Source organism: Pedobacter humicola, from assembly GCF_056490705.1.
Genome location: NZ_JBWJIG010000006.1, coordinates 173015 through 288357 on the forward strand (window position 1 = coordinate 173015; position 115343 = coordinate 288357).

Annotated in this window: 121 protein-coding genes and 1 pseudogene (2 of these 122 running past the window's edge); 61 read left to right on the forward strand and 61 right to left on the reverse strand. The window is 39.0% G+C overall.

Going from position 1 to position 115343, the window contains the following annotated elements; genetic code table 11:
- The 10 genes from AC04Q1_RS12035 to AC04Q1_RS12080 form a co-directional block, all read right to left on the reverse strand.
- Positions 1 to 626, reverse strand: the 5' portion of a protein-coding gene (locus tag AC04Q1_RS12035; protein ID WP_478364851.1) for a nicotinate phosphoribosyltransferase. It extends 832 nt beyond the left edge of the window; 626 of the gene's 1458 nt are visible here — the first part of the coding sequence; the start codon lies at positions 624 to 626; its stop codon lies off the left edge, out of view.
- Between the two features lie 17 nt (positions 627 to 643).
- Positions 644 to 1378, reverse strand: coding sequence for a metallophosphoesterase family protein (locus tag AC04Q1_RS12040; RefSeq protein ID WP_478364852.1), 735 nt, complete (start codon positions 1376 to 1378; stop codon positions 644 to 646).
- Positions 1379 to 1380: 2 nt separating this feature from the next.
- Positions 1381 to 1935 carry an RNA 2'-phosphotransferase gene (locus AC04Q1_RS12045; protein WP_478364853.1) on the reverse strand — a complete coding sequence of 185 codons (555 nt, stop codon included), beginning with the start codon at positions 1933 to 1935 and terminating at the stop codon, positions 1381 to 1383.
- Positions 1913 to 2569 (reverse strand): DUF4291 domain-containing protein, encoded by a 657-nt coding sequence (locus AC04Q1_RS12050; RefSeq protein ID WP_478364854.1) that lies wholly within the window; start codon positions 2567 to 2569, stop codon positions 1913 to 1915. Before AC04Q1_RS12050 ends, AC04Q1_RS12045 begins: the two co-directional genes overlap by 23 nt.
- 25 nt (positions 2570 to 2594) lie before the next feature.
- Positions 2595 to 3116: an O-acetyl-ADP-ribose deacetylase gene (locus AC04Q1_RS12055; RefSeq protein WP_478364855.1), complete on the reverse strand. Its 522-nt coding sequence runs from the start codon at positions 3114 to 3116 to the stop codon at positions 2595 to 2597.
- Between the two features lie 132 nt (positions 3117 to 3248).
- Positions 3249 to 3797, reverse strand: coding sequence for an NADAR family protein (locus tag AC04Q1_RS12060; protein WP_478364856.1), 549 nt, complete (start codon positions 3795 to 3797; stop codon positions 3249 to 3251).
- A 6-nt stretch (positions 3798 to 3803) separates the two neighbouring features.
- A complete protein-coding gene (locus AC04Q1_RS12065; RefSeq protein ID WP_478364857.1) occupies positions 3804 to 4295 on the reverse strand; it encodes a nucleoside 2-deoxyribosyltransferase domain-containing protein in 492 nt (163 codons plus the stop codon).
- Between the two features lie 7 nt (positions 4296 to 4302).
- Complete coding sequence (gene prs, locus AC04Q1_RS12070; protein WP_478364858.1) at positions 4303 to 5136, reverse strand: ribose-phosphate diphosphokinase; 834 nt, start codon at positions 5134 to 5136, stop codon at positions 4303 to 4305.
- A gap of 68 nt (positions 5137 to 5204) precedes the next feature.
- A complete protein-coding gene (locus AC04Q1_RS12075; protein ID WP_478364859.1) occupies positions 5205 to 5897 on the reverse strand; it encodes an NUDIX hydrolase in 693 nt (230 codons plus the stop codon).
- A gap of 71 nt (positions 5898 to 5968) precedes the next feature.
- Complete coding sequence (locus AC04Q1_RS12080; RefSeq protein ID WP_478364860.1) at positions 5969 to 7531, reverse strand: L,D-transpeptidase family protein; 1563 nt, start codon at positions 7529 to 7531, stop codon at positions 5969 to 5971.
- A gap of 275 nt (positions 7532 to 7806) precedes the next feature.
- On the opposite strand from AC04Q1_RS12080, the gene hisG reads away from it, so the two are divergent.
- The 11 genes and pseudogenes from hisG (at position 7807) to AC04Q1_RS12135 (ending at position 17307) form a co-directional block, all read left to right on the forward strand.
- The gene (hisG, locus tag AC04Q1_RS12085; protein WP_478364861.1) at positions 7807 to 8658 is read left to right on the forward strand and encodes an ATP phosphoribosyltransferase; all 852 of its coding nucleotides are present in this window, start codon (positions 7807 to 7809) and stop codon (positions 8656 to 8658) included.
- Positions 8659 to 8707: 49 nt separating this feature from the next.
- Positions 8708 to 9988 (forward strand): histidinol dehydrogenase, encoded by a 1281-nt coding sequence (gene hisD, locus AC04Q1_RS12090; RefSeq protein ID WP_478364862.1) that lies wholly within the window; start codon positions 8708 to 8710, stop codon positions 9986 to 9988.
- 118 nt (positions 9989 to 10106) lie between these two features.
- Positions 10107 to 11153: a histidinol-phosphate transaminase gene (gene hisC / locus AC04Q1_RS12095; RefSeq protein ID WP_478364863.1), complete on the forward strand. Its 1047-nt coding sequence runs from the start codon at positions 10107 to 10109 to the stop codon at positions 11151 to 11153.
- Between the two features lie 32 nt (positions 11154 to 11185).
- Positions 11186 to 12370, forward strand: a complete 1185-nt coding sequence (hisB, locus tag AC04Q1_RS12100; RefSeq protein ID WP_478364864.1) for a bifunctional histidinol-phosphatase/imidazoleglycerol-phosphate dehydratase HisB — start codon at positions 11186 to 11188, stop codon at positions 12368 to 12370.
- A 66-nt stretch (positions 12371 to 12436) separates the two neighbouring features.
- Positions 12437 to 13069: an imidazole glycerol phosphate synthase subunit HisH gene (gene hisH, locus AC04Q1_RS12105; RefSeq protein ID WP_478364865.1), complete on the forward strand. Its 633-nt coding sequence runs from the start codon at positions 12437 to 12439 to the stop codon at positions 13067 to 13069.
- A 1-nt stretch (position 13070) separates the two neighbouring features.
- Positions 13071 to 13820, forward strand: a complete 750-nt coding sequence (gene hisA / locus AC04Q1_RS12110) for a 1-(5-phosphoribosyl)-5-[(5-phosphoribosylamino)methylideneamino]imidazole-4-carboxamide isomerase (RefSeq protein WP_478364866.1) — start codon at positions 13071 to 13073, stop codon at positions 13818 to 13820.
- A gap of 123 nt (positions 13821 to 13943) precedes the next feature.
- Positions 13944 to 14255: pseudogene (locus AC04Q1_RS12115) on the forward strand (endonuclease domain-containing protein); the annotation flags it as partial.
- Positions 14256 to 14264: 9 nt separating this feature from the next.
- Positions 14265 to 15062 carry an imidazole glycerol phosphate synthase subunit HisF gene (gene hisF / locus AC04Q1_RS12120; RefSeq protein WP_478364967.1) on the forward strand — a complete coding sequence of 266 codons (798 nt, stop codon included), beginning with the start codon at positions 14265 to 14267 and terminating at the stop codon, positions 15060 to 15062.
- A 64-nt stretch (positions 15063 to 15126) separates the two neighbouring features.
- Complete coding sequence (gene hisIE, locus AC04Q1_RS12125; protein ID WP_478364867.1) at positions 15127 to 15750, forward strand: bifunctional phosphoribosyl-AMP cyclohydrolase/phosphoribosyl-ATP diphosphatase HisIE; 624 nt, start codon at positions 15127 to 15129, stop codon at positions 15748 to 15750.
- 216 nt (positions 15751 to 15966) lie between these two features.
- Complete coding sequence (locus AC04Q1_RS12130; protein ID WP_478364868.1) at positions 15967 to 16206, forward strand: hypothetical protein; 240 nt, start codon at positions 15967 to 15969, stop codon at positions 16204 to 16206.
- Positions 16207 to 16407: 201 nt separating this feature from the next.
- Positions 16408 to 17307: a WD40 repeat domain-containing protein gene (locus tag AC04Q1_RS12135; protein ID WP_478364869.1), complete on the forward strand. Its 900-nt coding sequence runs from the start codon at positions 16408 to 16410 to the stop codon at positions 17305 to 17307.
- 124 nt (positions 17308 to 17431) lie between these two features.
- On the opposite strand, the gene AC04Q1_RS12140 is transcribed toward AC04Q1_RS12135, so the two are convergent.
- Positions 17432 to 18217: a C40 family peptidase gene (locus AC04Q1_RS12140; protein WP_478364870.1), complete on the reverse strand. Its 786-nt coding sequence runs from the start codon at positions 18215 to 18217 to the stop codon at positions 17432 to 17434.
- 110 nt (positions 18218 to 18327) lie between these two features.
- Here AC04Q1_RS12140 and AC04Q1_RS12145 point away from each other — a divergent pair, with 110 nt between their 5' ends.
- Complete coding sequence (locus tag AC04Q1_RS12145; RefSeq protein WP_478364871.1) at positions 18328 to 18780, forward strand: universal stress protein; 453 nt, start codon at positions 18328 to 18330, stop codon at positions 18778 to 18780.
- Positions 18781 to 18985: 205 nt separating this feature from the next.
- Here AC04Q1_RS12145 and AC04Q1_RS12150 read toward each other — a convergent pair whose 3' ends face one another.
- Positions 18986 to 19336 carry a 4Fe-4S dicluster domain-containing protein gene (locus tag AC04Q1_RS12150; protein ID WP_478364872.1) on the reverse strand — a complete coding sequence of 117 codons (351 nt, stop codon included), beginning with the start codon at positions 19334 to 19336 and terminating at the stop codon, positions 18986 to 18988.
- Between the two features lie 78 nt (positions 19337 to 19414).
- On the opposite strand from AC04Q1_RS12150, the gene AC04Q1_RS12155 reads away from it, so the two are divergent.
- From AC04Q1_RS12155 to dnaJ, 6 genes are all read left to right on the forward strand, one after another.
- A complete protein-coding gene (locus AC04Q1_RS12155; protein ID WP_478364873.1) occupies positions 19415 to 20431 on the forward strand; it encodes an acyl-CoA reductase in 1017 nt (338 codons plus the stop codon).
- Between the two features lie 58 nt (positions 20432 to 20489).
- On the forward strand, positions 20490 to 22391 hold the full coding sequence (locus AC04Q1_RS12160; protein ID WP_478364874.1) for a gliding motility-associated C-terminal domain-containing protein: 1902 nt from the start codon (positions 20490 to 20492) through the stop codon (positions 22389 to 22391).
- A 51-nt stretch (positions 22392 to 22442) separates the two neighbouring features.
- Complete coding sequence (locus tag AC04Q1_RS12165; protein WP_029278679.1) at positions 22443 to 22646, forward strand: hypothetical protein; 204 nt, start codon at positions 22443 to 22445, stop codon at positions 22644 to 22646.
- Between the two features lies 1 nt (position 22647).
- A complete protein-coding gene (locus tag AC04Q1_RS12170; protein ID WP_131028709.1) occupies positions 22648 to 23331 on the forward strand; it encodes a cell division ATP-binding protein FtsE in 684 nt (227 codons plus the stop codon).
- A gap of 128 nt (positions 23332 to 23459) precedes the next feature.
- Complete coding sequence (locus AC04Q1_RS12175; protein ID WP_478364875.1) at positions 23460 to 24041, forward strand: nucleotide exchange factor GrpE; 582 nt, start codon at positions 23460 to 23462, stop codon at positions 24039 to 24041.
- 94 nt (positions 24042 to 24135) lie between these two features.
- Positions 24136 to 25296 (forward strand): molecular chaperone DnaJ, encoded by a 1161-nt coding sequence (gene dnaJ, locus AC04Q1_RS12180; protein WP_478364876.1) that lies wholly within the window; start codon positions 24136 to 24138, stop codon positions 25294 to 25296.
- Positions 25297 to 25442: 146 nt separating this feature from the next.
- Here dnaJ and AC04Q1_RS12185 read toward each other — a convergent pair whose 3' ends face one another.
- Positions 25443 to 25601 carry a hypothetical protein gene (locus AC04Q1_RS12185; protein WP_478364877.1) on the reverse strand — a complete coding sequence of 53 codons (159 nt, stop codon included), beginning with the start codon at positions 25599 to 25601 and terminating at the stop codon, positions 25443 to 25445.
- A gap of 837 nt (positions 25602 to 26438) precedes the next feature.
- Between AC04Q1_RS12185 and AC04Q1_RS12190 the strand changes: the two genes are divergently transcribed.
- The gene (locus AC04Q1_RS12190; RefSeq protein ID WP_478364878.1) at positions 26439 to 27422 is read left to right on the forward strand and encodes a Ppx/GppA phosphatase family protein; all 984 of its coding nucleotides are present in this window, start codon (positions 26439 to 26441) and stop codon (positions 27420 to 27422) included.
- Positions 27423 to 27477: 55 nt separating this feature from the next.
- On the opposite strand, the gene AC04Q1_RS12195 is transcribed toward AC04Q1_RS12190, so the two are convergent.
- From AC04Q1_RS12195 to AC04Q1_RS12240, 10 genes are all read right to left on the reverse strand, one after another.
- The gene (locus AC04Q1_RS12195) at positions 27478 to 28155 is read right to left on the reverse strand and encodes a hypothetical protein (protein WP_478364879.1); all 678 of its coding nucleotides are present in this window, start codon (positions 28153 to 28155) and stop codon (positions 27478 to 27480) included.
- A gap of 52 nt (positions 28156 to 28207) precedes the next feature.
- Positions 28208 to 28774 carry a Maf family protein gene (locus tag AC04Q1_RS12200; protein ID WP_478364880.1) on the reverse strand — a complete coding sequence of 189 codons (567 nt, stop codon included), beginning with the start codon at positions 28772 to 28774 and terminating at the stop codon, positions 28208 to 28210.
- 70 nt (positions 28775 to 28844) lie between these two features.
- On the reverse strand, positions 28845 to 29234 hold the full coding sequence (locus AC04Q1_RS12205; protein WP_478364881.1) for a Spy/CpxP family protein refolding chaperone: 390 nt from the start codon (positions 29232 to 29234) through the stop codon (positions 28845 to 28847).
- Between the two features lie 104 nt (positions 29235 to 29338).
- Positions 29339 to 30169: a universal stress protein gene (locus AC04Q1_RS12210; RefSeq protein ID WP_478364882.1), complete on the reverse strand. Its 831-nt coding sequence runs from the start codon at positions 30167 to 30169 to the stop codon at positions 29339 to 29341.
- Positions 30170 to 30426: 257 nt separating this feature from the next.
- The gene (locus tag AC04Q1_RS12215) at positions 30427 to 30954 is read right to left on the reverse strand and encodes a KdsC family phosphatase (RefSeq protein ID WP_478364883.1); all 528 of its coding nucleotides are present in this window, start codon (positions 30952 to 30954) and stop codon (positions 30427 to 30429) included.
- Between the two features lie 70 nt (positions 30955 to 31024).
- Entirely contained in the window at positions 31025 to 31267 is a 243-nt protein-coding gene (gene iscX / locus AC04Q1_RS12220) for a Fe-S cluster assembly protein IscX (RefSeq protein WP_316844413.1), read from the reverse strand.
- A gap of 96 nt (positions 31268 to 31363) precedes the next feature.
- Entirely contained in the window at positions 31364 to 31696 is a 333-nt protein-coding gene (locus AC04Q1_RS12225; protein WP_029275355.1) for a 2Fe-2S iron-sulfur cluster-binding protein, read from the reverse strand.
- Positions 31697 to 31736: 40 nt separating this feature from the next.
- Positions 31737 to 32501: a Rossmann-like and DUF2520 domain-containing protein gene (locus tag AC04Q1_RS12230; RefSeq protein WP_478364884.1), complete on the reverse strand. Its 765-nt coding sequence runs from the start codon at positions 32499 to 32501 to the stop codon at positions 31737 to 31739.
- Between the two features lie 4 nt (positions 32502 to 32505).
- Positions 32506 to 34971: a heme lyase CcmF/NrfE family subunit gene (locus tag AC04Q1_RS12235; RefSeq protein ID WP_478364885.1), complete on the reverse strand. Its 2466-nt coding sequence runs from the start codon at positions 34969 to 34971 to the stop codon at positions 32506 to 32508.
- Positions 34972 to 34983: 12 nt separating this feature from the next.
- Positions 34984 to 35412, reverse strand: a complete 429-nt coding sequence (locus AC04Q1_RS12240) for a cytochrome c maturation protein CcmE domain-containing protein (RefSeq protein ID WP_116249904.1) — start codon at positions 35410 to 35412, stop codon at positions 34984 to 34986.
- A gap of 255 nt (positions 35413 to 35667) precedes the next feature.
- Here AC04Q1_RS12240 and AC04Q1_RS12245 point away from each other — a divergent pair, with 255 nt between their 5' ends.
- The 3 genes from AC04Q1_RS12245 (at position 35668) to AC04Q1_RS12255 (ending at position 39890) form a co-directional block, all read left to right on the forward strand.
- Complete coding sequence (locus AC04Q1_RS12245; protein WP_478364886.1) at positions 35668 to 36348, forward strand: hypothetical protein; 681 nt, start codon at positions 35668 to 35670, stop codon at positions 36346 to 36348.
- A gap of 28 nt (positions 36349 to 36376) precedes the next feature.
- On the forward strand, positions 36377 to 38404 hold the full coding sequence (locus AC04Q1_RS12250; RefSeq protein ID WP_478364887.1) for a hypothetical protein: 2028 nt from the start codon (positions 36377 to 36379) through the stop codon (positions 38402 to 38404).
- Between the two features lie 85 nt (positions 38405 to 38489).
- Positions 38490 to 39890: a hypothetical protein gene (locus tag AC04Q1_RS12255; protein WP_478364888.1), complete on the forward strand. Its 1401-nt coding sequence runs from the start codon at positions 38490 to 38492 to the stop codon at positions 39888 to 39890.
- A 287-nt stretch (positions 39891 to 40177) separates the two neighbouring features.
- Here AC04Q1_RS12255 and AC04Q1_RS12260 read toward each other — a convergent pair whose 3' ends face one another.
- The 4 genes from AC04Q1_RS12260 to AC04Q1_RS12275 all read right to left on the reverse strand — a co-directional run bounded on the left by AC04Q1_RS12260 (position 40178) and on the right by AC04Q1_RS12275 (position 43758).
- Positions 40178 to 41599, reverse strand: a complete 1422-nt coding sequence (locus AC04Q1_RS12260) for a Glu/Leu/Phe/Val family dehydrogenase (RefSeq protein WP_316844406.1) — start codon at positions 41597 to 41599, stop codon at positions 40178 to 40180.
- 441 nt (positions 41600 to 42040) lie between these two features.
- Positions 42041 to 42259 carry a CcmD family protein gene (locus AC04Q1_RS12265; protein ID WP_316844405.1) on the reverse strand — a complete coding sequence of 73 codons (219 nt, stop codon included), beginning with the start codon at positions 42257 to 42259 and terminating at the stop codon, positions 42041 to 42043.
- A 1-nt stretch (position 42260) separates the two neighbouring features.
- Positions 42261 to 43010, reverse strand: coding sequence for a cytochrome c biogenesis protein (locus AC04Q1_RS12270; protein ID WP_478364889.1), 750 nt, complete (start codon positions 43008 to 43010; stop codon positions 42261 to 42263).
- Between the two features lie 82 nt (positions 43011 to 43092).
- A complete protein-coding gene (locus AC04Q1_RS12275) occupies positions 43093 to 43758 on the reverse strand; it encodes a heme exporter protein CcmB (protein WP_478364890.1) in 666 nt (221 codons plus the stop codon).
- Positions 43759 to 43868: 110 nt separating this feature from the next.
- On the opposite strand from AC04Q1_RS12275, the gene AC04Q1_RS12280 reads away from it, so the two are divergent.
- The 3 genes from AC04Q1_RS12280 (at position 43869) to AC04Q1_RS12290 (ending at position 45324) form a co-directional block, all read left to right on the forward strand.
- The gene (locus tag AC04Q1_RS12280) at positions 43869 to 44348 is read left to right on the forward strand and encodes a methylated-DNA--[protein]-cysteine S-methyltransferase (RefSeq protein WP_478364891.1); all 480 of its coding nucleotides are present in this window, start codon (positions 43869 to 43871) and stop codon (positions 44346 to 44348) included.
- A gap of 19 nt (positions 44349 to 44367) precedes the next feature.
- The gene (locus AC04Q1_RS12285; RefSeq protein ID WP_478364892.1) at positions 44368 to 44757 is read left to right on the forward strand and encodes a cupin domain-containing protein; all 390 of its coding nucleotides are present in this window, start codon (positions 44368 to 44370) and stop codon (positions 44755 to 44757) included.
- Between the two features lie 105 nt (positions 44758 to 44862).
- A complete protein-coding gene (locus AC04Q1_RS12290) occupies positions 44863 to 45324 on the forward strand; it encodes a lipocalin family protein (protein WP_478364893.1) in 462 nt (153 codons plus the stop codon).
- Here the strand turns inward: AC04Q1_RS12290 and AC04Q1_RS12295 are convergent.
- The 3 genes from AC04Q1_RS12295 to AC04Q1_RS12305 all read right to left on the reverse strand — a co-directional run bounded on the left by AC04Q1_RS12295 (position 45321) and on the right by AC04Q1_RS12305 (position 47963).
- Complete coding sequence (locus AC04Q1_RS12295) at positions 45321 to 45719, reverse strand: hypothetical protein (protein WP_478364894.1); 399 nt, start codon at positions 45717 to 45719, stop codon at positions 45321 to 45323. The genes AC04Q1_RS12290 and AC04Q1_RS12295 overlap by 4 nt on opposite strands.
- 144 nt (positions 45720 to 45863) lie before the next feature.
- The gene (gene gldC / locus AC04Q1_RS12300; protein WP_187593820.1) at positions 45864 to 46199 is read right to left on the reverse strand and encodes a gliding motility protein GldC; all 336 of its coding nucleotides are present in this window, start codon (positions 46197 to 46199) and stop codon (positions 45864 to 45866) included.
- Between the two features lie 417 nt (positions 46200 to 46616).
- The gene (locus AC04Q1_RS12305; RefSeq protein ID WP_478364895.1) at positions 46617 to 47963 is read right to left on the reverse strand and encodes a DEAD/DEAH box helicase; all 1347 of its coding nucleotides are present in this window, start codon (positions 47961 to 47963) and stop codon (positions 46617 to 46619) included.
- A gap of 200 nt (positions 47964 to 48163) precedes the next feature.
- Here AC04Q1_RS12305 and AC04Q1_RS12310 point away from each other — a divergent pair, with 200 nt between their 5' ends.
- Entirely contained in the window at positions 48164 to 49498 is a 1335-nt protein-coding gene (locus AC04Q1_RS12310) for a dihydroorotase (protein ID WP_478364896.1), read from the forward strand.
- 37 nt (positions 49499 to 49535) lie between these two features.
- Complete coding sequence (locus tag AC04Q1_RS12315; RefSeq protein WP_478364897.1) at positions 49536 to 50612, forward strand: DUF3810 domain-containing protein; 1077 nt, start codon at positions 49536 to 49538, stop codon at positions 50610 to 50612.
- Positions 50613 to 50668: 56 nt separating this feature from the next.
- On the opposite strand, the gene AC04Q1_RS12320 is transcribed toward AC04Q1_RS12315, so the two are convergent.
- Entirely contained in the window at positions 50669 to 51250 is a 582-nt protein-coding gene (locus tag AC04Q1_RS12320) for a MiaE family protein (protein WP_108200728.1), read from the reverse strand.
- A gap of 152 nt (positions 51251 to 51402) precedes the next feature.
- Between AC04Q1_RS12320 and AC04Q1_RS12325 the strand changes: the two genes are divergently transcribed.
- The 6 genes from AC04Q1_RS12325 to AC04Q1_RS12350 all read left to right on the forward strand — a co-directional run bounded on the left by AC04Q1_RS12325 (position 51403) and on the right by AC04Q1_RS12350 (position 58514).
- Positions 51403 to 52638, forward strand: a complete 1236-nt coding sequence (locus AC04Q1_RS12325; protein WP_478364898.1) for a glycosyltransferase family 4 protein — start codon at positions 51403 to 51405, stop codon at positions 52636 to 52638.
- Between the two features lie 178 nt (positions 52639 to 52816).
- Entirely contained in the window at positions 52817 to 54673 is a 1857-nt protein-coding gene (gene dnaK / locus AC04Q1_RS12330) for a molecular chaperone DnaK (RefSeq protein WP_478364899.1), read from the forward strand.
- A gap of 331 nt (positions 54674 to 55004) precedes the next feature.
- Positions 55005 to 55931 carry a M28 family peptidase gene (locus AC04Q1_RS12335; protein WP_478364900.1) on the forward strand — a complete coding sequence of 309 codons (927 nt, stop codon included), beginning with the start codon at positions 55005 to 55007 and terminating at the stop codon, positions 55929 to 55931.
- A gap of 15 nt (positions 55932 to 55946) precedes the next feature.
- A complete protein-coding gene (locus AC04Q1_RS12340; protein ID WP_478364901.1) occupies positions 55947 to 56408 on the forward strand; it encodes a hypothetical protein in 462 nt (153 codons plus the stop codon).
- A 425-nt stretch (positions 56409 to 56833) separates the two neighbouring features.
- A complete protein-coding gene (locus tag AC04Q1_RS12345) occupies positions 56834 to 57241 on the forward strand; it encodes a hypothetical protein (RefSeq protein WP_478364902.1) in 408 nt (135 codons plus the stop codon).
- Positions 57242 to 57482: 241 nt separating this feature from the next.
- Entirely contained in the window at positions 57483 to 58514 is a 1032-nt protein-coding gene (locus tag AC04Q1_RS12350; RefSeq protein ID WP_478364903.1) for an LLM class flavin-dependent oxidoreductase, read from the forward strand.
- Position 58515: 1 nt separating this feature from the next.
- Here the strand turns inward: AC04Q1_RS12350 and AC04Q1_RS12355 are convergent, their stop codons facing one another.
- Positions 58516 to 58959: a DUF4395 domain-containing protein gene (locus tag AC04Q1_RS12355; RefSeq protein ID WP_478364904.1), complete on the reverse strand. Its 444-nt coding sequence runs from the start codon at positions 58957 to 58959 to the stop codon at positions 58516 to 58518.
- Between the two features lie 333 nt (positions 58960 to 59292).
- Between AC04Q1_RS12355 and AC04Q1_RS12360 the strand changes: the two genes are divergently transcribed.
- The 6 genes from AC04Q1_RS12360 to AC04Q1_RS12385 all read left to right on the forward strand — a co-directional run bounded on the left by AC04Q1_RS12360 (position 59293) and on the right by AC04Q1_RS12385 (position 66003).
- Positions 59293 to 61668, forward strand: a complete 2376-nt coding sequence (locus AC04Q1_RS12360; protein ID WP_478364905.1) for a DUF2339 domain-containing protein — start codon at positions 59293 to 59295, stop codon at positions 61666 to 61668.
- Positions 61658 to 62878, forward strand: a complete 1221-nt coding sequence (locus AC04Q1_RS12365; RefSeq protein ID WP_478364906.1) for a hypothetical protein — start codon at positions 61658 to 61660, stop codon at positions 62876 to 62878. Before AC04Q1_RS12360 ends, AC04Q1_RS12365 begins: the two co-directional genes overlap by 11 nt.
- Before the next feature lie 12 nt (positions 62879 to 62890).
- The gene (locus AC04Q1_RS12370; protein WP_478364907.1) at positions 62891 to 64012 is read left to right on the forward strand and encodes a suppressor of fused domain protein; all 1122 of its coding nucleotides are present in this window, start codon (positions 62891 to 62893) and stop codon (positions 64010 to 64012) included.
- Positions 64013 to 64014: 2 nt separating this feature from the next.
- Complete coding sequence (locus AC04Q1_RS12375; protein ID WP_478364908.1) at positions 64015 to 64467, forward strand: DUF1569 domain-containing protein; 453 nt, start codon at positions 64015 to 64017, stop codon at positions 64465 to 64467.
- Between the two features lie 102 nt (positions 64468 to 64569).
- Complete coding sequence (locus AC04Q1_RS12380; RefSeq protein ID WP_478364909.1) at positions 64570 to 64995, forward strand: VOC family protein; 426 nt, start codon at positions 64570 to 64572, stop codon at positions 64993 to 64995.
- 51 nt (positions 64996 to 65046) lie between these two features.
- A complete protein-coding gene (locus tag AC04Q1_RS12385) occupies positions 65047 to 66003 on the forward strand; it encodes a zinc dependent phospholipase C family protein (RefSeq protein ID WP_478364910.1) in 957 nt (318 codons plus the stop codon).
- Here the strand turns inward: AC04Q1_RS12385 and AC04Q1_RS12390 are convergent, their stop codons facing one another.
- From AC04Q1_RS12390 to AC04Q1_RS12465, 16 genes are all read right to left on the reverse strand, one after another.
- Positions 66004 to 66690 carry a DedA family protein gene (locus AC04Q1_RS12390; protein WP_478364911.1) on the reverse strand — a complete coding sequence of 229 codons (687 nt, stop codon included), beginning with the start codon at positions 66688 to 66690 and terminating at the stop codon, positions 66004 to 66006.
- 67 nt (positions 66691 to 66757) lie between these two features.
- Complete coding sequence (locus AC04Q1_RS12395) at positions 66758 to 67477, reverse strand: hypothetical protein (RefSeq protein ID WP_478364912.1); 720 nt, start codon at positions 67475 to 67477, stop codon at positions 66758 to 66760.
- Positions 67478 to 67535: 58 nt separating this feature from the next.
- Positions 67536 to 68213, reverse strand: coding sequence for a DUF4397 domain-containing protein (locus tag AC04Q1_RS12400; protein ID WP_478364913.1), 678 nt, complete (start codon positions 68211 to 68213; stop codon positions 67536 to 67538).
- Positions 68214 to 68291: 78 nt separating this feature from the next.
- Positions 68292 to 69416, reverse strand: a complete 1125-nt coding sequence (dnaN, locus tag AC04Q1_RS12405) for a DNA polymerase III subunit beta (RefSeq protein WP_478364914.1) — start codon at positions 69414 to 69416, stop codon at positions 68292 to 68294.
- Positions 69417 to 69449: 33 nt separating this feature from the next.
- Positions 69450 to 71135 (reverse strand): gliding motility-associated ABC transporter substrate-binding protein GldG, encoded by a 1686-nt coding sequence (gldG, locus tag AC04Q1_RS12410; protein WP_478364915.1) that lies wholly within the window; start codon positions 71133 to 71135, stop codon positions 69450 to 69452.
- Positions 71135 to 71860 carry a gliding motility-associated ABC transporter permease subunit GldF gene (gene gldF, locus AC04Q1_RS12415; RefSeq protein WP_478364916.1) on the reverse strand — a complete coding sequence of 242 codons (726 nt, stop codon included), beginning with the start codon at positions 71858 to 71860 and terminating at the stop codon, positions 71135 to 71137. The genes gldG and gldF overlap by 1 nt, the downstream gene beginning before the upstream one ends.
- 123 nt (positions 71861 to 71983) lie before the next feature.
- Positions 71984 to 72649, reverse strand: a complete 666-nt coding sequence (locus AC04Q1_RS12420) for an outer membrane beta-barrel protein (protein WP_478364917.1) — start codon at positions 72647 to 72649, stop codon at positions 71984 to 71986.
- Positions 72650 to 72743: 94 nt separating this feature from the next.
- On the reverse strand, positions 72744 to 73397 hold the full coding sequence (locus AC04Q1_RS12425; protein ID WP_478364918.1) for a porin family protein: 654 nt from the start codon (positions 73395 to 73397) through the stop codon (positions 72744 to 72746).
- Between the two features lie 204 nt (positions 73398 to 73601).
- Positions 73602 to 74132 (reverse strand): hypothetical protein, encoded by a 531-nt coding sequence (locus AC04Q1_RS12430; protein ID WP_478364919.1) that lies wholly within the window; start codon positions 74130 to 74132, stop codon positions 73602 to 73604.
- Positions 74133 to 74532: 400 nt separating this feature from the next.
- Positions 74533 to 75075 carry a hypothetical protein gene (locus tag AC04Q1_RS12435; RefSeq protein ID WP_478364920.1) on the reverse strand — a complete coding sequence of 181 codons (543 nt, stop codon included), beginning with the start codon at positions 75073 to 75075 and terminating at the stop codon, positions 74533 to 74535.
- A 2-nt stretch (positions 75076 to 75077) separates the two neighbouring features.
- Complete coding sequence (locus AC04Q1_RS12440; RefSeq protein WP_478364921.1) at positions 75078 to 75785, reverse strand: ATP-binding cassette domain-containing protein; 708 nt, start codon at positions 75783 to 75785, stop codon at positions 75078 to 75080.
- A gap of 69 nt (positions 75786 to 75854) precedes the next feature.
- The gene (locus AC04Q1_RS12445) at positions 75855 to 76775 is read right to left on the reverse strand and encodes a glycerophosphodiester phosphodiesterase family protein (protein WP_478364922.1); all 921 of its coding nucleotides are present in this window, start codon (positions 76773 to 76775) and stop codon (positions 75855 to 75857) included.
- A 145-nt stretch (positions 76776 to 76920) separates the two neighbouring features.
- On the reverse strand, positions 76921 to 77553 hold the full coding sequence (locus AC04Q1_RS12450; RefSeq protein WP_478364923.1) for a response regulator transcription factor: 633 nt from the start codon (positions 77551 to 77553) through the stop codon (positions 76921 to 76923).
- Positions 77554 to 77559: 6 nt separating this feature from the next.
- Positions 77560 to 78336 (reverse strand): sensor histidine kinase, encoded by a 777-nt coding sequence (locus tag AC04Q1_RS12455; RefSeq protein ID WP_478364924.1) that lies wholly within the window; start codon positions 78334 to 78336, stop codon positions 77560 to 77562.
- Positions 78315 to 78962: a hypothetical protein gene (locus tag AC04Q1_RS12460; RefSeq protein WP_478364925.1), complete on the reverse strand. Its 648-nt coding sequence runs from the start codon at positions 78960 to 78962 to the stop codon at positions 78315 to 78317. The genes AC04Q1_RS12455 and AC04Q1_RS12460 overlap by 22 nt, the downstream gene beginning before the upstream one ends.
- Before the next feature lie 10 nt (positions 78963 to 78972).
- Positions 78973 to 79614: an SH2 domain-containing protein gene (locus AC04Q1_RS12465; RefSeq protein ID WP_478364926.1), complete on the reverse strand. Its 642-nt coding sequence runs from the start codon at positions 79612 to 79614 to the stop codon at positions 78973 to 78975.
- Positions 79615 to 79877: 263 nt separating this feature from the next.
- Between AC04Q1_RS12465 and AC04Q1_RS12470 the strand changes: the two genes are divergently transcribed.
- From AC04Q1_RS12470 to AC04Q1_RS12540, 15 genes are all read left to right on the forward strand, one after another.
- Positions 79878 to 81278, forward strand: a complete 1401-nt coding sequence (locus AC04Q1_RS12470) for a S8 family peptidase (protein ID WP_478364927.1) — start codon at positions 79878 to 79880, stop codon at positions 81276 to 81278.
- Positions 81275 to 81478, forward strand: a complete 204-nt coding sequence (locus AC04Q1_RS12475) for a hypothetical protein (protein WP_478364928.1) — start codon at positions 81275 to 81277, stop codon at positions 81476 to 81478. Before AC04Q1_RS12470 ends, AC04Q1_RS12475 begins: the two co-directional genes overlap by 4 nt.
- Before the next feature lie 291 nt (positions 81479 to 81769).
- The gene (locus tag AC04Q1_RS12480; RefSeq protein WP_478364929.1) at positions 81770 to 83413 is read left to right on the forward strand and encodes a glycine--tRNA ligase; all 1644 of its coding nucleotides are present in this window, start codon (positions 81770 to 81772) and stop codon (positions 83411 to 83413) included.
- A 100-nt stretch (positions 83414 to 83513) separates the two neighbouring features.
- Entirely contained in the window at positions 83514 to 84194 is a 681-nt protein-coding gene (locus AC04Q1_RS12485) for a 2'-5' RNA ligase family protein (RefSeq protein ID WP_478364930.1), read from the forward strand.
- A gap of 31 nt (positions 84195 to 84225) precedes the next feature.
- Complete coding sequence (locus AC04Q1_RS12490; protein WP_478364931.1) at positions 84226 to 85101, forward strand: DUF6252 domain-containing protein; 876 nt, start codon at positions 84226 to 84228, stop codon at positions 85099 to 85101.
- Between the two features lie 147 nt (positions 85102 to 85248).
- A complete protein-coding gene (locus tag AC04Q1_RS12495) occupies positions 85249 to 85656 on the forward strand; it encodes a helix-turn-helix domain-containing protein (protein WP_478364932.1) in 408 nt (135 codons plus the stop codon).
- 86 nt (positions 85657 to 85742) lie between these two features.
- Positions 85743 to 86507 carry an SDR family NAD(P)-dependent oxidoreductase gene (locus tag AC04Q1_RS12500; protein WP_478364933.1) on the forward strand — a complete coding sequence of 255 codons (765 nt, stop codon included), beginning with the start codon at positions 85743 to 85745 and terminating at the stop codon, positions 86505 to 86507.
- Positions 86508 to 86697: 190 nt separating this feature from the next.
- On the forward strand, positions 86698 to 87387 hold the full coding sequence (locus tag AC04Q1_RS12505) for a CAP domain-containing protein (protein WP_478364934.1): 690 nt from the start codon (positions 86698 to 86700) through the stop codon (positions 87385 to 87387).
- A 127-nt stretch (positions 87388 to 87514) separates the two neighbouring features.
- Positions 87515 to 89035, forward strand: a complete 1521-nt coding sequence (locus tag AC04Q1_RS12510) for a catalase (RefSeq protein ID WP_478364935.1) — start codon at positions 87515 to 87517, stop codon at positions 89033 to 89035.
- Between the two features lie 153 nt (positions 89036 to 89188).
- The gene (locus AC04Q1_RS12515) at positions 89189 to 89692 is read left to right on the forward strand and encodes a GtrA family protein (protein WP_478364936.1); all 504 of its coding nucleotides are present in this window, start codon (positions 89189 to 89191) and stop codon (positions 89690 to 89692) included.
- A 349-nt stretch (positions 89693 to 90041) separates the two neighbouring features.
- Positions 90042 to 91823, forward strand: a complete 1782-nt coding sequence (locus AC04Q1_RS12520; RefSeq protein ID WP_478364937.1) for an aromatic amino acid hydroxylase — start codon at positions 90042 to 90044, stop codon at positions 91821 to 91823.
- An 87-nt stretch (positions 91824 to 91910) separates the two neighbouring features.
- Positions 91911 to 92069: a PIN domain-containing protein gene (locus AC04Q1_RS12525; RefSeq protein WP_478364938.1), complete on the forward strand. Its 159-nt coding sequence runs from the start codon at positions 91911 to 91913 to the stop codon at positions 92067 to 92069.
- Between the two features lie 58 nt (positions 92070 to 92127).
- Positions 92128 to 92829, forward strand: a complete 702-nt coding sequence (locus tag AC04Q1_RS12530) for an SDR family NAD(P)-dependent oxidoreductase (RefSeq protein ID WP_478364939.1) — start codon at positions 92128 to 92130, stop codon at positions 92827 to 92829.
- 49 nt (positions 92830 to 92878) lie between these two features.
- Positions 92879 to 93241, forward strand: a complete 363-nt coding sequence (locus AC04Q1_RS12535) for a magnetosome magnetite crystal formation protein family (protein ID WP_478364940.1) — start codon at positions 92879 to 92881, stop codon at positions 93239 to 93241.
- Positions 93242 to 93358: 117 nt separating this feature from the next.
- Positions 93359 to 93904, forward strand: a complete 546-nt coding sequence (locus tag AC04Q1_RS12540) for a C40 family peptidase (protein ID WP_478364941.1) — start codon at positions 93359 to 93361, stop codon at positions 93902 to 93904.
- A gap of 1 nt (position 93905) precedes the next feature.
- Here AC04Q1_RS12540 and AC04Q1_RS12545 read toward each other — a convergent pair whose 3' ends face one another.
- From AC04Q1_RS12545 to AC04Q1_RS12560, 4 genes are all read right to left on the reverse strand, one after another.
- Positions 93906 to 94511, reverse strand: coding sequence for a YdeI/OmpD-associated family protein (locus AC04Q1_RS12545; RefSeq protein ID WP_478364942.1), 606 nt, complete (start codon positions 94509 to 94511; stop codon positions 93906 to 93908).
- A 24-nt stretch (positions 94512 to 94535) separates the two neighbouring features.
- The gene (locus AC04Q1_RS12550; protein WP_478364943.1) at positions 94536 to 95423 is read right to left on the reverse strand and encodes a flavin reductase family protein; all 888 of its coding nucleotides are present in this window, start codon (positions 95421 to 95423) and stop codon (positions 94536 to 94538) included.
- A 266-nt stretch (positions 95424 to 95689) separates the two neighbouring features.
- Positions 95690 to 96688, reverse strand: coding sequence for a fumarylacetoacetate hydrolase family protein (locus AC04Q1_RS12555; protein WP_478364944.1), 999 nt, complete (start codon positions 96686 to 96688; stop codon positions 95690 to 95692).
- 66 nt (positions 96689 to 96754) lie between these two features.
- Positions 96755 to 97210 carry a hypothetical protein gene (locus tag AC04Q1_RS12560; protein WP_478364945.1) on the reverse strand — a complete coding sequence of 152 codons (456 nt, stop codon included), beginning with the start codon at positions 97208 to 97210 and terminating at the stop codon, positions 96755 to 96757.
- A gap of 276 nt (positions 97211 to 97486) precedes the next feature.
- Here AC04Q1_RS12560 and AC04Q1_RS12565 point away from each other — a divergent pair, with 276 nt between their 5' ends.
- The 3 genes from AC04Q1_RS12565 (at position 97487) to AC04Q1_RS12575 (ending at position 100534) form a co-directional block, all read left to right on the forward strand.
- Positions 97487 to 98653 (forward strand): homogentisate 1,2-dioxygenase, encoded by a 1167-nt coding sequence (locus AC04Q1_RS12565; protein WP_478364946.1) that lies wholly within the window; start codon positions 97487 to 97489, stop codon positions 98651 to 98653.
- 149 nt (positions 98654 to 98802) lie between these two features.
- Positions 98803 to 99933, forward strand: a complete 1131-nt coding sequence (gene hppD, locus AC04Q1_RS12570; protein ID WP_478364947.1) for a 4-hydroxyphenylpyruvate dioxygenase — start codon at positions 98803 to 98805, stop codon at positions 99931 to 99933.
- Between the two features lie 130 nt (positions 99934 to 100063).
- The gene (locus AC04Q1_RS12575) at positions 100064 to 100534 is read left to right on the forward strand and encodes a hypothetical protein (RefSeq protein ID WP_478364948.1); all 471 of its coding nucleotides are present in this window, start codon (positions 100064 to 100066) and stop codon (positions 100532 to 100534) included.
- Between the two features lie 114 nt (positions 100535 to 100648).
- Here the strand turns inward: AC04Q1_RS12575 and AC04Q1_RS12580 are convergent, their stop codons facing one another.
- The 7 genes from AC04Q1_RS12580 to dnaE all read right to left on the reverse strand — a co-directional run bounded on the left by AC04Q1_RS12580 (position 100649) and on the right by dnaE (position 111369).
- Positions 100649 to 102385, reverse strand: a complete 1737-nt coding sequence (locus AC04Q1_RS12580) for a thiamine pyrophosphate-dependent enzyme (protein WP_478364949.1) — start codon at positions 102383 to 102385, stop codon at positions 100649 to 100651.
- Positions 102386 to 102751: 366 nt separating this feature from the next.
- Entirely contained in the window at positions 102752 to 103270 is a 519-nt protein-coding gene (locus tag AC04Q1_RS12585) for a DsbA family protein (RefSeq protein ID WP_478364950.1), read from the reverse strand.
- Positions 103271 to 103272: 2 nt separating this feature from the next.
- Positions 103273 to 103734, reverse strand: coding sequence for a redoxin domain-containing protein (locus tag AC04Q1_RS12590; protein ID WP_478364951.1), 462 nt, complete (start codon positions 103732 to 103734; stop codon positions 103273 to 103275).
- 69 nt (positions 103735 to 103803) lie between these two features.
- The gene (locus AC04Q1_RS12595; protein ID WP_478364952.1) at positions 103804 to 104721 is read right to left on the reverse strand and encodes a DUF58 domain-containing protein; all 918 of its coding nucleotides are present in this window, start codon (positions 104719 to 104721) and stop codon (positions 103804 to 103806) included.
- A 393-nt stretch (positions 104722 to 105114) separates the two neighbouring features.
- Positions 105115 to 106332 (reverse strand): PQQ-dependent sugar dehydrogenase, encoded by a 1218-nt coding sequence (locus tag AC04Q1_RS12600; protein ID WP_478364953.1) that lies wholly within the window; start codon positions 106330 to 106332, stop codon positions 105115 to 105117.
- A 127-nt stretch (positions 106333 to 106459) separates the two neighbouring features.
- Positions 106460 to 106780, reverse strand: a complete 321-nt coding sequence (gene trxA, locus AC04Q1_RS12605) for a thioredoxin (RefSeq protein ID WP_029275428.1) — start codon at positions 106778 to 106780, stop codon at positions 106460 to 106462.
- A 155-nt stretch (positions 106781 to 106935) separates the two neighbouring features.
- A complete protein-coding gene (gene dnaE / locus AC04Q1_RS12610) occupies positions 106936 to 111369 on the reverse strand; it encodes a DNA polymerase III subunit alpha (protein ID WP_478364954.1) in 4434 nt (1477 codons plus the stop codon).
- Between the two features lie 247 nt (positions 111370 to 111616).
- Between dnaE and AC04Q1_RS12615 the strand changes: the two genes are divergently transcribed.
- Positions 111617 to 112105, forward strand: a complete 489-nt coding sequence (locus AC04Q1_RS12615) for a hypothetical protein (protein ID WP_478364955.1) — start codon at positions 111617 to 111619, stop codon at positions 112103 to 112105.
- A gap of 630 nt (positions 112106 to 112735) precedes the next feature.
- Here the strand turns inward: AC04Q1_RS12615 and AC04Q1_RS12620 are convergent.
- A complete protein-coding gene (locus tag AC04Q1_RS12620) occupies positions 112736 to 113188 on the reverse strand; it encodes a lipocalin family protein (RefSeq protein WP_478364956.1) in 453 nt (150 codons plus the stop codon).
- Positions 113189 to 113357: 169 nt separating this feature from the next.
- Positions 113358 to 113564, reverse strand: a complete 207-nt coding sequence (locus AC04Q1_RS12625; RefSeq protein WP_478364957.1) for a hypothetical protein — start codon at positions 113562 to 113564, stop codon at positions 113358 to 113360.
- A gap of 164 nt (positions 113565 to 113728) precedes the next feature.
- Between AC04Q1_RS12625 and mdh the strand changes: the two genes are divergently transcribed.
- The 3 genes from mdh to AC04Q1_RS12640 all read left to right on the forward strand — a co-directional run.
- The gene (gene mdh / locus AC04Q1_RS12630) at positions 113729 to 114667 is read left to right on the forward strand and encodes a malate dehydrogenase (protein ID WP_478364958.1); all 939 of its coding nucleotides are present in this window, start codon (positions 113729 to 113731) and stop codon (positions 114665 to 114667) included.
- A gap of 178 nt (positions 114668 to 114845) precedes the next feature.
- Positions 114846 to 115271 (forward strand): aspartyl protease family protein, encoded by a 426-nt coding sequence (locus AC04Q1_RS12635; RefSeq protein ID WP_478364959.1) that lies wholly within the window; start codon positions 114846 to 114848, stop codon positions 115269 to 115271.
- Positions 115272 to 115280: 9 nt separating this feature from the next.
- A protein-coding gene (locus AC04Q1_RS12640; protein WP_478364960.1) for a group III truncated hemoglobin crosses the window boundary here: on the forward strand, positions 115281 to 115343 show its 5' end (the start). 333 nt of this gene lie beyond the right edge of the window; the window shows 63 of its 396 coding nt (coding positions 1-63); the start codon lies at positions 115281 to 115283; its stop codon lies beyond the right edge, outside the window.

Consider the following 115343-nt stretch of genomic DNA (forward strand, 5'->3'; position numbering starts at 1 on the left):
GTACCTGTAAAACTCAACAAATGCCCGGCTGCAGAAGTTACTGCAGCTTCGATGCCGCCCATGCCCCGCATAGAAAAGTCATGCCCCTGCCAATCCACAAATTCTGGAACAGATGAAGTTTCTGCCGCATATTGATCCAAAATGGCACGGTACTGTTTGGCTATGGTGGCCGAATTGCATGGCAACCAAACCACGGCCGATAATAAAGTTTCGAAATAATTGGTCAGCCAGAAAAACTCTGGTTTGGTATTGTACATGGTAAACATTGGCACACGCAAAGGCACTTCTGCACCTTCTGGCAGCGATTTGAAAACCATTGGAATATAACCCAGATCGTGCAGATCGGCGATATGCTGTGTACCCACTAAATTTTCACCTAAGTAATTGTTGATTCTGCGGGCATATTTTTTAAGGATTTCTTCTTTTGGCTGTTTAAAGAAATTTTGGTTAAAATCTTCAATAATGTATTTTTTAATAAAGTACTGCAAGCCAAAAAGCACCACATGATTTACATTTTCAAGCCTGCATTTTCTGGGTGTCCAATTGGAGTAAACCAATGTGGTATTTTCAGGGTATTGCCTGCGGTGATCTACCTTGTATCCGTCTGTTAATAATAATGGGTTCATCGTTTTTATATTTATAGTTAAATGTTATTTCTTCCTTTTTCGTTTGGATAAAGACTTTGTAAAGTATCACTCTGCCAAAATGCCTTTGTTTTGATATCCAAACAGGTCAATTTTCCGGTAAATGCAGCACCGGTATCAATATTCCATACATTACAGCCCTGCATAGGTACATCAACATGGTAATAAAGTGTTGGTGTATGGCCAATATAGATTTCGTGATAAAGCAATAACCGTTTAGGATAAATTGCCGAATCTTTTTTAATCCGGCTATCCATCGTCAATGCCATTTCCCAAAGCGTCCTGTCCCACGAATAATTGGACGAATAACGTTCTTTTTCCGGCCCATGCATGGAAGAGAACCCGGCATGGATAAAGAGGTTGTTATCTTCATCTATGTGGTAATCTTTCATTCGTTTAAAGAAACTTAAATGTTCTTTTTTGAGCTGATCGGACAGACCGTTATAACTTTCGATGGTTAATTTACCCCCGTGTACAAACCAAACCTCATCTATGATTCCTTTTTCGAGCCAATCGATACACCAGGCATCGTGATTGCCTTTGATAAAGATGCATTGATGGCTATTTTCCAGTTTCATGAGATAATCGATTACTTGCGCCGATTCGCTCCAGCCATCTACATAATCACCCAGAAAAATCAGTTTATCATCCGTTGATATTTCTGCACGTTCAAATAGTTGAATTAAACCGCTTAATCCACCGTGTATATCACCTATGACTAATGTTCTGTCCATTTTTAAAACGTTATAAACTCAGCAGGCACAACAGCTGTAAGCCACACATTGTTATCTGATAAATAAAATTTATATCCGGCCCTGTGCATGGCGCCGCTATTTATAGTAAGTATAACCGGTTTTCCCCTCCTACTACCTACTTTGTTGGCCGTTTCTCTATCGGCGCTTAAATGCACATGTTGCCTGCTCATTTTTTGTAAGCCATGCGTTTTAATATCCGACAGGAACTTTTCTACTGTACCATGAAAGAGATATTCTAGCGGTTCTGCTTCATCAAGGTTTAATTCGGTTGAAATAGAATGTCCCTGATTAGCCCTGATCCTGGTTTTATCTTCGTTGAAGGCAAATCGTTTTTTGTCGTTATTTTCAACAATGTAATCAAGCAGTTCAAAATCTATTCGTCTCTCATAAAGATCAAATTTGGCAATTAGCTCATCTACATCTGCCCAGCCATTCTGGTCAAGCTCTAAACCTATAGTTTCAGGCGAATGCCTCAAAATATAGCTTAAAAGCTTACTGATGCCTTTCGTTATTTTATTGTCCATGAGCGTATTCATCCAAGATCTTCAACTTTTTATTAATTGCCACATCACTAAATGTGAAAGGCTTTTCTGCTGGTAGCATTAAATTTTCCAGTTGACCGTTTTGAACAAAACTATACTGCTCCTTTACGAATTGACTGATATCCTCAATTAATAAAATATCATCTTTTGCAAAAGATTTGATAAAGTTATCCTTCAATCCGATCTGAATTGCCCTTCTTTCTTGTTTTGCACCATGCGGGTCGTGATCTGGATCCCACTGCAACCTGATGTCAGAACTTTCTAATTCATTTCTCCATTCGTCATGAGAAATGTCTTCCGTTTGATCATAGGAAGTGTAAACCGCATGTTGCAGGTAAGTGTGGAACGCAGATTTTTTAAGATGTATTGCCAGGATGATTTCTTGCCCCGTTTTTGTTCCCCAGCCACTTCTGTACATCATCCATAAAAAATTAGGCTTAATCCATGTCATCCGGTTAAAACTGAACGCACCTCCAAAAAATTGATTTTTGACTGCAAATTCAGCTATTTCTTTTTTGTAAGCCTGATAAACGATTATTTTTTCGTCATCATACTGGGCCATAATATGGCATCCTGATTTTGGCCATTGTAATATCTGTTCTGTATATTTTTTTACTGTTATTTTCATTTTGTAATTCTGTTAACATCTCATCTCATTTGTTAATGCGATTGAGCCTTTCTTCATAGAGCAGGTAATTCTCCTCGTCGAAACAAACGAAGATTACTTTTTCTATCTTTTCTTTTTCAGCGAAATTGTTTACCGTGGCAATGGCGATAGCTGCTGCTTTATCTTTAGGAAAATGATAAATCCCTGTGCTGATGTTAGGGAAAGCAATAACCTTAGCACCATTTTCGACCGCGAGGATTAAACTATTGCGGTAACAATCGGCCAGTAAAGTATTATTTTTTTCACTTTCTCCATTCCATACCGGGCCAACCGTATGGATTACATATTTTGCAGGTAAATTACCTGCCGTTGTAATTACAGCATTGCCTGTTTCGCATTTCCCCTGTTTATCTCTGATGGCTACACACGCCTCCAAGATGGCTTTGCCACCCTTTCTGTGAATGGCACCATCAACCCCACCACCACCGAGCAAGGAACTGTTTGCCGCATTCACAATGGCATCGGCTTTAATTTCTGTAATATCGGCTTTGATTAGTTCTAAAATCATTTTTTAAATTCTTATTAATAAACTATCCCATCATAAATGCCATGATCTTCTAAAATTCGGGACCAAGCTTCTTTCTGAGATAGACCCTGAAATAAATTCAGGGTGACGGATGTAAGAGTGAGGTTAATAAACCTAATTCCTGGATATCTCATCCCTTACTTCCATCAATGCAAAACCCAACAGATTTAAACCTTTCCAACTTGCTGGAATTGAAGCATCTGAATGATCCTCTGCCAAACCGATTCCCCAAATGGCATCAACCGGACTGGCTTCAACCAGAATTTTTCCTTTGGTTTGCAAAAGGAATGATTTCAATGCTTCATGTTGAGAAAACTTAAGCAGGTTCCCCTGTTTTACAATTTCATATTTATGTGCATCCCATTTTTCGACATCAAAACTCTTGATCTGTCTACCCAGATCTTTTACATCTTTCGGCGATTCTTTTGTTAATACTTTTTCAAAAATCTCCCGATCATTAAACAACAAAGCTTTTTTTGCCATCATGTAATGCTCGGCTGTATGATAAGTGATGTCATTTTCCACAAACGGAGATGGCCACCATTGGCTTAAACAAGTTTTAATGATTGAGCCATCCTGGCTCCTTTGGTGCCCCCAGAACATTAAAGAGTCGACCTTTTTTTCACCTTGTGTTTTCAGCAACCAATTTATATTATACTTCATAACAAACTAATTTTTATTGCTCTCCACTAACTTTTTAAGCTTATCAATTACTGCATCAACAAGTTCATCAAATGTTTTATACTGGTCGATCCCTTTCCTTCGACAAACAATATCGATATTTCCTTTTCTCCAAAATCCCTCTTCACAACAAACCATTAATTTGCCAGAATCGGCAAACAAACCCAACTCCATCATCGAAATGGGCGATTTTGAATTGCCTTCAAGGAACAATAAAATCACATCCGCATTTTCCATCGCATCCAACTCCCAGTTCACCTGCTCGCTGAATGGTTCATTTTCAATGGTCTGTGTCCAGGTGTGATCCCAGGATGCTCTGCGTGGATTGAAAACAATTACATCATCTAAGGTTTCTTCGGTGCTTGCCTTATTGATAAATTTTTGTTGCCAATCAATCGAATTGCCCATATCAATGGTTCCGGCCAGAAATACCGAAACATCGGAAGGTGTAATAACCTGTGGAGGAAGTATCGTTTTCATCTTATTTTTATAAAATATCTGCCAATTTGATCTGTGTTACCCCTTCATGATCAACCTCTTTGATAGAATCTGTTGTAAAAATCTGTTCAAAATATTTGCCTAATTCATCAAAACCTTTGCTAAAAATACCATGACTAATCGCCAGATATAATTTCCCTGCATTTTTCGTTTTTAGCGCTTCTGCCAAACCGATAAATGTACCACCACCGTCGCAGATGTCATCTACAATCAGGCAATCTGCACCTTCAAGATCATCGGCATATACTTTAAATCCTGAAAGCTTGCCTGTTTTTACATCCCTGCTTTTTGAGCATTCTACCACCTCTGCCCCACCTAAAAATTCGGACACCTTATAAATTTTCTTTAAGGCACCACCATCAGGAGAAATGAGTTTGACTTCAGTTCCAATGTTTTCAATTACTTGTTTTATAAATTCGTGGTTCGAAACTGTCACACAGTTGTTGAGCAAGGCTGGGGTTACTTCACTATGTGGATCGAAAACGGTAACACTTGCCAAAGCCATGGCATTAATGATATCGGCATAAACCTTCACCGATAAGGGTTCGCCTGGAATCATCACCCGGTCTTGCCTTGCCGCAGGAAAATAGGGAATAAAAAGATTGATTTCTTTTACACCCATCCTTCTCAAGGCATCAACTGTGATACAGATCATACCTAAATCATTGAAGGAATTTATTCTTTGCGTAATGGTAACCGGAGCAGCAACATTAAAATTATTTGAAATTTTAATGTGTGGTTCGCCACCTGCAAATAAAAAAGATTTGTATTCAATTAAGTTATTTTCGCCTAGCGGAGTAAAACTTGGATCTAGATTTAACATATATTTGCGTATTATTTACACAAATATAAAAATCATTTTTAGAATGCAAAGAATAATTTGTGTTTATTTTACGCAAACCTAATGTCAAATTGGAAATTTTCCTTTACAAGCTGGTTATATTTTGGCTTATCGAAGGTAAAAAGTTTACCTGGACGACCACTAGCGCCCATTTTAACCACTTTATCAGTTTCTGTAACAATTCCAAAACTTAATATTTTTTTTCTGAAATTTCTTCGGTCAATATCCCTTTCTAAAATGGAGCAATATAGGTTCTCCAAATCCGAAAACAGAAATTCATGATCCAACAGATCAAAACCAATGGGCTGATAAGTGAGTTTGCTTTTTAAACGTTGATGGGCCAGACTAACCATTTCATTGTGATCATAGCCTAATTCCGGAATTTGAGCAACCGGAAACCATTTTGCGTCTTTGGCATCGGTATCCGCCTTTAATACAAAGTTTTTAGGATTAACCAGGGCAAAATACGCAACAGAAATTACCCTAAACCGATCATCTCGATTGATGTCATCACCAAAAGTACCCAGCTGCTCAAGATAATTTACCGTGATACCAGCCTCCTCTTTAAGTTCGCGCTCTACTGCCTTAAGCAAAGGCTCATCATTTAAAATAAATCCGCCTGGTAAAACCCATCTATCGGCCAGTTTGCCAAATCGCTGTTGAACCGCCAGCACATAAAGCGTTCCCTTTTCGTAGCCAAAAACAATGGCATCAACAGCAATTTTGATATTTTGATCGATCATCTATTAATTTGTGTTAAAACAACACAAAGTTAATTTTTTTAATGAATAAGATCGAAATAGCACACTAAATTCTATCTGAACTTTTTCATTGCTGTCCAAAGTTTTTCATCCATGCCATATACATCAGGCCTGTATTCTATCCTGTCATTTTGCGACCAGGCCGTAATATAAGTGATGATTAATGGCACAGCTTTCTTTGGGCCGAACCAGGCCGGTTTCAATTGAAAAGCTTTAGTGGTATCTGCCTTTTGTGCCATGCGTTTTTTATACCATTTTACATGGGTACTATCAATTGGCGGTAAATCAACCTCTGCCCTAAGCTTATCATAAGTATAAGCATCTTTCACTAAAAGTTCGGCAAATTCAAGTGGTTTTTCGATACGTACACACCCATGACTAATGGCCCGGTTGGTGAGGTTAAATCCGTTCTTGTTATTGGTATCGTGCAAATAAATACTCGAGCTGTTATCGAAGATAAATTTGAATTTCCCTAAGGCGTTACCGCCACCCGAACCCTGCTTAAATTTGAAGGGCAATTTATCTCTCGAATACTTATTCCAATTGATGGTATCTGGCTCTCCAATCAGCTTATCTTTGTAGTACACTTTGATGTTACTATTCGATAAATAAAAAGGATCTTTTCGTGCCATCCAATAGATCTCACTTTGTGCAATACTAACCGGAATATTCCATATCGGATTGGCCTGAATCGAATTGATTTTACTAAACAATAAAGGCGTTTCATGGTTCTTCGGTTTGTCGTCTAAATTGCCCGATTTTGCGAAAGCTTTTAACTTCTCTTCATAACCCTCTTCGCGTTTGCCGCCAACACAAACTTTCATAGAAATTACGGTATCCAATTTATCCAACCAGGTTAACCTAAAATCGGGAATATTCACCTGTACATAGTTGCCTCCGGTCTCCGGCATTTTCCAGCGGAAGCGTTCCATATTCAACAGTAAAATCCGTTTTTCGTTTTCCGTGTTTGCCCCTAAATACGCTGCCTGCAAAGCTTTATACTGAAGCGATTTTGGCTGAACAGCTCTTAAGGTATCCACTAGACTTTTACTATTCAAAAGATTGTTCATTCCTGCGCTATCCGGACGCCTAATTTTAATATAATAGCGAGAAAAAATAGTGCGCGGATTTACCACCCCGTATTTAAGATAATTATTATAGTTTAAATAGGCATTTGCAGATAACAGCTCAAGCTTGGCAATCACAGGATAACTTTCTTCTACCTTTTTAAATTTATTGGCGCTTAACGCTTCTAATAAACCTTTAATCTCTTCTCCCTTAAAGAGTTTTGGATTTAATCCATGCACTTTACTTTGTTCTAAATAGCTTACTAACGAATCTAATTCCCCATTGATATAAAACTGCGTAACCAATTTAGGCTCAGCATAATGATGTGCATAAAATGTTTTGATTGTTTTAGGATTAACGAATTTACCCGAAAGACTGTCCATTGTTTTCACAAAAATGCTGTCGTAAGCTACAGTATCAAAATCTTTATAGATCTTATTTTTAAAATGTTCAGAAAGCACTTTTCCAATCTCGGGTGGGCTTTTAAACCATCCACAGGCAGAAATGAACAAAATAATGGGCAGGATTAGAAAGCGAAACTTTTTCAAACAAGTAAAATTTTAATACAAAATAAGGGTTATTGGCAATAAAAACAGCATAATGGCAAATTAAGTGCCATTATTTTTTGTTTTACCATTTCAAACGCTATATTTGCCAGCGCTTATCAGCTAACGTATTGATACTGGCAGAAATAATTTATGAATTTAACTTTGAACCATCACTTACATCTACACCATCGCCGATAGGCGATATGATATGTTTGTTTTGTACTTCAAAACTTTTTTCCGTAAAATAATTTCCTGTTCACTCTATATTCAATACTTTGAAAACACTTAAAATCGCTATCCAGAAGTCGGGTAGGTTAAACGAAAAATCTGTAGAAATACTTAAAAACTGTGGTTTATCTTTCGAAAACTACAAAAGTTCCCTGATCTCAACTGTTACCAATTTCCCTTTAGAAATTCTTTTCCTCCGTGATGATGATATTCCGGAATACGTACAGGATGGCATTGCCGATCTGGGTATCGTTGGCGAAAATGTGATTGTAGAAACCAAAGCCGAGGTTGACTATCTGCAAAAGTTAGGCTTTGGAAAATGTACTTTAAAAATCGCCGTTCAGGCCACGAGTAACATCCAAAACCTGGATGAATTAAATGGTAAAGCCATCGCTACTTCTTACCCGGTAATCCTCGAAAAATTCTTACAGGAAAAAGGTATCAAATCGGATATCAGAACGATTTCAGGATCGGTAGAAATTGGTCCGGGTTTAGGCCTAAGTGACGCGATTTTTGATATCGTATCAACAGGCGGAACATTAAAGAGCAACGGACTAAAACCTTTCGCCGATGTGATGCAATCGGAAGCCGTTTTAATCGGAAACAAATCCATAGCAGACAATCCTGAAGTGGCCGAATTGCTCCAACGCATCCGCTCCGTGCTCAGCGCAAAATCCAATAAATATGTGGTGCTCAATGTATCAAAAGATAACCTTCAAAAAGTAGTGGATTTACTTCCAGGCGTGAAAAGCCCGACAGTAGTTCCACTCTTCGAACCGAACTGGGTTGCTGTTCACTCTGTAATTGCGGAGGAGGATTTTTGGGATAAAATAAACAGTTTAAAAGCAGCAGGCGCTGAAGGCATCTTGGTGATGCCAATTGAGAAAATAATCAGGTAAAATCGTTTAAACAGACATTAACTATTAGTTAATTTAAAATCATAAAACATTGAAAATCTACAATTATACAGATTTATCTAAATCAAAAATTGAAGAACTGTGTTCAAGACAGATTGAAGACGATAAACTGATCGAAGAACGGGTAGCCGACATCATCAATACGGTAAAAAATGATGGCGATCAGGCGCTCTTAAACTTCGCAAAAGCATTTGATAAAGTTGATCTGGAAAAGCTTTTTTTAGATGCTGAAGAATTAAAAGCGATTGCGGCTACCATTCCAGCTGAAGCAAAAAAAGCAATTGATACGGCTTATCAGAATATCAAAAATTTTCACCAGTCGCAATTAAGAAACGAAGATAAAATCGAAACCATGCCTGGTGTTATTTGCTGGCGCGAATCGAGGGCTATCGAAAAAGTTGGACTTTACATTCCCGGCGGAACCGCAGTTTTGCCAAGCACTTTTTTAATGCTTGCTACACCTGCAATCATAGCAGGTTGCAAAGAAATCGTAGTTTGTTCTCCGCCACAAAGTGATGGCAAGACCAATTGTTATCTGGCATACTGTGCTGTGCTATTGGGTATCGAAAAAGTATTCCTGATAGGTGGTGCGCAAGCTGTTGCGGCAATGGCCTTCGGAACTGAAAGCGTGCCACAGGTATACAAGATCTTCGGCCCGGGTAACCGCTATGTAACTACGGCAAAAACAATGGTCCAAAACAAAGTGGCCATTGATATGCCTGCAGGTCCATCGGAGGTGCTGATCATCGCTGATGAGACTGCCAATCCGTCATTTGTTGGTGCAGATTTACTGGCCCAAGCTGAACATGGAACTGATAGTCAGGCCATTTTGGTGGCTACTTCTGATCGAATCATTGCAGAAACGCTAAAAGAAGTTCAAAATCAGCTTGCTATCTTACCCAGAAAGGATATTGCAGCCAAAGCAATCGCCAATTCTTATGCTGTACTAGCTGAAAATCTGGAACAAGCAATGCAGTTTTCGAATGAATATGCTCCAGAGCACTTAATATTGGCTACCGAGCAATTTCAGAGTCTTATTCCATTGATTATAAATGCAGGATCGGTGTTCTTAGGCAATTTTACACCAGAAAGTGTTGGCGATTACGCCTCCGGAACCAACCATACTTTACCAACCAGCGGCTTTGCAAAGGCTTATTCAGGCGTATCAACGGATGCTTTTCTGAAAAAAATCACCTTTCAGCATTTATCCCGCGAAGGCTTAAACAACATTGGAAACACCGTTGAAATCCTCGCAGAAGCAGAAGGCCTGGATGCACATAAAAATGCAATTAGTATTAGACTTAATAATTAAATTAGATAAACACCTTCATGATACGTCATGCTGAATTATTTCAGCATCTATATACACAAAAAGACCCTGAAATAAATCCGATAGCTATCGGATCAGGGTGACGAATAAAAATATAACAATGGACATTAACGATTTAGTAAGAGAAAATATAAAAAACCTTCGCCCCTACTCCACCGCGAGGGATGAATTTAAAGGTCAGGCATCCGTATTTTTGGATGCAAACGAGAACAGTTATGGTTCGCCATTACCGGCAAATTATAACCGCTATCCTGACCCATTGCAGCTCGATTTAAAAGACGCGATCAGCAAAATAAAAGGTGTACCCATTGAGAATACTTTTTTGGGAAATGGTAGCGATGAAGCAATAGATTTATTGTTCCGCGCTTTTTGTAACCCTGGAAAAGATAACGTAATTGTACTGCCTCCAACTTACGGAATGTACGAAGTTTCGGCTAACATAAATGATGTAGAAATACGTAAAGTGAGCCTGCTTTCAAACTTCCAACTGGACATGGAAAAGATCGCCGAAACAATTGATAAAAACACCAAATTAATCTTCATTTGTTCGCCAAATAATCCAACTGGAAATTCGATAAACCGTGAAGATATCGAGACCATTTTAGCCAACTTTAATGGCATCGTTGTAGTGGATGAAGCTTACATTAATTACGCCCGTCAGAAGACCTTTATTCAGGAGTTGACCGAGTACGGAAACCTGGTTGTTCTGCAAACTTTTTCGAAGGCCTGGGGCCTTGCCGCTTTACGTTTGGGCATGGCTTTTTCTTCTACAAAAGTGATCGATGTTTTGAACAAAATAAAGCCACCTTACAACATCAATCAGGCTACTCAGGATTTAGCTTTCGAAGCCTTAAAAAATATCGCACAGGTGAACGATTGGATCAAAGAATCGGTATCGGAAAGACAACGTTTATCGATTGCTTTAAACAATATCAATGCAGTAACAAAAGTGTATCCATCTGATGCCAATTTTATCCTTGTAGAAGTTACCGATGCCTTAAAAATTTACGACACTTTGGTAGATCAGGGCATCATTGTACGCGATCGTTCTAAAGTAACTTTATGTGAAGGTTGTTTACGGATTACGGTGGGTACAAAAGAAGAAAACAATCAACTACTACAAATATTAAGTACCATCATTCCTTAAAGGAATTTCAACTCAAAAAGCTATATTAAATTATGGAACAAAATATAAACACTCCAATGCCTGTTCCCCCTTCAGGGGGCCAGGGGGTGAAAGTATTATTTATAGACCGCGATGGTACGTTAAATATCGAGCCTGATGATGAACAGGTAGATAGTTTTGCAAAGCTTAAATTCTATCCGCGCTCTTTATATTATTTATCGAAAATTGCGGCCGAATTAGATTACGAACTGGTGATGGTGACCAATCAGGATGGATTGGGAACATTGTCAAATCCCGAAGAAAATTTCTGGCCGATCCACAATTTTATGTTGGATACTTTTGAAGGTGAAGGTGTTCATTTTAGCGAGATTGTGATTGACAGAACTTTTGCAAAAGACAATGCCCCTACCCGTAAGCCGGGCACAGCTTTATTGACAAAATATTTCAGTGAGGATTACGATCTGAAAAACTCTTTTGTAATCGGTGATCGTTTAAATGATGTGGTTTTGGCTAAAAATCTTGGGGCTAAAGCCATCTTTCTCCGCCAGAATGATGCGTTGGGTTCTACAGAAGCATTAGACAAACATGAAACGCTGTTAGACATTATCATTTTAGAAACCAAGAAATGGGAAGATATCTACAACCTGTTAAAAGCAGGAAGCAGAAAAATTCACCACGAACGCAAAACCAATGAAACCGATATTACCATCAACCTTGACTTGGACGGAACGGGGAAAGCCAAAATTGAAACAGGTTTAAACTTTTTCGATCACATGCTCGATCAGATTGCGCGCCATGGAAGTGTAGATTTGGAAGTAATCGCCAAAGGCGATTTACATATCGACGAACACCACACCATAGAAGATACCGGTATTGCCCTGGGCGAAGCTTTTGCCAAAGGTTTGGGCAATAAACTAGGCATCGAAAGGTATGGTTTTTGCTTACCAATGGACGATTGCCTGGCTCAGGTTGCCATTGATTTTGGCGGAAGAAACTGGATTGTTTGGGATGCTGAATTTAAACGCGAGAAAGTTGGTGATATGCCAACAGAGATGTTTTACCATTTCTTTAAGTCGTTCAGCGATGCGGCAAAATGCAATTTAAACGTAAAGGCAGAAGGTGATAACGAGCATCATAAAATTGAAGCTATTTTCAAAGCATTTGCTAAAGCCATTAAAATGGCCATTAAACGTGATGCAGAAAAAATGGTATTGCCAAGTACAAAGGGGATGTTGTAACCCCCGGCCCCTAAAGGGGAGCAGATAGCAAATTGATATTAAGATAAATTCGTTATACACAATAACATGAACGATAAAAATTCAAAGTCCCCTTCAGGGGATTTAGGGGTTGGAATAGTAAATTACGGAGCAGGTAACATCTTCTCCCTTACCGCAGCTCTAGATCGCTTGAACGTAACTTACGGTATGGTAAATACAGAAAACGACCTCGAAAAATATAGCCATATCATCATCCCTGGTGTTGGCCACGCAGGCGCTGCGATGGAAAAACTAAAGGGAACTGGCTTGGTTGAAGCCATTAAAAAACTGACAAAACCCGTTCTTGGCATTTGTGTCGGCATGCAGCTGATTACCGAACACTCAGAAGAGGGCGATGCAGCACTGTTGAATATTGTTCCGGTGAAAACCAAAAAATTCGATAAGTCGTTGAATATCAAAATACCGCACATGGGTTGGAACGCGGTTAGCCCAAAAAACAATTCGTTATTTGAAGGTGTTGAAGATAATACACAATTTTACTTTGTGCATTCGTACTTTATTGAATATAACCCTACTTTTGACATCGCATCTGCTAATTATGGTTTAAAGTTTTCGGCAGCTGTACAAAAAGACAATTTTTACGGCGTGCAATTCCACCCCGAAAAATCGGGAAAAGCCGGCGAACTAGTATTAAAAAATTTTTCAAACTTAAGCTTATAAAATGTACATAATACCTGCTATTGATATTTTGGATGGAAAAGTGGTCCGTCTTCGTGAAGGCGATTACAACCAAAAAACGGAATACGATGTTTCTATCCCTGATATGATAGAAAAATACCGTTCAAATGGTACCGACTTTATTCATATTATCGATTTAAACGGAGCTAAAGGTGATTTTAGCAATCAGAAAACACTTTTCGAAATCATCAAAAAAACGGAAATGAAAGTGCAGTATGGCGGTGGGATCAGAACTATTGAGCAGGTGACCAATTTGCTTGATGCCGGGATTCACCGCGTAATTGTAGGTACCCAGGCCATTACCAATCCTGATTTCTTACCTCAATTAAGCGAAGCTTTTGCTAAAAAAGACGATTACGCTAACCGCATTGTAATTGCAATAGATGTTTTAGATGAAGTCATTAAATATTCGGGCTGGATGGAAAGTTCACCGATTAAACTGATGGATTATGTTGACAAATGTCTTTCATTAGGCTTTTTCCGTTTCTTGTGCACCGATATCAGCAAGGATGGAAAATTAGGTGGTGCAGCCATTGATCTATACGAAAAACTGCTTGAACATTCGCCTATGATCAAACTGATCGCTTCAGGCGGCGTAAGCTCAATGCAGGATATTTACGACCTCGCCAAATACCCGATCAGAAGTGTAGTGGTTGGAAAAGCAATTTACGAAGACCGCATTACGATTGAAGAGATTAAAGAGTGGAATTTGAAGGCCTTGTCTAGTATCTAACCCCCCAGCCCCCTGAAGGGGGGGAGCCAATAGCATCAATAAAAGATGAACTACGAAATGTACGAGGACGATTTTGATTTTTTACAAATCAATGAGCCCAATATGTTTTATGGTGCATCAAATATGATTTTTGAAAATGCTAAGCACCTAAGGAACAATGTTACTGAAGCAGAAAATTTGCTATGGCAGGTCATCAGTAATAAGCAATTAGGAGTAAAATTTAGAAGACAACATCCCATTTCATATTTTATCGCTGACTTTTACTCTCATGAAGCAAAATTAATTATCGAATTAGATGGAAGTATTCACAACCAACCTGAGGTTATTAATAATGATATCGAAAGACAAAAAGCTCTCGAGGAATTTGGGATTAAAGTAATTAGATTTAAGAATACTGAACTTTACAATAATTTAGACTCAGTTTTGGAAAAGATAAAAGAAGCCATACAGGCTAAGCAATTTGCATCTCCCCCTTTAGGGGGCGGGGGGCTTAGTAAGAGAATTATCCCTTGTTTAGACGTTAAAGACGGTCGCACGGTAAAAGGTGTAAACTTTGTTGATTTACGCGATGCTGGTGATCCGGTTGAGCTGGCGGCCCAATATGCACAACAAGGTGCCGACGAATTGGTTTTCCTGGACATCACAGCTACACACGAACGTCGGAAAACGATGATCGAAATGGTTAAATCTGTTGCAAGGCAATTGAATATTCCTTTTACCATTGGTGGCGGGATAACAGAAATTGCCGATGCCGAAGCCTTATTAAATGCTGGCGCAGATAAAATCAGTATCAATTCGGCAGCTGTTCGTAATCCTAAGCTAATAGAAGACCTCGCTAAAACTTTCGGTGTGCAGTTTGTGGTTTTGGCAGTCGATACTAAATATGTAAATGGTAAAAACATGGTCCATTTAAACGGGGGCAGGTTAATAACCGAACTGGAAACTGAAACCTGGATTAAACAAGCTGAAGATTTAGGTGCAGGAGAAATTTTATTAACCTCTATGGATCATGATGGTACTAAGGCGGGTTTTGATTGTGGATTGCTGGCTAAAGTAAACCAGATGATCAATATCCCGATTATTGCATCGGGTGGTGCAGGAAATATGGAACATTTTACCGAGGTTTTTCAGAAAGCCAATGTTGATGCGGCACTTGCTGCTTCAGTGTTTCATTATGGCGAAATCCTGATCCCTGATTTAAAACAAGAATTAAAAAGGAATAACATTCCGGTAAGAATATAAACCCCTAAATCCCCTAAAGGGGACTTTACCTTGTAATATGGTAATGGATAAAATAAGATAATAAATGATTGAAAAAAAAATAGACGTTAGCCAAGTTGACTTTGGTAAAACTCCCCCTTCAGGGGGATGGGGGGTTCCGGTAATTATCCAGGATTATAAAACTTTGGAGGTTTTAATGCTTGGCTATATGAATGCTGAGGCATTGGAAAAAACACAAGCTGAAGGCAAAGTAACTTTCTTTTCGCGCTCAAAAAACCGTCTTTGGACAAAAGGCGAAACCAGCAATAACTTTTTGTTTGTAAAAGAACTTTTTGTGGATTGTGATAATGATACCATTCTGATCAAAGCCGATGCCGTTGGCCCAACCTGCCATACCGGTAGCCGCAGCTGTTTTAAAACGGATTTTAACCAGAATTTCATTTTCGAACTCGAAAATATCATTAACGACCGATATGAAAACCCGGTTGAAGGGTCGTATATCAACAAAATGCGTAGTAAAGGCCTTAATAAAATAGCCCAAAAAGTTGGTGAGGAAGGTGTGGAAACCGTAATTGCTGCTTTAGCCGAAACTGAAGAAGAATTAATTGGAGAAGCATCAGATCTTGTTTTCCACCTTTTATTCTTATTAAAAGAAAAAGGCTTATCTATTCAGGATATTGCCAAAAATTTAGAGAAAAGACATCAGTAAAGGTAGAGGGCTGGAAGGTTGAGGGCGTAAGGTTTTAAGTTCCTTCTTTAATTTTAAACCAAAAAGTAAAAGATACAATTAGTTTTAAAAATGCTATATAAAATTAATACGATTATAAAGTCGAAGATTTTGATCTGGCATTTTTTATTAATTTTTATTGGGTCCTTTTTTATCTGTTCGTTATTATATTGGTTAATTATTCCAATTATATTCCGGATGGCTTTAGGAGAAAGTGCAGAGTCAGATAGAATTGCAAGTTTACCATTCAATATGTTTATCGGAGAATGGGGAGCATTAGTATTAATTATTTTCCTAAGTATTATTTTAACATTCATAAACGTAAGGAAACTGAATTTCAGAAGGGCAAAATCTTATTTATTAGCAGGAGTAACTATTTCGATATTATATTTATTTAGAATTCAGATTGGTGTTTTTTTAATTGAGATTTTTCAGTAATATGGCTTAATATATATAGTAATGATTTAAAAATTTACAATTTCAAAGAAATATTCCCACCTCTTGATTCTATCTTCGCATACAGAAAAGCTATAACTTAATTTTGCATTTAATAACAGATATCAAAGGTAGAAAGCTGAAAGATTAAGGATACAACTGTCCTTCCCTCCTTTCAACCCTCAACCTTCCAACCTCCGCACCATGCTCAAATACCTACAAACCCTTCCCGGACACCAAAATCCAGTATATGCCTTAGCCAATTCGGATGAGGAAGGTATATTTTTTAGCGCAGGGAACGATAAGGGTGTTGTAGAGTGGTCATTACATACCATGGCTTTTGTAAAGGTTAAAATGCCTGTACAGAGTTCCGTATATAGCTTGCATGATTACAATAACCAACTTTTTATTGGAGAGCGCAGCGGCGCTTTCAGTGTATACGATTTAAAAGAAGAAAAGGTAATTGCCAGAATAAATGCCCATACCAAACCTATTTTCAACATACAAACCGTAAAAAATAAAAATGAGCTTTTAACTACAGGAGAAGACGGAAGTGTAGCGGTTTGGTCGTTGAGTGACTTTACAGAGATTTACCGCTTTCAGGTAGCTTATGATACGGTTAGGGTCATTGCAATTGCACCCAACGAAAGTGAGGTGGCTTTTGGCTGTAAAGATCATTTGATCAGGATATACAACCTCGCCGATTATAGCCTGAAACAATCATTAGATGGACATTCTTTACCTATAACCTCGTTGGCCTACCATCCTACAGGAAAATATCTGATTTCGGGAAGCAGGGATGCCCAGTTAAAAATATGGAACCTGCCTGATTATGAACTGCGGGAAACTGTGCCTGCACACATGTTTACCGTGTACGACATTGCATTTCATCCTACCCTACCCTATTTTGCTACAAGCAGTCAGGATAAAAGCATTAAACTTTGGGATGCAGAAAACTTTAAATTGTATAAAATATTAAGTCTGGAGAAAACCGGAATTGGCCATACCCATTCCATCAATAAAATCATCTGGAGCCATGATGGCAAGTACCTGATCTCTACAGGTGATGACCGGCAGGTAATGGTTTGGGAAATGGAAGGTTAGTTTTATTGTAATATCGATAAGCGATCGTCATGCTGAATTTAGTTCAGCATCTTTCCTGATATAATAAAGACCCTGAAATAATCCGATAGCTATCGGATCAGGGTGATGCTCACTTTCGCTCCTACTATTCCACAAACCTCTTGATGATTCTCAGTTTATGCGAATATTTCCCTAATTCCTTATTAAAAATACCCTGATCATCAATCGGGTCAATTTTTACTTTAGCAGAAGAATGGATAATTTCATTCGGGCTCAACATAATGCCCACGTGGGTAATCCGGCCTTCATCATTATCAAAAAAGGCAACATCGCCAGCTTTACATTCGGCCAAAAACCCAACCAGCTCACCTTGTTCGGCCTGTTGTGAAGCATCACGGTTTAATTTAATGCCCAGCATTTTAAATACGGTTTGCGTAAAACCAGAGCAATCCAAACCAAATAAGTGCCTTCCACCCCAGAGATATGGAATGTTCTGAAAAAATTTAGCTGTTTCGGTTACCTGATCATTAAAATTTACGGCACTAGTGTCGTATGTTTCGAAGTTCAGTTTGAATTTTTCCTCGCCTGCATAACAAAAACCATCTTTTAAAAAAGGAAGGTTACTGCCCGGACTTAAATGATAGGCACTGCCATCAGCCGCGGTGAGCACATTATTGAAACTTAATGGGGCAAGCAATTTGCAATCGTGCATTTCTGCAAACTGATTTTGGCTGATTGGCGCCAATTGTCTGAAATCCATCCAACCTTCGTAGCCATCATAGCCATTCTGGATCAGCCACCACCGTTCTTCTTTTTGAATAATTTCGACATGATCGCCGAACAAAAGTTGCGAAACAATTTCTGCTTTATCTGATGCATCAGCTCTTAAGGGTGCAACGGCAACCCTGCAAATACCGTATTGATTTTCCATTTGAATCTGCTCGTGAAACTATTGTAAAACTAATAAAATACATTCATTGCCTAACATTTTGCATACAAATTTGTTATTTTTATGATGATCACCTTTTAAACAACCGCACCATGGATTTTAAAAAAATATTAATTGCCGTTGACAACAGTACCTGCTCAGAAAAAGCGGCAAAAGCCGGTTACGACATGGCTGAAAAATTCGGGGCAGAAGTAGCATTGGTTAACATTATCGAACCTATCCCAGCCAATGTAAACCCCGATTTAACTTTGGCACCTGTATTTTTGGAAACCTACGATAACAGCGAAGAAAACAGCCACATCTTACTTAAAGAGATGGAAATCAAATATGGTAATGGCACCAAAACCACTTATTTGAGTATTGTTGATACTGCAGCACATGGCATTATACAGCAATCAGACGAATGGGGATCAGATTTAATCGTTATCGGCACTTACGGGCGTACCGGATTGTATCATTTTCTAATGGGGAGTGTTGCAGAACACGTGGCAAGGAAATCAGCCTGTCCGGTTTTGATAATCCCGAATAAATGTGACGTAGATTAGTTCACTGGTCATTCGTTCATTGGTGATTGCCAATTTTAAATTCGTTCGTCACTTGTTCACTAGCTACCGGGGTGTAGAAGATTTCCATGTCAATCTGTGCTTCTGTGGCGTAAAAACAAAAAATTGTGAGCTGAAAATTTACAAATTCTCCTAAACAAAAAAGTCTCACATTATGCGAGACTTTCCTAATAATATTTGATAGAGACTATCCTTCCTGGTGTAACCAGGCTTTCTTAGCCAATAATTCATCTTCTGTTTCGCGGATATCTTCGTCGTCTACACAACAATCAACCGGGCAAACTGCTGCACACTGTGGCTCATCATGGAAGCCCTTACATTCTGTACACTTATCGGACACAATGTAATAAACTTCATCCGAAACTGCTTCCTGAGCTGCATCAGCTTCAATTTGTTGATTACCAAAATCAATGATACCGTTTAAATTGGTACCATCAGAAAAACGCCATGCAGTACCGGCATCGTAAATTGCGTTGTTAGGACATTCCGGTTCGCAAGCCCCACAATTTATACACTCATCTGTTATTTTAATCGCCATGTTTTCGTCTAATTCTTTTGCTTAGTTTACCTTTGCGCTGCAAATATAATATATAATCACTTAATAATAATTCTAAATATGTCAGCATTAACTCAAGAAAAAGCAATAATCGCGTTTAACAGACTTGGCGAATTGCTTACAAACCCTACTGACATACTAGGAAATGCATTTTATAGCGCTGAAAGTACTAATGCCTGGTTTACCGCAGAAAATATAAAAAAATCAATTTTATCTTTTGCCGAGATGTTAAATGAGGCTGATCTGACTGTTTGGTTCAAATCCATCAGGTTTAGCGTTGCCCCAAAAAAGGTTGGTTTAATCCTGGCGGGCAACATTCCATTAGTGGGTTTACACGATGTTTTAAGTGTACTGGCTACGGGTAACATTGCACTGATCAAACTTTCTTCAGCGGATGATAAACTGATTAAAGCCGTGCTTGCCGAACTGATTAAAATAGAGCCCGCCTTTGAAGCGCAAATAGAATATGTAGAGCGATTAAAAGATTTTGATGCCGTTATAGCCACAGGAAGCAATAATTCATCGCGTTATTTTGATTATTATTTCAGCAAGGTACCTAACATCATCAGAAAAAACAGGAACAGCATAGCGGTTTTAGATGGTTCTGAGACATTCGAGGACATTCAAAATCTGGGTGCTGATATCTTTGATTATTTTGGCCTGGGCTGTAGAAATGTAGCTAAACTCTATTTTCCAAAAGGTTACGACATTGCAAATTTTTACGAAGGCATAGAAAGTTTCCAGCCCATTATCAACCACTTTAAATACAACAACAATTACGATTATAATAAATCTATCTATTTGGTAAACGCAGCCAAACATTATGATAATGGGTTTTTGTTATTAAAAGAAGATGAAAGCCTTACTTCACCTTTGGCAGTTCTTTTTTATGAGGAATATGATAATCTTCGAGAGGTGGAAGAAAAATTAAAGGATAAAGCAGAAAACATCCAGTGTGTGATTACTAAATCGCCATTAAGTTTTAACACTTTTGGTTTTGGCCAAAGCCAACACCCGAAACTTTGGGATTATGCGGATAATGTAAATACAGTTGAGTTTTTGAATGGGTTGAATTAATTTCAACAAATTGAATTACAGTTTTTTATTTAGATATTCGCTGAATGCCCCTTAAGCAATGCGTTATCACCCGATATTTTTAATTTTATTTCTTATCCTGTTCTGTGGCAACCGCACATCGGCCCAGTGTAACGGAACACTGGGCGATCCGATCAAAAATGAAACATTCGGATCAGGCACAAGTACTTTTGGTTCTGCTCTACCCAATGGTGTTACCAATTATACTTATGTTACAGGCTCACCAGAAGATGGGCAATACACTATAGCAAAAACCATATCCGGATTAAACGGGGGTTGGACCCAACAGATTGTAAATCATACTCCCGGCGATCCCAACGGATATATGATGGTTGTAAACGCCTCCAGTAGTCCTGGGATATTTTATCAAACCACCATAACCGACCTTTGTCCAAACACCACCTACGAATTTTCTGCCTGGATTATTAATATTTTAAGAAATACTGGGATCAAACCAAATGTTAAGTTTACGATAGAAAATAACGGTGTCGAAATTCTCCAGTTCGCAACCGAAGATATTCCACAAAATACGGGCTGGATCAAGTATGCAAAAACATTTGTTACCCCGATTAGTTTAGGTACAATCACCTTAAAAATGACCAATCAGAACCCTGGTGGAGGAGGGAACGATTTGGCTATAGACGACATTTCCTTTAGTGCCTGCGGGCCAACGCTTGTACCCTCCATAGAGGGTAACGGTACAACACTTGCACAAATTTGCGAAGGATCGAGTGCTACGTTCCATTTCAAAACTGAGGTTACCCCTGGCGTTTATCAAAATCCCAGGTACCAATGGCAGGTAAATTCGGGTAATGGCTTTACCGATTTACCCAACGAGCAAATGACAGAATTAACTGTCTCGTTCCAAAATGCAGCTAAGGGTGTATATCAATACCGTATGTTGGCAGGTGATGGCAATAACATCAACTCTCCAAATTGCAGGATAGCCGGATCACCGTTAACCCTTACGGTAAATCCATTACCGATTCCAATGGCTGAAAATTCTGGTTCCGTTTGCATTGGCGCTACAATTGAACTCAATGCATCTGGCGGAACGAGCTACCGCTGGACGGGACCAAACCAATTTACATCTACCGAAAAAAGCCCTTCCATTCCCAATGCTACCAAATTGATGGAAGGCACTTACACTGTAGAGGTTAAGGCAAACGGATGCACACAAAACGCAACAACCCATGTTGAAGTTAAAGATCCTATCATCCCGGCAACCAACATCCAAACTGCAACTATTTGCGAGGGTAAGTCCATTCAACTGGAAGCCTCGGGAGGTTCTACTTATCTTTGGCAACCATCAGCCGGATTATCAGATTCAGGGATATCCAATCCAATTGCTTCACCAACTGAGACAACCACTTATATTGTCAGGATTTCTAATGATGCATGTTTTGAAACCACACAAATCACCGTTAAGGTAAATAAAAACGCAACTGCCGATGCAGGCGCAGACCGGAAGATGTTAACCGGACAGTCAATAAATTTAAACGGTAAAGTAAGTGGCGATGATGTTAGGTATTATTGGTCACCATCCGACTATCTCGACGACCCAAACAAACTAAACCCTGTTGCGAAACCAACTGAAGACATTACCTATACCCTACACGCGATCTCAAATTCAGGCTGTACCAATGCCATCGACGAGGTTTTTATAAAAGTATATCCAAAAGTAGTGATCCCAAATACCTTTAGCCCAAATGGCGATAATGTAAACGATACCTGGAATATTCCTGCTGCTGCTACCTTTCCTAATCCCATTGTAAAGATTACCAACCGTTATGGCCAGCTCGTTTATCAAAGTACAGGTACCTTTAAGCCCTGGGATGGAAAAATGAATGGCAAAGATCTCCCTCCTGCAGTATATTATTACACCATTTATTTAAACGAAGATTTTAAAACGTACAGCGGATGGGTAATGCTGATGAGATAAAAAGGACTTCTTGCTTTCGCTTATCGTTTGGAAATGCTATTTTTGGACACAATGTATATCGTTAAAGTTAAAGGCATCGCCAAAATTCCAGATTACGTACAGTTAAGAGATGACAAGTTTACACTTTTAGCTTATTTTAGGGTAGATAGACCTGATAAATCGCTGGAAAAACTCGGACTTGGCGACAAGCAAGAATACATTATGGAAATGGTTAAAGGTCTGCCTTTCGGGCAGATTGCAAAATTAGAAATATAATATGGCAGGCAATTCAGTTATTCATTTAAGCAATGTTGATGTTTTTCAGCAGAAACATTTAGTCCTCTCCAACGTAAATTTACACATCGAAAAAGACGAATTCGTGTTCCTGATCGGACAAACAGGTTCGGGCAAGAGCAGTTTGCTTAAAATATTATATGGCGACCTCCATATTGGCAATGGCGAAGGCAATATTGCCGGTTTCGACCTTAAAAACTTAAAAGAAAGTCAGGTGCCTTTTTTACGTCGTAAATTGGGTGTGGTATTTCAGGATTTTCAATTGCTTACTGATAGAACCATCGAAAAAAACCTCGAATTTGTGCTAAAAGCAACCGGTTGGAAAGATGAGAAACTGATTAACGAGCGCGTTAAAGATGTATTGGATAAAGTGGGTTTGCGTTCTAAAATTAAAAAAATGCCCCACGAAATTTCAGGCGGTGAGCAACAGCGTATTGTGATCGCAAGAGCTTTGTTAAACGATCCGGAAATTATTCTTGCTGATGAGCCTACGGGCAATTTAGACCCTGAAACATCAGAAGAAATTGTAACCCTTTTAAAACAGATCAGCCAGGCCGGAACTGCGGTTTTAATGGCTACCCACGATTATCACATTATCCGTACTTTTCCTTCGCGCATTATTAAATGTGAGAATGGGGTTGTACATGAAGATGCCCAGATCGTATAAAAAATTCTGACATCCGTCAGCTAATCAGCCAATCTGTTCAGATAAATCCAAATAAATCTGACAGCTTGGCTGATTTCCGTTTATGGCAAAATAGTTGAGATTAACACAAAAAAATTCAGCCTAGTATTATGTTTAATAAGAAGAAAAATAACGATAAAGAAGAAAATATAATGAATCCTGAAAATACATCAGAAAATACTGCTGAGAATGTAGAGAATACTGATGCTGCTGCAAATGAAACTGAGCAGGCACCAGAATTATCTGCCGAAGAAAAATTGCAAGCGGAAGTTCAACAGCTTAACGACAAATATTTACGTTTATATGCCGAATTCGACAATTACAAGCGCCGTACCCAAAAAGAACGTGTAGAATTGTTGCAAACTGCCGGTAAAGATGTGATTGTATCGCTTTTACCTGTATTAGACGATTTCGACCGCGCTTTAAAAGCAATGGAAACTGCTGCTGATGTTGCTCCGGTTAAAGAGGGTATCTTATTGGTAAGTACAAAGCTTAAAAATACCCTGGCACAAAAAGGCCTGAAAGATGTAGAAAGCATCAATCAACCATTTAATACCGATTTCCACGAAGCCATTACCAATATTCCTGCCCCTACCGAGGAGCTTAAAGGAAAAGTGATTGATGAAGTTGAAAAAGGTTATACCTTAAATGATAATGTGATCCGCTTTTCTAAAGTAGTAGTTGGAGCATAAAAAATAATTATTGAATGATTGAATTTTGAATGATTGATATTAACGACCATTCGCTCATTCCATCACTCCATCATTCAATCATTTTAAAAAGAAGATGAGTAAAAGAGATTATTACGACGTACTGGGCGTAACCAGGGGCGCAGCTGCTGATGAGATCAAGAAAGCCTACCGCAAGATGGCGATTAAGTATCACCCGGATAAAAACCCTGGGGATAAAGCTGCTGAAGATAAATTTAAAGAAGCTGCTGAAGCTTACGAGGTTTTAAGTAGTCCGGAGAAAAAACAGCGTTACGATCAGTATGGTCATGCAGGTGTTGGTGGCGCAAGTGGCGGTGGCTACGGCGGTGGCGGCATGAACATGGACGATATTTTTAGCAATTTTGGTGATGTATTTGGTGGCCATAATCCTTTTGAAAGCTTTTTCGGTGGTGGCGGTGGTCAGCAACGCGGTGGCCGTAGGGTTGCTAAAGGTTCTAACCTGCGCATAAAAGTTAAATTAACGCTTGAGGAAATTGCACATGGCGCAGAAAAGAAAATTAAGGTTAATAAACTAATCGTTTGTAAAACCTGCGATGGCTCCGGCGCAAAAGATAAATCATCGGTTAGCACCTGTGGTACCTGTGGCGGTAGTGGCCAGGTGCGTAGGGTAACCAATACCATCTTGGGCCAGATGCAAACTGCATCTACCTGCCCTACCTGTAACGGCAGCGGTCAACAGATTACTTCTAAATGTACCGTTTGTCATGGAGACGGCGTGGTACGTGGCGAAGAAACCATTACCATCAATATCCCTGCCGGTGTGAGCGAAGGTATGCAGTTAAGCATGAGTGGAAAAGGAAATGCTGCACCTAATGGCGGTATCCCGGGCGATTTAATTATCTTAATTGAAGAAACTCCACACGAAACCTTAAAACGTGAAGGCAATAACATTGTTTACGATTTACATTTAAGCTTTGTTGATGCTGCTTTAGGGATGAGCATTGAAGTACCTACCATTGATGGTAAAGCCAAAATCAAAATCGATCCAGGTACCCAAAGCGGGAAATTATTGCGTTTAAAAGGCAAAGGTTTACCAGAGGTGAATTCTTACCATAGAGGTGATGAAATTATCCACATCAACATCTGGACACCAAAAGCTTTAAGCAGCGAAGAACGCAGCGCTTTAGAGAAATTGCGTGAATCTCCAAATTTCAAACCTCAACCAGGTAAAAACGATAAGAGTTTCTTCGAAAGAATGAAAGAATACTTCGAGTAATAAATTAAATATTAGATTGAAAAACCGGTGCCGCAAGCATCGGTTTTTTTATTTTGTAACTAACTATTTTATTGCCTGTGCTTTTTATTTTATCGCTTGTGCATTCTATTTTATTGCCTGTATTTTCTATTTTATGCACCATCGTTTTATATTATCGCATTTTCGTGTTTTATTTTAATGCGTTCGTATTTTATTTTCATGCCATCGGGTTTTATTTTCATGCCATCTGGTTTTATTTTGATGCGTTCGTGTTTTATTTTCATGCGTTCGTGTTTTATTTTCATGCCATCTGGTTTTATTTTCATGCGTTCTGGTTTTATTTTGATGCGTTCGTGTTTTGTTTTTATGCGTTCTAAACTCCATACTGGATGGGCACATCCGCCGTTCAATGCCAGTTGCACCCGTATAAAATACGGCCTATCCTGGTCGCTTGATATCAGCTCAGCACAGAATTGTCTGTTTTTGGGTTACCAAACTTGTAAAGCAGGTATTAAGCTCCACTATGGATAAACTCAATAATGCGTTCAGAAGGAACCCTATAGCATTGTCGACATTTGCATTGTATCTACTTGGTTGGGTTTCTCCGATCCTAATGGAAATTTTCTTTGAACCCGCAAAATATGAACCGTAAGTAAAACATCATCATTCACCATTTTCGGGATTTTTAATCTTATCAATTCTCTATTTAATCATTATGCTCACCATAGGTTTTGTAAACCAGAAAAATAATATTTACTTGAAACTATCAGGCTACATTGGCATTTCATTGATTATTTTTACTGCTATTTACAACAGGTAATAAACCTTTTCGCCTATCGGTCGGTGTCTAACCCGTCAACTGGATTACTAATGGAATAAGTTTGAGGAAAGCATTGCAGTACACAAACTAATGTTTGTCGGGCTATACATTATAGCTCAGAATAAACCCCGATGTAAAATCAGGAGGAGGCTGCCGCTGCCATCCTGTTTATTAACAGTGGCTGGTGCTACTATTTTAGGTAGCCGATCCAAACGCCAAATTTTGCAGCTTGCTTTAGCGCTGGCTATCCTGCCAAAAACCACAGACCTCAATAAAATAAACCTGATAGCAATGGTATTTCGCTTCACTACCCTTAATTTAGCAGCAACATTAACGAAATTTAATGGATAGCAGGGCTACAGTTACCGAAGCGCTGCGACACCTGCATTCCAAAAAAAATAAATTAAAACCTATGCGCATTGCTGTTATCGACCTTGGCACCAACACCTTCCACTTGCTTATTGCTGAAACAGAGGGAAATCAATTTAAAACTTTATACAAAACCAATGTTCCCGTTAAATTGGGTGAAGGGAGAATTAACGACAACATCATTATCCCGCCAGCCTTTGAAAGAGGTGTAAATTGCCTTAAAGACTTTAGCCAAACTATCGCCGAATACGAGGTTGATCAGGTAAGGGCTACAGCAACTTCAGCAGTAAGGAGTGCTAAAAATGGAAAAGATTTTGTAAACGCCGTAAAAGAAAAAGCAGGAATAACCATTGAAACCATTACAGGCGATGAGGAAGCTGAATTCATTTACCAGGGTGTAAAACTGAGCGGTGCCATCACCGATTTATCACTCATTATGGATATTGGCGGCGGCAGTGTAGAATTTATCCTCTGCGATACCGAAAAACTGATCTGGAAGAAGAGTTATAATATTGGTGCGGCACGTTTAATGCAACAATTCTTCCAATCTGATCCGATAAGTGACGCTGATAAAAATGCCATTTTATTCCACATTCAAAATCAACTGACTGATCTTTTCGATATCTGTGAAAAATACAGGCCACAGGTATTGATCGGATCGGCCGGAGCATTTGAAACCTTTGCGGAGCTTAGCATCAGAAAAAATAACTTAAAAACAGCTATCAATACAGTCAAAACTTTCGAATTCAACTTTGACGATTATATAGCAATCGCTGGCAAACTGCTCAACACTACACACCAGGAAAGGTTGGAGATGCCTGGAATCATTCCTTTGAGGGTAGATATGATTGTTATAGCAGCACTAATTACCAATTATGTTTTAGGACGTTGCAAAATAAACAGATTAACACTTTCCACTTATGATTTAAAAATGGGTGTTTTGGCAAGCCTGATATAAAAAATGATCCATACGGATATGGATCATCGAGAGATTAGCGTATATTAATTTAGGATTATTTCTTTTTAGGTGCCATTATGATCCGGCCCATAATCATCGGTTCGGCTTTTTTTAGTTTGAGCTCATTTTGTTTTTCTTTCGAAAAATTGAGGGTTAAAACGGCTCCAAACCGCATGCTTTCAACCATCAGTTTGTTATTTTTAACATCAAACTGATCATCTAAAGTGATTTCGTAGCGTCCATTTTTATCGGTGAGGGCAAAAAACCTGGTATCAACAATAACCAATCTTATGCCTGCAGCAGGTTTACTGTCGGCACCGATAACATAACCATATATTTTTTTGGGTACAATCGGTTTTTTATCTTCGGTTTTGTTGTGAACACTTCTGTTGTATTCAATTGGTGCTTTCAGTTGTGCTGCGCTGGCATCCATTACAAAAAGACTTATCCCAATGGCCAGCACACCAAGATACTTCATCCAGTTTCTGTTTGTTGTTGGCACAATTGCCAAATGGTAATTGAGCTGATTTAATTGACTCTGGCTTAGACGGCCACAAACAGAAGAACCCGAATTGGCCAATACACTGATGATTTCGGCATTGGTATAACCCGAGAAATCGATTACATTTTTACTGCAGGCTGTACAGAAATTAAAACCTGCTCCTTTTTCCATTTCATCCCAATTTTGTAAACAGGGTTCGGCTATGGTCACTTCGTTAATTCTCGCTTTCATCGTGCTTGTTTTTAGAGATGATGAAACTTTTTCGAGAATTCCACAAAGAGATTTAAATAAATTTTAACAGTTCGTTATAAAGCTTTTCTGTTGGCAATCCCATTACATTGGTGTATGATCCTTCAATACGTTCTACTACCACAATGCCCCACCAATCTTGTACACCATAACTTCCTGCTTTATCGAAAGGCTTATAGTGATCAATATAGAAATCGATTTCCTCCGCTGTAACCGCTTTACAGTAAACTTCTGTCCGATCGTAAAACGAATGGCTTTTATCGCCTTTAACAAGCGTTACGCCTGTAAAAACTTCGTGCCTGCTGCCTGATAATTTTTTCAACATCTCCTGGGCATGCGCCCTATCCTGAGGTTTACCTAAAATTTCTCCGTTTAATGCCACAATGGTATCGGCTGTGATTACAATTTCACCATTGGCTGTAAAGGCTTTCGCCTTTTGCTCAGAAATGTAAACGGCAATTTCTGCAGGACTTAAATCTGAAGGATAACTTTCATCCACATCTTTGAGTTCCACTTTAAAATCTAAGCCCATAAGGGTTAAGAGTTCTTGTCGGCGTGGCGATTTAGATGCTAGGATAATTGGGGGGAAATTGGCAGGCATATTTTATTTTTCTGCTAAAATAAGAAAAGCGGCATAAAGCCGCTTTTCTTATTTGATATTTTTATCAGGATTAGTTATTACCACCACCTTGTCTACGTTTTTCCATTTCGGCACGTTGTTCTTTTTGCCAGGTTTCGTAAGTTTTTTTCTGATCGTCTGTTAATACTGCAGTTACTTTTGCATCATTATCCGCACGCATTTTTTGCATTTTCTCTCTCATTGCATCTCTATCACCACCTTGCATTTCTTCGCGCATTTTTTTCATCGTTTCTGCCTGCTCAGTAAACACAGCTGTCAACTTTGTTTTTTGATCGTCAGATAGCTTTAATTTTTCGTCTAACATTTTTACCCGCTCTTCAGGTTTCATCATCATTCTGCCCTGTCCACCACCTTGTTGCTGCGCGTTAGCGAAACCAGCTATACCTAGCATTAATCCGCAAATCATCATTAGTTTTTTCATGTTGTTTTTTGTTGTTTTTGGTTGAAAATTGAGATGGTTTGAGTTAAAAAAAAATCAATGGTTTAATGGCAAAATGTAACTTAGCTGTTGCAAACCGCGTTCCGTTAATCTTTTAACAGCAGTACGGGCACGTGCGATTTAATGGTTAATTTCTGAGATACACTTTCATGCAACAGGCTTTCGAAAAAGCTATATTTTTTAGGCAAGGCGATAATCAGCTGTGCTTCTTCACTTTTTGCAAATTTAACGATCCCTTTAATGGTATCAGGATGATCTGAATAATGATAAGCCGGAGAAAAATCTTTTAACATTTCATGTAAAAAATGTTCTTCTTCCGAATCTATGGTATGACCTGAATTGATATTGAGCACCAAAAGTTCTAAAACATGTTTACTCAGGATATTTTTAAGTGCATGCATGGGGATTACTTCTTTAACCTTTTTAAAATCGCAGGCTAAAATGGCTTTACGGATCGATTGATAACCCGCCTTAGGTGGTACCACCAGAACAGGTACCGGGCTTGATTTAGAGATCTTAATGGCATTAGAACCGATATCACTTTCATCTTTTGCTTTTTTACCATTACTACCAATAATAATGAGTTCAATCTCTTCCCTGTTTACGCGATCGATGATGGATCTGAGCAATGTTTCCCTGGTTAAGGAGATCTCGATTTCCGCTTTGGAATTAATCTCAAGCATTTTTGTTTTAAGCTTTTCCAGTGCTTCTAGCCTTCTCGTAATTTCTTCAGCAATCTGTGCATCTGTGGTGATGAGCATATCAGGCGTTGGAAGAATACTCTCATATTCTGAAACATAGTAAGCGTTAAGTAAGATGATTTTTGAGTTCGTCATTGCAAAACTCAACCTGGCGGCATATTTGGCAGCATGAACTGCTGTCTTAGAAAAATCTACTGGTACAAGGTATGTGCTCATATGATTAAAATTAATATTTTTTACATTAGCTAATTAATCAATCGATTGATTAATTAGCTAATGTAAATTTCGCATATAATCCGGTTTTTTGCAAATTTCAGGAATGGAGATTTATAACGGAAACGTCATTCTGGCTTTTGCGCCTTTCTGAACTCGGTTCTACGCTCAGGATGAAAATAGAGAGGGAGGATAATTGGGAGAAACAATAATGACAAAATGCTCAATTTACAATTACCAATAAACAAATGACGAATGAACTATTTACCAGAATCGGAGGCATTCGGATTTTCATCATGCCATCTCCCCTGCACTTTCATTACTTTTTCAATAATGTCACGAACAGCAGTTTTGCCGCCATTGTAAGGAGATACGAACATAGATATCGCTTTTATTTCTTCAACGGCATCTGCCGGGCAGGTTGGAAGCCCTACAAGTTTCATTACTTTTAAATCAGGAATATCATCGCCCATGTAAAGCACCTCTCCTGCAGTAATATTTTTATCTTGAAGATACTGATTAAAAATGCTCACCTTATCTCCTGTTCCCAGGAAAACATCGGTTACGCCCAAATTGAAAAAGCGTTTCCCCATGGCAATACCATCGCCACCAGATATGATACAGATGTTATATCCCCTCTTCACAGCCAATTGCATGGCATAGCCATCTTTAATATTAAAAGTGCGCAGCGATTGACCATTGTCAGTTACCTGAATAGAGCCATCGGTAAGCACACCATCTACATCAAAAATGAAAGTGGTGATCTCTTTTAGCTTTTGGAGAAACATCTTGCGTTTAGCGTTTAGGGGTAAGCGTTTGGAGTTAACTCAAGACTGATGACTCCGAACTCAGGACTAATTATTGATTATCTCTCCACTCGTACACCCAGGCAGATTGAATTTGCTCTAAATGGCCTTCGCTGCTTTCTTCACGCGTTCCTTTAAAATTAGGCAATGATAAAACCCATTCTAAAAGTTCGGTAAAGCGGATACGGTAGATCTTAGCTTCTGAAAAGTCGTCACCGAATTTCTCATATAAAGACATCGCAATATCTTCATAATCGTTCCAGTAAAAAGGTAAAGCAAATTTATCGTTATTCATGTTGATTTGTTGTTGTAAAGTTGAATTGGTTAAGCGGTTAATTGTTAAAATCGATCAATCGACTTTGGACTGAGGACTCTAAATTCAGGACTAAACCTAGTGTCCCATAAAGTCAGACTGATCCGGAATGGTTACTTCGATATCGCCGTTAATCACCACACATTGACAGCCTAAGCGGGAAGTAATTTTCGGACGGACAGCCCTATCGATAAAATCTTCTTCTTTATCAGAGATCTCTTCGATATTATCCATGCCTTTAGTTACGTATACGTGGCAGGTACTGCAACCGCAAACGCCACCACAGTTGTGCTGTAATTCAATTCCGTTATCCAGACAAACATCTAAAACAGATTCGCCCGCTGCTATTGGCAATTCAATAGATTCGTGATCTGCTTCTTCAAAATTTATTTTTAGTTTAAAAATGCTCATAATTATTTTGCAAAAGTAATAAGCAAAAGCCGTAATAATGCTATTTCAGCGTTAATTTTATGCTATCGCTCAATATTTGATAAATGTTCTGCAATTCGGGCATGTCGTTTAACATGCTCAAATGCTTATTTAAAGTGTTTTCATCCCCCCTTACTGCTGGTCCGGTTTGCACATTTCCTGGTAAATTGTCCATTACCTTATCAGCCGTTTCGGCAATTAGAGGCCTGATGATTTCGAAATCCAAACCATTCTGGTTTAAAATTTCATTTGCCAAAGCATAAAGATGATTTGGAAAATTACAGGCGAACACTGCGGCAAGATGTAATACTTTTCTTTTTTCTCCATCCAATTCATATACCTGACGGCTTATTTTAGCGGCGAGACCGCTCAAAATAGTCAACTGAACTTCGTCACCCGCTTCGATACAAAGTGGGATATTCTCAAATAAAACTTCTTTAGCTTTCGAAAAAGTTTGCAAAGGATAAAAAACACCTGCCTTTCTTACTGCTGAAGATAATGTATTGATATCCGTGGTTCCAGAAGTATGCACCACCAAACCAGTCACATTTTTCAATGATTTGGCAACAGTTTCAATGGCATCATCCTTTACTGAGATGATATATAAATCAGCGTCTTGTTTAAGATCATCCAGGTCGCTTACTGCTTCGGTTGCAATCAAATCGGCCAATAACTGTGCGTTGTTTAGATTTGGGCTATATACCTGCACGATATCTTCGCCTATAGCCTTTAAAGCCTTAGCCAGGTTTGTGGCCACATTTCCCGAACCTAATACAACAATCTTCATGCTATTATGCCCCTTTGGCTTCTTTTCTTCTTCTGAAAATTGAAAGTAAGAAACCCACAACCATTACAATGGTACCGGCCCAGTATAAATTGATGAAAGGAAATTCGATCGCCTTGAACACCACCCAGTCCTTAGCCTGTTGAGGTTTCTCAAAAATCTGAAGCTCAACTTTTTTCTCATCTGGTAAAACCCTGGAGAAACGGAATTTTAAGTCCAACTCGTCTACTTTACGTGCAAAATCGAAAGTATTATTGCCCTTTATCAAAAAGATAGGCTCTGTGTTGTAAATTTTACCAGCAGCATTAATCTCCAATGGTAAACCAACAGCATAATCACCCTGACCCAAAACTAAATCTTTTGCGGTTGGTTTTCTGTTTAAATCTTTAACCGTAACAATTCCGCTTGAGGTATGAATGGTATCCCCTACCGAAACCTTAACAATACGTGGTGCTTTATAATTTTCATCATCAGAATGACCTTCATGGTCATCGTGCGATTCCTGTTTAATTGCAGCACTGGTAATGTGCGTATACACATCGTAAGTTAAATAGTGTTTGGTATCAGGAGAAGCGATTAAGCCCATTTTCTGATTGTCCTGAGTATGCGGATGCAAGTTAAAATCTTCTTTAACCTTACCTTCTTTATCTAAAACTTTAAAATTAAGGGTATAAATCGTATTGGGTGCCACTGTGGTATCGGCTACATAGGTTACCGTGTACTTACCCATTTTCTTGGGTTCGTTTTTGTATAACATGATGTTCTCACCAGGCTTCTCCGTTTTTTCGAAATCCTTTACCGGAATAAATCTGTTCGCATTGATGGATATTGGCTTATTTGTAGCCGCCGAAATTAATGCGCCTAGTATCAGGAAGGCAAAACCTATGTGTGCAATTGCCGATCCGGCCAGTTTTGCCTTACCACCAAAAGCCTGATACAATACTGCAGCATTAGAAAGAACGGCAAACAAACAACTAAAGGTAATCAGGATGTACATGGTGTTGGTGTAAATCTCAGCTACATACACCAAGCCGGCTGTTAACACGATCGAAAAAATAATTGCAGAAACTAAACTGCTATAGAATTTCCTTGGATCTGTTCTTTTGTATTTTAAATATTGAGAAAATCCTGAAATCAGGGTAATTAAAACTGCAAAAGGGGCCTGCCATTGATTGTAATATTTTACAGCATCAATTGGGGGAGTAAACTTAGTACCGAATGCTTTATTAAATACCGGAACTGAAGTAGAAAAGATTACCTGGATACAGGCAATAGTTACAACCAAAGCACCGATAAACATCCAGAATTCGCGGGAATAGGTTTCTTCGTCTTTCGTGGTAATCGGTAATTCTTTCCACCTTACCACAATTAATGCAACTGCTAAAACCGCAAATACCACATTGTATAAGATCAAATGGCCAAACATCCCCATATCGGTAAACGAGTGAACTGAGGTATCGCCTAAAATTCCGCTTCTGGTTAAAAACGATGCATAAAGCACCAATAAGAAGCTTAAAAAAACCAATGCAATGGCCGTAAAATAAGCATGGCCGGTATTTTTATAAGCGATCATTACATGTACCGCGCCTATCAAGGTCAACCATGGAATTAATGATGCGTTCTCTACAGGATCCCAGGCCCAGAACCCGCCAAAATTTAACGCTTCATATGCCCAAAAAGAGCCCATAATAATACCTGTACCTAAAACCATCACCGCAAAAAGTGTCCATGGCATAGCAGGTTTAATCCATTCTTTATATCTTTTTTGCCACAAACCGGCGATTCCGTAGGCAAAAGGCACCACCATACTGGCAAAACCCAAAAACAAGGTTGGCGGGTGGATAACCATCCAATAGTTTTGCAATAATGGGTTTAATCCTTTACCATCGGTTATAAACTTAAGGTAGTTTTTGTAATTTTCAGGATTGGCGAAAACCACAGGTGCCTGGGCTTTTAAATCTATTGCGTCTCTTAAGAGGATAAAAGGGGAACTTCCGATACGTTCTCCAAAAATTTCTACACCCAAAAGCATAGAGGTTAAAAATACCTGCGAGAAAGCTACAACTGTCATTACCGGACTTTCCCATGATTTAGCTTTCCAGATTAACAATGCGCCGAGAAAGGATTGCCAGAAAGCCCAAAGCCAAAAACTTCCTTCCTGTCCTTCCCAAAATGCGGATATAATATAGTATACAGGAAGTTGTTTTGAAGAATGCGATTGAACGTAATAGTATTCAAAATAATGGCCAAGTACCAGATAGAACAAGATCGCCCCAATACCGATAATACTGGCAAAATTAATCAGGTATCCAATACGGCCTAAATTTCTCCAGGATTTTTCTTCTAAATTTTTATCGCGACTGGCAAAAAAATACGATATGGTTGATAGTAATGATGCACTAAATGCCAGAACAATAAAAAACTGTCCGATTTTACCTGGTAACAGGTGTTCGCCTACAAATTGAATATCCATTAAATAAATTAGTTATATTTTTTTCTCGCCGTCTTTACTTATTTCGACTTTGCCATCCTTATTAACCTCTACCAGGTTATCGTTATATTTAGAAGGGCACTTCATTAAAATTTTCGATGCGTAGAATTTGTCCTTATCCATTTTGCCGATAAGAACCAATTTTTCAGATTTTTCAAAATCCTGTGGCTTGGTACCTGCGTAGATTACCTCTCTCACCTCTCCCTTTTCATCTTTCATGTGGAACGAAAAATGGTTGGCATCTTTTACCGCATCATAATAGGTACCCTTTGATTTTTCCCAATAGCCCATAACATGCTCTTCTTTATTAGAAGTAGCTGCTTGTTTGAAATTAGAGTAGGTGTCGGTATTTGCGTTTAAGCTAAATAAAATCCCTACGGAAATTGCGATGGTAATTAATCCAATGATTGCACTTTTCTTCATGATTATACGTATTGTAAAAGCTGGCAACAAAGATAGAAAAATAGGCTTAGCAAGCATTCTTTTACATTTTTCTTGTCTTTATATTGACAATTACCTGATTTTTGAGGTGAAATATTTTCAACCAGGGCTACTATTTATAACTGATCTTAAGGAATATCTTAAATCGTTTGAAATTTCGGACTGAAATTATTAAGTTTGGCCTATCAGATCATCATTCCTTTTTACATCCCACAGTAAAACACAAACCCGATTAACATGAACTTAAAACAGTTTTATAAGCTTTTGCTATTTATCGTTTTGATCCCCGTTTTAAGCTCCTGCTTCGAAGTAATTGAAGAAATTTCGATGAAAAATGATGGTACGGGCGATGTTGTACTCACCATAAACCTGAGCCAAAGCAAAACCAAGGTTGCATCTGTTATGCTATTGGATAGTGTACAGGGCTATAAAGTGCCAAGTAAACAAAAAATTCAGCAAGAATTGAATGAAGCTGTGGCTTATTTAAAAAAATCGGAAGGCATATCGAATGTAAAAAGTACCAGCGATTTTAATAATTATATCGCAACCATCAGTTTTTCGTTTAAAGATGTTGCGAACATCAATAATATCACCAAAAACATCCTTGCCCAACAAAAAATCAAGTCGACGAACACCTCTTCTTACAGTTACAACAAAACAACGAAGACTTTTAACCGGAAATATCAGGCTGTGGGTACGGCCAAAACCGAATTCAATAAATTGAAAGCAAAAGATAAGGCGGTTTTTAACGGTGCAACCTATACCAGCATCTACCGTTTCGAATCTGTTGTAACAAGTAGCACCAATCCGGCATCAAACGTTTCGAAATCAAAAAAAGCAGTGATGTTGAAAAGCAGCATCATGGATTTAATTAATGGAAAAATTAACGTATCGAACACGATACAACTATCCAAATAAAACCATACTATCAGAAAAATCTATCTAAATGAAAAAAATTCTAATTGCTATCTCATTCTTTTTATCATATCACCTGGCGAAGGCACAGGATTTAGTTAAAAAGATTCCTTTAAATGCTTTCACAGTAGCCACCATTAAAGGCGACAATGTTTTTAAACTCATGTTTGTGAAAGATTTTAACGAATCTTTTGTGGGCAAGAAATTGCTGACCGAAACTTCGAAATCGCTTGATAAAAATTTCACCAGTATTGAAGACTTTGGCATCAACCTGGAAAAAAACATGTATTACTTTAATCAGTTGAGCGATAGTATTACCTATAACTGTTTTTTGATCCCGATAAAAGACGCTAAAAAATTTGAAAGCTTAATTGAAAACAAGGAGAAAAAATTTACCCAACAGGGTGATGTCCGCACCATGATTTTGCCTGATAGTACCAGCATTATCAAATGGAACAACAACATGCTCTATTTTGTAACAGGAAGCATCAAGGGGTCTTTCTTTGCCGACTCGGTTAAATCTGCGCGTTATGGGATTAAAGACATCAGGTTTCAAAGTGATGATGCAATGGCTGTTGATAGTACTGCCGTGGCTGTCGATTCGACATATGTAACCACAGCTGAGCCCATGGTAGAAGAAGTAGCCGCCCCATCTGTTACCAAGAACAAGGTCCAGAAAAAACCGACCACCAGAAAGAACACTAAAAAAACTGCAGGCAAAAAGAAAAAAGTGGCCAAGAAAAAAGAACCTTTGAAGCCCCATAAGCAACACAACGAAGATGCGTTTGCAACAGTAGATGATGCACCAATGGATACAGCAGCCGCTATGACTCCTGTACATGGAATTGTTGATGAGCAGTACGATACTTACCAGCAGGAACGTGCGGAACAAGATGCCAAGAAAAAAAGACTGGCTTTTACCTGGATAACTGCTCAGGCTGACCAGATTTTCAACGGCACCTATGAATCGATCGAGAATAACAAATCTTACACCGCGAGTTTAGATAACAAGGCCATTGCAGAGCTTTGGGTATCGAGTCTGCAGGATGTTTATAACTCAATTGCGCCCGAATTTGGCACTTATGGAAAAGCGGGGCTTATGAAAGGTTATGGCAGTTTAAATGCCAAACTTTTTATGGACAACAATAGCTTCCGTATTTCAACAGGATTAGAACTGGCTCAGGAACAAGCAGATGCTTATAAAAAAATCATGAACAGGAAGTTGAACAAAAAATTCCTGAATTATGTAAACAGCGAAAAAGCGCTCGGCTTTATGAGTTATTCGATTGATACCAAAGCTTATCTGGAAGAATTCCCTAAATTAATGAAACAAACTTATGGCTCTTTTTTAGGTGCAAAAATGGATGAAGAAATTGACCTTGGTGCTGATTTGCTCTCTCTTCTACTAGATGAAGAAGCGGTAAGCAAAGTTGTTAAAGGTGATGCACTATTTGTAATTAACGGATTAAACACCAAAGACGTTACTTACACCACCTACGAATATGATGATGATTACAAGCAAAAAGAGGTAACAAAAACCAAAAAAGAAACTCTGCCCGATTTCCTTTTCATGTTCTCTTCTGAAGATACCCGTTTGATCAACAAAGTGATTAAATATGGCGTAAACAAAAACTTTGTTTCTGTGAATAACAATATTTACAAGATTGAAGAAAAGAAAAGCCCGATTGATATTTACTTTATGATTAAAGATGGCATTGTGTTTTTCGGCAATTCGCTAACGGAAATGCAGGGGATCAGCAACAATCAATACAACAGCAATAAATTAAGCAAACTACATAAAGACTTGTTGAGTAAAAACAATTTCAGCTTTTTGTTCAATGCTAAAAACCTTGTGGGTAAAGTACCGGATTCGGAAATCGGTGGTGAGGAAACAGCCAAGAAGTTTAACAGCACCTTAGAAAAAATGGGCAACGTGTACATGAAATCGAATCCGATCAAAGGCAGATTGGTTTCGGCAGATATTAGTGCTGAAATTCCAAACGGACATGAGAACGCATTGAAATACTTGTTCTCACTAATTGAGAATGCTGCAAAGTAGATTAGTTAGCAGTCTTCAGATAACAATTTTCAGTAGACAATACTACAGTTAACCGATTAACCAATTTAAACAGTTAACCCTTTCTATGAAGAAATTTTTAAAAATAACAGCAGCGATAGTCATATTGCTGCTGATTTGCTATTTCGGCTTTTTCAAGTACAGGCAGATACAAGCCAATAATATATGGATACCTGTGTCAGCGAATGCCGTTGTTAAAATAAATGTTGATGAACTGTACAAAACACTTGCGCTTAGTTACCTTAAACATCCGGGTCAATATTCTGGTACAGATAAAAAAGGGATTAAGGAAAAGGTAGACGATTTAAATACTGGCTTAAAAATTCCAGCAAACATTTATGTATATAGTTTGAAAGGAAAAGCTAAAACTACATTTTATTCCAGTTTTGAAATCGCGGATAGTTTAGCACTTATCCGTTTTATCTCTACAAACGCGTATTTAAAGTTAATTAAAAAGGATAATCATTTTTTTCAATCTCAAGATTCGACCATCAATATTCTATATAATAAGGCAATTGTCACTTTTGCTTATACGCCCCAAAAGGAATCGGTCAAAACTGTTCTGATCGACATACTGAATCAGAAAAATATGGTCAAAATTGGCGAGAGTAAGTTTAGCAAGCTAACAGATCTTTCCGATCATGTTTCTTTTCAAGATGCTACAAACCTAAGTAAGATTAATTTTACTGATGGGAAAATCAATTTCAGCAATGAGTTTATCAATAAATTGATCGAGCCTACACCTCAACCACAACACCGCGTTTTAAATCCTGAAAGCACCGTGGGTATGTGGTTAAACGCTAAATATAAGACGAATTTAGTGCAAAAAAGTCAAACAGGAAGTACTTCTTTCCTATCAAAATATAACTTTTTAAAGTTTTACAAAGATTACGTCGATTTCGAATGGACGAACACCATTACACAGGTAGATACCGTGGTAGGATACGAATACAATGATGATTTTGAACGGGTGGAGAAAAAAATACTTAAAGACCGCAAAATCCCTTCAATTTCCATTAATATGAGTGCCGACGACCGGGAAGTAAGCGATTATCTTAAATCGTTAGACTTTTTAGATCCATCGACGGGAAAAATCAGCAGGATGATGATTCCGTTATATCAGACCTATTTTAAAGGGAATAATGGCAATGTTCAGTTAAGTACTTTGCAAAACATTAAACCTGATCCTAAAAGGATACTATCTGAAGATTTCTTTTATTTTAAGGTAGATTTCAAGAAACTGTTCAAGCAGATGTCAATACCATTTATTACTGGGAACTTACGCAGCTTTAGCCAACTGGAGATTAAAGCAAAGAGCATAGGAAAAGACAAAATCAAACTCGAATCAGAATTATTATTTTTAAATCAGGATGCCAATTCGCTGATTCAGCTTTTAAAAGCATTTAGAAATGGCTTACAAAGTCAGTTAAATTTGAAGTCTTCATTGGATATTTCGATAAGCAAGTAGGGGCTTTCTCACAGATTGAAGGTGATTTAGCAGATCGGTAAACATAACGTTAGTCTTTAAGAATACTCCATCTCTGATTGGCTATTTTTATGCATTTGGCAACTGTCTGCCGTACTTAAATCTGATGGGATCGATGACACTTCCTTAAATAGGCATGGGCTAAGCCGCTCCTATGAAACACCGAACATTCTTTCCAAAAAAGAAAGCGTTGTAGATATGCCTACAACGCTTTCTAATAGACCGTCACACTCCGATAATAACCGGGGTTTGCGATGACGATTAACAGTTTAAGGCCAAACGCCTAAGTTCATATAAGAAACCGCAATTTTATCGATTGAATTTACGAAAGCAGCCGTTCTTAGGGTTTGGGTTGCTGGTTTGTTCATCAACGTTTCGCGGATTTCGTGGTAAGAATGGATCATGGTATCTTCTAATCCAGAATTTACCAATTCCATTTCTGAAGCACCTTTTACAATCATTAAACGGTGTTCAGGAAGGATTGTTTTACCGGTTAAATTTTCTAAAGTATTGATCAGATTGGCATTTGAATTGGCCGCATAACGGTTCTCCATACGGCCAAAAGCCACGTGGGAAAGGTTTTTCAACCATTCGAAATAAGAAACGGTTACACCACCTGCGTTACAGTACATATCAGGAATAATAATCCCGCCCATTTCGGTGAAAATTGCTTCAGCCTCTGGTGTAGTTGGTCCGTTTGCTCCCTCAGCAATAATTTTCGCCTTAATATTACGGATGTTAAGCTCAGTAAACTGGTTTTCTAAAGCTGCAGGAACGATGATATCGCAATCCTGTTCTAAACCTTCCATCGAATTTTTGAAGCTGGTAGCACCTGGGAAACCTAAAATTGAGCCTGTATTTTTACGGTGAGCAAAAACCTCGTCAACATTTAATCCGTTGGCATTGTAAATGGCACCTTCGAACTCACAAAGACCAACAATGGTTGCACCAAACTCAGCTAGGAACTTAGCAGAATGATAACCCACGTTACCTAAGCCTTGTACAATAACTCTTTTATCACCTAAACCAGCTTTAAAACCGATTTTAGCCATATCTTCTGCCACATCAACACATTCGCGTACGGCATAAGCCACACCACGACCGGTAGCTTCTTTACGGCCACGGATTCCGTGCAAGGCAATTGGTTTACCAGTTACGCAACCCAATGCGTCTAATTGACCAGGATTCATGGTCATATAGGTATCAGCAATCCAGCTCATTTCGCGTTCGCCAGATCCATAATCGGGAGCAGGAACATCGATACCAGGACCAATAAAATTTTTCTTAATTAATTCTGTAGTGTAACGGCGGGTGATGGTTTCCAATTCGGCAACGCTGTATTGTTTGGTGTTGATTTTGATACCACCTTTTGCACCGCCAAATGGAACATTAACAATGGCACATTTGTAAGTCATTAAGGCTGCGAGAGCCATAACCTCATCTTCGTTAACCATTTCGCTGTAGCGGATACCACCCTTTGTAGGGCTCATATGGTGAGAGTGTTCTACACGCCAAGCGTCGATTACTTCAAAACCGTTTCCGCGGCGGATTGGGAACTGGAAACGATATACACTATTACATGTTTTAATCTGGTTCAATAAACCCTCAGGATGATTGGTGAATTGAGCCGCACTGTCAAAGTTTTTACAAACATCTGCAAAGAACTTGTTCTCGTCTGCTAGATTAGCCATTATTTATTTTTTATATTGAATAAGTTTTCGGTGCAAAATTGCCTAAAAAAACCGCACATATCCAAATGCAAAAAGACTTAGTGTAAAGCAAACACCACTCTATTTAAGTTCTCGAACAGGCTTTATACCGATCAGGGGAAACTGTCTAAAAACAATACTTAAACCCATTTAAACATAGATATACAGCATATTTCGAGCAGATTAAAACGACCGTTTTTATAGGTTTTATTTCAACTCTCCAATCCTAAAAAAAATTACAAAAAAAATATCCACAATGGCATTTTATTACAACACTCATTAAAGATGAGCCACAAACACCTCTGAAATTATGAATATCGCAAAACACAACGGAAATATGAGGCATAAAAAAAGTGATCAAAAAATTCTGATCACTTTCCAAAAAAATAAATCCGGACCGCGATGTAGACGATCCATTTCAAACTATTTTTCGATATGGTTTTCTTTTTCGATTTTCTTCAATCTTTTATCGATGGAGAAAAGATAGGCAAGCAAGCCTACCAGGATAATTACAATACAGATTACCACAACGTAAATTTTTCCGTTGCTACGAAGGCTATCAGCCATTTCTACGCCATTATCCTGTGCAAATAACTGCATGGTGGCCATCATTAATATTAGGGAGAAAAATATCTTCTTCATTTTAGTTATGTTGTTGCTTGTTTTCGTTTGTTATTGATCGATCTTCAGCGGTAACGAAGCTATCACGAACACCATTCACTTCATCAACTGTAGGTGTGTTCATAATGGTCTCAATAGTACGTATTCTGAAACGGATGGTGTATACCCAGTAACCAATTAATATCCAACCTAAACAGGCAGGGTAAAATACCATACGCATGCGGCTATCTAAATCATAACTGTTAAAACCAGGGTTACCGCCATTGCCCGGGTGTAGTGAATCTTTTAGCCTTGGCAGCACGAAAAGTAATACCACCATCATCGGAAAGGCAAAAATATTATAAATGGCCGAAATTTTGGCTCTTTTTTGCTCTTCATCAATTGCATTACGCAGAATCAGATAGGCAAAGTATAGCAAAATCGAAATGGCAGCAAAATTTTGTTTGGGATCGAAACTCCAAAATTGCCCCCAGGTATATTTTGCCCAAATAGCACCGGTAATTAAACCTAAAATACCAAAAATAATCCCCGCGTTAACGCTTTCTACAGCTTTAATATCGTCGATTTCGCTTTTGGAGCTCAATGACCTCACACTATAAAAAACAGAGATCGAAAACAGTACAATCATGGCAAACCACATCGGCACATGAAAATAGAGATTTCTGATTGTTTCGTTTAATATCGGTAAATGAGGAACACCAAGCAATAAACCCGCAATTGCGGTATAAATCACCAACACTGAACCTAAAATTTTCCACCAAGTTTTATTCATACGTATGTTTAATTATTAAATGATCGAATTTTGAATGAGGGAATGTTTCCCTGTTCCATCACCCACTTTCCATCATCCATGTTTAATCCCTCCAAAGGTAAGGAAATAACAATAAAGAGGTTGCCACCATGAGTACATTCACCACCAGTAACATTGCTATTTCATCGTAACTATTCTCCCATGGAAGGCCATCAACAGCATTTTTAGCCAGCTTGATCAATAAGATCAATACCGGAATAATAATCGGAAAGCTTAAAATTGCCATCAGCATTCCTCCATTCCCTGCTTTGCTCGCAATAGCCGAAACCATGGTAAATATGGTAGAAAAACTGATACTGCCCAACACGACGGCAATATAATACATCACCAAATCCGGCGGGGTAAAGGAATCGAAAACCAGGGTATAAAAACCTAAAGCAATTGTGGTCAGCACCAGCATTAGGATGGTATTATAAGCTGTTTTAGAGATCAAAACCGCAGCTGGACTGGCCAAAATGTAACTGTACAACTGTTGCCCCTTTGTTTCCTGTAAAAAGCTTTTGGATACGCCATTGATAGAGGCAAAAAGCATGATAATCCAAAATAAAGCATTCCAGGTTAATTTATCGCCGAGGCTCACAAAAGACAGGTAACACGTAAAAATGGTAGAGACCACATACAGCAATACACCGTTAATGGTATACTTGGAGCGCCACTCTAACAATACTTCCTTGTGAATTAAATATTTAACCTCTTTGGCCAATTGCATAACCGCAAATATACTTTTATTGATAAATATTGCGCATTTAAATTGTTGTATTGTTGTAATTTTGTTTAAGATTAAGCACAAGTGAAATAGCCACGGAAGCACATAAGATTATGGATTATGCATCAGTTATAGAATCGCCTGTTGGCAGGATAACCATCCTTGCTGATGACGAATTTGTGTATGCCATTACTTTTGCCGAAAAAGATATTGCTGACATGCCTGAAAACCAGCTTACCTCAGCTGTAGCCAGGCAATTACAGGATTATTTTAAAGGCGAACTAAAGGTTTTCAATTTTCCGATTAAACAAAAAGGAACAGATTTTCAACAGGAGGTATGGCAGAATTTATTGGCCATACCTTTTGGCGAAACCACTTCATACGCTAAATTTTCGGCACACCATCCATTGGCGATCAGGGCAATTGCTTCAGCAAACGGAAAAAACGATATTGCCATTGTAGTGCCCTGCCACAGGGTAATTGGCAGCAACGGAAAACTGGTGGGCTATGCGGGTGGTTTATGGCGCAAAAAGTGGCTGCTTCAACATGAACGTGAAGTATCACAAAAAGGACAAACAGAATTAAAATTTTAAATCAATACATTTTTAGCAGATGAATACAGATCAAGCCGGAGCACCAAATCATTACCTTAAAGCCATCCGTTTAATTAATACCGAAGACGACAAATGTACATTTGAAAAGGGTACAATCCCTATCCGGCAACATATCAATGCAAGCTATTTTTTTGCGCAAACAGACGTATCAACCTTAGAAAAAATCCCCCATCCTGCGCCAAGGCGGCAATATGTGATTACGCTTAAGGGTAAATTGAAGTTTACCGTAAGCAATGGTGAAACTTTTATCATCGAACCAGGAATTGTGCTAATTGCCAATGATACTGCCGGGGAAGGACATACCTGGGAAATTGTTGATGGGAATGAATGGGAAAGGATATATATCCCGCTAGAGGAAGATACTGAGGATTATTTTACAATAGATTAACATTTTTAAAACCAAGCTGGATTCAAATCCGTAAATAATATCAAAACCTAGGATATTATGAAAACGATATGCTCACTCCTGCTTGTTCTATTAACCTACCTACCCATGGAAAAAAATGTTCCCGTGGCTAAATTAGATTTGAAAAAATATTCGGGAACATGGTATTCTTTATATTCTATTCCGACGATTTTCGATAAAGGGAGCAGGGAAACAACCACTAAGTACACTTTGAATAAGGATGGTTACTACAATGTACTCACCACCTATAAAAAACCGGGCGATGATAAGGTTTATTCAAGAAACTCTAAAATGTTCCCCTCAGAAGACGGAGATAAAGGAGAATTACAGGCACAGTTTATCTGGCCCATAAAGGTTGATTACTGGATCATCGAACTGGCCGATGATTATTCCTATGTGGTGGTAGGTCACCCAGACCATAAATTTTTGTTCATTATGAGCCGTAATCAGACTATGCCCAAGAAAACCCATGATGAAATTGTGGCCAGATGTAAAGCTAAAGGTTATGAAGTTGCCAAGTTAACCTCTCAGTTGCACGAAAAGGCTTAAGCTGTAATTTTTTCGCCGCGCTTAACGCTGAAAAGCATAAATATTACACCAACTAAAAGTACGATCCAGCCCCATTGAAAGTGCACAACTTTACCGATCAATTTATTGGCAAATCCATATTTGGTATAATTGTTTGCAGTAAAATAAACTGCAACTACTGCTAAAACATACCAGATAGCCATTACGTAACTCATAAACTTAAAAGCACCAACTTTTCTGATGAACAGGAACAATACGGAAATGGCAATTATCGCATAGGTAATTAGAAACAAACGCGCATCAGATTGATACAAGTTCCAATTGCCTTTAATTGGCACCTTCAAAATTGGGCAGAAACCTGAAATAACACATAATAAAATGCCTAACCACGCCCTGAATTTATTTAATACTAACATTTTTTATATCGGTTAATCGGTGAATTATTTAACTGGTTAATGGCTGATAGCCGATGGTTAATGGTTTGTAGCTAACTTGCCTGGCATTTCATCAAAAACTCCAAACTCCAAACTCCAAACTCCAAACTCTAAACTCCAAACTGACTACTGTCCCTCAATAATCCCCATCTTATCCGCAAAATGAGCGCAATAATCGCGTAAATCTTCAACGATTAATGTTTCGTTAGTGGCTTTTAAAAAGCTATCGCCCATAGTTTGTAACGTTTCGTAAAAGAAACGTTTCATTTCATCAACAGGCATATCTTTTGTCCAAAGATCGATGCGCATCGAGTTTTTATAATTGTGGTCCCAAAGGGCCAGAATCATCGATTTTACCGGAACCTGATCCTTTGTCTGTGCATCGGTACTTTCCCAAAGAATATTCTCTGGCATATTGTTATCGTCTAACTCAACGGTTATTTTTATTTCTGCTTTTCTCATGTTATTGTTGATTTCACCGATTGAACAGATTTCACTGATTCATATTCGGTTAATTTTTCCGGATGCAAAGATGCTTATTTAATTTGATTACACAGAAGAGTTGATTGTACAGATTAATTACCGTACAGATTTTTTTACGGTTTTATTACGCTACTTTTTGGAAGATCAGCATCAACACTGCTGCAATAACGATAAAGATCAGCTCGACTATCCAAATCCTTTTGATGTCCTTCAGTGTAAAACGAAAAATCATATCTGTTATAAAGGTCACAAGGATTAGGCAACCTAAGATAAGGAGATAAAAGCCATCCATATTTATATGTCGTGGTGCCGTACTCTTCTCCGAAACGAGATTTACAACTACCAATCCTAAACCTATGGCGCTAACAATATTTAAAGGTGTTATCCTTAAGCCCATTATTTTTTCTTATCGAATTTTTTACCTTTTTTAAAACTCTTTACCTGCTTGCCTGCTTTTTCTTTTGCCTTTTCCCTCACCTTTTTCTCAATAGCTGCCGCATGTTTTTTCTCATGGAAAGCACCTTTAAAATCAGGGTCTTCCTTACGTTTCTGCATGTCGATTTCCTTTGCAATGTGCTGGCGTTCTTCGTAAGGAGTTTCATCAATAAAAACACCTTCAGGAATTTCGGCAACAGGGATATACTGGCGGATCAGTTTTTCGATCTTACGGATATAATATTTTTCGGCTTCCGTTGCAAAAGTAATGGCATCGCCCTTGGCAAATGCCCTCCCCGTACGGCCTATACGGTGTACATAATCTTCGATAATGATCGGCACATCAAAGTTGATCACATGGCTTACATCACTCACATCAATCCCCCTACTCGCCACATCTGTAGCCACCAACACCCTGATATTACCTTCTTTGAAACTATTAATGGAATTAATTCTGGTGTTCTGTCCCTTATTGGCATGGATAACACGAACATTTTCCGCGCCATATCTACGCTCGATAAAACTGTAAATATTATCGGCCACCGTTTTGGTTTTGCAAAAAATAATCAGGCGGTTAAAAGCCTCATCATTCTTCAGCAAATGCTGAAGCAGGTTAATTTTAGTCTTAAAATTGGGAACATAATATAAAGCCTGGGTAACGTTTGCAGCAGGGGTTGCCTGCTCAGAAGCTTCGATTACCACAGGATTTTTCAAGAAATCGCCGGCAATTTTCTGAACCAAATCGCTCATTGTTGCCGAAAACAATAAATTCTGGCGTTTACGCGGAACAATTTCGAGGATTCTGTGAATTGATCCTATAAAACCCATATCCATCATTTTATCGGCTTCATCCAGCACCAAAAACTTTAAACTTTGGGTATTGATGTCACCAGCTAAATATAAATCCAGGAACCTTCCAGGTGTGGCAATCAGAATATCAACGCCCTTAGCAATCTGTTCTTTCTGTGTTTTCGGACCAATTCCGCCAAAAATCACTAAGGAGCGTAAATCGGTATAGGTAGAAAATAATTTTACCTGCTCTGCAATCTGCATTGCCAGTTCGCGTGTTGGAGACAAAATTAAAGCCCTTGGGTTAGCACCCTGAGCATATTTCAACTGCATTAAAATCGGCAAAACAAAAGCCGCGGTTTTCCCAGTACCAGTTTCGGCGATACCAAAAATATCCTGCCCGGATAAAACTGGTGCAATTGCTTTTTCCTGTATCGGTGTGGCAACGGTATAACCTGCATCGGCAACTGCATTTAAAATTTGCCTGTTTAACTTAAATTCTTCGAACGATTTTGCCATAGCGTACAAAGATAGTTTATTTGAGCCGAAAAGGCTCAAATTTAGTCCAGAGTTCGGAGTCTTCAGCCTCGGGTCTAGAACTTTTGACAATCTAAAACGATTAATTCCTTTGAGTGGATCATCCTTTTACTCACACATTACAGCATACTTTTCTCAAATCGACTATCTAACTTCTCAAATCTATTTTTACCTTTGAAACTATGAATACTTACCTGATAAAAGCCGCTACAATTGTAAACGAAGGACAAAAAATTGTTGCTGATGTATTGATAAAAGATGGATTAATTGCCAAAATCGGTCAAAATCTATCAGCACCTGATGCGAAAGAAATTAACGCAGAGGGGCAATACCTTTTACCGGGAATGATTGATGACCAGGTACATTTCCGTGAGCCGGGTTTAACACATAAAGCCGATATTTTTACCGAAAGTATGGCCGCTGTGGCCGGGGGGATTACTTCTTTTATGGAAATGCCCAACACCGTACCCAATACTTTAACACAAAGTTTGTTGGCTGATAAGTATGAAATCGCAGCGCAAACCTCATTGGCGAATTACTCCTTTTATATGGGGGCCAGCAACGATAATATTGAAGAAGTGTTAAAAACCGATCCTAAAAACGTTTGTGGCATTAAGGTTTTTATGGGTTCGTCAACCGGGAATATGCTGGTTGACAATGAAAAAACATTAGAAAATATTTTCAGCAAAGCACCAATTTTGGTGGCAACACATTGTGAGGATGAAGCCACTATCCGTCATAACCTTGCCGAATTTAAAGCTAAATACGGAGAAGACCTCACCATAGAAATGCACCCCCTCATCCGCAGTGCCGAAGCTTGTTATAAGTCATCCTCATTAGCGGTCGAACTGGCAAAAACTTACCAAACCCGTTTGCATATCCTGCATATCTCTACAGCAAAAGAAATTGCATTATTCGACAATATCACGCCATTAAAAGATAAAAAAATTACCGCTGAAGCCTGTATACATCACCTTTGGTTTAACGATAAGGATTACGCTTCAAAAGGAAATTTTATTAAATGGAATCCCGCAGTTAAAACAGAAGATGACCAGAAAGGCGTGCTGAAAGGTGTTCTGGAAGATTATATTGACGTGATCGCAACAGATCATGCGCCACATACCTTAGCAGAAAAGGAACAACCTTATTCGCAGGCGCCATCAGGCGGGCCTTTAGTTCAGCATGCTTTACCAGCATTATTAGAAATGCATTTGCAGGGCAAAATATCTTTAGAGAAAATAGCTAAAAAAACCGCACATAACCTGGCCATTTGTTTTGATATCGAAAAACGTGGTTTCATCCGCGAAGGATACTGGGCAGATTTAGTTCTGGTAGACCTGAAAGATTCATGGAAAGTAACCAAGCTGAATAATTTTTATAAATGTGGTTGGAGCCCTTTTGATGGAGACACTTTCCAGGCCAGCATTACACATACCTTTGTTTCAGGCAATCTGGCTTATCAAAATGGCAAATTCACGACTGATCAGATCGGAAAACGCTTAACTTTTGCCAGATAGATTTGTTGTATTTATTATTTAAACGGCCATTAAATAAATGAGCACTCAAAAAAAACAGTTCATTAGGTCTTCGATAATAATTTCTTTAACGATTTTTATTTACCTCATTGGTTTATCGCCAGGCCTAGTTCAAAAGTATTATTCAACAGGTTTTTATCCTTACATTTCTTCAGCATTAAGGTTTATATCGTCCCTTTTTCCTTTTGCTATTGGCGACCTGATTTACGCGCTGCTTATCGGCTATGTACTTTATAAGATCATTCTGTTTTATAAAAAACGAAAATCGCTAAAAAGACAAGACAGAATTTTTGTTCCTTTACAAGTCCTCAACTTTTTCTTGATCCTATATATCATATTTAAAATTGTATGGGGCTTAAATTACAGTCGGCCAAGCGTTAGCGAAGAATTGGGTATAGGTAATGAAAAATATAACGTTAAAGAATTAGTTGTTCTTGGCGATTATTTTATTAAAAAAACCAATACTTTAAAGCTGAAACAAGGCAAAGTCCCAGCTTATACCGTCGATGAATTGGAAACAAAATCGGCAGTGGCTTATGCATTGATGGCACAAAAGAATCAACTGTTCCAATATCAAAACCCTTGTTTAAAATCGGTTTTAAATTCCTGGATGATCAGTAAAATTGGAATCGAAGGCTATTACGCCCCACTTTCGGGCGAAGCCAACATGAACATGAATCTGCCTGATTTTGTAAAACCTTATGTGAGCTGTCACGAAATAGGACACCAGCTTGGTATTGCTTACGAAGATGAGGCCAATCTTATGGGTTATCTAACTGCAAGCAATAGTCCCGACCTGAATTACCGGTATTCTGCCAATTATGAAATGTTGCGGTATATTTTATTTGAGATCAGAATGAAATCTCCCGACGATTATAAATTACTTTATTTAAAACTCTTACCCCAGGTTTTAGCCGATTTTAAAGTTGAAAAGGAATTTTGGCGGAAATACAATGGTGATATGTTCGGTTATATGGATGCCGCTTTCGATAGTTTTTTAAAATTGAACAACCAGAAAAAGGGAACCGATAGCTATCAGGATATTGTAATTTGGCTGTGGAACATCCATAAAAAGGAGTTGGCAGTTGGCAATTAACAGTTTTCGATTAAGGGTTTATAATGAAAACTGTTAGCCGAAAATTGCAAACTGAATTACCCATGTATCGCTTCTTTTGTACCAAAACTCTGGATCAATTCCCCTTCAAAATCCAGCCATTCTTTCCAGCGTTTATCTACATCCACGTCAGTGCTATATTTACGGGCAAAATTTAAAAAGGTAGTATAATGTCCGGCTTCCGAGACCATCAATTCGTGATAAAATTTAGCCAGTTCCTGATCTTTGATGTTTAATGACAGCACCCTGAAACGTTCGCAGCTTCTGGCCTCAATCATTGCCGCAAATAAAAGCCGGTCAATAAAAGCCATGTTCCGGCTTCCATCTTTTTTGCTAAACTTTACCAAACGGCCAACATAATCATCTTTACGCTCGCGGCTTAAGGTATAGCCCCGTTTTTTTATAATTTCAATTACCATCTGAAAGTGTTGCATCTCTTCAATGGCTATGGCTGTTAATTCATCTACCAGATCCTGATGTTCAGAATTTTGGGTAATTAAGGTAATGGCATTGGTTGCCGCTTTTTGTTCGCACCAGGCATGGTCAGATAAAATTTCCTCCAAATTCGATTCCGCAATATTTGCCCAACGTGGGTCTGTCAACAATTTTAATCCTAACATGCTTGTTTGTAATTGAGCTGCAAAATTAGAAATATTTAAGATACGTTTAATATCTCCCGTTGATTTAAAAGATTATCGCAGATTTACGTTTTAATCCGCTAAAATCACATTTATCTGCGGGAGCAAAAAAAAAGAGCTTATTTTGCAGGTAAATGAATACTACTGCTAAGAAATTATTGATCATTGGATTTGTTTGGCCCGAACCTACTTCATCGGCAGCAGGAACGAGAATCATCCAACTGGTTGATTTATTTCTGGCTAAAGGTTATCAGATTACCTTTGCGTCAGCCGCTTCAAAAAGCGATTTTAGTTATGATTTTAGTGGAATTGATGTAGTAGAACAGGAAATTAAACTGAACGATGAAAGTTTCAACACGTTTATAAAGAAATTAAATCCGGATATGGTACTGTTCGACCGTTTTATGGTTGAGGAACAGTATGCGTGGCGCGTTCAGCAAGAATGCCCCTATGCACTTAGGCTTTTGGATACCGAAGATTTACATTGCCTGCGGAGTGCCCGTCAGCAAAGCGACAAAAAAAAACAGGCTTTAGATTTATTTTCAGACACGGCTAAAAGAGAAATAGCTTCGATTTTACGCTGTGATTTATCATTAATCATTTCGGAAGCAGAGATGGATATTTTGAAAACACAATTCAAAATTGATCCTTCACTGATTTACTACCTCCCTTTTCTTGAAGAAGAAGTCGATTCGGATGCTATTGAAAACTGGATTCCCTTTGAAGATCGTAAAGATTTTATTTTTATCGGCAATTTCCTGCACGAACCCAATTGGAATACCGTACAAGTTTTAAAAACCCAGGTATGGCCAACACTCAGGAAAAAGTTGCCAGAGGCATGGTTAAACATTTATGGTGCTTATCCATCTCAAAAAGTGTTGCAGTTGGATAACAAAGGTGAAAAGTTCCTGATCAAAGGAAGAGCATCAGATGCCAGAGAGACCATTGCTAAACACCGCATACTGCTTGCTCCTATTCAGTTTGGTGCAGGCGTTAAAGGTAAATTTATCGATGCCATGCAGGTGGGTACCCCATCGGTTACCACATCAATCGGCGCCGAAGCCATGAAAGGCAATTTAAATTGGAACGGCAGTATTGAAAACGATTTGGATCTGTTTATCGAAGCAGCCGCAAAACTCTATCAGGATAAAAATGCCTGGCAAATTGCACAACAAAGAGGCATCCAAATCATCAACCAAAGATATTCAGCAAAATATTTTGCCGAACCATTCATTAAAGAAATTGAAAGATTGGCTTCAGATTTAACCGCCCACAGGCAAAACAATTTTTTCGGGCAGATTTTAAATCACCATACCGCACAAAGCACCAAATACATGAGTTTGTGGATTGAGGAGAAGAATAGAAAGTAGTCTTCAGTACGTAGTCTTTAGTTCATAGTCCAAAAGTCGGAGGTCCGGAGCCCGAAGATATAACCTTATAAACTAAACCGTTTTATCTGCTGACATTCGGACACCGGACCTCCGTCTTTTTACAACATTAAAACATTTCGGTCCTAAAACCTTCCAACATTATTGTAAATTTGCAGTCATGGCAAAAATATCGATTAACCTTGCTACAGGTTCATTTCAGAAGGAAGAAATTATAGTTGGAATAGATTTAGGCACTACCAATAGTTTAGTGGCATTTATCAATCCCGATAAAAATCCGCAGGTAATTAACGATGCAGGTAAAGGGATATTAGTACCTTCTGTGGTATATTTTAATAGCCAGAATGAAGCCATTGTGGGCAACGAAGCAAAAGAATTTTTAACCACAGACCCTTCCAACACCATTTTTTCGGTAAAAAGATTACTTGGCCGCTCTTATAAAGATGTAGCCGAACATAAGGATATTTTCTCTTATAAAATCATCGACGATGATAGCGACGCCCTTGTTAAAATACATGCGGGCGATCGTTTCTATACCCCTATCGAATTATCAGCAGAAATTTTAAAAGAACTTAAAGCCAGGGCAGAACACGCCTTAAAAACTCCCGTTAACAGGGCGGTTATTACTGTTCCTGCCTATTTTAACGATAGTCAGCGCCAGGCCACCAGAGATGCCGGAAAACTGGCCGGTTTGGATGTCATGCGCATTGTAAATGAGCCAACCGCGGCAAGTTTGGCTTATGGAATCGGTTTAGATCCTTCACAACAAAAAACCATTGCCGTGTACGATTTAGGTGGAGGCACATTTGATGTGTCCATTTTGCAGATTCAGAATGGAATTTTTGAAGTTTTGGCCACAAACGGAAATACCTATTTAGGTGGCGATGATTTCGACCGTGCCATTTTAAACTATTGGCTGGAGAAAAACAATCTCGACATAGCCGTAGTTGCACAGGATAACATTTTGATGCAAACCTTACGTTTACAGGCCGAGGCTGCTAAAAAAGCCTTATCAACGCAAAATCTCTACAACGAACAGCTTGGCGACATCTGGTGTACGCTTGATAAACAGACTTTTGAACAGTTAATTTCTGCAAAAGTTGAAGAAACCATCACCGCCTGTAAAAATGCTTTAAAAGATGCAGATTTATCGGCAAGCGATATCGACGAAGTCATTTTAGTGGGTGGTTCTACCCGTACACCTTTTGTAAAACAAGCTGTAGAGCACTTCTTTGGTAAAAAACCACAGGACAATATCAACCCCGATGAAGTGGTAGCACTTGGTGCAGCCATCCAGGCTGATGTTTTAGCCGGAAACCGTTCTGATATCCTGTTGTTAGATGTTACACCACTCTCTTTAGGTATCGAAACCATGGGCGGTTTAATGGATGTCATTATCGCCAGGAACAGTAAAGTACCAACTAAAGCTGGTCGCCAATATACCACTTCGATAGACGGACAGGTAAATATGAAGATTTCTGTTTACCAGGGCGAACGTGATTTAGTGAAAGAAAACAGGAAACTGGCTGAATTCGATTTAAGAGGAATCCCTGCTATGCCTGCCGGTTTACCTAAAGTAGACATCAACTTTTTACTGAACGCAGATGGTATTTTAACCGTTCAGGCTATTGAATTGCGCTCGGGTGTTAAACAAGAGATCGAAATTACCCCTAGTTATGGCTTAAGCGACGATACGGTGGAGAAAATGTTGATTGATAGTATTACCCACGCCAAAAGTGATGTAGAACAACGCATGCTCATTGAAGCGAGAAGCGAAGGTGAACAATTGGTTTACACAGCTGAAGGTTTTATCAAAAAACATGCAGAACATTTATCGGAAGTTGAAATTGAAGAAACCGTGGCACATGTTGAGGCACTTAAAGCGGCTTTGGCTACTCAGGAAAAAGATAGCATTTTGAAAAAAGCAGACGAGTTAAATGAATTTACCCGTCCGTTTGCCGAACGTGTAATGGATGCTGCGATTTCTACCGCGATGAAAGGCAAGAAAATTGAGTAGTTTCAGTTTGCAATTGGCAGTTTCAACTTAGATCCGTCATTCTGTCCCGAACCTTCGGGATCAGAATCTTTCATGCTATCACAAGAACTTATATTTCTCATGTGGTTCAAATTTAATTTAGATTACCTGGAAAGCAAAATCCAGTGCTAATCGGATCCGATAGTCCCGCTTTCGGTGCGAGTTCCGATTAAAGGATCGGAAGCTCTTCCATCCAATCGGTTAAATTAACCCGGTCATACCTAAAAAACTCGTGTTTTCTTGTGCATAAATAAATTGTTAATATTATCTTCGGTTAGGGATTACTTCAAATACCATTCTGATGTTTTAATCAATGAATAAAGTTAAAATCTTAATTAGCCTTCTCATCATTCTGATTCTTAATCACGCTAACGCTTCCGCCCAATCAGATACAACCCTGATCAGATCCTATTTAGAAACCTTAACCAAAACGCCAAAATTCCGCAACCATAGCAATATAGACCAGCTTGATATTACTGCCGGTTATATCAAAACAATCTTTAGAAAATCATCAGACAGCGTCTATATCCAGGAATATACTTTTGATCAAAAAAGTTATAAAAACATCATCTGTTCGTTCGGTACCGAAAACAAAAAACGGATCATCATTGGCGCCCATTATGACGTTTGTGGCGATCAGGAAGGTGCGGATGATAATGCCAGTGGAATTGTGGGTTTATTGGAATTATCAAGGTTATTGAAGGGCAAAAAATTAAATTACCGCATCGATCTCGTGGCTTATACTTTAGAAGAACCACCCTATTTCAGGACGGAGTTAATGGGCAGTTATATTCATGCCAAATCGTTAAAAGAATCTAATGCAGAGGTATATGGCATGATATCACTCGAAATGATCGCTTACTTTAAAGATGAAGCCAAATCACAAACCTACCCTTTAGGCATCCTATCGGTGAAGTACGGAAATAAAGGAAATTATATTACCCTTGTACAAAAATCTGGTTCAGGTGAGTTTGTAAGTCAGTTTTCGAAAAGTTTTAAGGCCACAAAAAGCATCCTTACCAAAACCTTTTCTGGTCCGCCAAAACTACCAGGCATCGATTTTTCAGATCATTTAAACTATTGGAAATTTGGTTATGATGCCATGATGATCACCGATACCTCTTTTTACAGGAATAAAAATTACCATCAAAAAACCGACACTGTGGAAACCCTTGATATACCAAGGATGAGCAAGGTAATTAATGGGGTATACAGCGGGCTTATTTCTTTGAAACCATAAACAATAATTTTGGATATGGTTAAATCGATAAAAGTTAAAGACAATAGTAATTTATGGCCATTACTCTATGTTTTTGGCTTGTTTCCTTTATTTTTAATTAATCTCACCTTTGTCTTTGATCTGAGTTATCTCCATTCCACATTAATTACAATATTGATCCTTATTGTATTTTTGATATTCTTTTTTAAAAATCTAATCGCCAAACAAGATGAATATGCCATCATAGCAGACGAAAAGGAAATTACATTCTTAAAACTGGGGACATTCAAATGGGAAGAAATTAAAATGATTCAAGCTGTTCCTGATATCCTTTTTAGCCGCAATAGATACAAATTCATGAATCTTATCTTACTCAATGGCAAAAAATTTAAGATCGACACCACCAATTTTGATTATTCCAATCATGAACTCGAAACCATTTTTAAGACTTTAGGTAACTGGCCGATTAAATTAAAGTGCTTTAATCAATTTGATTAACATGTATCAGCTACAGGCTTGACCTAAGCCCCAAGCAGGGGCTATGTAAAAAAATTAGCTCAATACCTGGATAACTCAACTAGAAGCTACAAAAAAAGACATTTTATGTAAAATTTAATATAATGTCTTGTATAAATAATTCTAAAGTAATACTTTTGAAATTCATCCCACGTAATTTTTAAACCATTTTCGCATTATTATGAGGGAGAGAACCTACACCTATATTTTTCATCTGTACTTAAATTTTTCAATTTAAGTGTTTCGCATGCCACCGTTTTTCCAGGAAAAATTACTGCAATACCAGTAAGCGTGCTTCAAATCCCGTATGCTCTTCTGTATGCCATTAGCATAATCGTGATCATAAACGACCTAATCATAATCCAAATATATACATCTATTTATTTTAATTACTAATTCAAAAACGTATGAAAACAAATTCAAAAATCCAACAGCACATTAAAACGAAAGTAGTAGGACTACTTTTTTCATGCAGCATCATATTTTCAGCGGTGTCATTAGCCATAGTTGCACCAACAATGGTAGTACAGGCACAAAGTAGTGGTTCGATATATTATGGAACATATAATGGCCAAACCGGTATTGTAGTTACGTTCCCTAATCAAGGTCCAGGCTATATTGCCTATGAGGTAAAAGATTGCCAGGGCAACGTGAAACTGATCCAAACATTTGGCGCTGGCAAACCAGGTGAGCCTACGGCAACCGCTGTACTTCCTGATGAATTCGAAAGCGGTAAATACACAGTTAGTGTGTATAAAGGACCAGATTCAGAAAGAGGTACATTAGTATTTAGTGGCGTCGTAATTGTACCTTAAAGCCACATCGTTTAAAAACAAATCTGGAGGTATTAATTGATTCATTCGATTATTATATTCCAGATCAGGATTATGATTAATGAGCTGCTCCAACATCAGGAGCAGCTTATTACATATCACCCTTAGAATTTTTAAAGGAGCTTAAGCAAACGGAAGCGATGCATCTTTTAACAAATTTTCTTATCATACATCAAAAACCACTACACCCTAATCCATTAACTTTGTTAAAATAATTAGCATTATGGAATTAGGTATCGGTATGTTTGGTGATTTGCAGATCAATGCAAAAGGTGAGATTCAACCCGCACAGCAAAGACTTCAGGAAATTATAGCAGAAATAAAACTCATGGATGAAGTGGGTTTAGATTTCTATGGCATTGGTGAGCACCACCGCCCTGATTATGCGGTTTCGAGCCCTGAAATTATATTGGCGGCTGCAGCTACGATAACCAAAAACATTAAATTGAGCAGTGCCGTTTCAGTATTAAGCTCATCCGATCCGGTTAAGCTGTACCAAAACTTTGCAACGATAGATTTAATTTCGAACGGCAGGGCCGAATTAATGGCCGGCCGTGGAAGTTTTATCGAATCCTTTCCTTTATTCGGCTACAACCTCCAGGATTACGATGAGCTTTACGAAGAAAAGTTAGCACTGTTGCTTAAAATAAACGCTGCGCCAAAAATCAGCTGGAAAGGTAAATTCAGACCAGAATTGAACAATCAGGAAGTTTTGCCCAGAGCCGTTAACGACAATTTAAAAATTTGGGTAGCTGTTGGTGGTACACCAGAATCGGTAGAACGTGCTGGCAGATTAGGATTACCGGTAATGTTTGCCATTATTGGCGGTCAACCAATACAGTTTAAACCACTTTTCGATTATTACAAAAAAGTTTATGAAGCTTATGGTCATGATATGGGCAAATTTGAAGTAGGCGTCCACATGCATTCCTTGTTTGGAGAAAACAGCAGCGAAGTCGCAGATTACTACTATCCACTTTATTCTGCTCAAATGAACCGGATTGGCAAATCACGCGGTTGGGCACCTTACCAGCGCAATCAGTTTGATGCTGGCAGAAACAAGAGCGGTGCTTTGATTATTGGTGATGTAAACGAATCGGTAGAAAAGATTTTAGCCATGCACGAAACCTTTGGATTAACCCGCTTTTCAGCACATATGGATGTTGGTGGACCTTCTCATATCGCTTTGATGAAATCAATAGAATTATTCGGAAGCAAGATTGCACCTAAAGTCCGCGAGGCTTTAAAAAAATAAATCAGGCTTCATTTTTCTTTGTAAAAACCTGTAAAAAAGAATATATATAGCAACCCACACAAATGGCAAATAAGCTTTCCAGCAGCGCAAAAACAATCATGATAGCCGTACAGATTAATGCGGTTGTATAAAAACCAGTTAAAAATAGCGCGGTAATCAACAGGCAAAATCCGAAGCCTAAGGTTGCCGCGAATTTTTTTGGTGCCAGATCCTTCATTTTCGGCGAAAGTGAAAGGGCATTAGAAAATTTAAGGGCTATAAACTTCAGCAAGCTAAATTTACCAGATGTGAATGCCCTCAAGGCAAAATCAAAAAGCAGGAAGACAATTGCCCAATAATTTGAAAAAACCACACATACAATTGCGATCACGGCAACCATAAAGGCGACAATCCTTATTACATTTTCATTTACTCTTTCGGCCGATACGGGACAAGATAATTCCATTGAGGTTATTTTGGGATAAATTTAACGAATTTATTAATGGAGTGTACAACCTGGTATCCCCCTCCTTGAAAATAATGAGGGAAGCTGATTACTGATATAAATACTTTCCATAGATCCTCTCGCTCAAGTTTCGAACCAGAAACAGGAACAAAAGACACCAACCTCGCCATAGCACTTTCTACTACCCGCCTATTCTAGGGGGGACAAGGGGGTGGTAAGCTGAGCAAAAATTAAATAAAAAAACTAACAAACCTTAAATAAATTCCCAGCCTCCTTATTAAAATACATTCCTATATTTATTAAAGTTAAAATTACGCACTACCTAAATATAGAATGGATAATTCCGAAAAACTAAACCTGCTTTTAATTAAGCTCGAAAACCTATTGCTTCGGCAGCAAGGTTTTGAAGCCGAAATTCAAGCTTTAAGAAACGAAGTTAAAGCACTGCAATCGCCCGGCTCAACACCAGTGGCTCCGATCAGCAAAACTGAACCTATAATTGCGCCGCCTCCCAGAAACAAACCACCAGTTGCTGTTGTACAACAATCTGCTATACCTCAGCCTGTTCCTGTACGACCACCAGCTACGGTAAATCCTGCGCAACCCAACTTCGCAGACCGGTTTAAACGTGAGAACATGGTTAAATCCGATTTCGAAAAATTTATCGGCGAAAACCTGATCAGCAAAATCGGCATTTTGATTTTAATCATCGGTGTAGGCATAGGTGCTAAATATGCCATCGATCATGATATGGTGAGTCCGTTAACCAGGATTATATTGGGCTATGCCGTTGGTGCTGCTTTAATGGCCTTTGCCATAAAACTTAAAGCCAAATACGAAAATTTCTCTGCTGTTTTGCTTAGCGGTGCCATTGCTATCTTGTATTTTATAACCTATGCTGCCTACGATTTTTATGCTTTAATTCCTCAGGCCCTGGCTTTCGGACTGATGGTCGTATTCACCTCATTTACAATTGTTGCAGCCATAAACTATAACAAACAGGTAATTGCCCACATTGGCTTAGTAGGCGCTTATGCCGTCCCTTTTTTACTGAGCGATGGTTCGGGTAAGGTTGGCGTTCTGTTTACATACATGGCCATTATAAATATTGGCATTCTGATACTCAGTTTCAAAAAATACTGGAAACCTCTATTCTATGCCTCCTTTGGTTTAACATGGATCATTTTTTCTGCCTGGCGTTTAGATTTAAGCAGTAGTAACGATTACTTCAGCATCGCATTATTATTTTCTACCGTATTTTTCCTCACTTTTTACATCACCAATCTGGCTTATAAAGTAAGTAAAAAAGAGATTTTTGGCTTTAGCGATGTGGTGATTTTACTTTTAAATTCATTTATCTACTACGGAATAGGTTATTTAATACTTGCAGATAATAAAAACAGTGCAGAACTGTTAGGCTTGTTTACATTAGCCAATGCAGTAATTCACTTTGTGGTATGCCTCATTATCTATAAGAAAAACCTGGCAGATAAAAATCTGTTTTACCTCATCCTTGCCATGGTGATCACCTTTATTACCATGGCTGTACCTGTACAGCTAGATGGCGGATGGGTAACCATTTTCTGGGTTGTAGAGGCTGCCGTGCTGTTTTATTTGGGCAGAGTGAAAAATATCGCCATTTACGAAAAATTATCTTTCCCATTAATATTTTTAGCGGTCATCAGCTTACTTCAAGACTGGTTTGATTACAGCAATTTACCTGTCTTCGGGTTAACCATCACACCGATCATGAATGTGGGTTTCTTAACCGCGATTATTTTCATTGCTTGCTTCGCCTGGATATTCAGCATTAGCAAGAAAGAAACCGAAAAACCTGCACAATGGATTTGGATGCGCCAAATATTGAATTATGCCATTCCATCTATTTTACTGGCGGTGATTTATTTTTCGTTGAGAATAGAAATAACCAAATACTTAAATAATCTTGTCGATTCAACAAAACTCAATATAAATCCACATCAGAAACAAGATGATGCAACTTACGAATACAACTATAATTATGATCATTTAAAAACAGCCTGGATTTATATCTATACCCTGATTTTCGCTTCAGTATTAAGCTATATCAATATTAAAAAACTAAAAAACAGAGAACTTGCTGTTGCTAACCTGGTTATTAATATCGTGGTTATTGTAGCCTTCCTAACCCTTGGACTGTATAACTTAAGTGAATTAAGAGATGCTTATTTATTCCCTGAAAGTAAATATTTTATCATTGGTTCATTTAATATTGGTATCAGGTATATTGCAATTGTTTTTTTTGCTTTGCTGATTTTACAATGCTACCAATTGCAAAGTTCAGGGCTATTGAAAAAAGATTTCAAAACCATATTCGATTACCTGCTATATCTATCCTTATTGTGGATCATCAGCAGCGAATTGATTAACATTTTAGAGTTATCCCATTCGGCAGGCAGTTACAAATTAGGGCTAAGCATCCTATGGGGTATTTTTTCATTGTTTCTCATTAGCATGGGCCTCGCCAAAAACAAAAAACATTTGCGGATCGGCGCAATGGTTTTATTCGGAATTACACTGGTCAAACTGTTCTTTTATGATATCTATTCGTTGAGTACCATCTCCAAAACCATCGTTTTCGTATCGCTTGGTGTGTTATTGCTCATCATTTCTTTCCTTTACAATAAATACAAACATTTAATTATTGATGATGTTAAAATTGAAGATTAAACTCTGTGCATTGCTTTTGCTTTGCGCCAATCTCACCAATGCCCAAACCAATTCGTTTAAATTTAAACGAAGCATAACAGGCGTGAATACGGTTTGGCATAAAATGACATTGCCAGATGATTTATACAAAAAGGCAAACGCAGGTTTCGAAGACCTGAGAATCTTTGGCATCAATGGAAAAGATACCACGGAAGTTCCTTACCTGTTGAAACAACGCGGCGATCAGGTTACAAATAAGGATATTGCCTTTAAACAGCTTAATCAAAGCGCCAATACAAACGGTTATTATTATACCTTTCAATCACCGGAAATAAATTTAATCAACCAGATCAAGCTTGCTTTTAAACAAGAAAATTTCGACTGGAAAGTAAATCTCGAAGGCAGTAACGACAACAAAGAGTGGTTTACCATTTTTACCGGCTACAGGATCCTTTCCATCAAAAACAGCGATACGGATTACCAGTTTACCACATTGAATTTCCCAGATGCTAAATATCAATATTTCAGACTCGCTGTAAAAAGTCTTGTTCAACCTGAATTATTAGAAGCAAAAATTTCTAAAACAGATACCGTTAAGGGAACTTACCAGGATGTAAAATACCAGTCTTTCGAACTTAAAAATGATGTATCCAAAAAGGAAACAGTTATCAATATCACCTTAGCCAAACCTGTCCCATTATCTTATTTAAGCTTGATTGCGCAAAGCGATTTCGATTTCTACCGTTCCATCAAAATTGAGTATGCAACAGATAGCTTTAAAACAGATAAAGGTATACAGTACAACTATGCAAATCTTTATGAAGGCACTATAAGTTCATTGGAAAAGCCGGTATTCCATTTCGCCAATACCATTGCTTCAAGATTAAAAATAACCATCCAGAACAACGACAATAAGCCATTACGCTTAAATGGCTTACAGTTAAAAGGAAACATTTATGAAATTATTGCACGGTTTGATCAACCAAAAGATGAATATGCTTTATACTATGGTAATGAAAAAGCGATAAGCCCGGTTTATGAAATTGAAAAATTCGAAAGTAAAATCCCTGGCAATTTAACCAGCGTTAACATAGGCCAGGAACAGCAAAACCCTGCTTACTCCATTAAAACAGAAAAGCCATTATTCGAAAACAAAGCCTGGCTTTGGGTATTAATGGCTTTGATTATCGTGCTACTGGGCTGGTTTTCATTTAAAATGTTAAGGAATTAGATAATTATTAAAATGAGTTTATTAAAAAAAATATTTTCCACAGGAAAAGAAAAAATACCCGTTTCAGAAGTTCTTTTAGAATTTAGCAGTCCAAGCTGTCCGCTTACAGCGATAGTAGAGCAGGATGAAAGAGTGGCTTACTTTTATCTCTGGGGCGATAAAGACACCCGTTTTGGTGTTAAAAGTTGCTGGATCAGAAACCTAGCAGCGGCACCTGCAAATCTTGAAACAGATCTGATCAAAAAAGGAATCCCACCCATGCTTAGTCGCTCATTTTGCAGGTATCCTGAAGGACAAACCCCACTAAAAAGTGAAGATTTGGAAATTGTGTGGCTCGAAGAGGGAGATGGTGCGGCGTTATTGGAAAAAGGAGAGATTATAGCCATTATCCCCGCATGGTCGGGCAATGGCGGCTTTTCTGGATACGCCCGGGATTGTAAGGGTACCGGAGAATTTTGTTGGGAGCTTACAGCATCTAATGCACTGATAGATCGGGTTAAAAGTGCCCAGGAATATTGGGAATTATGGGATAACGACCAAACGCCCTTTCAGCTTAAACAACCGGAGCTGATCAACAGTTATGAAGAGATTTTAGGCAATAGTGATAAATATTATGCTATTGATGGAAATGAGTGGCCTCCAAAAGGTTTATTCCTAAAAACAGGAGATTACAACGATGTATTTGTTACCGTAGGACTTTCTTTACTCCCTATGCCGGTTGTTGAAATTTACAGCGAAAATCCCGAACTAATAAACAGGATTGAGTTGGGTTTAATATTAAAATCCGGCTTACAACAAACCGAGCTCGACAAACTAGGTGGTTGGATAAGCGGACAGGCAGAGATTCCCTGGAAAGGGATTACATGGTTGGGTAATGGTCATACCGTCACATTTAAAGAACTTAAGCATACCAAAATCACTGCTGTAATCTTAGTTAAAGATTTAAATATTCTTCCCAAATTTGCCCTCGATGATTATAGAGGTAGCCCTATCAATGTTTTGTGGATGATACCGATAACTGAAAATGAAAGAAATCATGTCATTGAAAACGGCTGTGAACAACTTATCGAAAAATTAAACAATATAGGAACGGAAGTTTTTAATGTTTATCGTCCAGAAATCATCTTAAATTAACAATGAAGAACATTTTCCAACCCACCGTAGCTAGCGAAACTATTGAACGCATCAACAACCTTTCACCTGCCACTATCCCACTTTGGGGCAAAATGAATGTTGCCCAAATGCTGGCGCATTGCAACGTAAGTTATGAACTCGTTTATGAGGACATCCACCCAAAACCAGGACCAGTAATGAAGTTTATCCTGAAAAAACTGGTTAAAAACAAAGTGGTGAACGAAAAACCTTATTCAAAAAATAACCAGACCGCTCCTGCCTTCATCATCAAAGACGAAAGGGAATTCGAAAAAGAAAAATTAAGATTAATTGCCTATATCAACCAAACCCAGCAATTGGGCGAAAGCCATTTCGACGGTAAGGAATCACACTCATTTGGCATATTAACCAAAACCGAATGGAACAACATGTTCTATAAACATCTCGATCACCATTTAAACCAATTCGGCGTTTAGTACACGCTATTATAGTCAAATTCACCCCCTTAAAATGTCTCTTTTATACCTCACAAGCTTAATTATCCTGGCTAACTTGTGGTAACATAAAATTGATATAAAATGGCAAGACCACTAGTAACATGCCTTTGGTTCGACGGACAGGCCGAGGCAGCAGCAAAATATTACTGCAGCGTTTTTAAAGATGCTAAAATCACACAGGTTACCCCTATGGTGGTTACCTTCGAATTAAATGGAAATAAATTTATGGGCTTAAATGGCGGTCCAAATTTTAAGTTCAATGAAGCCATTTCCCTGATGGTAAACTGTGATAATCAGGAAGAAATTGATTATTACTGGGATACCTTTATAAAAGATGGTGGCGAGGAAAGTGTTTGCGGCTGGTTAAAAGACAAATTTGGACTTTCATGGCAAATTGTACCATCGAACATTGGTGAACTAATGGCAGAACCCGAAAGAGCAAAAAGAGTAATGGATGTGGTGATGCAAATGAAAAAGCTAGATATGAAAAAAATGGAAAACGCTTAGTTTTTGTCTTCATGCCCTTAGAGTTACAAAGAAATTGCATATCTTAGGTAGATGAAAAGATTAACGATTTTAACCGCGTTAATCATCCCAATTTTTCTTTGTACCTCCTGGGGCTTCTTTGCGCATCAAAGGATAAACAACCTGGCTGTTTTTACTTTGCCCTCCGGTATGATTGCTTTCTATAAAAAGAACATCAAATACATTACCGAGCATGCCGTAGACCCCGATAAGCGTAGATATGCTGATACATTGGAAGCACCACGGCATTACCTGGATGTAGAAAATTATGAACAAAATATCGATAGCATTCCCGAAAAATGGAATGACGCCTTGGCTAAATATGGTCAAAAAAAACTGAATGCCGATGGCATTGTTCCATGGCAGATTGTACGCACCTATTATAGTTTAACCAAGGCATTTAAAACAGGTGATTCTGTAAAAATCTTAAAATATTCAGCCGATCTCGGGCATTATATTGGTGACGCACACGTTCCCCTACATACCACAGCAAATCATAACGGACAACTGACAAACCAGGTTGGTATTCATGCCTTTTGGGAAAGCCGCTTGCCTGAATTATTTTCTACCGATTACAACTTTGTTGTGGGCAAAGCCTATTACATTGAAAACCCGCTTAAAGAGGCCTGGAAAATACTTAAACATACACACAGTTTGGTTGATACCGTATTAACTTTTGAAGCCGAATTGAATGATGCATTTCCTCCCGCCCAAAAATATAGCTTTTCAGAAAGAAACAATATGGTGCTTAAACAATACTCGAGAGCCTATTCGAAAGCTTACCATGATAAAATGAATAACATGGTAGAAAAGCAGATGCGCGCTGCAATATTGGAAATTGGTTCCTTTTGGTATTCGGCATGGGTTGATGCGGGTCAGCCAGTGCTTAAAAACCTGATCAAAACCGACTTATTGCCACACGAGAAAAAAGAAAATGCTGAAGCCGAAAAGAAATACCAGCAAGGCTCACTTATCGGCAGAGAGCTTTAACTATCCTTTAGGATTATCCCCTTCAATAATCTCTTCAATCTTTTTAGGTTGGAAGCGGCTTCTTATTGCCGCCCAAATAGCAGGTACAAAAGTGACCACTGCGATAAAGATAATTACAAGTTCGAAGTTGTTTTTGATTACCGGAATCTGTCCTAATAGATAACCTCCCATCAATAAAGCAAAAATCCAGGCCACACCACCTATAATATTGTAATAGGTAAAACGGCCGAAAGGCATTTTAGCGATACCCGCCACAAATGGGGCAATGGTTCTGAAAATAGGCAGGAACCTGCTTAACATGATGGCTTTACCCCCATGTTTTTCAAAAAATTCATGCGACTGGTGATAATATTTGAGCTTTAAAATTTTGTTCTTCTCCTTAAATACACCTGCTCCCAAAACACTTCCCAGTTTGTAATTAACGGTATTTCCTAAAATTGCTGCTACGATTAAGATGATCAGCATAAGCCAGATGTTTAAACCTGTTTCGTGCTCACCTGCAATTAAAGCACCCATCGCAAAAAGCAAAGAGTCGCCGGGAAGGAATGGTGTTACCACAAAACCAGTTTCAGCAAAGATGATCAGAAATAAAATGAGGTAAGTCCAGGTACGGTATTCGTTAACAATTTCTGCTAAATGAACATCAATATGAAGAATAAAATCTAAAAGCTGCTGTAGTAGTTCCAATTTATCTGATTTTGGGCAAAAGTATGAATAGTAAAGGGATTAAATGCTAGTATATTGCAATAAATAATTAGTTGGACGAAACAAGGCGCATTTGAAGCTCTCCTTTTTTTGATCCGTCTAACAATACATAGTAAACCAGTCCTTTTGAAATAGCCAGCGACTTGTCTGAAGCATCAGTAGCTACAGCAGAATCTAATGTTTTAACCAGTGGTTGTGTTGCAATTGGGGTTTGAAGCGCAAAAGAAATATGTGTTGCTTTACTCAGAGTCACTTTATGGGTAGTTTTTTCGCCATATTTTGCAACAAATTGTGTAAAGGCGCCGTTATCATCCTTAATGATCACATTTGAGCCTAAAGTATAGCCCAGGTTTAAAAAGTTTAGCGTTACCACATTAAGGTCCTGTTTTACATCATCCTGATAAACCTTTAATACCGCCGGACTTGCTGGTGTTGTATGGGTATAAAAGATCGAATAATTGGCACCTATATCAAATTTTTGAGTAATACTTGCCACATCAACCCCAGTATTTATATTTCTAGAGGTAATGGTATAACTTGAATCACCCGCAACCACCACATAATTACTATTTGAGCCATAAGTTGTAGAAGCTCCCGATTGGATGCCACGTAAGAAAAAGTTTTGTGTTGTGTCTGTTACTGCAGTATGAAAATATCTGATTTTAGCATCTCCCTTAATGAAATTATCATTCTTAATGCAAGAAAATATCATTAATACGGGCAAAAACAAGAAAAGTGTTTTGGGAAATATAAAACGGGTATTTTTCATATAAATCGCTGATGCTAATAAAACGTAAAGATAACAGAAAGCATATGAATTGTTAAAATTAATTATCGGTAATGATATGTGCCGTTAAGGTTGCAGCTGTTTCACCACTAAACCAAATGGTATAGATCTTACCCGCCTCTAAAGCTGTACTTTCAATGATTTTGACATTCCCGGAACCTACAACCGTATATCTTAAATTGAAGGCGGTATCTACGGTAAAATAGGTAGAGGCTTCTTTAAAGGCCAGTCCGTTTACAAATTGCGTTCCACCCTGTACCATCACATTGATGCCCGTAGCAAAATTAGGGCTAAGATTAATCAGTTTGATTTTTGCTTTGCTTGTTTCGGTATTGCTTAAATTATCTTCATAACTCACAATCTCCATATCCCCATTTTTATTGGTTACCAAAAAAGTGGTGTAAGTTATGGATGGCGTAAAGTTTAGTGAAGTATTGGTATTGGTGCTATCTATGCCGGTATAAGAAATACTTCTGTTGCCAGAAGGTATTTTTACATATTCACTCGTTTCGCCAAAGGCCAAGGGGGTAGCAGTGAGTTTTTCATTGTCCAGATAAACATCCTGGTTTGTTTCTGCTTTCGATGCGTTAACAATTTTCACTTTCGCCTGCCCTTTAACAATTTCTTCAGGATAATGTTTTTTGCATGACGATAACCCAATAATCAAGAGGAAAATAAACAAAATCGGTGATTTCGAGAGGCAAGTATAGATTTTCATAAGCTGGTTAGTTGCTAAACAAGAATGGCTCGGTCAAAAACCAAGCCATTCTCTTACGAAAACTAAAAATATAGTGGATTAATAGCTATTGTTTAACATCACTGGCATAACCAGCATTAAGACATCTTCATTTTCATCATTGGTTTGAGGGATTAGAAGACCGGCTCTATTTGGGGTAGAAAGTTCTAAAGTAACTTCATCGCCGCTTAAATTACTTAACATTTCAATTAAAAAACGTGCATTAAAGCCGATTTCAAGATCTTCGCCATCATATTGACAGCTTAAACGTTCGTGTGCTTCATTTGCAAAATCTAAATCTTCAGAAGAGATGTTGAGTTCGCTACCACTAATTTTTAATCTTACCTGGTGCGTAGTTTTATTGGCGAAAATAACAACCCTGCGAAGTGTATTTAAGAACAAACTTCTATCAATAATTAATTTATTTGGGTTGTTTGTTGGTATTACCGCCTCATAATCTGGATAACGCTCGTCTATTAAACGACACACCAAATTGATATTTTCGAACTTAAAGAAAGCACTTGTCGCATTGTAATCTACTGAAACATTGATATCCGTAGAAGGCAATGCCGCTTTTAAAAGTGTCAATGCTTTTTTTGGAAGAATAAATGAAGTTGCTTTATCCGCTTTGCTATCCATACGGCGGTATCTTACCAATTTATGTGCATCTGTTGCCACAAAGGTAATGTGCTGAGGTGATAGCTGACAGAATACACCCGTCATTGCCGGACGAAGCTCATCATTACTTACTGCAAAAATGGTTTTGGTAATGGCTTCAGTTAAAACAGATGCCGGTAAATTTACTGAAGAAGCATTTTCTACAATTGGAATCTTTGGAAAATCATCGCCATTTTCGCCACTCAATTTATATTTACCATCGCCGGCACTGATCTCAATAGCGAAAGTAGTGTCGTCGATATTAAATGCAATAGGCTGATCCGGTAAGGTTTTAAGCGTATCTAATAAAATTTTTGATGGAACAGCCACTTTACCTTCTTCCTTTGATTCTACAGCCAAAGCAGTTGTCATGCTGGTTTGTAAATCGGTAGCCGAGATAGTTAAGTTTCCATCTTTAATTTCGAAAAGAAAATTTTCTAATATAGGTAAAACCGTACTGCTGCTTGATGCACCATTTACAGTTTGTAAGTGTTTTAATAGAGTTGATGTGGATACAATAAATCTCATGATATCATTTAGTCTTCTTCAAAAATATAAAAATTATTTAGCGTACTTGTATTTGCGGTAATAATGTTGAAAAATCGCAAAGAATATTAACAATAGCAAGGGAGCCACTACATTTATGAACTGCCATTTCGTCTTTTCGAGCTTAATTTTCGCTTTATCCAATAATCTGATCTTCACTTCCTTATTTCTGAGCGTAATTAAGTTATCATCATCGGTAAAATAATCAACGATATTGAGCAATAATGCCTTATTTCCGAAAGTACGTTGCGAATAACGATCAAAACCAAGCGGATAAGGTGCCCCATTTTGCTCCGACACCTGATTCTTAAATATGTCGCCATCCCCTATCACAATCATCTTAGCGGCTTTGCCGGTACTTTCCAAGGTATAAGGCTGTGTAATGTTGGCCGGCAATGGCCTGCCCGCAAAAACAGATGGAAAGTTACCTTCCAACAATAAACCCACATGTTGTGGCTTGCTTTGGAAAGATCTGGGATCCAGCTGCTCACCTACCATCTGCAAGCTAAACAATTTAGGCACATTATACACTTTATTATAAGCTGATGTACTTAAAATGTATGACTTTTTCACACCCCGCACGCCAATCGTATCTACAGTACTCGGAAACTCAGATTTTATCCCATCCAGTTTCTTTACTACACTTTGAACAGTATCGGGCAATAGAACCGGATAATAAATCCAGGGAACCAGCTGCATCTGATTCTGACCGCCAACAACACCTGTGGAAACCGGAATTTCTGCACTATTTGCCGGATCTGCAATGATGTTGTAGTTAATCCTGGCACCATACATAAAAAGCATGTCATCCAGATTCAGGTTGTTATTAATGGCCATCTGACCGCTTCTGCCCCTTAAACTATCCAACTCGGCACTGACCTGATCGATACTCCACAGCACACGGCCCCCATTCATCACAAAATAATTGATCTTGTACTTCTCCGTTTCGGTAAAAGCTTTTTTGGGCTTGGCGATAACCAACATCTTCAGTTTGTCTAAACCCGCTTTATCAATACTGTTTAAATCGATACGGCCCACCAGATAACTATCAGATAAAGCATGGATGGCATCAGCTAGCTGCAGATCAGACAATTCTCCATTCGATTCGGAAAAACCGATCCGCGGATTAGTGCCCGTGATTACCTTTTTCAAACTGGAGGTGAATATATATTCCAGGTTTTCTATAGAACGGTTGATATTGTCTTCATAGCTCCCGCGGGTATCTAAATTTTGAAACAGTTTAACAGGCAATTGCTTTCCATCGCTTTCGATCATCGCCATTGGGAAAACCAGTTTTTGTGTCAGGCCGGCTTCTGTCTTCACACTTAAATTGGTCGCTTCTATTCCCATTTCATACAGGTTATTGATTACCGTATCCTGATCAGCCTGGTTTAACCCCGCAATCGGATCTACAAAAACAATTTTCACCTCGCTTTTAGCATAAGCTTTGTAATCGGATAAAATATCATTCACCGCAGCTTGCAAACGCTTAAAGGCTGGAGGCAGCTCGCCATCTAAAAATACGGTAATGATGACGGGCTTTTGGTTATTGACCAGTAAAGATTTTGTTTTATCACTCAGTGTAAAGCGCTTATCAGCGGTAAAATCAAAGCGGTGAAAAACATATTGTCCGGCAACATTCAAAATAAACAATGCGGCGATAACGAGGATGAAATTAATCCATTTATTCTGCTGTTTCATTAGCGCTTTCCTCCTATAATCAATTTGGTAAAACACAAAAACAGCACCGAAAAAGTAATAAAATAAATAAGGTCTCTGGTATCTAACACACCTCGGCTGATGGAGGTATAATGCTGATTGACACCCAAATTGGTAATGGTGCTTTCAATTCCTTGTAACAGGGCGATTTTACTCAGATAATCGAAACCCAAAAAGGAGAACGCACATAAAGCGGCACAGATAACAAAGGCAATGACCTGATTTTTGGTTAAGGATGAAGAAAAGATGCCTATTGCTGTAAAAGCAGCGCCCAACAAAAACAAACCGGTATACGAACCGATTACAGCGCCCGAATCGATATTGCCTTCCGGAAAACCCAGTTTTGAAATACTATAATCATAAATCAAGGTGGGGATCAGTGCAAAAAGTACCAGAACCAAGCTTGCCAGATATTTTGCGCCAATAATCTGCCAGATCCGGATAGGTTTGGTAATTAAAAGCTCGTAAGTTCCTTCCCTTCTTTCTTCGGCGAAAGACCGCATGGTGATGGCCGGGATCAGGAACATAAAAAGATAAGGCACCAGACTGAAAAAGCCATCCAGTTCGGCATATCCATAATCGAGGATGGAAGTATCCGGAAAAAACCAGAGTAACAGGCCCGAAACCAATAGAAAAACGCCAATGGTAATATAAGCAACCATCGAACTTAAGAAACTGAATAACTCGCGTTTAAAAACTGCGTACATGTGCGATTAAAACGCCGAAGTTAACCATTTATTCCTGCAAAATTAAAAGGACATGGATTAAAACATGCATTATAAATCGAAAACCGTGCTTATCAAAATTTTTAACAGGTATCGCAACTTTACTTACAAAGAAAGGCCTAAACCTACCGAATACACCAGGTTTCTAGCTTTTAAGTAAGTATCTTTTGAATTGGAAATTTTAAATGCACTGGCACTAACACCTCCATGTATATTTAAGCCATTACTGAGCTGATAACCAGCTAAGGCATTTCCGCCAAAATCGAAGCGTTTAAAATCCTGATCAGCCCCGAATTTAATATTTTGTTTATCTGGTCCTACCTCATCAGTATTCGTAGAAGTATATTTAGCGGTTCCGGATAAAGCAGCGCCGGCATATGGCCCTAAACCTAAAAACACCTTACCTTTTCCGACAGGAATATAAGTAATCGCGTTGGCTGGTATCTCGAAGTATAACAGGTTAATTTTACCTGATGTTTGGCTGATTAAAAAACTGGAATATGATGCCTTGGTACCTTTACCGATAATTGTAAAACCCGGCTGAAAAAAAGTATTTTTAGTTAAAGCTATATTTATTGTTGCACCAAAATAAAATGAAGGATTAACATTATTTTCACTTATTCCGCCACCATCGTATGCAATAGCATCGTTATTGGTAATGAATTTTGGAAAGGATAGGCCTGCTTTTACCGAAATGTGTAAAGGTTTTTGGGCAAAAGCCGTTATACTAAACGATATGGTTAATAATAATAGAGCTGTTTTTTTCATCATGTGTAAAATAGTTATTCAATCAACCAAGTCAGATATTGTTGGTATTAAAAAAAGCCTCCCGTTTTAGGAGGCTCCTTTATTTACTTTTTCAGTCTTAGAAAGAAAAACCTACACCCACTGAGAAAACCTTGTTTTTAAAAGTAATATCTTCCGATACATCCTGATCCAAGATACTGCTAAGACCTAATCCATATCCGGCGTGGATATTAAAACCATTGTTTAATTGGTAACCGGCCAAAAAGTTTAATCCGAAATCACTGCGTTTAAATTCTGACTCATTTTCGCCGAATTTAATATCTTCTTTTACCGATCCAATTTTACCGTTTGCGCTCAACGCATAAGCGAAGTACGGTCCGGCACCCACGAATAACTTACCAGAGCCTAACTTAAAATTTGCGACAACATTTACAGGCAATTCGAGATATTTAAAATTTAGGGTTGCTTCTTCGTCAGTTCCAAATTCCTCATCTTCAAAAGATATGCTATTGTCGTTAAGCTTGGTACCCTTGTTAATAAAGGTTAAACCTGGTTGGATAGAAATAATATCCGATACCGCGAAATCAACCGTACCACCAACATAAAAAGATGCTTTTGAATCGAAGTTTACCGAAGCACTTCCTGATGAGATGGTCATGCTTGGAAAAGCTAGTCCGGCTTTTACGCCAAACGTTATGGGTTTGTTTGTTTGAGCTGAAGCTGCAAAGCCTAAACCTGCAACCGTTAATAAAGATAATACTAATTTTTTCATGTGTTTTTTTGAGAGTTGTGTAAAAATTATTTTTTAGTTTCCGTGCCTTCTCCAATTTAGAGAAAACGTTACAATGATAAAAAACTAATTTGATAGTTAGTAAAATAAGTCCTAAATTATTTTACTAAGTCCTAGATTTTAAATTGTTTATAAACAACAAAGCCCCCAATTTATTGGAGGCTTTGAAAATAAAATCATGGTTTATTACAAACCGAATGCAAAAGCAGCACGTAAGCCAATGAAGCCTGTAGAACCACCGTTACCTGACCAGTTTTCATAACGTAAACCGAAATCTAAGCTTGATTTGTCAGCAACAGAAAAAGATGCGCCTAATGTTGGTGCAACAGCAAATAAAGTCCGACCACCAGTTTCAGTGCTAATTGCAGCACCCAACTCACCGGCACCATAAAAATTACCACCAAAATAATATTTGGCACCTGCTTTTAAAGGAACAACACCTGCACTCGTTTTAGCGCCTATAGATTTCAGATAGTCTTTAGCATCGCCAGTAGCCATTACTGATAAGTAACCAGCGGAACCAGTTAAACTTAAAGATTTTGCTACTGGATGCTCATATTGCAATGAACCTCCTACAATTAAGCTATTTGAATTTTTTTCTGTTGGTAAGCCAAACTCAGCACCAATGCTTAGCTTTTGAACCGCTCCTTCTGTTTGAGCTGAAGCTGCAAGGCCTAAACCTGCAACCATTAATAAAGAAAGTAATACTTTTTTCATGTGATTTTTAAATTATTGTTCGTTAATTATTTTGTCTTTATAGACAAGCTTTATGCCAAAAACGTTACAAACAAAACGAAATAGACTAAATCAGAATTACAAGACACTGATTTACTGAAAAATACGACTTAATATTTTTATTCCGGAAAGGTGTGCTAATTTCAAAACAAACGAATTATTGTCGTGTTTTGAGGAAAAATTCAAAAGGAATAAATGAAGTTTTAAACTAAATACGCGTCATCATTACGATCATGGCTAAAAGTAGAGTAGCCAACACCAAAGCAACAGTATATGAACTTATACGTCACATCAAATCCGCATTTTGCTTACCTAAACGCGGACTTGATGCGGACTTGCTGCGGATTTACTGTGAGTTTAGTATGGCGCTGACAACTATCAATTATAAACCAAATACATAGGCAAACCTAATCCCTACAAAACCTTTGGTATTGGATTTATTGATGGCTACAAGATCATTTTTGCCTGTCCATGCCTCATAGCGGATACCTAAATCGAGTTTATTCCCTCCTGAAAGTTTAAATTGGTTCCCAATGCCTGGCGACCAGACAAATAAAATTTTTTGTCCATTTTTTAAAGGCAATGCTGCCCCCAACTGGCCTTCAGCATAAAAACTTTCGCCCAGCTGGTATTTTAAACCTGCTTTAGCCGGGATATAGCTGAGGTCTTGTACCTTAAAAATTTGGTTCCGTTTACCAAAAAAATTCATAAAGCCGCCGTTCACTGTTAAGGCAAAATCTTCCGCTATGGGAAAAGCAGCTTTTATAGAAGCGCCGGTGCCTATTCCTGATAAGCCTGAAAAATTTCCTGACGGCAGACCTATCTCCGCACCCACATCAATACTGGTGCTGTTTTGGGCTTTCAATGCGAAGGGTATTAAAAATAAAGTAGCAATTAAAGTAATCCTGGTTTTTAGGCTAAACATATTTAAGCGGTAAGTTTTCTAAAAATATCTTCTAGTGATTGTTGCTGATGCGTTTTTTTAAGACCTTCGAGTGTATCATTGGCCACAATTTTACCCTTATTGATGATGATGATATCATCACAGATGGCTTCCACTTCCTGCATAATGTGTGTAGAAATGACTACTGTTTTAGCCGTGCCTAATGTTTTAATCAATTTCCTGATATCAACCAGTTGGTTTGGATCTAAACCTGATGTGGGCTCATCTAAAATCAATACCTCCGGATTATGGATAATGGCCTGAGCCAAACCCACCCGCTGGCGGTAACCTTTAGATAACATCCCGATTTTTTTATGCTGTTCTGGCGTTAAACCCACCATTTTGATCACTTCATCAATCCGCAGCGACAAATTTGCGAGTTTATAGGTTTGGCCCACAAAGTTTAAAAACTCCTTTACATACATATCGGTATAGAGCGGGGTATTTTCAGGAAGATAACCAATGTGCTTTTTGGCTTCGATCGCCTCAGCAAGGATATTTTTACCAGAAATTTCCGCTTCGCCTGAGGTAGGTTCCAAATAACCCGTAAGCATACGCATGGTGGTCGATTTACCCGCCCCATTCGGACCAAGGAAACCTAAAATACGACCGGGCCTGGCTTCAAAACTAATGGCATCAACCGCCTTTTGCTTATCGTAATGTTTGGAAAGATTTTTAACTGAAATACTCATTTTTTGTTTTTTACCACAGATTTGCACAGATATTCATAAGCGATTTAAACCGCAGCTTCTTTATCTGGGTTAATGAATGTGGGATGAACTTAATTTCTTATTATACCTAAACTTATCGAGCTCTTCTGATGCCTGTGGCAGATTATCGCCAGATAAGATATCGGCACCATTATTCACCAGATGGTAATACACATTTTTTGCGGGACTGGCCATGGCACTTTGATCGATATTTCCCATGGTGCCTAAAATGGTGGTGATGCCTTTACCATGAAGATAACTGTAAAATTCTTTCTCCGGTGCAGAAACGCCTACAAAAGCGACAATTCGATTGTTGGGAATCCCCATATTATTTAAGCGTTTCAGTTCAGCCTTCTTTTGAACAGATGCGGAGATCATCAGTTCGGGTGCCAACTGATGTACTTCTTTTGCCTGATCCGCTGTATAGGTAATGATAATCGAATTGCTTTCTACCTTAAAATGTTTAACTTTTTCAATCACTTTGGCATAAGGAATACCTTTTTTTAAATCGATGGTTAACAAAACTTTTCCTTTGCTCCAGCTGAGCACACTATCTAAAGTTGGGATTTTAAATTTGGTTTCTTTTCCATCATTGTCTTTCAGATCAAACGCTTTTAACTCTTCGTAGGTATAATCGCCAATTGCGCCCTTTCCTGTAGAGGTTCTGTCCAATTTATCATCATGCATCAGCACCATCACCGAATCTTTACTGTATGCAATATCGAATTCGATAATTACCGGATTATAGGTGGTGGCATTATCGAATGTTTCGATGCAGTTTTCGGGAAAGCCCGACATTGGGCCGCCACGATGCGCACTAATTAAAGGAAAACGGTTTTCTGGCGACCATTTTAAAAACTGATATAATTCTTGGGTGGTGTTAAACTGAATATATTGATGGCTTTTTTGTTTTGCTTTGCATGAGGTAAAAACTGCAACAATAACCAGAAATAGGAAGTGATGAAATTTCATGCTTCAAAAATAGGAAAAAATGGAAGATGGAAGATGTAAAATGGAATGTTGACCAGTTAATTGTTTTAGCGGGTAATTGTTGAAATTAGTTATTGATTAATCTCAGGTATGACGCACTGTTAACCAGTTTATACATTAACCATAGTTAAGCAAACCCATTTTTAATAGCAAACACGGCCAGGCCTACCCGGGTTTTGAGTTCCAGTTTTTCGCAAAGCTGATCGCGGTAACTTTCGACCGTCCTCGGACTACAGAACATTTTATCTGCTATTTCCTTATAGTTGAGTTCGGTTACGGTATATTTTAAAAATTCTTTTTCCCTTTCCGATATTTTGATTTCGGTATCTTTTGCCTTATTCAAACTGGAAAAGATGATTTTCGATGCCCAATCGGGATAAAAGAAACCATTAATGTTCAGTTTGGTAAGCGCGTTTTCCAATTCTACAGGATGTGCGTTCTTTAACAGATAACCTTTAGCGCCATTGCTCACCATCTTAATTACACTTTTTTCTTCGCCTTGCATACTTAGTGCCATCACTTTCACCTCGGGATGGTTCGCCGTGATCCAGCTTACGGTTTCAAAACCATCCATAATGGGCATACTGATATCTAAAAGCACGATGTCAGGGACTTTGTTGCTGTTTTCGAAGTTTTGAATCAGTTCCCTTCCATTTTCACAGACATAAATTACTTCAAAGGCTTCAAAATTATCAATAATCCCCTGGAGTGCCTTTGCAATAAGGATATGATCATCAACAATAACTATAGTTTTTTTCATGCCTGATCAATTTAAAATAATAGTAAGTGTGGTACCGAAGCCGGGTTTACTTTCCAAACTGAACTTTCCACCAATAATTTCGGCTCTTTTTTTCATGTTTTTAAGTCCTATACCGTCAGAAGTTATTTGATCACAATCGAAGCCTACCCCGTCATCCTGAATGGTTAAGGTTAGAAAAGTTTCGGGCAACGAATAAAGCCGGATCATGATATTGCTGCAATGGGCATGTTTTAAACTGTTCTGAAGAAATTCCTGGGTGATCCGCAACAGTACGTTCTTTTTCACAAATTCGAGGAAAATTCCTTCTGAGTGATGATCAAAAGTTACCTTACATTTTCTGAGTGCATTGATGTTGTTTACTTCTTCCTGTATTAAAGTTACAATTTCGTTTTCACTTATATTATCACTGGTCAAATTTTTCGACAGGCTTCTTAAGTCTTGCAACGATGAATTGATAATCTGATAAATCTGCTCTATCCGCTGATTTTCCTGTGGAACTTTGTTTTCGTGTACAAGCTGTTGAGTATAAAGGCTTACCAGCGTTAATTTTTGTCCGATATTGTCGTGTAATTCGCGGCCAATCTGCTGCATGGTGGCCTGTTGTATTTCCAGTTGGGTGGTTAAAAGTTCCTTTTGATGTATTTCGTTTGTGATTTTAATTTCATTCAGATATTCTCTTTTCCGCTGCCTGTATTTTTTGATATACACCATTATGGCCACCACAAAGAGCACAAAAAACAGATTAAAGAGGATGATCGTAATTAAGAGTTCTGTTTTCCCCATATGAATGAAATTGAGAATAATACATACATTACAATACCCGAAACCAGAAAATAATCGAAATAAATATTCCAGATCTGGATATACGCCCTTAAAAGCGAATAGAATGTAAAAAAGGGCAATGTACCGATATAGAATAATGTAACCCCTAAATTGATGTAGAACATTCTGTTTTCATTGAAGTGGAGAATATCGGCAGAATTAACCTGGTTGTAGTATTCTTTTATGACCAAAAACATCAGCAATAAACAGCCTAACGTGTAACTGAAGGAAAAATACACCTTACTTTCTTTAAAGAAAAGCCTGCTCAGTACGAAAGAGATCACGTATATTAAAGCTACCATCCAGAATAGTTTTTTATTGTTAAAAGATTTTACGCCATAAAGCCAGTAAAAGAATATAAACTGAAAAGGAATAACGATATAGTTGTAATATTTTGTTTTTGAAAAACTGATGTACGTTCCTCCCCATTTGCCAATAACTTCGAACATAAAGATCAGGATCAGGTAATAGATAAAATATCGCCAATATTGGCCTTTTAACTTTCTTAAATATAAAAGGGAAATAATTGCTGCCGCTCCCTCAACCCAAAGAAAACTGTCGCTCAGAAATTTTTGGAAGTCGCTCATCTACTCATAATTAATACGTTTCAACACCAGCATCAGCTGGTGGAATGGTTTGTCCGTGGTTTTGTGCCATCACCTGGCGCGATTGTGTGCCGCTGGTATCAGAGCTCATGGCCATTAATGTTACCGGCCGCCTGTGGCTCCGCTCATCGGTTAAATAAGTAGATTTATCTAATGGGTTAAAGTCGTAATCCAGGTAACTCCCCTGGTCGATCTTCTTTTTCAAGGTCGGGATCATCACCAGTGTATGTTTCTGTGCATAATCTTTTCCTATTGATTTTTCCTTTTCCAGTCCTTCCCACTCATTTTCGTTGGGGTAAGCGGCATAATAGAAACGTATGCCCAATGCAGCGGTACCGATACCTGGATTTCTTTTTTGGGTCTGATGCTCAATATCGGCAATAAATTTTTTCAGTGTCTTTAAGCCGAACGAAACTGAATGGGCATCATCAATACCCAATGTTTTATTAATCGCAGCCAGGTGGTTATTGCGGTAATGGTCAACCATACGGTGAATGATTTTAGGGTCCATCGTATTCGGATATCCCCTATCCCCATTTTTATCGATGAAGCTGATCAACTTTTGAAAGAGATATAGCACCAGGGCGCCACATAAAAATACGGTAATATAAAGGAGTACATGTTGCATTTTCATTATTTCAGGGTTTTAGTTAAAGTTAGGTTTTATTCTCAAAAGTGATCAAACTTTTGGACATATCGGATGGGGTTTTCCCCATATTTTGTTGTTGATTTTACTGCTTTTTATTTTGTTGCTTTTACGATTGATTTTTAGTGCTTTACCTAAGGTTTTTCAACCGGAACTGTTTCAATTTTGGGGAGTGTTTAACAGCAATAAACACGGATTGGAACAGGCCGAAAATCCGGAACAGAGTAGGCAAAACTTAAAACCTTAAAACCATGTCAAAAACCTTAAAAAAAGAAGTAGAGTACACAGGCAGATACCTTGTATTGCTACCAGAAGGATCGAACACCTCAGATTCGATCAGCACCATCAATTCTATCAGCGGACTAAACCTAAAAAGCTCATTAGAATTCGAAAATGAATTTTTTACCGACAAAGATCTGGCTAAAACCGATGGTATAGTATTGGATAAACTGGGTATCGCTATTGTAAATGAAAAACCCAAAATAGAAAATTCCATCAGTAGTTTAGGCGATAACGAAATGATCGTTGAAAAAGAAAGAATGGTTTATGCCATTGGTATGCTCGATGAAAGCACCCAAAATTATGTGGAAGGCTACCGTGATGCGGTAAACCAGATGACCAATATGCTGGTTGGAACAGAAGTGGAAGATTACAGTAATCAGGAGCAAGACTCGGAAGTGGAATCGGTTGGCGCCACCTGGGGGTTAAAAGCTACCAATGTTGTACCAAGCACCTTTCTAAGATATAATCCTTACAACGGCGCAGGCATTAAAGTGGCCATACTGGATACCGGATTTGATTTTAACCACCCTGATTTTGCAGGCCGCCCGATCGTGCACCAAAGTTTTATCAGCGGTGAGAGCACACAGGATGGTCATGGCCATGGCACACATTGTACTGGTACCTCTTGTGGTCCGGCCAGCTCGCCTGCCGCAACCGAAAGGTATGGTATTGCCTATGCTGCCAGCATTTATATTGGCAAAGTATTAAGCAATGGTGGTTCTGGTGGCGATGGAGGCATTCTTGCCGGCATCAACTGGGCAATCGCCAACCATTGCGACGTGGTAAGCATGTCGTTAAGGGGTTTGGTAAACGGAACAGGTTATTCGGCTGTTTTCGAAACTGCCGCAGCACGGGCATTGGCACAAGGCACCTTAATTATTGCCGCAGCCGGAAATGATTCGGCCAGACCGGGCGTAGTAAAACAGGTGATGCACCCTGCAAACTGCCCTTCGATTATGGCGGTTGGTGCAGTGGATGTAAACATGAACATCGCAAGCTTCTCTAACGGCGGCCTGTACCCAACCTATGGTGCAGTTGATATTGCTGCTCCGGGGGTTAATGTATATTCTTCTACAAAACTGCCAACCAAATACGCAAGCTGGAACGGCACCAGCATGGCTACGCCACATGTTGCGGGTATCGCTGCCCTATGGGCACAGGCAACCGGCCTTAGGGGCATTAACCTTTGGCGAAAATTAACTTCAACTGCAAAAGCATTATCTTTACCAGGAAGAGACGTTGGAGCCGGTCTGGTACAGGCACCTACCAAAACAAGATTGATTAAATTCCCGATCGATAGAACCCCGATTTTGATCAATCCAAAGTTCCCTATTGATCCGATCGGCCCAATTGAAAAAATAATACGATGAAAACGAAGTGGTTAATATCTGTACAGGATGGCGCAATCAAACAAGTAGTTAATGCATTAGGCCAGATGGGCATTAAAGATGCAGAAGCTTTAGACTCGATCGGTGTAATTGTTATTGTTCCCGGCGATCATAAAATTGCAGATATTAGAAAAATTGAGGGCGTATTAAATGTTGAGGAGGAAAGGGACATCAGCATTTAAGTCAAAAATAATCGTTTACCTATAAAACCGGTGTAACTCCATGTTGCGCCGGTTTTTTTTTCGGGAAATCTTCATTACAAAGCCAATTTTTCATTGTGTGAAGCAATCTTTTATAACAAGGTTCGCAAAACGAAAGATTGCTTCACCGAAAAGCTGGGGCAGGCTGTCGGCTGAAAAAGTCTTCTCGTAATGACAACATTTCTTTTAACCCTGTAACTCCTTTTCCCCTGATCAAAAACCTTCAGTCTTATCCCTTTAAACCCTCCGCCTTTTTATTATCTTTGCTGCATTATGGCTCAAAAGAATAACGACGAACAATTTAAAAATGTAATATCACACGCAAAAGAATACGGTTTTGTATTCCAGAGCAGCGAAATATATGACGGCTTAAGTGCTGTTTACGATTACGGCCAATTGGGTGCCGAGTTAAAAAACAACATTAAAACCTATTGGTGGAAAGCCATGGTACAGATGCACGAAAATATTGTAGGGATCGACTCTGCAATTTTTATGCACCCAAAGGTTTGGAAGGCCAGCGGACACGTAGATGGTTTTAACGATCCAATGATCGACAACAAGGATTCGAAAAAACGTTACCGTGCCGATCAGTTGTTAGAGAATAAAATTGATGAACTATATTCAGAATTAGCCAGTTTCAGTGTAGAAAACAAAGCTAAGTTTGAAGAATTTCAACAAGAGATATTAGGTTTAAGTGATGAGGGCCAGGCAAGCTGGGTACCTACTTTTAAAGATGAGGCAACCATTTTAGACCATGCAAAATATCCTTTTGTTGAAGAAGCAGGCTGGAGATTTGTCAAAAAAGGTTTAACCCTTGAAGTAGAAATGAACCTGGCGCTAAAATCTGAAAATTTAGCGCAGCTGAAAGATTTAATTGTGGATTATAAAGTAATCTGCCCGATTTCCAAAACTTCAAACTGGACAGATGTACGCCAGTTTAACCTGATGTTCAGCACGCAGTTTGGTGCAATGGCAGAGGGTAGCGATGAAGTCTATCTCCGTCCGGAAACAGCGCAGGGGATTTTTGTAAACTTTTTAAATGTTCAGAAATCGGGTAGGATGAAAATTCCCTTCGGTATAGCGCAGATTGGTAAAGCTTTCAGGAATGAGGTAATTGCCCGTCAGTTTATTATGCGGATGCGTGAGTTTGAGCAAATGGAAATGCAGTTTTTTGTCCGCCCGGGTGAAGACAAAAAATGGTTCGAATACTGGAAAGAAGCACGTTTAAAATGGCATAAGGCTTTAGGTACTTCGCCTGAAAAATACCGTTACCACGACCATGTTAAACTGGCGCACTATGCCAATGCCGCAACTGATATTGAGTTCGAATTCCCTTTTGGATTTAAAGAAGTGGAAGGTATCCACAGCCGTACCGATTTCGATTTAACACAGCATCAGGAATATTCTGGCAAAAAAATGCAGTATTTCGACAACGATTTAAATGAAGAAGGCAAACCTTATGGCAATTATGTACCTTATGTAATTGAAACTTCGATTGGTTTAGACCGGATGTTTTTGTTAACCATGATCAATGCTTTTGAAGAGCAGGATTTAAGCACCGAAGATAAACAGGATAGCCGCACCTTATTGCGTTTACACCCTGCTTTGGCCCCATATAAGGTAGCTATCTTCCCACTGACCAAAAAAGACGGTTTACCGGAAAAAGCACGTGAGATTATGGATACCCTGAAATTCGATTTCAACTGCATTTATGAGGAGAAAGATGCCATTGGTAAACGTTACCGCCGTCAGGATGCTGTGGGGACACCTTTCTGTATTACGGTTGATCACCAAAGCTTAGAAGATAATACCGTTACCATCCGCCATCGCGATAGCATGGAGCAGGAACGTGTAGCCATTGCCGATTTAGGAAACATCATCGGCTCGGCAGTAAGCTGGAAAACGTTGTTAGCATAAAACGAATGTCATGCTGATCCGATAGCTATCGTATCAGCATCTCACAAGATAAATAATTCAGTCGCAGGCTTTAAACTTGCGACTTTTTTGTGTAAGAAATATGAATTTAGCCGACCATTACCATAAACTTTATATCGATTCCATTGCCAAAATATCATCGGGCCATTACGAAACAGATCCTTTAATTGATGATGAAAGGGACAACCGTTTCGGCATTACTTTGGTCATCAGGCCCGATGCGGCAACCAATAACAATATCCAGCAGTTTTTAACCGAAGCAAAGGTCATTGAGCCCGATCAGTATTACTATCAAAACCCTGATATCCATATTACCTTAATGTCGATCATTTCCTGTTACGATGGCTTTGATTTAAAGGATATTGAGGTAAAGGACTATACTCAGCTTATTCAGCAGGTTTTAACCAGACATAAGCGTTTCAAAATTCAGTTCAAGGGGCTTACAGCATCACCATCCTGCATTTTGATTCAGGGTTTTTTAACGGATACTTTAAACGAAATCAGGGATGATTTACGGGCATCATTTAAAAATTCAACACTCCAGCAGAGTATCGATAAACGTTATGCCATCCAAACTGCACATGCTACGGTCATCCGTTTCAGATCGGAACTGGAGAATAAAGATGAATTGGTGAAGCTTATCGAAAAATACCGGGATTTCGATTTCGGCACTTTTGAAGTAACGCAAATAGAACTGGTATATAACGATTGGTACCAGCGGGAAAGATTTGTTAAAAAATTGCATCAGTTTTCTTTATCTTAGCATATCAATCAACCCTTTCAAATTAACGCTCGTGAAAGTATCTTTCAAATTATCGCTATTGGCACTCGTGTGCCTTTTCATTACGTCATCCTGTAAAAAAGAAGTCGATTACCACCAGGAATGGGATTTATCCACAATGAGTGGAAAAGTTGACGGCATCTTACTGCAATGTACATTGGCTACTGCCCAGGTTTATGATGTCGGTGGAAAAATCAGCGCACAAATTTCGGGTTTTAAAGGTACTAGCGCATTTACCTTAGTGATCAGCGATTTTAAAGGTCTTGGAACTTACGCTTTATCCGACTACAATTTGGCAACCTACCTTACAGGTACCTCCTTCTTTCAGGATGCTTACATCGGCAGTACGGCAGGAACAATAAAAATAACCAGTTACTTAGCAGATAAATACATTAGAGGGACTTTTGAGTTTAAAGGAGAAAATCAATATACCTCAATAAGCAAAAACATTACCGAAGGCCAGTTCAATATCAGTTTAGTCCCGGTTAAACTGCCCGAAACCAATAACAGCACCAATAATTTAAGTGCAAAAATAGATGGTACCGTAATCGGTTTTACTGGTGAAGCTATAACAACCAACATGTCTGTTATTGGCAATTTACTTTCCATTGCAACCATAAATGGTGAAAAACGCCTGGCTCTTGGCGTTACCGGTTATAAAGGTGTAGGTACTTATGACTTTTCGGAAGATGGAAATGGAACTTACATGAAAGATCAAACACCTACAGGCTCATTTACGGCAACAAGTGGCACTTTGGTGATCAGCAGTGAAGCAGGTGGTAGATTAAAAGGAACATTCTCATTTATAGCACCCAATCAAAATGCGACAATCAATACATCAGTAACGGTAACAGAGGGTACTTTCGATCTCCCCTACAGCAAAAAATAGCATTAATTTTAAAAATAAAGCCGTTGATTTTAACAATCAGCGGCTTTTTCATTAATAATCCTTTGGTCATAAATGCTGAAGGGTATTAAGCAAATTTCATATTAGCCTTTTGCTTATTATATTTGTTTAAACAGCAATCTCCCTGATATGAAAATTCCACAGAAGTTTTTTGCCCGCCGACATGAAATTGCCGCAGATTATTTAAAAGAATTAGATAAACACCTTGACGATATTGTATCAGGCCGCGCTATTGAAATGTTTGAGGTCAGGGATTTTGCTGATTTAATCCATGTACACCCCACACACCTTAGTAATACCATTAAAGCAGCCACAGGCCATTCGCCATGTTTCTTTTTCGAAGAACGATTAATGGAGATTTCGAAATCGATGTTGCAGAATGTAAGTATGCCCATTGCCGAAATCGCGAGGATATTAACCTACGATCCATCTAACTTTACCAAGTTTTTTAAACACTTTGCAGGCCAAACCCCAAAACAATATCGGGAGGCTTATTTTGAGTCTTTGGCAACAAAAAAGGAAATTGTCACCATATAAAACTTAAACAGTCACCATTTTTACTTAAGCTATCACCATTTTTACAGCGGGTTTCCCTTTAACTTTGTTTAACAAATTAAAAGAAAATGGAAACACAAAATAAAATTGCCCTGGTAACCGGCGGTAGCCGTGGATTGGGAAAAAATGCTGCATTAAAAATCGCAGCCAATGGACTTGGTGTGATTATCACCTATCAATCGAAAAAGGAAGAAGCAGAAAATACCGTAAATGAGATAAAAGCCCTGGGCGTACCTGCAGCTGCAATACAGTTAAATGTAGGCGATGCCAAAACTTTCGATGCTTTTTTTGCAGAGGTAAAAGCCGTATTGAAATCTGATTTTAACGCGGAAAAATTCGACTTTTTAATTAATAATGCGGGAATTGGCATCCATGCGGCTTTTGCCGATACCACCGAAGAACAATTTGATACCCTGGTAAACATCCACTATAAAGGGGCTTTCTTTTTAACCCAGAAAGCTTTGCCTTTATTAAATGATGGCAGTGGAATTATTAACGTTTCAACCGGGCTGGCACGTTTTGCAACCCCAGGTTATGCGGCTTATGCATCAATGAAGGGCGCAATGGAAACTTTAACTAAATATCAGGCGAAAGAACTGGGCGCAAGAGGAATCAGATCGAATATTATTGCCCCGGGTGCCATAGAAACCGATTTCGGTGGTGGAGTGGTACGCGATAACGACCAACTGAACGCAGGGATAGCTGCTAATACTGCGCTGGGACGTGTAGGTTTACCAGATGACATTGGTGGTGTAGTTGCCTTTTTATGTACTGAAGATGCCAGATGGATCAACGCACAGCGCATTGAAGCATCAGGTGGTATGTTTTTATAAAATATCCGCATTTTTTAAACACAAAGACACTAAGGCGCCAAAGGTTAATCTCTTCGTAATCTTGGTGCCTTAATGGTTGTTTATTGTTTAACCGGTGAATAACCGCCCTGCGCCAGACGCTTAACGCTACCAAAAATCCTTGCACAGAAAATATTCCCGGTCAAATGGCGTTATCCATGAAAACCGTCCCATGTTTAAAATACTTCTACCCGCCTTTTTACTGCTGATTTTTTCTGGTCATGTTTACGCCCAAAAATGGACTGATGCCGAATTTCGCAAAGCCAATACTGCAGCAAATGCGTCCTATTTAAGCAACGAGGAAAAAAACATTGTGATGTATATGAACCTGGTCCGTATTGATGGAGAAAAGTTTTATTATACCTTTTTAGAAGATTACATTAATAACTATAATGCCAAAGTTCGGCAATATAGAAACTACAACGAACTGAGGATTACCAGAAACAATTCTTATTATATTTCCTTATTGAAGCATTTACGGGGCATTAAAAACCTGCAGATGTTTTATCCTGATGATAAGCTGACATCCTTAAGCCGTAACCATGCCCAGGATTTAAACCAGAATAACCTGGAAACACACGAAAGCAGCAATGGTGATAAATTTTCGAAGCGTTTGTCCAAATATTTTCCCAATAAGGCCATGAGCGAAAATATCGATTTCGGCTATTCAAACAGTCTGGATATTGTATGTCATTTACTATTAGATTGTGGTGTACCGTCCCTTGGCCACCGGTTTAATTTATTGGACCAGAAGTACAAACTCAATACCGTTGGTGTAAGCATACAGCCCCATCCTTCGTACACCTGGTGTGCGGTGATCGATTTTGTAGCGCAACCTGCATTTTACAGCAATAATGAGTAAATTGCCATACATTTATGTATTGCAGTTTTCATTAACCTATCAATTATATCTATGCAGACATAGAAAATAACTGTTTGATCGGTGCTGAAAATTACCTCATTTTTATAACAGATTACAAACTTAAACGATGAGCGAAAAGAAAAAACTAACCAGTGCATCGGGCATTCCATATGCAAATAATGAAGATAGCATGACCGTTGGTCCCCGCGGCCCGATATTGATCCAGGATTTCATTTTACATGAAAAGATGGCCCACTTTAACCGCGAGCGGATTCCAGAACGGGTGGTACATGCAAAAGGTTCTGGCGCTTATGGAATTTTTACCGTTACCCACGACATTACAAAATATACGAAGGCTAAACTTTTCTCCGCGATCGGCAAGCAAACACCTGTTTTTTTGCGTTTCTCTACTGTTGGCGGCGAAAAAGGATCGGCCGATAGCGAGCGCGATCCACGTGGCTTTGCCATAAAGTTTTATACTGAAGATGGCAACTGGGATTTAGTTGGAAACAATACACCCGTTTTCTTTGTAAAAGATCCGAAAAAGTTTGGCGATTTTATCCATACCCAGAAACGTGATCCGCAAACCAATATGAAGAGTCCGACGATGATGTGGGATTTCTGGAGTTTGAACCCCGAAAGCTTGCATCAGGTACTCATTTTAATGAGCGACAGGGGGACGCCATTCTCTTACCGCCACATGCACGGTTTTGGCAGTCATACCTTCTCTTTTTACAACAATAAACACGAGCGTTTTTATGTGAAGTTTCACTTCAAAACCAAACAGGGCATCCAGAATTTCACCAACAATGAAGCGGTTGACATGAAATCGCAGGATCCTGATCATTCACAGCGGGATCTGTTCGAGGCGATAGAAAGGGGCGAATTTCCGAAATGGACATTGAAAGTACAGATCATGCCTTTTGAAGAGGCCAAAACATATCATATTAATCCGTTCGACCTCACCAAGGTTTGGCCACACCGCGATTATCCTTTAATTGAAGTGGGCGAACTGGAACTGAACCAAAATCCTGATAATTACTTTGCACATGTAGAACAGGCCGCCTTTGCTCCTGCACATGTGATAGATGGCATTTATTATTCTCCCGACAAAATGTTGCAGGGAAGGATTTTATCTTATCCTGATGCGCAACGTTACCGTTTAGGCGGCAATTACGAGCAGATTCCTGTTAACCGCTGTCCGTTTATGACCAATAACTATCAGCGTGATGGTTTAATGGCGGTTAATGGCAACGGTGGATCTAATCCAAATTATTTTCCAAACAGTTTTGATGATATTGTGGTTGATCAAAGTTATAAACAACCGGCCTGGCCACTGGAATCGCTACTGGCCGATAGCTACAATAGAAATGATGAAGGTGAAAATGACCATTATACGCAACCAGGTAATCTGTTCCGGTTAATGGATCCTGAGGCAAGGAAAAACACCATCGCCAATATTGTAAGTGCTATGGGGGGTATTAACGGGGTAAAGAAAGACGATATTGTGAACCGTCAGCTTTGCCATTGGTTCAGGGCCGATATGAGTTTAGGTTTAGCGATTGCCAAAGGCCTGGATTTAAACCTGGACAAAGCAATGGAAGGTATGGTACATGCAGATCCGCCGCATAAAGCCACCAATAGTTAAAAACGAGGTACATATTAAAGAGTTCTGGTTTACCGGAACTCTTTTTGTTTATATAAAATTCTATTTAAAAAATTACCTTTGCCCTTATAACACATATGGCATGGGCAAGGTTGTTCATATTTCGACCTCAAAACCTTTAATATTTTAACATCAATGCGCAAGGCGATTTTAGCATTTATAGATTTTTTTCATCCTCCATTTAAAAAATATATTTCCGCACATAATTTCAGATACTTAGTAACGGGAGGAACTACTTTTGTGCTCGGCATTATTATTTACTTTTTGTCCTTCAATTTTCTTTTTCATAGTGATGAGGTAAAAATATTATTCTTTACGCTCAAAAAAGATACCGCGGCACTTGCCGTAGATTTTGCTGTGGTTATTCCGTTTAGTTTTCTGATTAACCGGTATGTGGTTTTTACACATAGTGAGGTAAAAGGCAAAACCCAGTTATTTAGATTTTTAAACCTTCAATTTATCAACGTATTGCTGAATGTTTTTCTATTTAAATTCTTTGTAGAAATATTAATGGTGTACCCCACCATTTCAAAAGTGGTCGTAGCAGTATTGGTCGCTTCATTCAGTTATATATACCAGCACTATTTTACATTTAGCGTAAAGAAAATCGGAGAAAAAAAAGAGAAAAAAAATCACTAATCCAGTTTGATTGTAGCATCTTTTTTTTGCCACGAAGACACGGAAATAATGATGATAATTAGATTAAACACCAGGTTCATCAACCCCAACCTAAGTACCTAAACGGGATGGAAGCGGTATCCTTTTACGGTCATCCTGAGCGCAGTTGAAGCACCGCAAAAGATTTAGCGCACAGCCCGACGGAACCCCTCCGATGAAATACTCCCCTAGCTTTCCTAATCACTAATTCATCTTTTTCATCTACCGAAACCTTTATTACTTTAACCTGTTAATTTATCCGACTGCTTTCTTGATAAGATAAAAACAACATCCTAACTTAGCTGCCGACCAACTTATTTTCAGCATAACCATGAGCCATTTTAATGATTTTAATAATGCGCAGGTAGCAAAATTGCCCAATCATTTAAAGCAATTTATCGTTGCCCAGAATTACGAAAAATATACGCCGATCGATCAGGCAGTGTGGCGTTATGTAATGCGCCAGAATTACAGTTATCTTAAAAATGTTGCTTACTACCCCTACATCAAAGGTTTACAACGGGCAGGATTAAGTATCGAATACATTCCCGACCTGCAGACCATGAACGATAACTTAGGTAAAATAGGTTGGGGCGCTGTAACTGTTGATGGTTTTATTCCACCAGCAGCTTTTATGGAATACCAGGCATACCGCGTTCTGGTAATCGCAGCTGATATCCGCCAGATTAACCATATTGAATATACCCCGGCACCCGATATTATACATGAAAGCGCTGGTCATGCGCCGATTATCGCCGATACCGATTACAATAACTATTTAAGTTATTTTGGTTCGATCGGTGCAAAAGCGATGTTTTCGGCAAAAGATTTTGAGCTATATGAAGCCATCAGAAAACTCTCTATTTTAAAAGAAGCTGTTGATGCAGATGAATTTCAGATTGCCAAAGCAGAAAAGGAACTCCGTTATATTAACGAAAATATGGGCGAGCCTTCCGAAATGGCATTGCTTGGCCGTTTACATTGGTGGACTGTTGAATATGGTTTGATCGGTACTTTAGAAAATCCAAAAATTTATGGGGCGGGTTTACTTTCTTCTATCGGCGAAAGTGCCACCTGTATGCAAAACGATGTGGCAAAACTTTGGTACAACATGGATACGGTTAACTATGCTTACGATATTACCAAACCACAACCGCAGCTTTTCGTAACCGAAACCTTCCAGAATTTAATTGATGTACTGGAACAATTTGCCAATACAATGGCATTTAGAAAAGGTGGAACAGAAAGCATGATGAAGGCGATTGCCTGCAAAAATGTAGCAACGGCTGTTTATAGCTCGGGATTACAGGTTAGCGGTATATTTACCGATATGGGCATTAGCGCTAAAGATGAAGTAACCTTTGTTAAAACAATGGGGCCATCGGCACTGGCCTTTAAAGAAAAGCAACTGGCCGGACATGGAAAAGATTACCATGCTGATGGCTTTTCTTCTCCAGTTGGGCGTTTAAAAAATAGCGTAAAGGCATTAGAGGATTATGGCATCGACGAATTACAGGCTTCAGGTATTGTTTTGAGCGGAAAGGCCGAACTTTTATTTGAAAGCGGTATTAAAGTAGTTGGAGTTGTTAAAACTATTTTGATTGAAGAGCACAAAGTAATTTTGATCGCTTTAAACGACTGTACCGTTACAGAAAGCAACGGGAACATCTTATTTAAACCTGAATGGGGTACTTATGATATGGCTGTAGGAGAAAGTATTGTTTCGGTTTTTAATGGTGCTGCCGATAAAGATGCCTACGAAGAAATTACTTTAATCAGCGGGGAGAAAACGCATCAAGTGGTCTATGATGAAAAAACCCTAAGACTGCACAACTTATACAAAACGGTAAGGGAGATTAGGGAAAGCGGCGAAAACCTCGACCGGCTTGGCGAAATTTTCGTGCAACTGAAAACCAACTACAGACAGGACTGGCTTTGTGCGTTAGAAATTCTGGAAATTATTTACCACAAAAAGGTTTATCATCAGTTGGAAAAAGAGATTCAGGTGTATTTGGAAATTAAAGCCGGCAGAGAGATCGATCATACCAAATTGATCAGCGATGGTTTACATGTAATCAAAAACCCGGTAAGCCAACTGCTTGTGGAGGATTGATATTTAAAAGCAAACTGGAAGAAAACTGTATTAGTGAATTAATTGATTCATTAAAGGTTGTACCTTTAAATGATGCTGTAGTATAACATGACCAGTACACTAAGGAAAAACAACAGAATAAAACTGCCGGATGCTATTATTTATGCTACAGCAGAGGTAATGAAAGGAAAACTCTTAACGAATAGTACTATTGATTTTGAAAAAATAAATGGAGATGTCGAACGCTTTAATCCAATAAATTTATAGAACATTTGATTCTATCACGTCAATCTTTTAACTAAAAACAATTTTTTAACATTTTTTAATGAACATTATAATTACAGGCGCCAGTAGCGGAATCGGGTTCGAAACTGCTTTAGAATTTAGCTTACAGAAAGAAAATAAGATTGTAGCCATTGCCCGTTCGGCTGATAAACTGCGCAAACTGCTAGAAATAGCCAGAGGCATTAATCCCGACTGTACCCTGCTCCCGGTAGAATTCGATATTGTAAACGATGATTATGCTGCACTACTTCCATTTTTACAAGAACGTTTGGGATCGGTTGATATCTTAATCAATAATGCTGGTGCTTTAATTAATAAACCATTCTTAGAGACTACAGAAGCTGACCTGGGCGAAATGTTGCAGAGCAATGTGATTTCGCACTTCAGGATGATCCAAAGCGTTTTACCATTCATGCAAAGCGGAAGTCACATTGTAAACATTGGCAGCATGGGTGGTTTTCAGGGGAGTGTTAAGTTTCCCGGACTTTCCGCATACTCTGCAAGTAAAGCAGCTTTGCACACTTTAACCGAATGTTTGGCATTCGAGCTGGCCGAAAAAGGAATTAAAATCAATTGCCTGGCTTTGGGATCGGCCCAAACTGAAATGCTCGAAGCTGCTTTCCCGGGATACCAAAGTCCGGTGATGGCCTTCGAAATGGGGAAATACGTTGCCGACTTTGCGAAAACGGGACACAAGTTTTTTAATGGGAAGATTTTGCCGGTTGCGGTTACCACCCCATAATTCCATAATTTTTAGTAATTTACATCACTAATTGAAAAACTAAAAATCTATGGAAACGAACTCCCCTTTTAAAACTGCTGATAATGGAAAAAACGCTGCAGTAGTAAGCTACATTTTTCTTATTGGCTGGTTGATATCGTACTTTGCCATGTACAAAGACAATAAAACAGCTTTGTCGAGTTATCACTTAAGACAATCGTTACTGCTTCATCTGGGCATTATTGTGCTTAATATTGCATTAACCATTATTCTCATGATGGTGCCGACAGCGTTTTTCGGATACTTAAGTTATCTGGCTTATATTGGGTACATTATTTTTATTATTTTGGGCGCGATTAGTGCAAATAATAATGAGCAAAAGCCACTTCCACTATTTGGAGATAAGGCGCAAAGCATGTTCCCAAGTATTTAATCGAAACCAAATATTTTAACCAAAGTCTGGGCCAGCTGCCCGGGCTTTTTTTTGTTTTAACTCATTTTCAACATTTTAACCGACTTTAGATTTTTTTTATATCTTTGGTTCCAACATATGAAGAAAATAATAGTCCCGATTCTGTTTTTCATTTTGTCTGCCACGGCAGGAAAAGCCCAAACAATCTTACCCGCGCAATACCAGGAACTGGTGAAAAAGCTGGTTGCCAGCCTTCCAAAAGAAGCAACGGTTACAGAGAAAAATTCTAACACAAGTTCAACATCACTTATCGATTTTGCTAAAAGTATGTTAGGTATTCCCTATCGTTACGCAACGAGCAATCCTAAAGTTGGTTTTGACTGTTCCGGTTTTGTGAGTTATGTATTTAGCAATTTTGGTTTTAAGGTTCCACGTTCTTCGAGAGAATTTAGCTATGCGGGTAAAGAAACCAGTTTAGAAAATGCAAAAGTAGGTGACGTATTGATTTTCACAGGAAGTAACTCAAGAGTTAGAAGAATAGGCCATGTTGGCATTGTTTATTCTATAGATGAAAACGGGATCAAATTTATCCATGCTTCTTCGGGCAAAGCACATCAGGTAACCATTACTGATTTGGACGGCCATTATAAAGCCCGCTTTATGAAAATTGTGAGTATTATATAAACTACTTTTTATATTTCCACATTCTTGTTTTGCCTTCTCCCAGCCACTCTAAAGTGGTTTCAAGTCTTTTTTGCCTGGTGGCATCGGTTTTAGCTTCTTCGAGCCACATCACATACTCTTTTTTATTGGATACACTAAAACCCTGAAATACATTCAGTGCTTTAGGATCTTCGTTTAGTGCTTCAGTAAGATATTCAGGGATAATCAGGTCTTTCTTCTCAGTAGATTTTGGCTTTGGCGGCAGTTTGATATTGTCTTCATTTAATTTAATTGCCCGCTGAATATAGGCAATCAAGACTTCATCGGGTGGCAGGTCTTCAAAAGAAGTAATTTTACCAAGCAAGCCCATGGCCTCCGAGCGCTCTTTAAAAATGCCAAATTCATCCTGCATTAACGATCCCTTCCAAAAGCCAAAAGCGCAATGGTTTTTAAAGGAGGCCATATGGCACACGGTACCTTTAAAATCGAAAAAAGGCATTCCCCATTTAATTTTCTCTTCGATGCGTGCATCGGCTTTATGCACCAGATTTCTTAAATGATCTAAAATCGGAATGGCAAATGCTGCCGAGTTAATGATATACTGATCTACCTGAACAAGTGTATGCATAGTTAAAAAATTACCTGAATAAATTTAAAGCAAAACGATCTTTAAAGCAAGCTCTACTTCTCCCATACTGAGAAATTTTTTGGCCAGTTCGTGCAGCTCCCTTTCACGGTTCGTACTATCGCCAATGGTGGCATCCAATACTTCTTTTACCTCTGGGTTCGTACTGATCAGATCAATTTCTTCATCGCTTGGTAAGTGTTCAACATTGCCCAGCATGCCCAGATCATTACCGGTTAATACTTTTGAAAAACGGACTGAGTGCGGCAAGCGGTCTATCCCTATTCCCAATTTAGCTAGTGGTTTCGCTACTTTAAACAGGTTGTTATCTGTAACCCTGCAGTACCAATCGCCACCTAATCGGGCCACCAGATCGATTTTATGCTGATCTATTCTGCCATTTTCATCTAAAATAGCTTCGCTGATATGGATCAGTTTAATTTCGGCAAGGATCAGGTTCCCCGCGCCATGGTTATCACCAAGAGCGATTACTTCATTAACCACGCACTCAAACTGTACGGGCGCTTCGGCAACTCTTGGGGGTTGAACCAAATCCGATTTCAGCATGGTAAATCCCGCCTTTTGAAACTCATTTACCCCTTTTGCATATTCGGTACTGGCGAGGCTCATTTGTTGTACCATTCCGTAATTCACGATATTGATTACACACTCTTTCACCTGAAGCACGTTTTCTAAAGTATGCTTGGTGGTATTATCGCGCACCCTCCTTGATGGAGAAAAAACACAGATGGGCGGTTTTGTACTAAACATATTGAAGAAACTGAAAGGACTCAAATTAATATTCCCTTCGGCATCCATGGTGGAGGCAAAGCAGATCGGCCTCGGAGCGATAGCGTATTGTAGATAATTTTGCAGGTCTACTGCGGTAAGATCTTCAGTTTTAAGTGTTAGCAAAACTTTACTGATTAAATTTAAATTATTTTTTTTTGAAAGCAAATGCAGTGTACTTAGGGAACAGCAGTCCCACCATGCGCTATTATTCCCGATGAAAATCGGGAGATACCGCTGCTGTCGGGCTATATAGCAATGCTGACCTAAGTAATCTAAACCTGACAGCAGCGAGCATGGGCAAAAGCTTTTTCTGCGCTTGCAATTAAAGCGAATGGCAGGACTACACTAACCGAAATATGCAGAACCAGGCTTTCCTAAGCTTAAAAAAATTAGTGTTTCTTCAAGCCCAAAATAGAAAAATCAGTATTCGCTTTCGTAATTGTATTCGTTAAAGCGCCAAGGCCTGTGATTTCCATTTCTACCACATCGCCTGGCTGTAGCCATTGTACGGCATAATTCGGATCGTTAAGCAAACCCGTACCGTTTAATTCTAAGAAACAACCTGTACCCACTGTTCCAGAACCGATTACATCACCTGGAAGGATATCTACACCATAAGCACAACGTTCAATAATTTCGGCAAAGGTCCAGTCCATATCGGCTGCATTTCCTTTAGAAACCTCGATACCATTAACGCGACAGGTCATTTTGAGATCATAAGCATTACCTACATGCCCCTCTTTAGGGGCAACTTTGTACTGCAACAGCTCATCTGGCGTTACCAGCCACGGCCCAATTACTGTAGAAAAATCCTTTCCCTTTGCAGGTCCTAAATTCAATAACATTTCTTCCATCTGCAAAGTGCGGGCACTCATATCATTCATCACCATGTAACCGGCAATGTACTCATCTGCTTCAGCAGCTTTAATATTTCTACCTTTTTTACCAATCACAATGGCCAGTTCCAATTCGAAATCCAGTTTCTCAAAATGATCTGGCATGCATTCAATTTCACCAGTACCCTGAATCGCGTTATGATTGGTGAAATAAAAGATCGGATATTCATCAAACTGAGGAATCATATCCACCTTTCTGTTTCTACGTGCCGCGGCAACGTGCTGTCTGAAAGCATATCCATCTCGGCAACTTGTAGGATGCGGAACAGGCGCTAAAATCTCATAAAAGATTTCTTCTTTGGCTGCTAAACTACCATCCTTTATCTGGTCATCGATATTTTTTGCCCTTTCCATCAATACCTCACCACCAAGCAAAAAATCGCCCATATGATCTGGAATAAGCTTATCGCAACTATTTAAATTATAGATATGCCCATTTATAAACACACCAAGATGCTCTCTGTCTTCGGTTTTATAGGATACTAGTTTCATATATCATTTGGTTAAATATGCGGTAAAGCTAAGCAATTAGGCAATTCAAAATAAAAATCAGTCTTATTATTTTAACACGGTATATTTCTGAAGGTTTGATTTAATTAGAGGAAAATCTTTTGCCTGAAGGCCTTTGTAATGTTTTTTATTGGAAAGCAAGCCACCGATCAATAATCCTCCTGAAACCCCAATCGGCACACCCGCTGCGATAAGTACAACGGATTCAACTAATTTATCGCTTTTCGCAGCTAATACAAAAAAGGCTAAACCTCCGGTAATGGCTAATGGCGCAACAATTCCTCTACGATGGATGTATAATGCACTGATGCTATCAGCACTAAGTTTCACCGTATCTCTCCGATTTCTAATGATGGTTAAACCATCATCGGATGCAGCATAAAAAGAGCCTCTAGCTGCGTTGCCATTTCGCTCCACAACCCTGATACTGTACTTGGCTTTTTGCTGTGCAAAGCCAGTATAACCAAAGGTTATACAAATTAAGAATGTAAAAATAAATTTCATAGAAATAATAGGACTATTAGTAATTAAAGGTAATTAAAATTTCAACTTTTAAATAAAATACTTACCTTGCTGCCATTAAAACCATGATCCTAAAAGCATTACATATTCACCTGGTAAACGATGCCATAGCTGCCCGTCGCTATAAGATGCTATCCAAGCTGATCATGGCCCAATATTCTCTGTAATTTCCTTGCCCTTTCTTATTAATTGAAACGCATTTCCGTTTTAATTGTTTATTCATTAGGATATTTCTTTCTAACCATAACACCATTAATTATGCCTATTTATCATAAATTGGGGCAGATTCCAGCTAAACGTCACACGGTTTTTCGTAAACCTGATGGAAATCTCTATGCCGAAGAACTGGTATCAACCGAAGGTTTTTCCAGTTTATATTCGCTGGTTTACCATTGCCACCCACCAACAATTGTAAAACACCTGGGCGAACCCTATAGCGTAGAACCCAAAATCGCTCGCGAAAAACACTTAAAACACACCAGTTTGATCGGTTTCAATATTAAACCGGAGGATGACTTTCTAAAAAGCAGAAAGCCAGTACTTGTAAATAGCGACTTACACATTGTTCTGGCCGCACCAAGAAAATCGATGACCGATTATTTCTACAAAAACAGTCAGGCGGATGAGATGATCTTTGTGCACGAAGGTTCTGGAAAACTGAAAACAGGCTTTGGAGAAATTAAATTTGCCTATGGCGATTATCTGATTATTCCAAGGGGGACCATTTACCAGATGGAATTTGATAATGAGCAAAACAGGCTGTTCATCGTAGAAAGTTTTAGTCCACTGAGGCCCCCAAAAAGATATTTAAACCAGTTTGGGCAATTGATGGAGCATTCACCCTATTGTGAGCGTGATTTAAGATTGCCCGAAAACCTGCAAACACATGATGAATATGGCGATTTTAAAGTACTAATTAAGAAACAAGGCTTAATTTATCCGTACACTTATGGTACACACCCATTCGATTATGTAGGCTGGGACGGTTATCATTATCCATATGCATTCTCTATTCACGATTTTGAGCCGATCACCGGCCGTCTGCATCAACCCCCTCCTGTTCATCAAACCTTCGAAGGACATAATTTTGTGGTCTGCTCTTTTGTTCCGCGCAAGTATGATTATCATCCTGATTCTATTCCAGCTCCTTACAACCACAGCAATGTAGATAGCGACGAAGTACTTTATTATGTTGACGGTGATTTTATGAGCCGCAAGAGTGTAGTTAAAGGGCAGATTACCTTACACCCAGGCGGAATCCCACATGGCCCGCACCCGGGCAATGTAGAAAAATCAATCGGCAAGGAAAAAACAGATGAACTGGCGGTAATGATCGATCCTTTTAAACCTTTAATGCTTACACAAGATGCATTGGATATTGAGGATGAGAATTATCATAAGAGCTGGCAGATTAACGTAGAATAAATTAGTTGGAAGACTGTAGACCGAGGTCCGAAGATAAAAAGCAGACAAACCCAGCGGCAATCAATAATTCAACATTGAAACTTTACAACCATTAATAACAACACACCCGAATAGGATCTCCGACTTCGGACTCAATAAATAACAACGAAATGGAAACACAAACATTCGCAGAAAAGATATCAAAAGCACCAGATTTTCTGCCAATTAACGGAACAGATTATATCGAATTTTACGTGGGCAATGCCAAACAGGCCGCTCACTACTATAAAACCGCATTTGGTTTTCAAAGCCTGGCTTATGCCGGGCCAGAAACCGGTGTACGCGATCGCTCATCTTATGTATTGCAACAGGGAAAAATCAGGTTGATTCTGACTACTGCATTAAAATCAGATCACCCCATTGCGGAACATGTAAAAAAACATGGCGACGGGGTAAAGGTATTGGCGCTTTGGGTTGATGATGCCTATAGCGCGTTCGAAGAAACCACAAAACGCGGTGCCAAACCTTATATGGAGCCTAAAACTTTAACCGACGAAAACGGAGAAGTTAAAATGAGCGGTATTTATACTTATGGCGAAACCGTACACATGTTTATTGAGCGTAAAAACTATACAGGAACGTTTATGCCTGGTTACCGCATTTGGGAAAGCGATTACCAACCTGCCGATGCCGGATTATTGTATATCGATCACTGTGTAGGCAATGTGGGTTGGAACCGCATGAATGAGGCCGTACAATGGTACGAGGATGTAATGGGTTTTGTAAATATTTTATCATTTGACGATAAACAGATCAATACCGAATATTCGGCTTTAATGAGCAAGGTGATGAGTAATGGAAACGGTTATTCGAAATTTCCGATCAATGAGCCTGCTGAAGGTAAAAAGAAATCGCAGATTGAAGAATACCTGGAATATTATGAAGGTGAAGGCGTTCAGCATATTGCCGTGGCCACTAAAGATATTGTTACCACCGTTAAAGAACTGAAATCTAGGGGTGTAGAGTTTTTAAGTGCGCCACCAGAAGCCTATTATGATATGATGCCACAGCGAGTAGGTAAAATCGACGAGGAAATAGCTTTACTGGAAAGCTTGGGCATTTTGGTCGATTGCGATGAGGAGGGCTACCTGTTACAGATTTTCACCAAACCAGTTGAAGACCGTCCTACCCTTTTCTTCGAAATTATCCAGCGTAAAGGGGCACAAAGTTTTGGTGCGGGTAATTTTAAAGCATTATTTGAATCACTAGAACGTGAGCAGGAATTGAGGGGAAATTTATAATTTTATCAGAAATATCAATCAAAGGCAATCAGTTATCTGGTTGCCTTTTTATTTACTCATTTTTCGGTATGTGTTTAATGAAATAATTATTTAAATTTAAATACACACAAATATTTAAACCTTAATAATTATGAGAACAAAACTCACGCTGGTTTTATTACTGGCCGCATCGTTCAGTGGCTTTGCCCAAACAAAAGCCGAAATCGTTAAAAACATCAATCAGCTGCTGGCAAAAGCTATCGGCGGCACTGATCGCATTTTGCGTAATGGAACAGAAACTACCTTTAAAATTACTGCAAATTCATTTTCTATTGATGAAGAAATGAATTACGGGATTTTTACAATCGGAAAAACCTTTGCAAGCTCAGATCAAGCCAAAGAAGAAACTACTAACAAATCGCAAATACAGTACTGGAATGGATTCAAAGTAAGTCCGGAACAGCGAAGTACAACAATTAAATCGATATATCCCGTTTTCGAAAAGCGAGAAGGGGAGCCTGATAACGATAAGAACGGAATTAAATATTATTGTTTAGCAGGTGATGAAGATAAACTGATAACTGCTTTAAAGCAACTGCAAGGACTTTATCAACGAAAATAGTCAATCTCATCATTGCGAGAAGGTGTTTTCATCCGACGAAGCAATCTTTATAGCAAGATCATTAAAATTAAAGATCGCTTCGTCGTTCCTTCTCACAATGAAGACTTTTTAACACTACAACATTTCACCCAGGTGTTTATAATTCGATTTAATCGTATCCAAAACCTCAGTCATTTTTCCGCCCAGCATTAATTTGGCCATCGATTCGGTCATGCCTTTGATCTGCGCCCACTCTATCTTTGGTGGCATGGCTAAAGCGTTAGGGTTGGTCATGATGTTTAACAAAACTGGTCCATTTTCGTTAAGCGCATGGCTTATCGCCGTTTCTACTTCTTCAGGTTTAGCAACCGTTAAACCTTTAAAGCCCATTGCCTGAGCCACCAATGCAAAATCAGGATTGATCATATCGGTTTCATTATCGGGCAAACCATCAACTTCCATTTCCAGTTTTACCATTCCTAAGGCCCTGTTGTTAAATACAATTAGCTTTATCGGGAGATTATATTGTTTAATGGTCGCCAGATCACCCAGGAGCATGGATAAACCACCATCGCCACAAAGTGCAATCACCTGTTGCTCCGGATGCGCCAGGGCCGCCCCGATGGCCATGGGCATGGCGTTAGCCATCGAACCATGGTTAAAAGAACCGAGCATTTTACGTTTGCCAGTCCCATCAATAAAACGTGCACCCCAAACACAGCACATACCTGTATCTACCGTAAAAATTGCATCGTTGGCCGCTAAACGGTTAAGGGTTTCGGCCACAAATTCTGGCTGGATTTTATTTTCTTCCCCCTGATCTTTAACATACACCTGTTGACTTTCCTTAACTTTTTGATAGAATTCCAGTTGGGATCTCAAAAACTTATCATCTTTCTTTTCTTCTAAAAGCGGTAACAATGCTTTAATAGAATCGCTGATATTGCCACATAAACCCATTGTTAGTTTTGCTCTTCTGCCCAGGCGCTCTGGTCTTTCGTCAATCTGAACAATTTTGTTTTTTTGGGGCATAAAGTTTACATAAGGAAAATCCGTTCCCAGCAAAAGTACCACATCAGCTTCGTGCATGGCATGATATCCCGATGGCTGACCCAAAAGTCCTGTCATTCCTATTTCATAAGGATTATCATATTGAATGCCCATTTTGCCACGGAAAGAAAACCCAACTGGAGCTTTCAATTTAGCGGCTAATGCTACCACTTCATCATGTGCTTCAGCCGCCCCTATTCCACAATAAAGCATAATTTTCTTTTCGCCGTTTAGCAAAGCAGATAAATCGTTCAGTTCCAGATCGGAAGGGCGGATAACAGGTTTATTGTTAAATAACTGCATGGAAGTTACACTTTCTACAGCATCCAGTTGTGCTACATCACCCGGCAAACCAAAAACGGAAACACCTTTTTTATGAATGGCATGCTGGATGGCGGTCTGAAACATTCTTGGCGCCTGTTCGGCCGTGGTGGCCACCTGATTATAATAACTGCAATCGTCGAATAATTTTATGGTATTGGTCTCCTGAAAAAAGTCCATTCCAAATTCACCTGTAGGGATGGTTGAGGCAATGGCAATTACCGGAACATGAGATCGATGCGCATCGTATAGGCCATTAATCAAATGCACGTGGCCCGGACCGCAACTTCCGGCACAACAGGCAATCCCATCGAGTTCTGCTTCGGCTGCAGCAGCAAATGCCCCTACCTCTTCATTGCGGACGTGGATCCACTTTATCTTGCCGTTTCTTCTTACTGCATCGTTAAAATAATTCAAACTATCTCCGGTAACGGCGTAAACTCTCTTTACACCAACTTCAACCAGCATTTCAACCAGTTGTTCTGCCACATTTTTACTCATGAAGGTATTTTTTAATCAGGTTTTTTTATTGTTACCTTATAAAAGGATGAAGCAGGGATATTGTTTTAATAGCATAGGGAAAAACACCAATCTGACATGCTTAAGACTTTAATTTAGCCTTGTAACATAAGTAGTGTAATAATAGAGGGATGAAGTTTCTTCACTAAAACTTCATAAATGAAGTGCACCTTTGAAATAACAAAACACGAAGCGATTTCAATTTTGTTAAATTCTAAAAACTCATAATTAGTTTTTTAGTTTTCCGGTTACCCTTATCTGATACCTCATGTATTGCAAAATACATGAGGTTTTTTGTTTTAAAAGATTCAAGTTCGAATAGCATTGCCTATACAACCTGAATCTTAATTATTCGGTGCTTTCTTTAAGCATTTGATAAAGGTCCGTAGCACCACCATCAAACTTGGTTCCGTTTACATAAAATGAAGGTGTACCGTTTACGCCACTCCGTACACCACTGTCAAAGTCATCTTCTATTTTAGTTTTGATTGCTTCCGAAGTGCTGTCTTTCTGAAACTGTTCCAGATCCAAACCGATCGTTTCGGCCAGTTCGTCGAACAGATCACCGTTTAAGCGATATTGATTTTCGTAAAGCGCATCGTGCATGTCCCAAAACTTATCTTGCAAACCTGCTGCTTCGGCTGCTATTGCTGCAGGGAAAGCATATTCGTGCGCATTGGCCAAAGGAAAATGACGGAAGATGAATTTGATCTGATGGCCAAATGTTTCTTCAATTTCTTTTACAATCGGATAGGCATCGCCACAAAATGGGCATTGATAATCGCCAAACTCTACAATAGTGATGCTGGCTGAATCATCGCCTTTTATATGATCCAGATTGTTTACTTCGGGTTTTAATGTGCTCATCTTTATTTTTTACTTATTTCTTCCAATGCATCTAAAATTCCATCGGCGCCAGGATTAACCGCTATTGGCGATAAATAACTCCAGGCAATTTTTCCGTCTTTATCAATCACAAAAAGTGCACGTTTGCTTTCTCCAAGTGTTTCATCATATACGCCATAAGCTTTTGAAACGGCTCCTTTTGGTTCGAAATCGGCCAATAAAGGGAAATGCAGTTTTCTATTCTCTTCGAAGGCAAGGTGACACCAAACGCTGTCAACCGAAACGCCAAAAATCTGTGCATCATACTTGCTGAAATATTTGAGCATTTCGTTGTACAGTGCCATTTGGTCGCTGCATACGGGGCTCCAATCGGCAGGATAAAAAGCCAGGATTACATTTTTACCTTTAAAATCTTTAAGTTTTATTTTTTGATCGGGTGTAGCATTCAATTCGAAATCTGGTGCTAAAGCGCCTTTTTCTAACATATCCGGGAGTTTAAATTTAAATCGTTTATTTTAATAACAGCAATGACTGCGGGTTGTTTGCGATGAGGATTAACCTAATTTCTGTCTTTTGATTAAATAAGATTGGAGAATTGGATAATAACCTTCATTCATGTCGGCATCAATCAGGTCGATTTTATACTGGGCACATTTTAGGGCAATCTGTTGGCGATAGCTGGAAACCGCAGCCGTATAATTTTCTTTTACCTGGTTGGTATGTACTTTAATGGTATCGCCGGTTTCCATATCGATAAATTGGTAGGGCCTGTTCTCGAAGTTAAAATCAACTTCTTTTGATTTATCCACCACATTAAAAACTACAACCTCGTGTTTGTTGAATTTTAAATGCTGGAGGGCATCAAAAAACTGATCGGTTTTATCGGCACTTGTTTGCGTATTAAACAGATCGCTGAAAATGATCACCAAAGACCGTTTATGAATTAATTCGGCAACCTGGTGCAGGGCTTCACTTATATTGGTCTGCGCATGTACCTTTGGTTTCTGCAACAGCTCTTCCAATTGCGTAAATAAGTATTTCTGGTGTACATTGGTCGATTTGGCCGGCGAATTCAAAAGGATCTCATCCGTAAACAGGCTCAACCCAAAGGCATCACGCTGTTTTTTCAACAGGTACATCAACGATGCCGCGGCCTGGATAGAAAAAGTAAGCTTGTTATTTTTAGGTTCAGGGAAATACATCGACGAAGAAACATCAATTACAAACTGGCAGCGAAGGTTTGTTTCTTCTTCGAAGCGTTTACTGTAAAGTTTATCGGTTTTGGCATATAACTTCCAATCGATATTTTTAACGTTATCACCATTATTGTACTGGCGGTGCTCAGCAAACTCAACGGAAAAGCCATGAAACGGACTTTTATGCAATCCGGTAATGAAACCTTCTACTACTTGCCGGGCAAGCAATTCTAAATTACCATAGCTTGTTTCGTTCTCGTAGTTTACCGCCTGCATATGGTAAAGCTAATAAAAGATTTATTAAAAAAAATTAAAAAGTAGCCGGAAATCTCGAAGTTTCAAAGGTCAGCGCATAGGCCAAACCACAAACTGTAAATTGAAAACTGTAAACCAATATGGGCGTTACCCAATCTCGTGAAATACGGGAAAGGGTCGGGCTTAGGGCTACGCTCCGGCACCGATGAAGGATCGATACTGAACCCTTACAATCCCTAACGCAAAACCCATAGTAGTTGCCGGTTTCGCGCCGGCACTATAAAGGAAAGCGGGTCTGAAAATGCCTTAAAAACCGGAACCTGCACTTCCAAAAAACGACAAAGAATAAGCTTAAAACAAAAAATCCCGAACTCAGCAAATGAGGTTCGGGATCAACGTTTTATAATCAGTTTACTATTTCTTCGCTATTCTGAACAAATGACCATTATCGGTTACCGAATAAAGCGCACCATCTTTTCCTTCTACCATATCCCGGAAACGTTCGCCCTTCCCTTCTAACAATCTCTCTTCACCTACTATCTTATCGTCTTTAATGATCAAACGGATGATGTGCGAACCACCTAAACCACCTACAAATAAATTCCCTTTCCATTCGGCAATTTTAGTGCTGTTGTAAAAGGCGATACAACCTGGCGAAATACTTGGGTTCCAATAATAAACTGGTTGCTCCATTCCTTCTTTCTGCTGGATACCGTCACCCACTTTTTTACCGCTGTACTCGGTTCCATAAGTAATGATCGGCCAGCCATAATTTTTACCCGGTTTGATGATATTTACTTCATCACCTCCTTTTGGCCCAAATTCTGCTTCCCATAAATCGCCAGTTAGTGGATTAATGGCCAAACCATCCGGATTACGGAGTCCATAAGCATAAATTTCTGGTTTAGCATTTCCTTTGCCGGCAAATGGTCCGTTGGCAACTGCCTTTCCATCAGTAGTCAGGTGTAGAATTTTGCCTAAAGATGAATTTAAATATTGTGCCTGGATCCTAATATCGTTACCTGAGCGCTCACCGGTACTCACAAATAAATTACCGTTCTTATCAAACACGATCCTCGAACCATATTGAAGTTTACCGCCATATGCTGGCATAGCCCGATAAATAACGGTCTGGTTTTCTATAGTAGTTTCGTCAGCGGCCAGTTTACCTTTGGCAATGGCCAACAGCACGCCTTTATCCTGTGGCTCTGAATAGGCCCAATAAATCATCCTGTTTTTCGCAAAGTTGGGATCTAGTGTTACATCCAATAAACCTCCCTGACCCGATGGATCAACCTTTGGTAAACCGGTTATCTTTTTGCTCAATTTTCCATCGGCTGTAAGAATCACCATGGTACCTTGTTTTTGCGTGATCAAAAAACCACCATTTGGAAGCACAGAAATGGCCCAGGGATTTTCCAGCTTTTCATTGATGATCGAAATATCTAAAGGGGTTTTGGTTTTTACACCTGCAATTCTGGTCTGCCCGGCAAAGGCTGGTTTATAATCTGCAGAAGGTTCGTTGGTTTCGACAGGGTTTTGTGCTGATACACATGCAATATTTGCACAGTTTAATGCTAAGCCCGCCAATAAAATTCCTAAAGTTTTATTGTTAAATAAGTTAATAGACATGATTGTTAGTTTTTTATTAAAGAAACAAAATTATGTTTGCAATAAAAAACCCAAATCCATCAAATGAACCTGGGTTTTAAATATGTTACAAGCCCTTAGGCTTTGGTCTTTCTGCTTTAAACTTAAACTAAGCCAATTGCTTGTTTAATTTTTCTGCCAATACTGATTTTGGAACAGCACCAACTTGTTTATCTACAACCTGACCATCTTTAAAGTATAATAAAGCCGGGATGTTACGGATACCAAACTGCATTGAAATTTGAGGGTTGTTATCAACGTTTACTTTTCCAACTACCGCTTTACCATCATATTCTTTAGCGATTTCTTCTACTACCGGACCAACCATGCGACAAGGGCCACACCATTCTGCCCAAAAATCTACTAATACGGGTTTATCTGATTTTAATACAAGCTCCTCGAAGTTTGCATCTGTGATTTCTAATGCCATAATTATTTTTTTTATGTTCAAATATATGTATTCAATTGTAATGCCAACCCATCCGTAATGTCAATTTGACATTATTCTGAGGTAGAGGCGGGAAGCGGTGTGCGTGGGGCGGTTAGCGTTTTACAAGCTAAACGCTTATCGCTAAGCGCCAAATCTTAGTTCAACTTGTAGTTTACAACATTCAATCCAAGCAATTGTTCCAAAAACTTATTGTTCGGGTTTATTTTAAGGTTTTTAGAGGGCATATCTAACATAATCTCTTTTTCGCGATCAAAAATAGCAAAGTTAAGATGGCAGTTCTGCTGCTCAGAGTTTGCCTTATTGTCTGCTAATATGGCTTCAATTTCGCGCATCAATTGATCATTAACACGTTCTATAGGCACCTGAATAGTTAAACTTTTGGCCAGTTTATCCCTTAGTTCCGACATGAGGTTGATTGCTGTGATCTTAAATTCCCAATCGCCGGCTTTACCAAAACGTTCGCCAACCCTTCCCCTGATCTGTAAGAAATACCCTTCCGTTAAAAAGGATTTAAACTTCAAAAAGTCCTCTCCAAACAAGGCCATTTCACTGGCATCATCATAATCTTCGAAAACGAAGGTACCAAAAGGTTTACCCGTTTTGGTAATCCGTTGTGATGCGGTTACCACCAACCCGCCAACGCAGAGTTCACGGTTTTTCAGCTTCTCAAATTCGGCCAAAACCTCTTCGTTGTTGTCGCCCATGCGCACCTTATTAATGATACTCAGTTGCCGAACCCCGTGTGTACAGAACTTGTCGAGTTCCAGTTTATAATTATCTAAAGGGTGACCGGATAGAAAAATTCCGATGGCATCTTTTTCATATTTCAACCGGTCCATTAAAGCCCATTCTGGCGAAACAGGCAAACTTGGTTCTAAAATTAAATCGGCTTTGGAACCGCCAAACAACGAAGCTTGCGAGGTGCTCTCATTGTTCTGAAAATCGTTGGCATATTTAATAATCTTCTCAATACCATTCATTTTATCGTTCGGGCCAATGTAGAAATACTGTGCCCTGTGACCTCCAAAAGCATCGAAAGCACCACTATATACAAAACTCTCGTAAGCTTTTTTATTTACAATACGGGTGTTCGATCGCTTGGCGAAATCATAAACGCTACCATAATGTCCATTGGTTAATCTTTCTTCAATAATACTTTCTACTGCTTTTTCGCCCACACCTTTTACGGCCGACATCCCGAAACGGACTTCGCCTTTGGCATTTACAGAGAATTTGAGATCGGATTCGTTTACATCGGGACCTAATACGGTTACACTCATCTGGCGGCATTCTTCCATAAAGAAAGCGACCTGTTTAATATCACTCATGTTGTTTGATAGTACCGCAGCCATATACTCGGCCGGATAATGTGCCTTTAAATATGCCGTTTGATAAGCAATCCAGGCATAACAGGTAGAGTGAGATTTGTTGAAAGCATAGGCTGCAAAGGCTTCCCAATCTTTCCATATTTTTTCTAAAATTGTGGCATCATGACCTTTCTCGGCCGCTTGTTTCACAAACTTTGGTTTCATTTTATCGAGAACCTCTTTTTGTTTCTTACCCATTGCCTTACGCAAAACGTCGGCCTCACCTTTGGTAAAACCAGCCAGTTTCTGCGACAAAAGCATTACCTGCTCCTGATAAACGGTAATCCCGTAAGTTTCCTTTAAATACTCTTCGCAGGCATCTAAATCGTACTTGATTTCCTCTTCTCCATTTTTACGTCGAACGAAAGTTGGAATATACTCCATCGGCCCCGGACGGTATAATGCATTCATTGCAATTAAATCGTCGAAAACCGTTGGTTTAAGTTCCTTCATGTATTTCTGCATACCAGGACTCTCATATTGGAAAATCCCGATGGTTTCGCCCCGCTGGAAAAGCTCGTAAGTAAGCGTATCATCAATAGGAAAAGTATCAGGATCAAGATCGATACCAAACCTTTTTTTAACCAGTTTAACAGTATCTTTAATCAGCGTAAGGGTTTTTAAACCCAAAAAGTCCATCTTTAATAAACCGGCACTTTCTACAACCGAGTTATCAAACTGGGTTACATATAAATCAGAATCCTTAGCGGTAGAAACCGGAACGAAATTGGTAATGTCGCTTGGTGTAATAATTACGCCACAGGCATGGATCCCGGTATTCCGTAATGATCCCTCTAAAATTTGCGCCTGCTGAATGGTTTCTGCACTTAAATCTTTTAATGCGCCAAGGTTTTTCAACTCTAACACACGCTCATATTCGTCAGGGCGGAGCGATTCTTTTAGCGTTTTCTCATCCAGATTAAAGATTTTTGCCAGCTTCATGTTCGGAATCAGCTTGGCAATTTTATCCGCCTCGAAAAGTGGTAAATCCAACACCCTAGCGGTATCGCGGATGGATGATTTGGCCGCCATGGTACCATAAGTGATGATCTGCGCCACCTGACTGGAACCGTATTTATTAATTACGTATTCCATTACACGGCCACGGCCCTCATCATCAAAATCGATATCAATATCGGGCATGGATACACGATCGGGATTTAAAAAACGCTCAAAAAGCAGATCGTATTTAATCGGATCAATATTGGTAATCCACAAACAATAAGCCACCACCGAACCGGCGGCAGAACCCCTGCCGGGCCCTACTGATACATCCCTGCGGCGGGCTTCGGCAATAAAATCCTGTACAATCAAAAAGTATCCCGGGTAACCCGTTTTCTCGATGGTCTGCAATTCGAAATCCAAACGTTCGATCACCTCGGGGGTTAAAACACCATAACGTTTCTTAGCCCCCTCGTAAGTAAGGTGGCGTAAAAATTTATTCTCCCCACGTTTTCCACCATCGGCTTCATCTTCTGCCACTAAAAATTCTTCCGGGATATCGAATTTAGGTAAGAGAACTTCACGGGCAAGTTTGTAGATTTCGATTTTATCTACAATTTCCTTAATATTTACAATCGCCTCTGGCAAATCGGCGAAAAGTGCCTTCATTTCATCGCCAGATTTGAAATAGTATTCCTGATTGGGCAAACCATAACGGTAACCCCTGCCACGGCCAATTGGTGTAGCCTGTTTTTCGCCATCTTTTACACAAAGCAAAATATCGTGCGCGTTCGCATCCTTTTTGTTAATGTAATAGGTGTTATTAGTGGCCACCAGTTTAACGGTATGTTTACGAGCCAAAGCAACCAGCGACTCGTTTACACGGTCTTCATCTTCCTGATTGTGGCGCATCACCTCCACATAGAAATCGTCGCCAAATATGTTTTTCCACCAGATCAAAGCCTCTTCCGCCTGGGTTTCACCCATGTTTAGGAGCTTGTTCGAAATCTCACCAGAAAGGTTACCCGATAAAACAATAATATCATCTTTATACTGTTCGATTACAGCCCGATCAATACGTGGCACATAATAAAAGCCTTTCGTATAAGCGATAGATGACATTTTGGCTAAATTGTGGTAGCCCTTTTTATTCTTGGCCAAAAGCACCATCTGGTAGCCGTTATCTTTTGCGGTACGGTCGAGGTGGTTATTACACACAAAAAACTCGACCCCAACAATTGGGGTCATTACCACTTCAGTGGGGCGTTCGCCCGCTTCAATGGCAGCCGCATTTTTTGCTTCGGCGGCTTTGTTATGATTTAAAACGTTATTTACAAAATGAAAAGCCCCCATCATATTTGCATGATCGGTCATGGCTACTGCCGGCATCTTTTGTGCTGCTGCTGCCTTTACCAGATCAGGAATACTAATGGTACTTTGCAGCACCGAAAATTGGGTATGGTTATGTAAATGCACAAAAGTTGCTGCAGCAAGCTCTTGTTTATTTCCGGCAAGTTCCTGTTTGGAAATACCTCCACTCTCTGCTTTTTGTAAACGTTTGCGGATTTCGTCCGATGCAGCTTTTAAATTGATGTGTTTTAAGCCAACACCTTCAATCGTAGCTGGATTTACCTCTCTAAAACGTGGAAAATATTCTACATCTACCTGTAATTCTTCTTTTTTGAAAACCTCTCTTTTTACCAATTCCAGGAAACAACGTGTAGTTGCTTCCACATCGGCCGTAGCATTGTGGGCTTCGTTAAAAGGAACGCCAAACAAATAAGAGTGCAGTTCGGTCAAGGTTGGCAGTTTAAACCTTCCACCCCTACCTCCGGGTAATTGTAAAAGTTGTGCGGTAACCTCGGTACAGGTATCCAAAACGGGCATCTCTGCTAAGCGGTTGGCCATCCCAAAGCGGTGAAACTCACAGCCCATAATGTTCACATCAAAGCCAACATTCTGTCCTACAATAAATTTGGCTTTGTTTAAAACTTCATTAAATTTAGACAGCATTTCGTCAAAGCCGATGCCTTGTTCGGCAGCCAGTTCGGTAGAAATACCATGGATCCTTTCTGCATCATACGGGATATTAAACCCCTCTGGTTTAACCAGATAATCCTGATGTTCAACCAATCTCCCCATCTCATCGTGCAGTTGCCAGGCAATCTGTATACAACGCGGCCAATTATCCGTATCGGTAATGGGTGCGTTATAATTACGTGGCAAACCAGTGGTTTCAGTATCAAAAATTAAGTACATATTGTGCGCAAAGAATTAACCGTTGTAGAATAATAACGGTTCTTCAAAAATAAGGAATTTGCAGGCTCATGCTGTCATCATTTTATCAACAAAATACGATAAACAAACCTATCGGGTTCCAACAACCTGATTGGTTTGAATAATTTATTAAGAGCGATAAAATCGCTTTTCTCTTCCATCCTCGTTACAAACGAGGACGATAGTTTCAAGATAAATGCTATTTTAGCGTATCTAAATTGATCATTTTATGATAACTAATTTTAATAAACTTATTGTGCTCTTTAGCATTTTTCTGATTGCGAGCAGTTTCATTTTAAACCAAACCACCCCAGTTGAGCAAAAAGCAGAAAGCGAAATTTGTAACCAGACCATTAAATATACCGCCAGTAAATTGCTAGGGCCAAATGGTGAAGAAGTAACCGCGCCAACAGTAGTAACAATTAACCCTACTACAAAGATGATTACTATAGAGAGCACTCCACCGGACCAGGAACAAGTTTCGTTCGAAACACAGATTGAAAGTATTGAATGTTCTTTCAGCAAAAAGATGACTTCCGGCAAAGCTTATTATAAAGGATACATTTTACAACAGGACGGAAATAAAAGCCCTACCGAACTTGTATTGGAAGCAAAAGACGGCGTGGTAAGCCTTACTTCTTATGATGAAGAAAAAAGAGTCGGACTAAGGACTATCTTTAACAAATGGGAGATCGTGGAAGATAAAGAGAAACCTTAAACTTTGATTTGAAAAACTTTATAGCCGTGTTTAGCCCCGCCCCCGTTAAAAGTCCGTACCGATGAACCGGGATTACTCGTTTTGAGGGCTTTTTCAATTGGTCGGGTTTAGGTGGCTCAGTCTGTGCTACTATCCATGGTAAATAAACCCGATCGGAAGCGGTATTCCGATTAAGCTCTACAATTTATTTTTTATTGTGTGCTTCCTTATTTCACAGAATTCATCGAAATTTAGCAGAGAGCGGGACTGAAGAACCTATGAAAAACTGAACGTAAATTTTCGAGAAATAATCAATATAAATTAACAATGAGATTATTCGCTGTGCTACCATTGACAGAGTCTATTAGAGCGGTCGTCATCCGATAGCTATCGGATGCGAGTAGGAATCCCGAAGTTTCGGGAAAGCAATCTCTCCTGCTAGCGATCCTTACCAGAAAGATTGCTTCCCCGAAGGGTCGGGGCAGGCTGTCGGCTGAAAAAGCCTTCTCGAAATGACGATACTATGAAGGGATTTATCTCCATTAATATCTCCTGTTGTTCATATTGATTTTTATAAAATAAATTATCCCTCAGGATAACAAATGCTTTACAGACAGGTACTATAACCTTAAAACCGCCAACTGAAATCTGCTAAAAATGCTCCTGGCTCACCAATTCACTCACATCATATCCTTTTTCCCTGCATCTTTCAATAATATCTACCAATAAATCGGCTTCCATTTTGGTCTCGCGGGCCATAATAAACAGGTATTTTTCGTCGGGATGCCCCACCACAACATAACTATAATCATCGGCCAGTTCGATAATCCAGTAACCGATTTTAAACGGCCACAAAAACTGGGCTTTCATATCGCCATCGGGTTTATCTTTCTCAAAAAACAGTTTCGAAGTGATCGATTTTTCCTCAGTCTTTCCTTCCTTATGGTAGGTGGTATACACATCAAAATGATCATCATCAGCCAGCGTATAGGTTTCGGTGGTTTGTTTCCAATGTTTATCCATTAATGTCGGGATAGAATATAAAGAATACCATTTACCTTCAAAGGCTTTATAATCGATTGCTGAAACGGGTTTATTTTCCATAGGGTTTTACTTTAATAGATAACCTTCATTTCCGAAATAAAGTTTTAATTATGATGAAGCTAAGTTTGTCTCCAACTATCGATTGTTGTATATACAGTGTTGATTGTTTCGCTTACACTGTCAATTGGTCAGCATACAGTATCCAATGTTTCCCCGCCAGTATTGAATGTTAAGCGTACAGCATCGATTGCGTCCCTTCCAGTATCAATTGCAAACGCTCCAGTATCGATTGCGTCCTTTCCAGTATCAATTGCGAACGCTCCAGTATCGATTGCGTCCCTTCCAGTATCAATTGTAAACGCTCCAGTATCGATTGTGTAAGTTTCAGTATCGATTGCGAACGTTCAAGTATCAATTGCGCCTCCGGATGAATCAATTGCGATTACTCCAATATCAATTGCTATGGATACAATCTTAAATCATGCTTTTACAAATCATCAAAATGGATGATGATAAAGTTTTGAAAAGGATTTTTAAACCTTATATTTATTTCTACCTTCGATTAGTATTTAACGATAGCAAACCATTAAAATAAAATATATGAAAGTAACGGTTGTTGGCGCAGGCGCAGTTGGTGCCACTTGTGCAGATAATATTGCCCGCAAAGAATTGGCGAACGAACTTGTCCTGTTAGATATTAAAGAGGGCTTTGCCGAAGGTAAAGCCATCGATATGATGCAAACCGCAACCCTTTTGGGTTTCGACACCAAAATTACCGGCGTTACAGGCGATTACAGCAAAACCGCTGGCTCGGATGTGGTGGTGATTACTTCAGGATTACCCCGCAAACCGGGAATGACCCGCGAAGAACTGATCGGCATTAACGCTGGGATTGTTAAAGGTGTTGCCGAAAATATTTTAAAATTCTCGCCGGAGGCCATCTTCATCGTGATCAGTAATCCGATGGATACCATGACTTATCTGGCCTTAAAATCATTAGGCCTGCCTAAAAACCGAATTATCGGTATGGGCGGAACACTAGATAGCTCCCGATTTAAATTTTATTTATCCCAGGCTTTAAACTGCAACCCGAACGATTTACAGGGCTTTGTAATCGGTGGTCATGGCGATACCACTATGATTCCATTAACCCGTTTAGCCACTTACCAAAGTTTACCGGTAAGCAATTTATTGGATAAAGCTACACTTGATAAGGTTGCGGCCGATACCATGGTTGGTGGCGCTACCTTAACCGGACTGATCGGAACCTCCGCCTGGTATGCGCCAGGGGCAGCAGGTGCGGCATTGGTTGAAGCCATTTTACGCGACGAGAAAAAACTCTTTACCTGCTGTGTTTCTCTTGAAGGCGAATACGGACAACAAGATATCTGCTTAGGCGTACCCGTAATTATCGGCCGCAGCGGCTGGGAAAAAATTATCGATTTTAAACTAACCGATGAGGAGCAAACAGCATTTAATAAAAGTGCCGATGCCGTAAGGAACATGAACAGTGTGCTGGCAGAAATGAAATTGGTTTAATACGGGGGGTAATTTTGCCACGAAAGCATACGAGCATTTTTTTGCCATGGAAACACAGAAACACGGAATAGATTGATCATCCGTGTATTTCCGTGTCTCTGTGGCTATTTTTTTTACAAATCTAAATAAGTTGTCAACCTAAGCGCAGCCGAAGGGCCCTTAGTGATAAATAAAAACAATGAGATCAATTTCCATCCCGCTTAAACTGATCAACCTACAGGATGATGGCTACCACCTTTTAGTGGAAGTTGTTGTTTTTAAGGAAAAACATTTCGCTGTTTTGGATACCGGGGCATCGCGGAGCGTTTTCGATAAATCATTGATCGAACAACACCTGTCCGAAACGCTGCAGGTGTCTGATGAGATTAATGCGGCTACCCTTTTTACCACAACAACCACCATTCAGGCCACCATCCCTGAACTCAAAATCGGATCGCTAAAAATCAAGAACTACGAAACAGTGGCTTTCGATCTGCAATCGGTGAGCGAAACCTACCAACAGTTTGGCTATCCGCCTATCATGAGCATTATTGGCGGCGATATTTTGATGCAGTATAGAGCCGTTATCAATTACGACAAAATGGTTTTAAGACTTTATAAATAAGATAAGGCGATGAAAAACGACATCAGCGACAGGAATGATATTATCCTTTTAGTGGATACGTTTTACAAAAGT

Excerpts from the sequence above, each read along its gene's own strand:
- AC04Q1_RS12440 (WP_478364921.1), bottom strand. The coding sequence starts at position 75,785 with ATGAGTATTTCAGTTAAAAATCTTTCCAAACATTACGATAAGCAAAAG.
- AC04Q1_RS12575 (WP_478364948.1), top strand. The coding sequence starts at position 100,064 with ATGAGAACAAAACTCACGCTGGTTTTATTACTGGCCGCATCGTTCAGT.
- AC04Q1_RS12255 (WP_478364888.1), top strand. The coding sequence starts at position 38,490 with ATGAAGAAATTTTTAAAAATAACAGCAGCGATAGTCATATTGCTGCTG.
- AC04Q1_RS12485 (WP_478364930.1), top strand. The coding sequence starts at position 83,514 with ATGAATTTAGCCGACCATTACCATAAACTTTATATCGATTCCATTGCC.
- mdh (WP_478364958.1), top strand. The coding sequence starts at position 113,729 with ATGAAAGTAACGGTTGTTGGCGCAGGCGCAGTTGGTGCCACTTGTGCA.
- AC04Q1_RS12195 (WP_478364879.1), bottom strand. The coding sequence starts at position 28,155 with ATGAAAGCGAGAATTAACGAAGTGACCATAGCCGAACCCTGTTTACAA.
- hisA (WP_478364866.1), top strand. The coding sequence starts at position 13,071 with ATGTACATAATACCTGCTATTGATATTTTGGATGGAAAAGTGGTCCGT.
- AC04Q1_RS12310 (WP_478364896.1), top strand. The coding sequence starts at position 48,164 with ATGAATACTTACCTGATAAAAGCCGCTACAATTGTAAACGAAGGACAA.
- AC04Q1_RS12225 (WP_029275355.1), bottom strand. The coding sequence starts at position 31,696 with ATGAGCATTTTTAAACTAAAAATAAATTTTGAAGAAGCAGATCACGAA.
- AC04Q1_RS12530 (WP_478364939.1), top strand. The coding sequence starts at position 92,128 with ATGAACATTATAATTACAGGCGCCAGTAGCGGAATCGGGTTCGAAACT.
- AC04Q1_RS12060 (WP_478364856.1), bottom strand. The coding sequence starts at position 3,797 with ATGAAGTATAATATAAATTGGTTGCTGAAAACACAAGGTGAAAAAAAG.
- AC04Q1_RS12475 (WP_478364928.1), top strand. The coding sequence starts at position 81,275 with ATGAAAACGAAGTGGTTAATATCTGTACAGGATGGCGCAATCAAACAA.
- AC04Q1_RS12260 (WP_316844406.1), bottom strand. The coding sequence starts at position 41,599 with ATGGCTAATCTAGCAGACGAGAACAAGTTCTTTGCAGATGTTTGTAAA.
- dnaE (WP_478364954.1), bottom strand. The coding sequence starts at position 111,369 with ATGTACTTAATTTTTGATACTGAAACCACTGGTTTGCCACGTAATTAT.
- AC04Q1_RS12585 (WP_478364950.1), bottom strand. The coding sequence starts at position 103,270 with ATGAGCACATTAAAACCCGAAGTAAACAATCTGGATCATATAAAAGGC.
- AC04Q1_RS12275 (WP_478364890.1), bottom strand. The coding sequence starts at position 43,758 with ATGCAATTGGCCAAAGAGGTTAAATATTTAATTCACAAGGAAGTATTG.
- trxA (WP_029275428.1), bottom strand. The coding sequence starts at position 106,780 with ATGGCATTAGAAATCACAGATGCAAACTTCGAGGAGCTTGTATTAAAA.
- AC04Q1_RS12210 (WP_478364882.1), bottom strand. The coding sequence starts at position 30,169 with ATGAGCACATACCTTGTACCAGTAGATTTTTCTAAGACAGCAGTTCAT.
- gldG (WP_478364915.1), bottom strand. The coding sequence starts at position 71,135 with ATGAAACAGCAGAATAAATGGATTAATTTCATCCTCGTTATCGCCGCA.
- AC04Q1_RS12370 (WP_478364907.1), top strand. The coding sequence starts at position 62,891 with ATGAGTTTATTAAAAAAAATATTTTCCACAGGAAAAGAAAAAATACCC.
- AC04Q1_RS12305 (WP_478364895.1), bottom strand. The coding sequence starts at position 47,963 with ATGGCAAAATCGTTCGAAGAATTTAAGTTAAACAGGCAAATTTTAAAT.
- AC04Q1_RS12160 (WP_478364874.1), top strand. The coding sequence starts at position 20,490 with ATGCGTTATCACCCGATATTTTTAATTTTATTTCTTATCCTGTTCTGT.
- AC04Q1_RS12205 (WP_478364881.1), bottom strand. The coding sequence starts at position 29,234 with ATGAAAAAACTAATGATGATTTGCGGATTAATGCTAGGTATAGCTGGT.
- dnaJ (WP_478364876.1), top strand. The coding sequence starts at position 24,136 with ATGAGTAAAAGAGATTATTACGACGTACTGGGCGTAACCAGGGGCGCA.
- AC04Q1_RS12285 (WP_478364892.1), top strand. The coding sequence starts at position 44,368 with ATGAATACAGATCAAGCCGGAGCACCAAATCATTACCTTAAAGCCATC.
- AC04Q1_RS12495 (WP_478364932.1), top strand. The coding sequence starts at position 85,249 with ATGAAAATTCCACAGAAGTTTTTTGCCCGCCGACATGAAATTGCCGCA.
- AC04Q1_RS12340 (WP_478364901.1), top strand. The coding sequence starts at position 55,947 with ATGGTTAAATCGATAAAAGTTAAAGACAATAGTAATTTATGGCCATTA.
- AC04Q1_RS12145 (WP_478364871.1), top strand. The coding sequence starts at position 18,328 with ATGGATTTTAAAAAAATATTAATTGCCGTTGACAACAGTACCTGCTCA.
- hisH (WP_478364865.1), top strand. The coding sequence starts at position 12,437 with ATGAACGATAAAAATTCAAAGTCCCCTTCAGGGGATTTAGGGGTTGGA.
- AC04Q1_RS12395 (WP_478364912.1), bottom strand. The coding sequence starts at position 67,477 with ATGAAAAATACCCGTTTTATATTTCCCAAAACACTTTTCTTGTTTTTG.
- hisB (WP_478364864.1), top strand. The coding sequence starts at position 11,186 with ATGGAACAAAATATAAACACTCCAATGCCTGTTCCCCCTTCAGGGGGC.
- AC04Q1_RS12355 (WP_478364904.1), bottom strand. The coding sequence starts at position 58,959 with ATGGAATTATCTTGTCCCGTATCGGCCGAAAGAGTAAATGAAAATGTA.
- AC04Q1_RS12185 (WP_478364877.1), bottom strand. The coding sequence starts at position 25,601 with ATGAAAATAAAACCAGATGGCATGAAAATAAAACACGAACGCATGAAA.
- AC04Q1_RS12450 (WP_478364923.1), bottom strand. The coding sequence starts at position 77,553 with ATGAAAAAAACTATAGTTATTGTTGATGATCATATCCTTATTGCAAAG.
- AC04Q1_RS12465 (WP_478364926.1), bottom strand. The coding sequence starts at position 79,614 with ATGAAAATGCAACATGTACTCCTTTATATTACCGTATTTTTATGTGGC.
- AC04Q1_RS12040 (WP_478364852.1), bottom strand. The coding sequence starts at position 1,378 with ATGGACAGAACATTAGTCATAGGTGATATACACGGTGGATTAAGCGGT.
- AC04Q1_RS12230 (WP_478364884.1), bottom strand. The coding sequence starts at position 32,501 with ATGAAGATTGTTGTATTAGGTTCGGGAAATGTGGCCACAAACCTGGCT.
- gldF (WP_478364916.1), bottom strand. The coding sequence starts at position 71,860 with ATGTACGCAGTTTTTAAACGCGAGTTATTCAGTTTCTTAAGTTCGATG.
- AC04Q1_RS12215 (WP_478364883.1), bottom strand. The coding sequence starts at position 30,954 with ATGTTTCTCCAAAAGCTAAAAGAGATCACCACTTTCATTTTTGATGTA.
- AC04Q1_RS12615 (WP_478364955.1), top strand. The coding sequence starts at position 111,617 with ATGATAACTAATTTTAATAAACTTATTGTGCTCTTTAGCATTTTTCTG.
- AC04Q1_RS12580 (WP_478364949.1), bottom strand. The coding sequence starts at position 102,385 with ATGAGTAAAAATGTGGCAGAACAACTGGTTGAAATGCTGGTTGAAGTT.
- AC04Q1_RS12265 (WP_316844405.1), bottom strand. The coding sequence starts at position 42,259 with ATGAAGAAGATATTTTTCTCCCTAATATTAATGATGGCCACCATGCAG.
- AC04Q1_RS12560 (WP_478364945.1), bottom strand. The coding sequence starts at position 97,210 with ATGAAATTTATTTTTACATTCTTAATTTGTATAACCTTTGGTTATACT.
- prs (WP_478364858.1), bottom strand. The coding sequence starts at position 5,136 with ATGTTAAATCTAGATCCAAGTTTTACTCCGCTAGGCGAAAATAACTTA.
- AC04Q1_RS12500 (WP_478364933.1), top strand. The coding sequence starts at position 85,743 with ATGGAAACACAAAATAAAATTGCCCTGGTAACCGGCGGTAGCCGTGGA.
- AC04Q1_RS12455 (WP_478364924.1), bottom strand. The coding sequence starts at position 78,336 with ATGGGGAAAACAGAACTCTTAATTACGATCATCCTCTTTAATCTGTTT.
- AC04Q1_RS12375 (WP_478364908.1), top strand. The coding sequence starts at position 64,015 with ATGAAGAACATTTTCCAACCCACCGTAGCTAGCGAAACTATTGAACGC.
- AC04Q1_RS12150 (WP_478364872.1), bottom strand. The coding sequence starts at position 19,336 with ATGGCGATTAAAATAACAGATGAGTGTATAAATTGTGGGGCTTGCGAA.
- AC04Q1_RS12545 (WP_478364942.1), bottom strand. The coding sequence starts at position 94,511 with ATGCATACACTTGTTCAGGTAGATCAGTATATCATTAACTCGGCAGCA.
- AC04Q1_RS12540 (WP_478364941.1), top strand. The coding sequence starts at position 93,359 with ATGAAGAAAATAATAGTCCCGATTCTGTTTTTCATTTTGTCTGCCACG.
- AC04Q1_RS12565 (WP_478364946.1), top strand. The coding sequence starts at position 97,487 with ATGCCTATTTATCATAAATTGGGGCAGATTCCAGCTAAACGTCACACG.
- AC04Q1_RS12400 (WP_478364913.1), bottom strand. The coding sequence starts at position 68,213 with ATGAAAATCTATACTTGCCTCTCGAAATCACCGATTTTGTTTATTTTC.
- AC04Q1_RS12235 (WP_478364885.1), bottom strand. The coding sequence starts at position 34,971 with ATGGATATTCAATTTGTAGGCGAACACCTGTTACCAGGTAAAATCGGA.
- AC04Q1_RS12175 (WP_478364875.1), top strand. The coding sequence starts at position 23,460 with ATGTTTAATAAGAAGAAAAATAACGATAAAGAAGAAAATATAATGAAT.
- AC04Q1_RS12055 (WP_478364855.1), bottom strand. The coding sequence starts at position 3,116 with ATGATTTTAGAACTAATCAAAGCCGATATTACAGAAATTAAAGCCGAT.
- AC04Q1_RS12190 (WP_478364878.1), top strand. The coding sequence starts at position 26,439 with ATGGATAGCAGGGCTACAGTTACCGAAGCGCTGCGACACCTGCATTCC.
- AC04Q1_RS12515 (WP_478364936.1), top strand. The coding sequence starts at position 89,189 with ATGCGCAAGGCGATTTTAGCATTTATAGATTTTTTTCATCCTCCATTT.
- AC04Q1_RS12525 (WP_478364938.1), top strand. The coding sequence starts at position 91,911 with ATGACCAGTACACTAAGGAAAAACAACAGAATAAAACTGCCGGATGCT.
- AC04Q1_RS12045 (WP_478364853.1), bottom strand. The coding sequence starts at position 1,935 with ATGAATACGCTCATGGACAATAAAATAACGAAAGGCATCAGTAAGCTT.
- AC04Q1_RS12130 (WP_478364868.1), top strand. The coding sequence starts at position 15,967 with ATGGCTTTAGGAGAAAGTGCAGAGTCAGATAGAATTGCAAGTTTACCA.
- AC04Q1_RS12555 (WP_478364944.1), bottom strand. The coding sequence starts at position 96,688 with ATGAAACTAGTATCCTATAAAACCGAAGACAGAGAGCATCTTGGTGTG.
- AC04Q1_RS12050 (WP_478364854.1), bottom strand. The coding sequence starts at position 2,569 with ATGAAAATAACAGTAAAAAAATATACAGAACAGATATTACAATGGCCA.
- AC04Q1_RS12460 (WP_478364925.1), bottom strand. The coding sequence starts at position 78,962 with ATGAGCGACTTCCAAAAATTTCTGAGCGACAGTTTTCTTTGGGTTGAG.
- AC04Q1_RS12280 (WP_478364891.1), top strand. The coding sequence starts at position 43,869 with ATGGATTATGCATCAGTTATAGAATCGCCTGTTGGCAGGATAACCATC.
- gldC (WP_187593820.1), bottom strand. The coding sequence starts at position 46,199 with ATGAGAAAAGCAGAAATAAAAATAACCGTTGAGTTAGACGATAACAAT.
- AC04Q1_RS12505 (WP_478364934.1), top strand. The coding sequence starts at position 86,698 with ATGTTTAAAATACTTCTACCCGCCTTTTTACTGCTGATTTTTTCTGGT.
- AC04Q1_RS12595 (WP_478364952.1), bottom strand. The coding sequence starts at position 104,721 with ATGCAGGCGGTAAACTACGAGAACGAAACAAGCTATGGTAATTTAGAA.
- dnaN (WP_478364914.1), bottom strand. The coding sequence starts at position 69,416 with ATGAGATTTATTGTATCCACATCAACTCTATTAAAACACTTACAAACT.
- AC04Q1_RS12270 (WP_478364889.1), bottom strand. The coding sequence starts at position 43,010 with ATGAATAAAACTTGGTGGAAAATTTTAGGTTCAGTGTTGGTGATTTAT.
- AC04Q1_RS12165 (WP_029278679.1), top strand. The coding sequence starts at position 22,443 with ATGTATATCGTTAAAGTTAAAGGCATCGCCAAAATTCCAGATTACGTA.
- AC04Q1_RS12635 (WP_478364959.1), top strand. The coding sequence starts at position 114,846 with ATGAGATCAATTTCCATCCCGCTTAAACTGATCAACCTACAGGATGAT.
- AC04Q1_RS12250 (WP_478364887.1), top strand. The coding sequence starts at position 36,377 with ATGAAAAAAATTCTAATTGCTATCTCATTCTTTTTATCATATCACCTG.
- AC04Q1_RS12320 (WP_108200728.1), bottom strand. The coding sequence starts at position 51,250 with ATGTTAGGATTAAAATTGTTGACAGACCCACGTTGGGCAAATATTGCG.
- AC04Q1_RS12170 (WP_131028709.1), top strand. The coding sequence starts at position 22,648 with ATGGCAGGCAATTCAGTTATTCATTTAAGCAATGTTGATGTTTTTCAG.
- hppD (WP_478364947.1), top strand. The coding sequence starts at position 98,803 with ATGGAAACACAAACATTCGCAGAAAAGATATCAAAAGCACCAGATTTT.
- AC04Q1_RS12140 (WP_478364870.1), bottom strand. The coding sequence starts at position 18,217 with ATGGAAAATCAATACGGTATTTGCAGGGTTGCCGTTGCACCCTTAAGA.
- AC04Q1_RS12295 (WP_478364894.1), bottom strand. The coding sequence starts at position 45,719 with ATGTTAGTATTAAATAAATTCAGGGCGTGGTTAGGCATTTTATTATGT.
- AC04Q1_RS12325 (WP_478364898.1), top strand. The coding sequence starts at position 51,403 with ATGAATACTACTGCTAAGAAATTATTGATCATTGGATTTGTTTGGCCC.
- AC04Q1_RS12480 (WP_478364929.1), top strand. The coding sequence starts at position 81,770 with ATGGCTCAAAAGAATAACGACGAACAATTTAAAAATGTAATATCACAC.
- AC04Q1_RS12445 (WP_478364922.1), bottom strand. The coding sequence starts at position 76,775 with ATGAAATTTCATCACTTCCTATTTCTGGTTATTGTTGCAGTTTTTACC.
- AC04Q1_RS12075 (WP_478364859.1), bottom strand. The coding sequence starts at position 5,897 with ATGATCGATCAAAATATCAAAATTGCTGTTGATGCCATTGTTTTTGGC.
- AC04Q1_RS12380 (WP_478364909.1), top strand. The coding sequence starts at position 64,570 with ATGGCAAGACCACTAGTAACATGCCTTTGGTTCGACGGACAGGCCGAG.
- AC04Q1_RS12620 (WP_478364956.1), bottom strand. The coding sequence starts at position 113,188 with ATGGAAAATAAACCCGTTTCAGCAATCGATTATAAAGCCTTTGAAGGT.
- AC04Q1_RS12335 (WP_478364900.1), top strand. The coding sequence starts at position 55,005 with ATGAATAAAGTTAAAATCTTAATTAGCCTTCTCATCATTCTGATTCTT.
- AC04Q1_RS12425 (WP_478364918.1), bottom strand. The coding sequence starts at position 73,397 with ATGAAAAAATTAGTATTATCTTTATTAACGGTTGCAGGTTTAGGCTTT.
- iscX (WP_316844413.1), bottom strand. The coding sequence starts at position 31,267 with ATGAATAACGATAAATTTGCTTTACCTTTTTACTGGAACGATTATGAA.
- AC04Q1_RS12240 (WP_116249904.1), bottom strand. The coding sequence starts at position 35,412 with ATGAAGAAAAGTGCAATCATTGGATTAATTACCATCGCAATTTCCGTA.
- AC04Q1_RS12435 (WP_478364920.1), bottom strand. The coding sequence starts at position 75,075 with ATGTTTAGCCTAAAAACCAGGATTACTTTAATTGCTACTTTATTTTTA.
- AC04Q1_RS12350 (WP_478364903.1), top strand. The coding sequence starts at position 57,483 with ATGGAATTAGGTATCGGTATGTTTGGTGATTTGCAGATCAATGCAAAA.
- dnaK (WP_478364899.1), top strand. The coding sequence starts at position 52,817 with ATGGCAAAAATATCGATTAACCTTGCTACAGGTTCATTTCAGAAGGAA.
- AC04Q1_RS12135 (WP_478364869.1), top strand. The coding sequence starts at position 16,408 with ATGCTCAAATACCTACAAACCCTTCCCGGACACCAAAATCCAGTATAT.
- AC04Q1_RS12290 (WP_478364893.1), top strand. The coding sequence starts at position 44,863 with ATGGAAAAAAATGTTCCCGTGGCTAAATTAGATTTGAAAAAATATTCG.
- AC04Q1_RS12385 (WP_478364910.1), top strand. The coding sequence starts at position 65,047 with ATGAAAAGATTAACGATTTTAACCGCGTTAATCATCCCAATTTTTCTT.
- AC04Q1_RS12360 (WP_478364905.1), top strand. The coding sequence starts at position 59,293 with ATGGATAATTCCGAAAAACTAAACCTGCTTTTAATTAAGCTCGAAAAC.
- AC04Q1_RS12065 (WP_478364857.1), bottom strand. The coding sequence starts at position 4,295 with ATGAAAACGATACTTCCTCCACAGGTTATTACACCTTCCGATGTTTCG.
- hisIE (WP_478364867.1), top strand. The coding sequence starts at position 15,127 with ATGATTGAAAAAAAAATAGACGTTAGCCAAGTTGACTTTGGTAAAACT.
- AC04Q1_RS12590 (WP_478364951.1), bottom strand. The coding sequence starts at position 103,734 with ATGTTAGAAAAAGGCGCTTTAGCACCAGATTTCGAATTGAATGCTACA.
- AC04Q1_RS12600 (WP_478364953.1), bottom strand. The coding sequence starts at position 106,332 with ATGTCTATTAACTTATTTAACAATAAAACTTTAGGAATTTTATTGGCG.
- AC04Q1_RS12245 (WP_478364886.1), top strand. The coding sequence starts at position 35,668 with ATGAACTTAAAACAGTTTTATAAGCTTTTGCTATTTATCGTTTTGATC.
- AC04Q1_RS12200 (WP_478364880.1), bottom strand. The coding sequence starts at position 28,774 with ATGCCTGCCAATTTCCCCCCAATTATCCTAGCATCTAAATCGCCACGC.
- AC04Q1_RS12315 (WP_478364897.1), top strand. The coding sequence starts at position 49,536 with ATGAGCACTCAAAAAAAACAGTTCATTAGGTCTTCGATAATAATTTCT.
- AC04Q1_RS12510 (WP_478364935.1), top strand. The coding sequence starts at position 87,515 with ATGAGCGAAAAGAAAAAACTAACCAGTGCATCGGGCATTCCATATGCA.
- AC04Q1_RS12470 (WP_478364927.1), top strand. The coding sequence starts at position 79,878 with ATGTCAAAAACCTTAAAAAAAGAAGTAGAGTACACAGGCAGATACCTT.
- AC04Q1_RS12520 (WP_478364937.1), top strand. The coding sequence starts at position 90,042 with ATGAGCCATTTTAATGATTTTAATAATGCGCAGGTAGCAAAATTGCCC.
- AC04Q1_RS12345 (WP_478364902.1), top strand. The coding sequence starts at position 56,834 with ATGAAAACAAATTCAAAAATCCAACAGCACATTAAAACGAAAGTAGTA.
- AC04Q1_RS12430 (WP_478364919.1), bottom strand. The coding sequence starts at position 74,132 with ATGAAAAAAGTATTACTTTCTTTATTAATGGTTGCAGGTTTAGGCCTT.
- AC04Q1_RS12155 (WP_478364873.1), top strand. The coding sequence starts at position 19,415 with ATGTCAGCATTAACTCAAGAAAAAGCAATAATCGCGTTTAACAGACTT.
- hisC (WP_478364863.1), top strand. The coding sequence starts at position 10,107 with ATGGACATTAACGATTTAGTAAGAGAAAATATAAAAAACCTTCGCCCC.
- AC04Q1_RS12535 (WP_478364940.1), top strand. The coding sequence starts at position 92,879 with ATGGAAACGAACTCCCCTTTTAAAACTGCTGATAATGGAAAAAACGCT.
- AC04Q1_RS12420 (WP_478364917.1), bottom strand. The coding sequence starts at position 72,649 with ATGATGAAAAAAACAGCTCTATTATTATTAACCATATCGTTTAGTATA.